The sequence below is a fragment of the Arthrobacter sp. NPDC057259 genome, from assembly GCF_042668995.1.
Classification (GTDB): domain Bacteria; phylum Actinomycetota; class Actinomycetes; order Actinomycetales; family Micrococcaceae; genus Arthrobacter.
Window position 1 is genome coordinate 1 of sequence record NZ_JBHUYA010000010.1, and the last position, 92,168, is coordinate 92,168.

91 protein-coding genes, 5 pseudogenes and 1 riboswitch are annotated in these 92,168 nt (G+C 63.2%); of the genes and pseudogenes, 50 read left to right on the plus strand and 46 right to left on the minus strand.

Going from position 1 to position 92,168, the window contains the following annotated elements:
* The 4 genes and pseudogenes from ACFUCU_RS15215 to ACFUCU_RS15230 form a co-directional block, all read left to right on the plus strand.
* Positions 1 to 204, plus strand: a pseudogene (locus ACFUCU_RS15215) (haloacid dehalogenase type II); the annotation flags it as partial.
* A 32-nt stretch (positions 205 to 236) separates the two neighbouring features.
* A complete protein-coding gene (locus tag ACFUCU_RS15220; RefSeq protein WP_377973318.1) occupies positions 237 to 983 on the plus strand; it encodes a DUF427 domain-containing protein in 747 nt (248 codons plus the stop codon).
* 291 nt (positions 984 to 1,274) lie between these two features.
* A complete protein-coding gene (locus tag ACFUCU_RS15225) occupies positions 1,275 to 2,663 on the plus strand; it encodes a permease (protein WP_377973319.1) in 1,389 nt (462 codons plus the stop codon).
* Positions 2,660 to 2,782, plus strand: coding sequence for a YHS domain-containing protein (locus ACFUCU_RS15230; protein ID WP_377973320.1), 123 nt, complete (start codon positions 2,660 to 2,662; stop codon positions 2,780 to 2,782). The genes ACFUCU_RS15225 and ACFUCU_RS15230 overlap by 4 nt, the downstream gene beginning before the upstream one ends.
* A gap of 43 nt (positions 2,783 to 2,825) precedes the next feature.
* Here ACFUCU_RS15230 and ACFUCU_RS15235 read toward each other — a convergent pair.
* The 6 genes and pseudogenes from ACFUCU_RS15235 to ACFUCU_RS15260 form a co-directional block, all read right to left on the minus strand.
* Positions 2,826 to 3,767 (minus strand): annotated as a pseudogene (locus tag ACFUCU_RS15235) (ABC transporter substrate-binding protein).
* Positions 3,768 to 3,904: 137 nt separating this feature from the next.
* Entirely contained in the window at positions 3,905 to 4,453 is a 549-nt protein-coding gene (locus ACFUCU_RS15240; RefSeq protein ID WP_377973321.1) for a carboxymuconolactone decarboxylase family protein, read from the minus strand.
* 114 nt (positions 4,454 to 4,567) lie between these two features.
* Positions 4,568 to 5,356 carry a Crp/Fnr family transcriptional regulator gene (locus ACFUCU_RS15245; RefSeq protein ID WP_377973322.1) on the minus strand — a complete coding sequence of 263 codons (789 nt, stop codon included), beginning with the start codon at positions 5,354 to 5,356 and terminating at the stop codon, positions 4,568 to 4,570.
* On the minus strand, positions 5,346 to 5,789 hold the full coding sequence (locus ACFUCU_RS15250) for a hypothetical protein (protein WP_377973323.1): 444 nt from the start codon (positions 5,787 to 5,789) through the stop codon (positions 5,346 to 5,348). The genes ACFUCU_RS15245 and ACFUCU_RS15250 overlap by 11 nt, the downstream gene beginning before the upstream one ends.
* 389 nt (positions 5,790 to 6,178) lie before the next feature.
* The gene (locus tag ACFUCU_RS15255) at positions 6,179 to 7,567 is read right to left on the minus strand and encodes a hypothetical protein (RefSeq protein ID WP_377973324.1); all 1,389 of its coding nucleotides are present in this window, start codon (positions 7,565 to 7,567) and stop codon (positions 6,179 to 6,181) included.
* 70 nt (positions 7,568 to 7,637) lie between these two features.
* The gene (locus tag ACFUCU_RS15260; protein ID WP_377973325.1) at positions 7,638 to 8,375 is read right to left on the minus strand and encodes a class I SAM-dependent methyltransferase; all 738 of its coding nucleotides are present in this window, start codon (positions 8,373 to 8,375) and stop codon (positions 7,638 to 7,640) included.
* Positions 8,376 to 8,434: 59 nt separating this feature from the next.
* Between ACFUCU_RS15260 and ACFUCU_RS15265 the strand changes: the two genes are divergently transcribed.
* On the plus strand, positions 8,435 to 9,886 hold the full coding sequence (locus tag ACFUCU_RS15265) for a dihydrolipoyl dehydrogenase family protein (protein ID WP_377973326.1): 1,452 nt from the start codon (positions 8,435 to 8,437) through the stop codon (positions 9,884 to 9,886).
* Here ACFUCU_RS15265 and ACFUCU_RS15270 read toward each other — a convergent pair.
* Both ACFUCU_RS15270 and ACFUCU_RS15275 read right to left on the minus strand, forming a co-directional pair.
* On the minus strand, positions 9,840 to 10,466 hold the full coding sequence (locus tag ACFUCU_RS15270) for a CDP-alcohol phosphatidyltransferase family protein (RefSeq protein WP_377973327.1): 627 nt from the start codon (positions 10,464 to 10,466) through the stop codon (positions 9,840 to 9,842). The two genes, ACFUCU_RS15265 and ACFUCU_RS15270, sit on opposite strands and share 47 nt — an antisense overlap.
* Positions 10,459 to 11,109: a TVP38/TMEM64 family protein gene (locus ACFUCU_RS15275; protein WP_377973328.1), complete on the minus strand. Its 651-nt coding sequence runs from the start codon at positions 11,107 to 11,109 to the stop codon at positions 10,459 to 10,461. The genes ACFUCU_RS15270 and ACFUCU_RS15275 overlap by 8 nt, the downstream gene beginning before the upstream one ends.
* Positions 11,110 to 11,457: 348 nt before the next feature.
* Here ACFUCU_RS15275 and ACFUCU_RS15280 point away from each other — a divergent pair, with 348 nt between their 5' ends.
* Together ACFUCU_RS15280 and ACFUCU_RS15285 are read left to right on the plus strand one after the other, a co-directional pair.
* Positions 11,458 to 11,832 carry a hypothetical protein gene (locus tag ACFUCU_RS15280; RefSeq protein ID WP_377973329.1) on the plus strand — a complete coding sequence of 125 codons (375 nt, stop codon included), beginning with the start codon at positions 11,458 to 11,460 and terminating at the stop codon, positions 11,830 to 11,832.
* A 531-nt stretch (positions 11,833 to 12,363) separates the two neighbouring features.
* Positions 12,364 to 13,305, plus strand: coding sequence for a ParA family protein (locus tag ACFUCU_RS15285; protein WP_377973330.1), 942 nt, complete (start codon positions 12,364 to 12,366; stop codon positions 13,303 to 13,305).
* A gap of 857 nt (positions 13,306 to 14,162) precedes the next feature.
* Here the strand turns inward: ACFUCU_RS15285 and ACFUCU_RS15290 are convergent.
* Entirely contained in the window at positions 14,163 to 15,932 is a 1,770-nt protein-coding gene (locus ACFUCU_RS15290) for a MarR family transcriptional regulator (RefSeq protein WP_377973331.1), read from the minus strand.
* 292 nt (positions 15,933 to 16,224) lie between these two features.
* A complete protein-coding gene (locus ACFUCU_RS15295) occupies positions 16,225 to 16,458 on the minus strand; it encodes a hypothetical protein (RefSeq protein ID WP_011689691.1) in 234 nt (77 codons plus the stop codon).
* A 358-nt stretch (positions 16,459 to 16,816) separates the two neighbouring features.
* On the opposite strand from ACFUCU_RS15295, the gene ACFUCU_RS15300 reads away from it, so the two are divergent.
* The 4 genes from ACFUCU_RS15300 to ACFUCU_RS15315 all read left to right on the plus strand — a co-directional run bounded on the left by ACFUCU_RS15300 (position 16,817) and on the right by ACFUCU_RS15315 (position 19,510).
* Positions 16,817 to 17,293, plus strand: coding sequence for a hypothetical protein (locus ACFUCU_RS15300; protein WP_377973332.1), 477 nt, complete (start codon positions 16,817 to 16,819; stop codon positions 17,291 to 17,293).
* The gene (locus tag ACFUCU_RS15305; protein ID WP_377973333.1) at positions 17,290 to 18,291 is read left to right on the plus strand and encodes a hypothetical protein; all 1,002 of its coding nucleotides are present in this window, start codon (positions 17,290 to 17,292) and stop codon (positions 18,289 to 18,291) included. The genes ACFUCU_RS15300 and ACFUCU_RS15305 overlap by 4 nt, the downstream gene beginning before the upstream one ends.
* On the plus strand, positions 18,288 to 18,911 hold the full coding sequence (locus ACFUCU_RS15310; RefSeq protein WP_377973334.1) for a phosphatase PAP2 family protein: 624 nt from the start codon (positions 18,288 to 18,290) through the stop codon (positions 18,909 to 18,911). Before ACFUCU_RS15305 ends, ACFUCU_RS15310 begins: the two co-directional genes overlap by 4 nt.
* A 149-nt stretch (positions 18,912 to 19,060) precedes the next feature.
* The gene (locus ACFUCU_RS15315; RefSeq protein WP_377973335.1) at positions 19,061 to 19,510 is read left to right on the plus strand and encodes a hypothetical protein; all 450 of its coding nucleotides are present in this window, start codon (positions 19,061 to 19,063) and stop codon (positions 19,508 to 19,510) included.
* A gap of 272 nt (positions 19,511 to 19,782) precedes the next feature.
* Here the strand turns inward: ACFUCU_RS15315 and ACFUCU_RS15320 are convergent, their stop codons facing one another.
* Complete coding sequence (locus tag ACFUCU_RS15320) at positions 19,783 to 20,109, minus strand: helix-turn-helix domain-containing protein (RefSeq protein WP_377973336.1); 327 nt, start codon at positions 20,107 to 20,109, stop codon at positions 19,783 to 19,785.
* A 163-nt stretch (positions 20,110 to 20,272) separates the two neighbouring features.
* Between ACFUCU_RS15320 and ACFUCU_RS15325 the strand changes: the two genes are divergently transcribed.
* From ACFUCU_RS15325 to ACFUCU_RS15375, 11 genes are read left to right on the plus strand one after another with little or no spacing between them, the layout of a single operon-like run.
* On the plus strand, positions 20,273 to 21,307 hold the full coding sequence (locus ACFUCU_RS15325) for a CHAP domain-containing protein (RefSeq protein WP_377973404.1): 1,035 nt from the start codon (positions 20,273 to 20,275) through the stop codon (positions 21,305 to 21,307).
* Positions 21,304 to 21,822 (plus strand): hypothetical protein, encoded by a 519-nt coding sequence (locus tag ACFUCU_RS15330; protein WP_377973337.1) that lies wholly within the window; start codon positions 21,304 to 21,306, stop codon positions 21,820 to 21,822. The genes ACFUCU_RS15325 and ACFUCU_RS15330 overlap by 4 nt, the downstream gene beginning before the upstream one ends.
* 42 nt (positions 21,823 to 21,864) lie before the next feature.
* Complete coding sequence (locus ACFUCU_RS15335) at positions 21,865 to 23,277, plus strand: chromosome partitioning protein ParA (RefSeq protein ID WP_377973338.1); 1,413 nt, start codon at positions 21,865 to 21,867, stop codon at positions 23,275 to 23,277.
* Between the two features lie 34 nt (positions 23,278 to 23,311).
* On the plus strand, positions 23,312 to 23,914 hold the full coding sequence (locus ACFUCU_RS15340) for a DUF6668 family protein (protein WP_377973339.1): 603 nt from the start codon (positions 23,312 to 23,314) through the stop codon (positions 23,912 to 23,914).
* A gap of 11 nt (positions 23,915 to 23,925) precedes the next feature.
* The gene (locus tag ACFUCU_RS15345; protein ID WP_377973340.1) at positions 23,926 to 24,195 is read left to right on the plus strand and encodes a hypothetical protein; all 270 of its coding nucleotides are present in this window, start codon (positions 23,926 to 23,928) and stop codon (positions 24,193 to 24,195) included.
* A 25-nt stretch (positions 24,196 to 24,220) separates the two neighbouring features.
* On the plus strand, positions 24,221 to 24,976 hold the full coding sequence (locus ACFUCU_RS15350; protein ID WP_377973341.1) for a hypothetical protein: 756 nt from the start codon (positions 24,221 to 24,223) through the stop codon (positions 24,974 to 24,976).
* Between the two features lie 58 nt (positions 24,977 to 25,034).
* Positions 25,035 to 26,252: a hypothetical protein gene (locus ACFUCU_RS15355; protein ID WP_377973342.1), complete on the plus strand. Its 1,218-nt coding sequence runs from the start codon at positions 25,035 to 25,037 to the stop codon at positions 26,250 to 26,252.
* A complete protein-coding gene (locus ACFUCU_RS15360; RefSeq protein ID WP_377973343.1) occupies positions 26,239 to 27,747 on the plus strand; it encodes an SCO6880 family protein in 1,509 nt (502 codons plus the stop codon). The genes ACFUCU_RS15355 and ACFUCU_RS15360 overlap by 14 nt, the downstream gene beginning before the upstream one ends.
* Entirely contained in the window at positions 27,747 to 29,333 is a 1,587-nt protein-coding gene (locus ACFUCU_RS15365; protein ID WP_377973344.1) for an ATP/GTP-binding protein, read from the plus strand. The genes ACFUCU_RS15360 and ACFUCU_RS15365 overlap by 1 nt, the downstream gene beginning before the upstream one ends.
* Positions 29,330 to 31,099 carry a type IV secretory system conjugative DNA transfer family protein gene (locus ACFUCU_RS15370; protein WP_377973345.1) on the plus strand — a complete coding sequence of 590 codons (1,770 nt, stop codon included), beginning with the start codon at positions 29,330 to 29,332 and terminating at the stop codon, positions 31,097 to 31,099. The genes ACFUCU_RS15365 and ACFUCU_RS15370 overlap by 4 nt, the downstream gene beginning before the upstream one ends.
* A gap of 11 nt (positions 31,100 to 31,110) precedes the next feature.
* Positions 31,111 to 31,533, plus strand: a complete 423-nt coding sequence (locus tag ACFUCU_RS15375) for a DUF4913 domain-containing protein (protein ID WP_377973346.1) — start codon at positions 31,111 to 31,113, stop codon at positions 31,531 to 31,533.
* 84 nt (positions 31,534 to 31,617) lie between these two features.
* Here ACFUCU_RS15375 and ACFUCU_RS15380 read toward each other — a convergent pair whose 3' ends face one another.
* Complete coding sequence (locus tag ACFUCU_RS15380; protein ID WP_377973347.1) at positions 31,618 to 32,274, minus strand: flavin reductase family protein; 657 nt, start codon at positions 32,272 to 32,274, stop codon at positions 31,618 to 31,620.
* Positions 32,271 to 33,713, minus strand: coding sequence for a purine-cytosine permease family protein (locus ACFUCU_RS15385; protein ID WP_377973348.1), 1,443 nt, complete (start codon positions 33,711 to 33,713; stop codon positions 32,271 to 32,273). Before ACFUCU_RS15385 ends, ACFUCU_RS15380 begins: the two co-directional genes overlap by 4 nt.
* A 106-nt stretch (positions 33,714 to 33,819) precedes the next feature.
* On the opposite strand from ACFUCU_RS15385, the gene ACFUCU_RS15390 reads away from it, so the two are divergent.
* The 4 genes from ACFUCU_RS15390 (at position 33,820) to ACFUCU_RS15405 (ending at position 37,804) form a co-directional block, all read left to right on the plus strand.
* Positions 33,820 to 34,473: a GntR family transcriptional regulator gene (locus tag ACFUCU_RS15390; protein ID WP_377973349.1), complete on the plus strand. Its 654-nt coding sequence runs from the start codon at positions 33,820 to 33,822 to the stop codon at positions 34,471 to 34,473.
* Positions 34,474 to 34,994: 521 nt separating this feature from the next.
* Positions 34,995 to 35,402, plus strand: a complete 408-nt coding sequence (gene mscL, locus ACFUCU_RS15395; RefSeq protein ID WP_377973350.1) for a large conductance mechanosensitive channel protein MscL — start codon at positions 34,995 to 34,997, stop codon at positions 35,400 to 35,402.
* Positions 35,403 to 35,563: 161 nt separating this feature from the next.
* Positions 35,564 to 35,785: a hypothetical protein gene (locus tag ACFUCU_RS15400; RefSeq protein ID WP_377973351.1), complete on the plus strand. Its 222-nt coding sequence runs from the start codon at positions 35,564 to 35,566 to the stop codon at positions 35,783 to 35,785.
* Positions 35,786 to 36,760: 975 nt separating this feature from the next.
* Entirely contained in the window at positions 36,761 to 37,804 is a 1,044-nt protein-coding gene (locus ACFUCU_RS15405; protein ID WP_377973352.1) for a YhcG family protein, read from the plus strand.
* Between the two features lie 232 nt (positions 37,805 to 38,036).
* Here the strand turns inward: ACFUCU_RS15405 and ACFUCU_RS15410 are convergent, their stop codons facing one another.
* The gene (locus tag ACFUCU_RS15410) at positions 38,037 to 38,297 is read right to left on the minus strand and encodes a VOC family protein (RefSeq protein WP_377973353.1); all 261 of its coding nucleotides are present in this window, start codon (positions 38,295 to 38,297) and stop codon (positions 38,037 to 38,039) included.
* Positions 38,298 to 38,579: 282 nt separating this feature from the next.
* Here ACFUCU_RS15410 and ACFUCU_RS15415 point away from each other — a divergent pair.
* Both ACFUCU_RS15415 and ACFUCU_RS15420 read left to right on the plus strand, forming a co-directional pair.
* Positions 38,580 to 38,831: pseudogene (locus ACFUCU_RS15415) on the plus strand (DUF6221 family protein); the annotation flags it as partial.
* 888 nt (positions 38,832 to 39,719) lie between these two features.
* Complete coding sequence (locus ACFUCU_RS15420) at positions 39,720 to 40,415, plus strand: response regulator transcription factor (RefSeq protein ID WP_377973354.1); 696 nt, start codon at positions 39,720 to 39,722, stop codon at positions 40,413 to 40,415.
* A 948-nt stretch (positions 40,416 to 41,363) separates the two neighbouring features.
* Here ACFUCU_RS15420 and ACFUCU_RS15425 read toward each other — a convergent pair.
* Genes ACFUCU_RS15425 through ACFUCU_RS15435 form a run of 3 tightly spaced genes read right to left on the minus strand, consistent with a single transcriptional unit; the run spans position 41,364 to position 43,088 of the window.
* Positions 41,364 to 41,702 (minus strand): YciI family protein, encoded by a 339-nt coding sequence (locus tag ACFUCU_RS15425; protein ID WP_377973355.1) that lies wholly within the window; start codon positions 41,700 to 41,702, stop codon positions 41,364 to 41,366.
* A gap of 51 nt (positions 41,703 to 41,753) precedes the next feature.
* A complete protein-coding gene (locus tag ACFUCU_RS15430) occupies positions 41,754 to 42,734 on the minus strand; it encodes a TIGR03086 family metal-binding protein (RefSeq protein ID WP_377973356.1) in 981 nt (326 codons plus the stop codon).
* A gap of 48 nt (positions 42,735 to 42,782) precedes the next feature.
* Positions 42,783 to 43,088: an ArsR/SmtB family transcription factor gene (locus tag ACFUCU_RS15435; protein ID WP_377973357.1), complete on the minus strand. Its 306-nt coding sequence runs from the start codon at positions 43,086 to 43,088 to the stop codon at positions 42,783 to 42,785.
* A 335-nt stretch (positions 43,089 to 43,423) separates the two neighbouring features.
* Here ACFUCU_RS15435 and ACFUCU_RS15440 point away from each other — a divergent pair, with 335 nt between their 5' ends.
* The 5 genes from ACFUCU_RS15440 to ACFUCU_RS15460 all read left to right on the plus strand — a co-directional run bounded on the left by ACFUCU_RS15440 (position 43,424) and on the right by ACFUCU_RS15460 (position 47,501).
* A complete protein-coding gene (locus ACFUCU_RS15440) occupies positions 43,424 to 43,858 on the plus strand; it encodes an SRPBCC family protein (RefSeq protein WP_377973358.1) in 435 nt (144 codons plus the stop codon).
* A 41-nt stretch (positions 43,859 to 43,899) separates the two neighbouring features.
* A complete protein-coding gene (locus ACFUCU_RS15445; RefSeq protein WP_377973359.1) occupies positions 43,900 to 44,364 on the plus strand; it encodes an SRPBCC family protein in 465 nt (154 codons plus the stop codon).
* Positions 44,365 to 44,735: 371 nt separating this feature from the next.
* Positions 44,736 to 45,476, plus strand: coding sequence for an ABC transporter ATP-binding protein (locus ACFUCU_RS15450; protein WP_377973405.1), 741 nt, complete (start codon positions 44,736 to 44,738; stop codon positions 45,474 to 45,476).
* Positions 45,477 to 45,490: 14 nt separating this feature from the next.
* Entirely contained in the window at positions 45,491 to 46,234 is a 744-nt protein-coding gene (locus ACFUCU_RS15455; protein ID WP_377973360.1) for an ABC transporter permease, read from the plus strand.
* A gap of 229 nt (positions 46,235 to 46,463) precedes the next feature.
* Positions 46,464 to 47,501, plus strand: coding sequence for an alkaline phosphatase family protein (locus ACFUCU_RS15460; protein ID WP_377973361.1), 1,038 nt, complete (start codon positions 46,464 to 46,466; stop codon positions 47,499 to 47,501).
* Positions 47,502 to 47,590: 89 nt separating this feature from the next.
* Here ACFUCU_RS15460 and ACFUCU_RS15465 read toward each other — a convergent pair whose 3' ends face one another.
* The 4 genes from ACFUCU_RS15465 to mobC form a co-directional block, all read right to left on the minus strand.
* Positions 47,591 to 47,806: a hypothetical protein gene (locus ACFUCU_RS15465; protein ID WP_377973362.1), complete on the minus strand. Its 216-nt coding sequence runs from the start codon at positions 47,804 to 47,806 to the stop codon at positions 47,591 to 47,593.
* Between the two features lie 235 nt (positions 47,807 to 48,041).
* The gene (locus tag ACFUCU_RS15470) at positions 48,042 to 49,274 is read right to left on the minus strand and encodes a hypothetical protein (RefSeq protein WP_377973363.1); all 1,233 of its coding nucleotides are present in this window, start codon (positions 49,272 to 49,274) and stop codon (positions 48,042 to 48,044) included.
* A gap of 32 nt (positions 49,275 to 49,306) precedes the next feature.
* Positions 49,307 to 50,947 carry a relaxase/mobilization nuclease domain-containing protein gene (locus tag ACFUCU_RS15475; RefSeq protein ID WP_377973364.1) on the minus strand — a complete coding sequence of 547 codons (1,641 nt, stop codon included), beginning with the start codon at positions 50,945 to 50,947 and terminating at the stop codon, positions 49,307 to 49,309.
* On the minus strand, positions 50,944 to 51,342 hold the full coding sequence (mobC, locus tag ACFUCU_RS15480; RefSeq protein WP_377973365.1) for a plasmid mobilization relaxosome protein MobC: 399 nt from the start codon (positions 51,340 to 51,342) through the stop codon (positions 50,944 to 50,946). The genes ACFUCU_RS15475 and mobC overlap by 4 nt, the downstream gene beginning before the upstream one ends.
* Before the next feature lie 244 nt (positions 51,343 to 51,586).
* Between mobC and ACFUCU_RS15485 the strand changes: the two genes are divergently transcribed.
* Positions 51,587 to 51,895, plus strand: coding sequence for a hypothetical protein (locus ACFUCU_RS15485; RefSeq protein WP_377973366.1), 309 nt, complete (start codon positions 51,587 to 51,589; stop codon positions 51,893 to 51,895).
* 413 nt (positions 51,896 to 52,308) lie between these two features.
* Here ACFUCU_RS15485 and ACFUCU_RS15490 read toward each other — a convergent pair whose 3' ends face one another.
* Genes ACFUCU_RS15490 through ACFUCU_RS15505 form a run of 4 tightly spaced genes read right to left on the minus strand, consistent with a single transcriptional unit; the run spans position 52,309 to position 53,680 of the window.
* Positions 52,309 to 52,599 carry a helix-turn-helix domain-containing protein gene (locus ACFUCU_RS15490; RefSeq protein ID WP_377973367.1) on the minus strand — a complete coding sequence of 97 codons (291 nt, stop codon included), beginning with the start codon at positions 52,597 to 52,599 and terminating at the stop codon, positions 52,309 to 52,311.
* A gap of 2 nt (positions 52,600 to 52,601) precedes the next feature.
* The gene (locus ACFUCU_RS15495) at positions 52,602 to 52,865 is read right to left on the minus strand and encodes a hypothetical protein (RefSeq protein ID WP_377973368.1); all 264 of its coding nucleotides are present in this window, start codon (positions 52,863 to 52,865) and stop codon (positions 52,602 to 52,604) included.
* Positions 52,855 to 53,388 (minus strand): single-stranded DNA-binding protein, encoded by a 534-nt coding sequence (gene ssb / locus ACFUCU_RS15500; protein ID WP_377973369.1) that lies wholly within the window; start codon positions 53,386 to 53,388, stop codon positions 52,855 to 52,857. The genes ACFUCU_RS15495 and ssb overlap by 11 nt, the downstream gene beginning before the upstream one ends.
* A 25-nt stretch (positions 53,389 to 53,413) precedes the next feature.
* Entirely contained in the window at positions 53,414 to 53,680 is a 267-nt protein-coding gene (locus tag ACFUCU_RS15505) for a glutaredoxin family protein (RefSeq protein WP_011689577.1), read from the minus strand.
* A 437-nt stretch (positions 53,681 to 54,117) separates the two neighbouring features.
* Between ACFUCU_RS15505 and ACFUCU_RS15510 the strand changes: the two genes are divergently transcribed.
* Positions 54,118 to 54,345, plus strand: coding sequence for a DUF2188 domain-containing protein (locus tag ACFUCU_RS15510; RefSeq protein ID WP_377973370.1), 228 nt, complete (start codon positions 54,118 to 54,120; stop codon positions 54,343 to 54,345).
* Between the two features lie 82 nt (positions 54,346 to 54,427).
* On the opposite strand, the gene ACFUCU_RS15515 is transcribed toward ACFUCU_RS15510, so the two are convergent.
* The 4 genes from ACFUCU_RS15515 to ACFUCU_RS15530 all read right to left on the minus strand — a co-directional run bounded on the left by ACFUCU_RS15515 (position 54,428) and on the right by ACFUCU_RS15530 (position 57,737).
* Positions 54,428 to 54,715, minus strand: a complete 288-nt coding sequence (locus ACFUCU_RS15515; protein WP_377973371.1) for a hypothetical protein — start codon at positions 54,713 to 54,715, stop codon at positions 54,428 to 54,430.
* Between the two features lie 75 nt (positions 54,716 to 54,790).
* The gene (locus ACFUCU_RS15520; RefSeq protein ID WP_377973372.1) at positions 54,791 to 55,420 is read right to left on the minus strand and encodes a lactate utilization protein C; all 630 of its coding nucleotides are present in this window, start codon (positions 55,418 to 55,420) and stop codon (positions 54,791 to 54,793) included.
* Complete coding sequence (locus ACFUCU_RS15525; RefSeq protein ID WP_377973373.1) at positions 55,417 to 56,937, minus strand: LutB/LldF family L-lactate oxidation iron-sulfur protein; 1,521 nt, start codon at positions 56,935 to 56,937, stop codon at positions 55,417 to 55,419. Before ACFUCU_RS15525 ends, ACFUCU_RS15520 begins: the two co-directional genes overlap by 4 nt.
* Positions 56,934 to 57,737, minus strand: a complete 804-nt coding sequence (locus ACFUCU_RS15530; RefSeq protein ID WP_377973374.1) for a (Fe-S)-binding protein — start codon at positions 57,735 to 57,737, stop codon at positions 56,934 to 56,936. Before ACFUCU_RS15530 ends, ACFUCU_RS15525 begins: the two co-directional genes overlap by 4 nt.
* Positions 57,738 to 57,926: 189 nt before the next feature.
* Here ACFUCU_RS15530 and ACFUCU_RS15535 point away from each other — a divergent pair, with 189 nt between their 5' ends.
* The 5 genes and pseudogenes from ACFUCU_RS15535 (at position 57,927) to ACFUCU_RS15555 (ending at position 62,602) form a co-directional block, all read left to right on the plus strand.
* Positions 57,927 to 59,696: an L-lactate permease gene (locus ACFUCU_RS15535; protein ID WP_377973375.1), complete on the plus strand. Its 1,770-nt coding sequence runs from the start codon at positions 57,927 to 57,929 to the stop codon at positions 59,694 to 59,696.
* 70 nt (positions 59,697 to 59,766) lie between these two features.
* Positions 59,767 to 60,525, plus strand: a complete 759-nt coding sequence (locus ACFUCU_RS15540; protein WP_377973376.1) for a FadR/GntR family transcriptional regulator — start codon at positions 59,767 to 59,769, stop codon at positions 60,523 to 60,525.
* Between the two features lie 588 nt (positions 60,526 to 61,113).
* A pseudogene (locus tag ACFUCU_RS15545) lies at positions 61,114 to 61,299 on the plus strand (helix-turn-helix domain-containing protein); the annotation flags it as partial.
* A gap of 506 nt (positions 61,300 to 61,805) precedes the next feature.
* Positions 61,806 to 62,294 carry a hypothetical protein gene (locus tag ACFUCU_RS15550; RefSeq protein ID WP_377973377.1) on the plus strand — a complete coding sequence of 163 codons (489 nt, stop codon included), beginning with the start codon at positions 61,806 to 61,808 and terminating at the stop codon, positions 62,292 to 62,294.
* A 98-nt stretch (positions 62,295 to 62,392) separates the two neighbouring features.
* The gene (locus ACFUCU_RS15555; protein ID WP_377973406.1) at positions 62,393 to 62,602 is read left to right on the plus strand and encodes a DUF5956 family protein; all 210 of its coding nucleotides are present in this window, start codon (positions 62,393 to 62,395) and stop codon (positions 62,600 to 62,602) included.
* A 164-nt stretch (positions 62,603 to 62,766) separates the two neighbouring features.
* On the opposite strand, the gene ACFUCU_RS15560 is transcribed toward ACFUCU_RS15555, so the two are convergent.
* From ACFUCU_RS15560 to ACFUCU_RS15570, 3 genes are all read right to left on the minus strand, one after another.
* The gene (locus ACFUCU_RS15560; protein ID WP_377973378.1) at positions 62,767 to 63,093 is read right to left on the minus strand and encodes an Lsr2 family protein; all 327 of its coding nucleotides are present in this window, start codon (positions 63,091 to 63,093) and stop codon (positions 62,767 to 62,769) included.
* Between the two features lie 941 nt (positions 63,094 to 64,034).
* Positions 64,035 to 65,201, minus strand: coding sequence for a DUF262 domain-containing protein (locus ACFUCU_RS15565; protein WP_377973379.1), 1,167 nt, complete (start codon positions 65,199 to 65,201; stop codon positions 64,035 to 64,037).
* Positions 65,201 to 66,385 carry an adenine-specific methyltransferase EcoRI family protein gene (locus ACFUCU_RS15570; RefSeq protein WP_377973380.1) on the minus strand — a complete coding sequence of 395 codons (1,185 nt, stop codon included), beginning with the start codon at positions 66,383 to 66,385 and terminating at the stop codon, positions 65,201 to 65,203. Before ACFUCU_RS15570 ends, ACFUCU_RS15565 begins: the two co-directional genes overlap by 1 nt.
* Positions 66,386 to 66,708: 323 nt before the next feature.
* Between ACFUCU_RS15570 and ACFUCU_RS15575 the strand changes: the two genes are divergently transcribed.
* Positions 66,709 to 67,959, plus strand: a complete 1,251-nt coding sequence (locus ACFUCU_RS15575) for an RNA-binding domain-containing protein (RefSeq protein WP_377973381.1) — start codon at positions 66,709 to 66,711, stop codon at positions 67,957 to 67,959.
* 190 nt (positions 67,960 to 68,149) lie between these two features.
* Here the strand turns inward: ACFUCU_RS15575 and ACFUCU_RS15580 are convergent, their stop codons facing one another.
* Positions 68,150 to 69,493: a ParB/RepB/Spo0J family partition protein gene (locus tag ACFUCU_RS15580; protein ID WP_377973382.1), complete on the minus strand. Its 1,344-nt coding sequence runs from the start codon at positions 69,491 to 69,493 to the stop codon at positions 68,150 to 68,152.
* A 445-nt stretch (positions 69,494 to 69,938) separates the two neighbouring features.
* On the opposite strand from ACFUCU_RS15580, the gene ACFUCU_RS15585 reads away from it, so the two are divergent.
* Positions 69,939 to 70,187, plus strand: coding sequence for a hypothetical protein (locus tag ACFUCU_RS15585; RefSeq protein WP_377973383.1), 249 nt, complete (start codon positions 69,939 to 69,941; stop codon positions 70,185 to 70,187).
* A gap of 118 nt (positions 70,188 to 70,305) precedes the next feature.
* On the opposite strand, the gene ACFUCU_RS15590 is transcribed toward ACFUCU_RS15585, so the two are convergent.
* Both ACFUCU_RS15590 and ftsW read right to left on the minus strand, forming a co-directional pair.
* Positions 70,306 to 70,980, minus strand: coding sequence for a DUF1345 domain-containing protein (locus ACFUCU_RS15590; RefSeq protein WP_377973384.1), 675 nt, complete (start codon positions 70,978 to 70,980; stop codon positions 70,306 to 70,308).
* Between the two features lie 23 nt (positions 70,981 to 71,003).
* Positions 71,004 to 72,263 (minus strand): putative lipid II flippase FtsW, encoded by a 1,260-nt coding sequence (ftsW, locus tag ACFUCU_RS15595; RefSeq protein WP_377973385.1) that lies wholly within the window; start codon positions 72,261 to 72,263, stop codon positions 71,004 to 71,006.
* Positions 72,264 to 72,481: 218 nt separating this feature from the next.
* Between ftsW and ACFUCU_RS15600 the strand changes: the two genes are divergently transcribed.
* A complete protein-coding gene (locus ACFUCU_RS15600; protein WP_377973386.1) occupies positions 72,482 to 73,849 on the plus strand; it encodes an FtsW/RodA/SpoVE family cell cycle protein in 1,368 nt (455 codons plus the stop codon).
* 168 nt (positions 73,850 to 74,017) lie between these two features.
* On the opposite strand, the gene ACFUCU_RS15605 is transcribed toward ACFUCU_RS15600, so the two are convergent.
* From ACFUCU_RS15605 to ACFUCU_RS15650, 10 genes and pseudogenes are all read right to left on the minus strand, one after another.
* The gene (locus ACFUCU_RS15605; protein ID WP_377973387.1) at positions 74,018 to 75,466 is read right to left on the minus strand and encodes an LCP family protein; all 1,449 of its coding nucleotides are present in this window, start codon (positions 75,464 to 75,466) and stop codon (positions 74,018 to 74,020) included.
* A gap of 74 nt (positions 75,467 to 75,540) precedes the next feature.
* A complete protein-coding gene (locus ACFUCU_RS15610) occupies positions 75,541 to 75,912 on the minus strand; it encodes a hypothetical protein (protein ID WP_377973388.1) in 372 nt (123 codons plus the stop codon).
* Entirely contained in the window at positions 75,909 to 77,282 is a 1,374-nt protein-coding gene (locus ACFUCU_RS15615) for a nitrate/sulfonate/bicarbonate ABC transporter ATP-binding protein (RefSeq protein WP_377973389.1), read from the minus strand. Before ACFUCU_RS15615 ends, ACFUCU_RS15610 begins: the two co-directional genes overlap by 4 nt.
* 51 nt (positions 77,283 to 77,333) lie before the next feature.
* Entirely contained in the window at positions 77,334 to 79,070 is a 1,737-nt protein-coding gene (locus ACFUCU_RS15620; protein ID WP_377973390.1) for an ABC transporter permease, read from the minus strand.
* Positions 79,071 to 79,307: 237 nt separating this feature from the next.
* A riboswitch (M-box (ykoK) riboswitch) is annotated at positions 79,308 to 79,491 on the minus strand.
* 407 nt (positions 79,492 to 79,898) lie between these two features.
* Positions 79,899 to 80,426, minus strand: coding sequence for a DUF2127 domain-containing protein (locus tag ACFUCU_RS15625; RefSeq protein ID WP_377973391.1), 528 nt, complete (start codon positions 80,424 to 80,426; stop codon positions 79,899 to 79,901).
* A gap of 284 nt (positions 80,427 to 80,710) precedes the next feature.
* Positions 80,711 to 81,070 (minus strand): sec-independent translocase, encoded by a 360-nt coding sequence (locus ACFUCU_RS15630; RefSeq protein WP_377973392.1) that lies wholly within the window; start codon positions 81,068 to 81,070, stop codon positions 80,711 to 80,713.
* A gap of 341 nt (positions 81,071 to 81,411) precedes the next feature.
* Positions 81,412 to 81,561 carry a hypothetical protein gene (locus tag ACFUCU_RS15635; protein WP_377973393.1) on the minus strand — a complete coding sequence of 50 codons (150 nt, stop codon included), beginning with the start codon at positions 81,559 to 81,561 and terminating at the stop codon, positions 81,412 to 81,414.
* Between the two features lie 193 nt (positions 81,562 to 81,754).
* Positions 81,755 to 82,732, minus strand: coding sequence for a DUF4192 family protein (locus ACFUCU_RS15640; RefSeq protein WP_377973394.1), 978 nt, complete (start codon positions 82,730 to 82,732; stop codon positions 81,755 to 81,757).
* A gap of 627 nt (positions 82,733 to 83,359) precedes the next feature.
* Positions 83,360 to 83,635, minus strand: a complete 276-nt coding sequence (locus tag ACFUCU_RS15645) for a hypothetical protein (RefSeq protein ID WP_377973395.1) — start codon at positions 83,633 to 83,635, stop codon at positions 83,360 to 83,362.
* Between the two features lie 70 nt (positions 83,636 to 83,705).
* Positions 83,706 to 83,891, minus strand: a pseudogene (locus tag ACFUCU_RS15650) (hypothetical protein); the annotation flags it as partial.
* Between the two features lie 314 nt (positions 83,892 to 84,205).
* On the opposite strand from ACFUCU_RS15650, the gene ACFUCU_RS15655 reads away from it, so the two are divergent.
* The 3 genes from ACFUCU_RS15655 (at position 84,206) to ACFUCU_RS15665 (ending at position 87,464) form a co-directional block, all read left to right on the plus strand.
* Positions 84,206 to 86,374 (plus strand): tyrosine-type recombinase/integrase, encoded by a 2,169-nt coding sequence (locus ACFUCU_RS15655; RefSeq protein WP_377973396.1) that lies wholly within the window; start codon positions 84,206 to 84,208, stop codon positions 86,372 to 86,374.
* A 29-nt stretch (positions 86,375 to 86,403) separates the two neighbouring features.
* Positions 86,404 to 86,934 carry a hypothetical protein gene (locus tag ACFUCU_RS15660; RefSeq protein ID WP_377973397.1) on the plus strand — a complete coding sequence of 177 codons (531 nt, stop codon included), beginning with the start codon at positions 86,404 to 86,406 and terminating at the stop codon, positions 86,932 to 86,934.
* Between the two features lie 245 nt (positions 86,935 to 87,179).
* Positions 87,180 to 87,464 carry a DUF427 domain-containing protein gene (locus ACFUCU_RS15665; RefSeq protein ID WP_377973398.1) on the plus strand — a complete coding sequence of 95 codons (285 nt, stop codon included), beginning with the start codon at positions 87,180 to 87,182 and terminating at the stop codon, positions 87,462 to 87,464.
* An 11-nt stretch (positions 87,465 to 87,475) separates the two neighbouring features.
* On the opposite strand, the gene ACFUCU_RS15670 is transcribed toward ACFUCU_RS15665, so the two are convergent.
* Entirely contained in the window at positions 87,476 to 87,865 is a 390-nt protein-coding gene (locus tag ACFUCU_RS15670) for a heavy metal-responsive transcriptional regulator (protein WP_377973399.1), read from the minus strand.
* 237 nt (positions 87,866 to 88,102) lie between these two features.
* Here ACFUCU_RS15670 and merA point away from each other — a divergent pair, with 237 nt between their 5' ends.
* The 4 genes from merA to ACFUCU_RS15690 form a co-directional block, all read left to right on the plus strand.
* On the plus strand, positions 88,103 to 89,548 hold the full coding sequence (gene merA / locus ACFUCU_RS15675; protein WP_377973400.1) for a mercury(II) reductase: 1,446 nt from the start codon (positions 88,103 to 88,105) through the stop codon (positions 89,546 to 89,548).
* A gap of 46 nt (positions 89,549 to 89,594) precedes the next feature.
* The gene (locus tag ACFUCU_RS15680) at positions 89,595 to 90,959 is read left to right on the plus strand and encodes a dihydrolipoyl dehydrogenase family protein (protein WP_377973401.1); all 1,365 of its coding nucleotides are present in this window, start codon (positions 89,595 to 89,597) and stop codon (positions 90,957 to 90,959) included.
* Complete coding sequence (gene trxA, locus ACFUCU_RS15685) at positions 90,956 to 91,291, plus strand: thioredoxin (RefSeq protein WP_377973402.1); 336 nt, start codon at positions 90,956 to 90,958, stop codon at positions 91,289 to 91,291. The genes ACFUCU_RS15680 and trxA overlap by 4 nt, the downstream gene beginning before the upstream one ends.
* 311 nt (positions 91,292 to 91,602) lie before the next feature.
* Positions 91,603 to 92,168, plus strand: a 566-nt coding sequence (locus ACFUCU_RS15690; protein ID WP_377973403.1) for a haloacid dehalogenase type II, incomplete at its 3' end; no start/stop codon positions are given.

Below are 92,168 nucleotides of genomic sequence, written 5' to 3' on the forward strand. Positions count from 1 at the left end.
GCGGCCTCCGCGTGCGGTACCCGGCCGGAGGAGATGCTCTTGGTCGCGGTCCATCCCTGGGACATTCACGGCGCGGCCCGCGCGGGCCTGGCCACCGCCTGGATCAACAGGACAGGGGGGACGTACCCGGCCTATTTCCAGACACCGGATCACACCGTGTCCTCCCTTGCTGATCTGGTCCCGGCCCTGGCCGAAGGAAACTGAGTCCCGACATGGCTGTTCGGTTGAGTTCGGAAATGCGGGCCCTTGCTCACCAACTGCGGTACGAGCCAACACCGCGCAGGATCAGGGCGGACGCCGGCGGCCGGGCCATCGTGGATTCCCGGGATGCTTTTCTCGTCTTTGAGCCGCGGAAGCTGACCCCCGTCTTCGCGGTCCCGGAACAGGACATCGCCGCAGACCTCCAGCCCTCTCCCAATGACAAGGCACGGGCCGGGCAGCGTTCGCATTTCGCCGCCCACACAGCCCAGGGCCAGGCACTGACCCTGAGGAGCGGGGGCCTGGAACTGCCGGACGCCGGGTTCCGGCTCACTGACGCAGGCCTGGCCGGTCATATCCTGCTGGATTTCGACGCCTTTGACCGCTGGCGGGAGGAAGACCAGGTGATCGAAGGCCATCCGCGGGACCCCTTCCATCGGGTCGACGCACGTGCCTCCTCGCGCCGGGTCAGGGTGGCCTACGGGACAACGGTCCTGGCCGAGAGCGCCCGGCCGGTGATTCTCTACGAGACGATGCTACCGGTGCGGACCTACCTGCGGCGGGCGGACGTCAACTTCAGGGTCCTCGAACGCTCCTCACACAGCACCATCTGTCCCTATAAGGGCACGGCATCGTACTGGTCACTCACCGGCGCTGGATCTAAGGGCGAAAATATCGTCTGGAGCTACGAAAATCCCCTCCCGGACGCAACCCAACTCACGGGCCTGATCGGCTTCTATGACGAACAGACCACCATTGACGTCGAAGGAAAAACCCATGCGTGAAGAACAACTATTGTCCAAGGCAGTAGATGTCAGGGACCGCGTTGTCCAGGCAACGGGCAGGACGGGTCGAGGCCACGAGGGAAGAAGGTGTGATCAGGAGCAGGCACGAGATGTTGCCGCAGTGTGAGGGAGGGAAGGACATCCCGGCTTTGCCCGGCTGTGATGCCGGGGCTGCGGGCAGAATCGGGTTCGTACTTCGGGAACTTGGGCACCTCCTGGCGCGCTGGCAGGACCGCAAACCGGCCAGCTACCCGGGCGTGAGGGACCGAGAGGGAACGCGCTGAGATGCTTTTGCAGACGGCGGGGCAGAGCGTCCTGGAGGCATTTTTCATGTTCTGGGCCACTTTGTGGGCCCTGATTTTCGGATTCACGTTGTCCGGGGCCGTGCAGGCGTTCGTGTCCCGGCACGAGATGCAGAAAGCCATGGGTGACCACCGAGCCGCGACGGTGGTGCGCACCGGGTTCCTCGGTGCGGCGTCTTCGAGCTGTTCCTACGCGGCCACCGCCTTGGCAAAATCTCTGTTCCAGCGTGGCGCGGACTTTACTACCGCGATGGTCTTCATGGTCGCCTCCACGAACCTGGTAGTTGAACTCGGCATCGTTTTGTGGCTGTTGATCGGCTGGCAGTTCGCGTTGGCCGAATTTGTGGGCGGGGCGATCATGATTGCCCTGTTCGTCCTGATCGCGCCACGCGTTTTCCCCGCCGCCGAACTCGCCCAGGCCAGGGAACGACTGAACGCCCGCGCTTCCGTCAAGGGACGTGCCGCGGGATCTGACGAGGGCGAGTGGCACGGGGTGAGCCTGTGGCAGCGGTTGCGGTCGAAGGCAGGGTGGGCGGATGCGGCCGGTTACGCTGTCTCGGACGTGAGCATGCTCCGCCGCGAGCTGCTCATCGGCTACCTGGTCGCCGGGATTCTGGCTGTCGCCGTGCCCGCTTCGGCCTACAGCGTCGTGTTCTTCTCCGGCCATGGGTTCTGGACGGATTTGGAAAACGTCATCGTGGGCCCGTTCGTGGCGTTCATTAGCTTCGTCTGCTCGATCGGGAACGTTCCCTTGGCCGCGGCCCTGTTCAAGGGCGGCCTGAGTTTCGGCGGTACCGTCGCGTTTGTGTTCGCGGACCTCATCGCCCTGCCGCTGGTCATCATTTACGGCAAGTTCTACGGGCGCCGGATCGCCGCCCGGATCTTTTTCGCGTTCTGGGCGGTCATGAGCGTTTCCGGGCTGATCGTGGACCTGCTGTTCCGTGCCCTGGGCATCCCCGCCCCGGACCGCCCGACAGAGATCGCCCGCACCTCCTTCGAGTGGAACTACACCACGTGGTTGAACATCATCGCCATCGCCGTCGGCGCCGTCGTGTACTGGCTGTACCGGAACAGGGAACGCTTCGGCGGGATGGAGAAATACGCCAAGGACCCGGTGTGCGGGATGCAGGTGGAACGCGCACACGCCCCGGCCATCCATACCCACGCGGGAGCACCTATTACTTCTGCTCGGACCGGTGTCACGAAAAATTCGTCAACGATCCCGGAAAATACATCAACCAGTCGGCTGCCGAGCCCATGCCACCGGGCACCAGTGCTTCGGAGCCGAAGGCAAACCGTGGCGAAGAGTCCCCTGGCATACCGCAAGAAGATACCGGTTTGGCGGCCGGCACCGGGACGGACCCGGTGTGCGGTATGAGCGTCGATACAGCCAGCCCGGGCGCAGCCCATGTTCACCACGGCAGAACCTACTACTTCTGCTCAGAAGGCTGCCGGGATACCTTCGCCGCTGACCCAGCCCGATACTCACATGTCTGATGCGCCTTAAGCGCCCGCCTGCAGTGGGTTGGTTCGCCGAACCTCAGCTGCTGCCGAGGTTCTTTTCCTTGAGCCAGGCCGCTGCCGCGTCCCGCGGGCTTTGTTTGGCATCCCCGGAGACTTTTTTGTTCAGTTGCACCAGGTCGTCCGTGGCGAGGACCCGCGATACTTTGTTGAGGATGTCCTTGGCTTTGCTGCCCACCCTGTCGCTGCGGATCAGAGGCAAAACCTCCTGGGCCGCGAAGTTGTTCTTGGGATCTTCAAGGGCAATAAGGTTGTTGTCGACAATCAGCGGCGACGTGCTGAAGATGTCCGCCGCCTGGATTTTGTCATCCAGCAGCGCCCGGAGGGTCACGGGGCCGCCGCCGTCGTTGAAGGGGACAAACTCCTTCGGGACGCACCCGTAGTTCGCCTTAAGTCCGGGCAAGCCCTGGGGCCTTTCCTGCGCCTCGGGCGGCATCCCCAGCGCAATCCGGTCGCAAACCTTCCCCAGGTCCTCGAGGGTTTTCAGCCCGTACTTGGCGGCGGTTTGTGCTGTGATGACGATGGAGTCTTTGTCCTCAGCAGCGGCCGGTTCGAGCACAGCCAGCCCGGACGGAAGCCTGCCCGGCAGTTCTTTCATCACGTCCGCCGCGCTGGTTGCCGTGGCGCTCTTGTCCACCTACCGCAGCAGGTTGCCGCTGTAGTCGGGGACCAGGTCGATTGAACCGTCCTGCACGGCCCTGACGTAGACCTCCCGGGATCCGATTTGCGGTTTGGTCTGGGCGGGGACGCCTCCTGCATTGAGGGCACCGGCATAAATTTCAGCCAGTGTCTCACTTTCGGGAAAGTTTGCTGACCCCACGAGCAGCGGCCCTGCGGCTGTCGCCGCGCCTGTCCCGGATTTGTCTTGCAGAGGGTTTGATGGTGAGCTGCAGGCGGACACGCCCAGAACGAGCAGGAAACCGGTCATTATGCTGGCCGGCCGGATAAAAGAGTTCCACATAAGTCTTCCTCGAGGGTAGGTCCTGGATGACCGGGCTGTAGCTGCAAAGGATGCCGGCAAGAGGTCAGACGGGAGCAGCCGCCGGTTCCCCCGAGGCCCCGGCAGCATGCGGGGACACCCGTGGGAACGGCGTGGCGCTAGGAGTTCAGCGGCGGTGCAGCGGGAACGTCCAGCTCTGTCCCGGCGTAATGGTTGAAGTAGTTCGTGAAGAGGTTCGCGGCGATATGTGCGAATGCCTCGGCGAGCTCTTCATCGGTCCATCCGGCGTCCAGTGCTGCCTGCCACACCGGCTCGGAGACGTTCCCGGTCCGGGCCGCCGCTTCGCGTGCCACCTCGGTGATGGCGGCGAGTTTGGGGTCGAAGTCCACTTCACCGGCGCGGATCGCGATGATTTGTTCTTCGCTGAGCCCGGCTTTGCGGCCCGACAGCGTGTGCGCGCCCTGGCAGTAGTCGCAGTCATTCTGGTTGCCGACGGCCAGGGCGATCGCTTCCTTGGTCCGTGCATCGAAGGTTCCGTGGGCTGCTATGGCCTGGGAGATGCCGTTGTAGGCCGCGATGACAACCGGGGAATGGGCCATTCCGGCGTGGATGTTCAGCAGCTTTCCCATCCGCTTTTCCATGGTGGCCGCCAGGTCTTTGGACCCGCGGGGAGCGGTATCGAGGGTGTGTGCGGGAATGCGGGGCATGTGTGGCTCCTTTTGATGTCTTCTGTCGTGCGTCGGGTCGATAAGGGCTGTCCTCTTCCGGGGTTGGAGGTCCCCGGATACCGGAACGTGCGCGACCGGTGGCGTGGCTGCAGGTCACGGGCCGCTGCTTACTGCCGCCGAGCGCAGGGCTGCCGGCTTCTGGATGGTGATGCGGCCGCGGCCCTGGCGGATGATTCCTTTGCCTGCAAAGTCTGCCAACGCCTTGCTGGTAGCTTCCCGGGTTGCGCCCAGAAGACCGGCGATCTGTTCGTGCGTGAGGCGGATGGCTTTGCCCTGGCCAAAGCGGCCGCTCGGCGCGGCAGCATCGAGGCTGATCAACAGAGAAGCGGTGCGGGCCAACAGTGGCCGCAATGCGAGGTCTGTGAGGCGTTCCTCCAGCCGGGCTACCTGTTCCCCGAGCAGCCGGGAAATGCGGATGGCGATGCGCGGGTCAGAGATCAGGTACCGCTCCACGTCCTCGACGCCGAGCTGGCAAATGGCGGAGTCCTCGATGGCCTCGGCGTAGTTGTCATACATGCGCTGGCCCACGAGCAGCATTTCCCCGAACACTGCCCCGGGTTCGAGGATCGCCATGGTGAGGGCCTTACCGTCCTCGGTGACACGGAAAATCCGGACCCGGCCCGATTTGAGGATAAACAGGGCGGTGACGGGCTGCGACTGGCTAAAGACAAGTTCCCCCCGGCGGAACATCCGCGCGGGCGCCATCATGTCCATCGCGCGCATCTCCTCAGCGCTCAGGTCCGCGAAGAGATCCACCTCGTTGAGACAGGTGAACGGATCATCGGGCCCCGAGGTGAGAGGGTATGGTTCACGTTGGCCCGGAGACCAGGGCCGGGGGCCACCGACGGCGGCCTCCAGCCCCTCTTCCCATCTATCGCTCATCGGCGCTCTTCAGGACCCGGACAGCGACCACGGCAAGGATGATGCCGTAGATCAGGTGGCCGATGAGAGACCATCCGGCCGTCGCGTTCACCATGAAGAGCGGCATGCCGAGCATCATGGGCATGATCAGCAGGGGGCCAAGAACCCACCAAAGCGCCCCGTACGCCATTCCGACCAGCGCTCCCCTCTTATAGGTCTTCAGAAGCCAGGCGAACGGCACTGTCAGGCCCAACCCGATCAGGATGGAGATCACCATGTGGATTCCGAAGCCCACCACGGGCGAGTTCGAACCGACCATGGAGGCGATCATCGGAAGCATACCCATCATGGCCATCAGCACGCCGAAGACCAGGCCACCGGCGATACCGCCGATGACACCTGCGCTGATGCGCCTGGCAAGATGATGCGTGAGGGCGTGTGGCTGGTGTGCCACGGGAGATGTAGCGGACATCGTCGTGCTGCCTTTCGTTGAAGCGGAACTGCTTACCTTCGAAAGATAGGCCTGGAGCAATGGGCTGCTCTGTAAACGTGAACACATAACGGGGCGGGTTAAGACGAGGTGCCTGGAAGGGCAGCCCGGCCCTGATCGGGAGGCCGGGCATCAGGTGTCAGCCCGCCTTTTCCATGACGTGCCCACAGCAGCATCTGGGATTGCTGTCGCCCCCGTGCCCAGGGGCCGCACCCTTGGTAACGGTAATTTCGCAGCCACAGTCCCGATCCGGGCAACGGTAAACCTCACCTTCCTGCAATGCCATGACCAGCTCCTTTCCTCAAGTAATGATCGCCGGTAAATTCACGCTAAAACCTTCCAGTCAGGGGAAGTCAAGGGTGTACGGGGGGCTCTCCGTGTCCGCGAGGGGTCAGTGGAAGGAGTTTGCGCAGGCCGGCGTTCTCGGCAGGGTCAAGCACTGAGTGCTGCACGCACGCGGGAACGAGCTGGCCGGTGTCGGGATGGCTCATCGTGTACATGCAGGCGCCCAGCCGTTCCTGGACCTCCCGGGTTTTCGGGTCCTCACTAACCACGCCCTTCTCCATCAGCTGCCAGGCCGGTGCGACGTCGGCCGCGTCCATGAAGTTGTGCACGACGAAGGTCCGGAAGGAAAGTTGGCCGGCGCGGGCGGCGGCGAAGATATGGCGCAGGCCGCCGGCGCGTCGGGCCAGGCGCTGCCCGAAGCGCAGGACCACGGGGACCTCACCCGGGTGGGCGATCAGGGCCCTGATGATCTTGGCGGCAACAATCCAGTGGGGTGTTCCGCCGAAGTACATGCCGCCAAAATGGGCCAGCAGCCGGTCCCGGGCATCAATATCGTCCGGGTCGTCCGGGTCAATCAGGGGCGCGAGAGTCCCGCCGGCCCGCAGGACCACGGCGGTCCGGTTGCAACGTATGTCCCCGAACTGGGTGCCCTGCCACGGAATCCGCTGCCCGGCACCTTGCTCGATCCGGTCCCAGACTGCATCAATGGTGACGTTGGCGAAGTCCTTGCCCCATCTCCTGTCATCGCCCATATAGGCGGCGGGCTGGAAGGAGAGCATGTCGAACGGCATCCCCAGAACAGAGCCGGTGACACCGGGGACCTGGTCGATGTTCGCTGGGGTGACGGTCATATTGTGGGCGATGTAGGAGCCGACGCCGTGGTCCTTCCGGAGAGCCGTGAACATGGCGGCGAATCCCTCCCGGTACGGATCCAGCTCCGACTCGCTCCGCGGCCGGGGCACTCCCCTGCGCCCGCGCATGAGCGAGTCAAAATGGGCGGCGAACGATACTTTCCGGAACCGCGGCTGTCCGTTCCCGTCCAGGGCGACGTCGAGGAGGTACTGGTAGTCGAAGTCCCCGTGGGTCATGGACATCGGTTCGCGCCCGGCTGCGCGCACGGCAAGAAGCGCTGCCGCGTGGTCCTGGGCCGGGAGCAGGCTCACTTCCCCGCCGATCAGCTGGGCGTGCGCGCGGGGTCCGCGCAGGCGGCGGAGGAGTGCCATCTGCTCGGTCACCGCGTTGACGGTGTGGCCGCCGTCGATCCTTACCTTGTTCGCATCTGCTGAGTGGTAGCACGGCGTACAGGTCAGGTTGCATTTGGGGAAGACGCCGTGGGTTCCTTCGCAGCCCACCGCGGTCCTGCCCAGCAGCTGGGCAGGGGTTTTGACGTGCCCGGGCAGCTCGGCCCACCGCCGGTCCAGCGCGGCGCGGCTCTCCGGATGAACCGGCCTGGTCACCCGTTCAAGGTGGCTTAAAAAGGCCGCAAATGAGCGCATACCGGCAACCCTACGGTGCGCGTCTGCCGTGTTAAGTAATCTCGCGCACAGAGCCGGGCGCTGGAAGCGGCCAGAATGGGTCTTTGTGAAGAGCTCCTGCACGGATCTGCAAATGTCCTGCCCGCGCGGAAGACCGGATGACCTGGGGGCAGTCATCTTCAACAGCCTGCCAGGGGTGCGCAGTGATGTCTGCACCACCCAGGGCACACGCCGCCCGCGCCAAGGGCGTGAGCAGCCGGGCCCACCCCTCCGGATCCTTCATGTCGACTACCGCCACCCGCGCCTCAGCCCGTACCAGTGCCTTGAGGTTCGCCCAGGCCCGCCGCCACTCGGGCATCAGCGACAGCGAATAGGTAGCCAACGCGGCATCGGACTCCGGGGATCCGCCCTGTTCCTCGATGGCCGTCCGGATCGCGGCCGGGTCCAGGAGGACGGCGTCGGCCTCAACGAGGATCACGTTCCTCCAGCCAGCCCTGGCGGCGCGCCGGCGGCACTGTTCAAGCATCCGGGCGCTGCGGTCGATCCCGACGATCGTTCCTGCAGGACCTATCAGCTCCTGAAGCAGGGGAAAGTTGAGACCGGTTCCGCAGCCCAAATCCAGGACCTGCTCCCCCGGCCGTGGCCCCAGCGCTTCAATTCCCCGGTCCCGTCCGGCCCGATACACCGGGTACTCGCCGGAGAGCGCGTCGTAAAACGGTGCGAATGCTGTGTACTTGTCAGGAATATCTCTCTCCCTTGAACCAGGTCCCACCCCGGACCAGCAAAACATCCCGGACTCCCGGAATCCTGCGTGGCAGCAGGCAGGTATCAACCGTAAGGAACTTCATCATGGCACCCACCGACGGAATCATTGACCTCCTCGTCCTTGGCGGAGGGACGGCGGGAATCATCGGTGCGAAGACGGCAGCAGGTTTCGGCGCCCGCGTTGTCCTGGTGGAACAGGAACGTACCGGCGGGGACTGTCTCTGGACCGGTTGCGTCCCTTCCAAGACGCTCCTCTCCGCGGCCGCGCAGGCAAGAAGCCGGCGCCCGGCTGGCGGTGGGAACCCCGACTTCTCTGCAATCCGGGAACGCATCGCCGCGGCCATCCGGGCCATCGAGCCCGCGGACAGTCCCGAAGCCCTGGAAGAGGCCGGGGTTGAAGTCCTCTCCGGACACGTGTCCTTCACCGGCCCGGGAACGGCCGTCCTGAACGGGGAAGTACTCCGGTTCCGGCAGGCCCTGATAGCCACCGGCGCTGAACCCTCCAAACCCCGATTCACCGGGCTGGACCCCGCCCGGACGGTCACGTCCGAAACGGTGTGGGACCTCACCGCCCTGCCCGGCAGGCTTGCCATCCTGGGCGGCGGCCCGATCGCCTGCGAATTGGGCCAGGCCTTCGCCCGGCTCGGCGCCGACGTCACCATGATCGTCCGCTCCCGCATCCTGGCCAAGGAGACGCCGGAAGGGGTGGACATCATCCGCGAGAGCCTCAAGGCAGACGGCGTGACTATTTTGGAAAATTCCAGCATCAGCCATGCCACCAGCCCCGCTCAGGGGCACAGGCTGCATCTGGAAGACGGGACCACAGTGGACGCTGACACCGTGCTCCTGGCAGCCGGACGAACCCCCCGCACCACCGGCATCGGCCTTGAACACGTGGGCGTCCACCTCGACGACCGCGGGCATGTCCTCACCAATGAACGCATGCAGACCACCAATCCCCTGATCTGGGCGGCAGGAGATGTCACCACCCACCCGCAGTTCACCCACCTTGCCGGCGTCCACGCCAGCGTGGCAGCATCCAACGCCGTCTTGGGGCTCCGACGCCGGATCAGCCCCGCTGTCCCGCGCGTCACCTACACCTCACCGGAGATCGCCGCCGTGACAAGCGGCGGGTCCGGGCAACCGGTAACCTCCCGGACCGTGTGGGATTCCCACCTTGACCGGGCCGTCACCGAGGACAGGACCGAGGGCTTCACCGAGCTTCTGGTGGGCCGCGGCGGCCGCGTTATGGGCGGCACCATCGTGGGTCCCCGGGCGGGGGAATCCCTGGCCGAACTGTCCCTGGCCGTGCACAAGAAACTCACCACGTCCGATATTGCCGGCGCCACCCACGCCTACCCAACATACTCTGACGGGGTCTGGAACGCCGCAGTCCTCGATGTCCGCGAACGCCTCCGGTCCCCGCTGCGCCGCACCGCCATCAAGGCGCTGGCGACACTCCGGCGCCTGGCCCTTGACGCCCGCCGGATCAACTCAAAGCCCGGTAACCGGCCACAATCCGATGTCCGGCACTGACCCCCACCGCCAGGGCCCAGACGGCGGCAATAAACCAGGCGAAGTCCGGGAGGACCAGCCACAGGCTGTGCACCACCACGGTCTCCGCTCCCTCTGCCAGTCCACCAAGAAACGACAGAGACCGTCCGTCATCAATGCGGCGCCCGGTCTTCTCCGCAATGGAAGAGAAGGCCAGAAACACCGCACCATTGATGTAGTAGGTGAAAAGGACCAGCAGGAAGGGCAGCCACGGGGCGCCGAAAGCCGCCGTGGCACCCATCCCCACGCCGACCACCGTGGCGCCATACACAACGAAGTCCGCGCTGATGTCCCAAAAGCCGCCCCGGCCCGGATCTTCCTCCCCTGACCGGCGCCGCCGGAGGCGAGCCAGGGGGCCGTCCAGGCCGTCAGCGGCCCGGCACAGCAGCCAGGCAGCCAGCGAGGGCATCCACCACTGGGCCGCGGCAAGCCCGGCACTGCCCAGGCCCAACAACAGGTTCAGCCCGGTCAGCCGATCCGGTGTAATCCAGCGCCGGTCAAGGACCGCGGCCATCCGGCCCAGCACCGGTCCCGTCCGTGCCCTCAGTGCAGCGTCAAACACGTTCCGCCCCTTTGCGGCGCTTCCGCACAGCCACGACCAGCCCGGCAAGGGTCAACAGGCCAAGCACGGCCAAAGCCGCCTGTACCTGCCAGCCAAACCGCAGCCCGAAAGCCCCCAGCGTCACATAACTGACCGTGCCGGGCAGGATGCCCAACGCCGTACCCAGCAAATAATGCCACCAGCCAACAGACGTGGCCCCGGCCAGGTAATTGATCGCCGTGAACGGCAGCACCGGAACCAGCCTCACACCAACCACTGCAACAAACCCCCGCCGCCCCAACACCTCATCCAGCTTCCCCGCCCTGGCGCCCGTGTAATTCTCCACAGCCTCCCGACCCAACCAGCGACCCAACCAGAACGCGGCCGATGCACCCAGCAGCGCTGCCGCCACCACCAGACCTACTCCCCCGACAAAGCCAAAGACCACGCCCGCGCCGATCGTCAGCACGCTCTTGGGCACCGGTGTAAGAGTCAGCGCCGCATAACCAAGGATGAAAACCGCCGGACCCCAGCTGGTCCCCGTGAAGTACCACCGCACCTCCTCCACAGTCGGGACAGGGAACAGCAGCGCGGCCACAGCAGCAGCTGCGACAAACAAAACCAACACCATCAGACGTACCCAAGCACGGCGGTGGCCCGTCATGCCGCCACTATTCTGATTCCCGCATCGTCGCTCCTCATGAGGTGGAAAGCGTCAGCCAACGCCTACCGAATCAAGCTAAGCCCGGCTAACGTGCTGGTCTGTAATCTTTCGCACAGAACCCCCTGACCCTCTCGCCCGGAGTTGATATACACGACGCAGCACCTTCCTATTCTGTACGTGCCAAACGTAACTAACCCGCCGCCGCTGCTCTGACCTGCAGAAATGGAGGTAAAGGGTAGATAATTCGCCTGGGAACCAATTCCACGCTGCGGACTTTCACGCTTCGGCGCGATCCCCTGGCAACCCAATGGCTCCTTGAGAGCATCAGCGACTAGATAAGAGCCCGTCGTGCCAGCTCACCCCATTCCTGCACAAGCTTGGGACAACATCCGGGCTGAGTTCACCCTGCCCGCGCTCGATCAGGTCCGTCGCCGGCTCTCCGAGCTGACGGAAGACCCCGAACCCGTCATGCGTCAGCTCGTGCGGGTCTTCATCGGCGAAGGGACGTACTGCCCGGGCTGTCAATTCCTCCCGGGAGGGCAGCTCCAGCCCGTCGTAACAGCGTTGTTCCAGCGGGCCATGGAGCTGAAGATTCCACACAACTACTTCACGCTCTGGATGGCCACGCCCTCCCGGGCACTAGGCGGGACCCGTCACGTCGACCAGCTGGAGAAGGACCCCGCTCCCCTGCTCCGGGCGCTGGAATCCCACCGCTGGTACTAGATGACCGCCCTTGACGGGGCCGGCGGCGGGCGTAGCGTTGTCTAGACGGTCTCTGTTAGGACGGCACCCATCCTGCTCTTTACTGCTGGTGACGAATCACTTGTTGTGAGCCCGGCCGAAGGCTCATGGCTGAGTCCCGTTGGTCGAGGGCGGAGATTGAATCAACCCGGCGGTGCGTTGTCTTTCATGCCATAAGGCCTGCCATACGTCAGGCGTGAAATCTAATTGGAACACAAGTAGTCCTAAAGATTTACTTCCTGGCGTGCGTTCAAACTCCCAAACACGCCATTAGGCCAGCCAAACCTTTTGCGAAGATTTACACGTTATGAATCGCATGAACCCTTGCTTATCTAGTCATGGTGTTTACAACCATCCCCCAAACCGACAAACACGTAGATTTCAAAGCCTTGCAGGCCACAGGATCTACGGTTGGGCACCCAACCCGTGTCAATACCGGAGATCGAACGAGCACTCGCGTAGCTTTGACGGTAGGAACATCCGCCTTCCAGCACGTAGGAGAACAGCCGGCCGATGGCACGATCACTGCAAGCCTCAGTACCAGCGAAGTATCGGGAAACGCGGGCAATCGACCGCGTGATATCTCTGGCGAACGGTAAAGGGGGAGTGGGTAAGACAACCACCGCGGCCAACGTAGGCGGATATGTAGCCTTGGCCGGTTCCCGGGTTCTAATGGTCGACCTCGACCCCCAGGGCGACCTCGCTCGGGATCTCGGCTATGAACGGCAGAGCGGACGCGAGCTATTCCATGCACTCGTGGCCGGGACAGCACCAATGATTCTCCGCGACGTGAGGGAGAACCTGGACGTCATTCCCGGTGGGCAGGACCTCGAGGACATTCAGGGCCTTATGGTTTCGAGGAGCAACCGATCCGATGCTGGCGACTTCGGGGACATGCTTTACACCGTGCTCGCACCTCTGGCAGACGACTACGACCTCATCTTGATCGACACGCCGCCAGGGGAACGCATTCTTGTTGAGGGTGCCTTCGCTATTTCGAGCGCCGTTGTGATTCCTACGCGTTCAGATGATGCCAGCATCGACGGTGTTGAACGCATCGCGCGTCGCTTCATGGCCGTCAGGGACCGGAATCCGAACCTGCAATTGGCCGGCATAGTTCTATTCGGCGTTGGGCCCCGTTCTCTGCGGCTGGAGCGCAGCGTGAGAGAGACGCTCGAGGAAATGCTTGGCACCGTTGCTCCGGTCTTCGAGACACGAATCCGGAACTTGGAGAGCGCCAGTGCAGACGCGCGTCGGAAGGGCTTACTGTTCCACGAGCTTGAGGGTGCAGTTACGGACGCCCAGAAAATTCGGTTGAAAGCCCTCAGAGCCGGAGAAAAGCCGGCCGACGGGTTCTTCTCCCGCAACGCCGGAGGACTGGCCGAAGAGTACGAGCAGCTGACCGGGGAGATCCTGGCTCGTCTCAACGACATCGAAAGCGGTAACCAGTCATGAGCGGTCGGCCAAACCTTTCCGGTGCATTCGCTCCAGCGGCGGTTCCAGTCCGGGGCGCAGCTTTGCAGGGCTTACTGGCCCCGAAGCGGCGCAGTCAAACTACTGAACAGGTCAATCAAGCCGTGAAGCCTGAACGACGGGAGGAAGCGCCGTCGCCGAAATCCGGCCGGGTTCTTTCAACACCCGCGGCGGACCCAGACTCCGATGGTATTGACACACTCGAACTGACATCTAGGCAAGATGAGAGTGTTAAGCCTGAGGCCGAACAAGTGTCTGCCGGTCCTCAAACAAGTCCATCAGCCGGCAGACAAAGGACGGAGTCCACAAAGACTGCATCCCAAGGTAAAAAGGCATCCGAAACGGTTCCAGGAGTGCTTCGTAACGTCGGAGTTTACCTACCGCCAGCCTTGCTAGCTGTTGTTAAGGATGCCGTACACCAGGCACGGACGACGTACGCGGACCTGCTCATCGATGCATTCGAGGCATTGGATGAAGAAGCGCTTTCGAACGAGTTCGCTGTCGAAACAGTGATGTCGAGCTCTGGCATGCCGCGACGCGCGCCTCGAAAGAGGGGAGAGGCCGGTATTCAGATTCAGCTTCGGCTCGACGGGCTCCAAGTGGCCTGGCTTGATGAGAAGGTCGTAGAAATGGGGGCCCCGTCGCGCAGCGCCCTTGTATCGGCAGCTCTCAAGCTCCACGTGCATGGGAATCTCGCCAAAGAATAAAAAGCACGTCTCACGGATCCCCTCTATTCACCTCCTATAGGTCCTATGGCATGGGTTATGGCACGAGATCGCGGACTGCGATGCTCCTTGAGCGGACAAGGGGCTTGAGCCACGGCTCTTCCGTCTACGCGCCTAACTAGCTCTGCCAAAGGCGATATCCGGCAGTGACCACTCGTCCGGCGGCCCTTCAAATTCGTGCCAGGGGTAATCCTCACCCGGGGAGAGGAGCTCGGCGACGGTATTCACGTGCTTGGCCAACCATTCGCGCCAGATAACTCGGTCCTGGCGGTACCGCTGGAGCTGCGCGGCGACGGCTTCGAGCACCCCGAACTGTTCTGCGAGCTGCCTCAGCGAAGTCGCTGTCACGATCGACCAGAACCTGCCGGCGTCTCTTGACAGCAGGTTCCAGGCGGCAAGGATCTCGAGTGCTTCGTTCACTGCAGACCTGGAAAGCCGTGTGACCCGCACGATCTCGGTAGTGGACATGGCGGGGGAGTGCTCGAGGGCCTCGTAGACGAACGCGGCCGGTAGACCCAATTCCCTGAAGACCGGGCGGAGGGCGTGGATCTTTCCCTTCTGCCAGGAGGCGTCCTCCGCGGCGGCTCTCAGCCCTTCGGGAACGGTCAGCATGTACAGGTCGCCCTTTGTACCTCGTGCTTCCTCAACGAGAGTGATTAGGGGCTCCCTTTCGCTGCGCAGCGCCTTCAGGTGGAGCGCGACCGTGGTGTGATCGAGGCCGGTCGCCACGGCAATGGACCGGACTCCGAACTCGATAAACCGCGAAGACGTCTTGTGGGCAGCCTCACCCAAGGATCTGAGCACCATCCTGCGAGCCAGTCCTGTCCTTGATTCCTGGTAGGTCACCTCCCTTATGCGAAGCGCATTCCGCCAGGTCCGGATGAACCGATGCTCAGCATCGGGGTTTGAAGTTAGGGCGCTTCCCTTTAGTGGTGGGGGCTGTGTAGTTGGCTGGCTTGTGGGGGATCTACGGACATTGTTGTTGGCTTCGTTACCGGCGTTCTTTTGGAGGTGAGCAACGGCGTTGGTCCAGTCGCGGCGGAGCGCAGGCATGCGGTGTTTGGAGGCGTACCGGGCGTAGAAGGATGCGAGTCCGGGCCAGGTCCCTTGCATCATGCGGCGTTCGACGTCGACTAGCTGGAGGCCAGCGGCCGCGGCGCCGGTGAGGATCGCCTGGCGGGCGTCCGAGTCGGAAGCGTACCGGTTGGTGTCGTAGAGGCCGGTCTGTGCCATGAGCTGCATGGGGCGCGACATCCGACCAACGGAGGCGCCCACGGCGGGCGCGTCTGCACTCTTGTCGGCCATTGAGTCGAAGACCCCTTCGAGGCGAAGGGCCCGCACGGCGTTGATCTCCCCCTTCAGGTCGGCGTTCATGGTGGCCCAGACGGCCGGTGAATTGGGCCGGCGGGCGACGTCGTATGCCATGGACAGGCTCATCGCGAGTTCCTGGTGGCCGCCTCGCTTGTGCGGGGAGCCGGGAGTTCTCATGCAGCCGTGGAGGAGGTTCTGATGTGGGGTCTTGTCCAGGGTCCGGTACCGGGCGCCCAGTGCCTCGACAAGATCACGCGCTTCAGAGAAAGTGACCCGCTGAGCGAGCGGTATGTAGACGTGACGGCCACCGTTGGGGGAGTAGTCCTCGATCCAGCGTGCGCCAACTGAGTGCAGCCAAGTTTGGACAGCCTGAACGTCCTTCAGGACCCCTTCAACGCCGGCCACAGAGGTGTCGAAATCGAGGAAAATGGCCGCGCAAGTGCCGTCTTTGCCGAAAATTCGAACCGCAGCTGGAAGCGTCGGGAGATCTACAGTGAGGTTGCGCTCGTGCTTCTGCGGGTACGTCTTTCCGCCGTCCCTCGACAGACGGACTCGAGGCTGCCCCGCAAGCATCGGCGCGAGGGCAGCCCAAACCTCGGCGGGCGAATGTGACCCGGCACCGTTGCGCGACACGCCAATTGCGGATATGGCTGGCGGCGCACATGGGACTCCATGTACGATGAGAACAATCCTTTCGGGAGAGTTGTTGCGAGACAACGAAAGAGGCCGATCCTGGCAGATCGGTTTGCAGCACAAGTGAAGTCCTGTGAAGGTCTTCTATTCGATCTACGATCTGTTCGCCGGCAAGCTTCCCGGATCGTGGATCTTCAGCTTCGAAGGCCCGCCTAGTGCGGGCCTTCTTCTGTTATGACGCTATGCGGATGGGCAGTTCCTCCTGGTGTGCGAAGTGATCCAGCAAGGCCAGATCTTCTCGCAGGGAACGGTCTACGGCGGAGGAAACGTAGTCAGTGACAGTCATGCCCTTGGCGGCAGCGATCATCTGAACGTCCTCCGCAGTCTTAGCCTGCGTGCGGAAGCCAATGTATTTGCGGAGTCCCTTGCTGGGCCGGCCGCCTCCACGATTGATTACTGCGCTCATGGTCATGTCCTTTGAATCTCGCACGACTTGCGGTCGTGGCTGCTTCATCGCTGGTGCTACTGCTGTCGATCGCCCTATGTTTCTGTTTACAGCTATCAACTGAGTCGAAACTAGCACTGCCCTTCCAAGCATCGGGGGATTTGTTTACAGAAAACGATCCCCGCGTGTCGCCTGCCCCGGTAACCAGCAGCCACCTCGACCGGAACCCTTGCCCGCCCCGTTCTCGTCGACCTTCCGTGACAACTCCAACACCTTGAACCTTGGTAGGGTGGCCCCTTGCCATGGCGCTTTCGACGCTAGACTTTCATAGTACACATTACTGAAATTATTTCAGTTGGATCCCCGGAGCCATAGGAACATGGAACAGGCCACTCTGAACACCGACGTAATCGCCACCTTGAACCTTCCCGCATACCCGGAGCTGAGTGACCTGGTGAGGACTGTTGAAGGGAAGTACGGTAAACGCCTGGTCTTCGAGGAAAGCACTGCCGACAGCCTCGGGGAGGGTGTCACCGGGCAGTGGATCGATACTCCCAACCAGGGCATTGTCCGCTACCTGAGCGGCCCCAGGGCATGGAGCGTCCACGTCGTGTTGCATGAACTTAGCCACATCCTGTTGGGCCACCAAGGGAAGCCCCTGGACGGGTTGATTGCAGGGTCGTTCTTCTCCGGCATCGGGAAGCGGAACGGTGTCAGCTGGATGTGCCGTGCAGTGGACGTTCCTCTAGATGAGGCTGAAGCCGCTGCCGAAAATTTGGCCTTTGGCTTGGCGCGCGTGCTGCACGCCACTCCCGTGAAGGAAGCCACGAAGGCTGAACGAGTGTTTGGCCTATGATTGCTGCCGCATTTTGGATTCTGGTGGCAGTACTTGTCTTTCGCCTGTACTTCATCGCTCGTTGGGGCGCCTCAAGCTCCTTTCTCGGCGCGATCGGAATCGGTGTTCTCGGTCTTTTTTCGACAGGTGTAGTCATACCCGAGGCAATTCTTGATGCCGCCCTTGGGAGCGTGAACGTCCTTCACCTTGTTCGCAATTTGTGCGTCACGGCTGCGGTCTGGCTAATACGGGAAGGGATCTTCGCCGCCTACTCTCGGGACGAGAGCTACCGCTCCCGTTTCAGCCACAGACCCCTTGCTGCGGTCCTCGGAGCGACCGCGATCACCGTACCGTTCCTGTGCCAGCAGTTCGTCCCGACTTCGCTAAGTTTCGTACCGGAAAATGTCCACCAGTTGCCCGTCATCGTCTACGCCGGCACTTACATGGGCATTTTGGCCTCTCTGGCTGTCTCGGTCCTTCGGATCTGCGTCAGGCCTCAGGAAAGCCTGCCCGTCCGCGTTAGCTCCCGGGTCGTTGCGGCCGGGATGGCTCTGGTTGCAATCGCGTCTGTCGAAGAGATCGCATACATGAGCGCCATGCACATTGATGTGGGCAGTTCTTCTTTACGCCAGGTCTTGTACGCGCTCTTCAGTCCGCTGTTCTACGGCGGGGTACTGCTGACTTCTCTTGGGCTGGGAATTCCACCGATCGTCAAGGCATGGCGTCGTTTACAGCTCTGGGACCGGGCCGCATTGGTGTTTCTTACGGCTACGCTGGGCAAAGACTACTGGGGCCTCTCTCATTCGGCGTGGATCGCGGGCGTGATAAGCAGCGTCTGGATGAAACACCCTTCCGCGGGCCTGTACGAGTACGTTATTCGCTCCAGCGATCATAAGGTTGCCCTCTCGGGGCGATCCGCCCCCCAATTTTCCGGCCGTGTCCTGGACGCGGTACAAGCTCGATTTGATGGTGGCGTTGGTTCTTTGGAATCGATGCTGCCGGTAAAGGCACCTCAGTGACAACAGCAACCGCGCCCCAGACCCCAGAGCGGTCCTCAACGGCAGTCGGGCGTGTGGCCCGGTCCGCGACCGAGATCGCGCAGCCACCTCTGGTGCTATCCTTCCTGCTGGTTTTGGCTTCTCTGCTCAGCGATCAGTGGATGGTCTCAGTCTGGTCGGGGATTATTGCTGCACTTTCAATCTGCTTGGTGCCTTTTGCGGTTGTCTTGATCCTGGCGAAAAGAGGCCGACTCACGGACCACCACGTAGGCGATAAGAAACAACGCCGGCCGGTCATGCTCTGGACTTTGGGTTCGGCGCTGCTAGGCTGCGCCATCCTCTCGTTGATGGACGCACCCAAGCCTGTCTGGGGGCTAATTGGCGGCATTATTTGCGGGATTGTGGCCCTCATTCTGATCAGCCCCATCTGGAAAATATCGGGTCATGCGATGACGCTGGGTGGTGCGACCGTGTCTTCTGTACTGATGTTCGGCTGGCTAGGGCTTCCCTTCGTCGTGGCTGCCCCCCTGGTCTGCTGGTCCAGGGTCTATCTCCGGGATCACTCAGCGCCTCAGGTCATTGCCGGATTTATAACCGGCATCGTCGCCTTCGGAGCCTCATATACTCTCATTGTCGGCTGATGTTCACGTGCTATCCCACACGGCCGCTGAGGCCGGACACAAGGCCTTGACGATGACGGACTTAGAAGGAGGGCTTTGACCTCGCTACTGCTGGCAGGGCCCCGCACTCGCAATCTGGCCGCCCGCGCTGGACTGGAGCAGGATCACGCGTGAAATCAAACGACACACCCATGGATCCTCGCACCGATAAAGAGGTTCTTGCATCGAAAATCCAGCTCCTTTTGGACATCGTTCATGCTAAAGATGCGGACAGCTTCACGTACGAAGATGTGCGTCAGGGTCTGGCGGAGCAAGGGCTAACGCTCACGAGAACACGCTGGCACAGGCTGCTGGCCGGCTCTCCTGATAACCGGTGGGACCCGGCACTACTGAAGGGTCTGGCGTACTTTTTTGACGTTGACGAGAATTACCTGCTTCAACGCAGCGGTCCTATCCCGGAACGGGTGGAAGCCGAACTTCGCCTCATAGAGGCCTACCGGATCGCCGAGGTTGAGCACTTCGCTGCGCGCGTTCTTGGAGAAGTGAACATCGACGCGCTTCGTGCAGTCACTGAAGCCCTTCGAAGCCTTCCCCCCAGGCCAGAGAAAAAGTCCAAATAACTGAAAAATTTTCACTACTGAATATTTTTCAGTAGACTTTTGAGCATGACATGCTCCAGGTGCCCGCTACGGCCTGATCATGCCCATTGAGTGGCATAACAGGTGCGGCCCCTACGACAGTTTGGGGGGGTAGTAGGGGCTGCACCCCCGCAGTCCGTATGTTGCGGCGGCTTCGTTCCACCGTTCTAAGGCGCCCGCCTTTGGCCTCCGATGACTTCTCACCAAAGCCAGCCGGCGCGAACAGTCCGCTTCGGTTCCATGGCATTCGGAAGTCATTCTCCCTCCAAGTACCTCATGTAGTTGATGCCCTGCTCCCGCAACCTTTCCAGGTCGATGGAGTACTGGACGCGATGTCCGCTTCGGACCGCAGCCTCGCCCGCAGCCGACACCAGGCCCTCTGTCTCAAGTGTCTTTATGTGCGCATAGACCTGCCGGTAGTCCACGCCGATGCGTTTTGCGATGCCTCCTGTGGTGTCGCCGCCCGGATGCTGTGCCAGGTCCCGGATCACGGCCGCACGCAAGGCGTTGGCATTGAACACGATCAATGCTTGTCCGGCTTCTGCGGGCTGTCCTGGGATGGGTTTATAGGTGCGGGGCATTCGTCAATTCTCACCCACCTCTGCGCCCGCATGAAGCACGTACATATTTTTAGTGATGCTAGCATCATGTTAAACATGATGCTTATTTGCCCGATGGACGGAGAGGGGCCCAATCGTGAAACTGCCCAAGCCGCTGAGCATTGGAAGCGCAGTCGTGGTGCCAATGGCGGTGTTTTGTGTGGTGTTCTCCCTGCTCCTGCTGCTAGGACCCACGAAGCCCGCGGCCGCCGACTGCGGGCCGGCAATGTCGGTCTCCATGGATGCCGACACCAAAGTCGCCGGCTACACCCAAGAGCAGCTGAAGAACGCCGCCTCGATCATGGGGGCTGGTAAGTCTTTGAACCTTTCCGTGAATGGTCAGATGATCGCGGTGATGGTTGCCCTGGGCGAATCCGGCCTTCGCGTTTTGGACAACGGCGACACCGCCGGTCCCGACTCCCGCGGCCTGTTCCAGCAGCGCGGCAACGGCGCGTGGGGATCCTATGAGGACCGCATGAACCCGACCACGAGCGCAACGAACTTCATGAAGGCGCTGCAGGCGGTGCCTGGGTGGGATTTGCTTGAGCCGACCATCGCTGCCAACAGAGTCCAGCGCAACGCCGACCCGTACCACTACCAGAAGTACTGGCCCGAGGCCGTGAAGCTCATCCAAGCCCTCTCCACCTCAAAGTTCTCCCTTCAGGGAAGCGAGTGCGGGATTCCCGGCCAGTCAGGTGCCGGGAACGACTACCCGTGGAAGAACTCACCGACCTGGATGCAGGCCGGGGCCACCGCCGTCAGCACTTCACCGTTGGGCATGTATTACCGGGAGTGCGTGGACTTTGCCCTGTGGCGGGTCAACCAGCAGATGGGATCCACGAGTGCACCGTTCAGGTTCCTCAACAGCAACTTCCGCACCGATGGTCAGGGCCTGGGTTCGGCCCTGACGTGGAAGGACGGATGGGACTCCAAGGGCTGGCCCACCGGCCGCGCACCCAAAGTCGGTGCCGTGGTCTGGTACGCGCCCGGGGCCGGGGGAGCGGACCCCAACTTCGGCCACGTCGGCGTCGTGAAGGAAGTCAAGGACAACGGCACCTACGTCGAAGAGGGCTACAACGGCAACCCGGCCCCGGATGACCACAACTACTACACCCGGACCGTGTCCAACACGGTCCCCTCAGCCTTCCTGTACCTGCCCATCCAAGGGGAGACGAAGTGAAGAAGCCCCTGACCCTGATCGCGGCGGCGCTGCTGTGCGCGGCCTGCGCCCCTGCCGCCTCCACCGGGACCACACCCGCGTCCTCTTCCAGTGCCAGCCCCACCCCCTCCACCCCAGTCTCATTGAGCGCCAACAGCGGCCCCCAGGCACCCGGCGGCACGGTACCGGCCACCACCGGCATCACGTGGGACCAGACCAGCAAGGACGCCGCCGTCGACGCGGCCGAGAACGCGATGACCGACTTCGCCCGGCCCACCCTGGACGAGAAGCAGTGGGCCAACGACCTGGCCCGCTGGCTGACGCCTCAGGCCACGGCCGACTACTCCTCCGTGGACCCCTCCAATATCCCAGCCTCCCGCGTCACCGGAGCGGCCACCTTGTCCGTCGATGAGGCCAACGGCTACGGCGCGACCGCCGCCGTCCCCACGAACGCCGGGACCTACACGCTGCAGCTGCTCCGCACGGGCAAGGACGCTCCGTGGAAGGTCAACCGTCTCACCCCGCCAGCCTCCTAAAAGCCACTACCTTTCCCCTTCTCACACCTAAGGAACAAGCCGATGGGTACAACACCGACGCAAGTTATGGCCTTCCCCAGCATCAAGGCCATCGTCCGCGACAACGGCACCGCCGAGGTCATCGTCGCGGGCAACTCCCGCATCGTTCCCGCCGGGGAATCCCTGCAGGACCTTCGCAACAACGCCCTCGCCCTGGTCGTCGGCGAAGCTCAAACGCTCCAGCGACCGGTCCGGGTCCAGATCGAGGACCCAGAGGGCCACGGCGAACTCATTGTCCACCCGGACAACAAGCTCGAATCCGTCTCCTATGAACCCCGCACGGCCCGTCGCCGGGCCGAGACCCCCGCCACCACCCCGGAGACCGCCGCTCCCGCCGTCATCGAAACCACGCCTCTTACGGCACCGAAGCCCGCCAAGCCTGCCGAGACCGCGCCGCGCCAGCCGTGGCCGCCCGCCGCCTCGAACGTAACGGAAGCTGCAGTGGAGGAGCCGGCTCCGACGCTGCGCAGCCTGAAGGACACCTCCTTCCTGGTCAGCGCCCCGGTCCTCGAGCCGGCCACCCAAGGCTGGCGCGGCGCGCTCACACGCCTGGGTATCCGCATGAACCCCTCCGACGAAGAACTCTCCGAACGCGAGGACATCCGCACGGTCAGCCAGCACTGGCCCGGCCCGCGCACCATCGCCGTGGTCAACCGCAAGGGAGGGGCCAACAAGACCCCCACCGTCGTCATGCTCTCGGCCATCCTCGCCCGCTACAGCGGCGCGGCCACGGTCGCGTGGGACAACAACGAATCCCAGGGGACGCTGGGCTGGCGGACAGAAAAGGGCTCCCACGACCGCAGCGTCCTGGACCTGATCGATTCCTCGACCGAGCTGCTGTCCCCGTCCACGAACGCGGCCGAAATCGCCAAGTTCGTTCACCACCAGACGGCCGACAAGTTCGATGTCCTCCGCTCCGATGAGAACGAAGAAGGCGACCACGAAGTCACCGCGGAGGAAGTCGATATCGCCCACCAGGTCCTGACCCGGTACTACCGGCTCGTTGTCATGGACTCGGGCAACACCGCCCGCGCCGCGAACTGGCGCCGCATGATCGACCACACCAACCAGCTCGTCGTCCCTGTCACCGCTATCGAGGACCGCGCCGAAGCCGCCCGGCTGACGCTGCAGACCCTCGAATCCCGCGGCGGCCACGACGCGGAGCTTGCCCGCAACGCGGTCGTGATCGTCTCCGAGTCCACCGACGCGAAACGGTCCATGAGCGGGGATGCCCTGAAGCGGGCCAAGGACGAGGCAGAGCGGATCGCCAAGGGCTTCGAACCCTTCGTCCGCGCCGTCGTCCGCATCCCTTACGACCCGGCCCTGGTCAACGGACCCATCCGGTACGAAGCCCTCCAGCCGGCCACCCAGCGGGCCTGGCTCGCCGCGGCCGCCGCCGTCGCCGACGGCTTCTAACCACCCACTCAACGGACATTCGAAAGGAGGACCCATGCAGCAGACCCTTAACCCCTGGATCAGCCGCCCCGCCGCCGAGACGGAAACTCCAGAGACGGAGGTACACACGCCGCCGGCGGCAGCTATTACCGCTCCGTTGCGGGGCATGGTCGAACCCGACGCCGCCGACCGGCTGGGCCGCAGGACCGTCGCCGGAACCGCAGGCCTCTGGATCACCGGCGCGCACGGCGGCTCCGGGGAAAGCCGGCTCGCTGACCTCCTGGACGGGGCACGCGCCACCGGACACTGCTGGCCCGTTCCGCAGGACGGAAGCGCCCCGAAGCTGCTCCTGGTCTGCCGCGCCGATATGCGCGGACTGACCGCGGCCCGCAGCGCCCTCACTCAGTGGGCGTCAGGGGCAGCTCCGGCCGTTGACCTCCTCGGCCTTGCCGTCCTGGCCGACGCCCCCGGCAAGACGCCCAAAGCCCTTCGCGACTTCACCGCCATTGTCGGCGGGGGAGCGCCCCGCCTCTGGACCCTGCCCTGGGTCGAGGCCTGGCGGCACGAAGACACCCCCAGTGTCCCCTCGGCCCGCGAATACCAACGCTTCACCACCGACATAGCTGCACTCGTAGCTGACACCCGCACCACCAAATGAAAGGTCTCACCATGAACTCCCTGGCCCGCTTGGACTCAAGCGTCATCCCCAACCCGACCCCCGTTGTACCGGCCCAGGCCGGCGGCCTGCTCACCATCCTGAACTGGGCCTCAGGCATCGGCCTGGTCCTCGGCGTCCTCGGCGTGATCATCGTCGGTATCGGCATGGTCATTCAGCTTCAGCGCGGCGAGGGAGCCCAGGCCATCGGCAAGCTCGGTTGGGTACTGCTGGGCTGCATCATCATCACCGGCGCCTCCGGCATCGTCCAGGCATTCGCCTAAACCACCACCACACGGGAGGTTCACCATGAGCCAGTCCACCGAAAGCACCCCCGGAGCCAGCCCCTTCACCAAACCCGGGTTCATCATCGCTGCGGCGCTGGTCCTGGCGCTCCTCGCGGCCACCGTCGTCATCTTCCTGCTCCCCAAGGGCGACACCACAGCCCAGCCCGCCCCAGCCTCACCCTCGTCCAGCACCTCTTCACCCTTGTCAGCTCCGGCGGACGCGGCAGGCAAAAGCGTTTGCGGGCTGCCCTCCAGCACAGACACGGCGCTGGGCGCTGCGCCGAAGTCGAAGTGGGAGCTTGTCGGAAAGATGGCTACGCCCACTGACCCTAAGACCTTCGGTCCCGGGCTCACGGACTCGACCGGCTTTAGGTCCTGCTTTGCTCACTCACCTACCGGCGCCCTCTATGCGGCTGTGAATCTTGTCGCCCTAGGGTCCTCTAAGTCACAGCAGATGAATATGGAGCTGGCGGACAAGCTCGTTGTCCCCGGCGTCGGGCGGGATGCGGCTAAGCAAGAGGCATCAACACTGGACCCCACTTCCGGCGCGACGGACACCGTTCAAGTTCGCGGTTTCATGCTGAAGTCGTACTCGGCCGCTGACGCCAACGTTGACCTGGCTTTCCAGACCGCCGGCGGAAAGCTCTTCCACGCCGTTCTTCCGCTTCAGTGGCTTGATGGGGACTGGAAAGTCAAGGTTTCCGACGACGGGCAGCTCATCAATGATGTGGCCGCGCTCAGCGACATGAGCGGCTTTATCGCATGGGCGGGTGCCTGACGTGGCCGACTGCGCACCCCTGGATCTGATCTGTAAGGGCGGCAACGCGGTATCCGGGATGCTCAACGACGCCATGACCAACATGGCGAAAGCCATCTTGGAAGGTATGAGCCAGATGGTGACTACGCTCTCCACTTTCTGGGTCAGTATGCCAACAGCCAACCTCGCATCTCAGGACGGAATCACGGCCAGCCCCGTGGTTGGGTTCGTCAATTCCGAACTGGGCTACTGGACTCTGTCCCTGGCAGTTCTCTCGGTCATCTTGGGGGGCACCCGGATGATCTGGGAGCAGCGTGGGGCGCCGCTGAAAGACCTGCTCAGGTCCTTGCTCACCCTGACGCTGGTCTCCGGGCTTGGCCTAGCGGTGATCTCCATTCTGGTGATTGCTGCCGATGCCTTCTCAGCCTCGATTATTGACCGAGCCACGGATGGCAAGGGATTCGCGCAAGCGATGGCCATCCTGGTCATGACAAACCAAACCGGCGTGGGCGTCTTCATTCTCATCATTCTGGGTCTGGTCGGTCTGCTGGCATCACTGGTGCAGATTGTCCTCATGATCGTCCGTGGCGGCATGCTGGTCATTCTGGCCGGCATCCTTCCCACCACCGCAGCCTTCACCAACACTGAGATGGGACGCCAGTGGTTCCAGAAAGCCATCGGCTGGACCATCGCTTTCATTCTCTACAAGCCCGCCGCGGCCATCGTCTATGCGGTGGCTTTCAAGCTCATGGGGTCCTCCGGGGGCAATGTCCTGCTGGGGTCCATTACGGGCTTCGCCTTGATGATTGTCGCGCTGCTGGCACTACCGGCACTGATGCGATTCGTCACCCCAATGGTCGGAGCTGTCGCTTCAGGTTCCGGCGGAGGAGCCGGAGCAGCTGTAGGTGCCATCGCCACCGGCGCTGTGTCGATGGGACGTTCCGGCAGTGGCCGCGGTAATGCGTCCCCCACGCCGGCCAGTCAGCCCGGCCTGGGCGGGGGCGCACGGGGCAGCAAGGGTACCGGCGCTAGCAACGGTGGCAACGGTAAAAGTACGCCCGGGTCGATGGGTCCCGGCGGGGCACCTGGGAAGGGCACCCCCGGAAGCGCTTCAACCGCGGGAACTGGCGCCACCAGCGGAGCCGCAGGAGCAGGTGCCGCATCGAAGGCGGCAACCGTTGCCGGCCCTGCCGGCATCGCCGTCGCCGCCGGCGCGCAGGCAGCATCAAGGGCCTCTCAGGCCGCACAGCAAACCGCACAGGACTCAACCGGGGAGGCCCCCAGTGGCAGCAATTAACACCGAATACAAAGAACCGTCCTACGGCAACTGGCGGGTTCCACGCTCAGCCGGCCTCGGTAGCCTGGGAGCCATCGGCACCGGCATTGTCATGGCCGGTCTGCTGGTCGGAATTATCACCTTCGCCATCTGGGGCCTGCTCCCGGGTCTGAGCGTCCTCGCCGTCGCCGGCGTGCTTGTGCTGCTGCTGACGGTTAAGGACAAGCACGGGCAGTCCATCGTGGACCGCTTCGCTACGCGCATGAACTTCCGCCTCGCCCGGTCCTCCGGAACGAATCTCTACCGTTCCGGCCCGCTTGGGGTCACCGAATGGGGCATGTACCAGCTGCCAGGACTGGCCGCGAAGTCCACACTGTACGAATTCTCCGACTCCTACAAGCGTCCGTTCGCCCTCCTGCACGTCCCGGCCACGAACCACTTCACCGTCATCTTCTCCACCGAGCCCGATGGCGCGTCCCTGGTTGACCCTGAACAGGTCGATGCCTGGGTGGCGAACTGGGGCGGCTGGCTCGCCGGCCTCGCCGACGAAGCCGGGCTGGATGCCGCAGCCGTCACTGTCGAAACCGCGCCAGACTCCGGCTACCGTCTCCGCAACGAGGTCGAGATGAACATCGACCCGAACGCCCCGGCCTTCGCCCAGGCAATCCTGCGCGAAGTCGTGGACACCTACCCGGAAGGCTCCGCAACCGTGCGGGCATGGGTTTCCCTGACGTTCAACGCCTCCCTCCGGTCTGGATCAAAGAAGCGCACCCCCGAGGACGTCGCCCGCGACCTGGCCTCCCGCATTCCGGGTCTCTCGGCCCGGCTGCAGTCCACCGGTGCCGGTATCGCCCGGCCCATGTCCGCGCAGGAACTCTGCGAGGTCGTCCGGATCGCCTATGACCCGCCGGCGGCCCTGATCATTGACGAAGCCCACGCCGCCGGTTCCCCTGTCTCCCTGAGCTGGGGCGAAGTCGGTCCCACTGCGACCCAATCGAGCTGGGACGACTACCGCCACGACAGCGCATTCTCCGCATCTTGGACGATGACCGGCGCGCCCCGCGGCTCCGTGAACTCCTCGGTACTCTCCCGTCTCCTGGCCCCGCACGGGGACATCGACCGCAAGCGCATCTCCCTGCTATACCGTCCGATGGACTCGGCCCGCGCCGCGGCCGTGGTCGAACGGGACCAGAACAACGCCAACGTCCGCATCACCTCCGGGACCCGCCCCTCGGCCCGCGCCTTGGTCGATGCCCGGTCCGCCGTGCAGACCGCCCAGGAGGAAGCCCAGGGCGCGGGCCTGGTCAACTTCGGCATGGTCGTCACCGCCACCGTCACCGATAAGGAACGCCTCGCGGACGCCGTTGCCGCCATCGAGCAGACTTCCGGCACCGCCCGGGTGCTGCTGCGCCGGGCCTACGGATCCCAGGACACAGCCTTCGCCGCGTCCCTGCCCCTGGGACTGGTCCTGCCCAAACACAGCATGGTGCCCTCCGAGATTAAGGACGCGCTCTAATGGCCCGCATGCGCCTTTTGACTGCAAAGAAGTCAAAGACAGTAAAGGAACCAGCGGCGCGTCCGGAGAAGCGCCCCGCCCGGGACGCCGGCCCGGGCGCGCGCGGCTGGACCGGACGCGGCGGCGGCATGGCCGCGCTCGTTCCTTCCGTCACCGAATACCGCGGCACCACTGTTCAGGTCTGCGGCCTGTGGCCGTTCTCCTCGGGCGCGTCCTCACCCATGATCGGTGTGCCGCTGGGCCGGCACGAGGAAACCCAGGCCACCGTCTGCTGCGACCCGATCAGCTGGTTCCAGCGGGCCCGCCTGATTTCCAACCCGTCCGCCTTCATCCTCGGCAAGCCGGGCCTGGGCAAGTCCACACTGGTCCGCCGCATGTTCTTAGGGCTAGCCGCTCAGGGCGTCAACGCCCTCGTCCTGGGCGACCTGAAAGGTGAGCACGTCAAAGCCGTGCAGGCCTTGGGCGGACAGGTCATCAAGCTCGGCCGCGGCGTCGGGTACCTGAACATCCTCGATCCCGGCCAGGCTGTCGAAGTCGCACAGCGACTCGAAGATGCCGGCCACCACGAGGCCGCCACCCGCGTCCGCGCCGACGCCCACGGCCGCCGCCTGAACATGGTCGTCTCCCTGATCACCATCAGCCGGAACAACCCGCCCTCGGACCAGGAACAGACCATTCTCGACCGCGCCCTCCGCGTCCTCGATGACCGGTTCGACGGCGTCCCTGTCCTCAAAGACCTGCTCGACGTCATTGTCTCCGCCCCCGACGAGCTGCGCCAGGTCGCCCTGGACCGCGGCGATATCAACGTCTATCTGAAGGAAACCCGGGCGCTGGAGGCCACCTTGCTCGGCCTGGCCGGCGGCGGGAAGCTCGGCGAAATCTTCTCCCGCCAAACCACCAACCCCATGAGCCGGGACCGCGCCGTCGTCTTCGACGTCTCCACCATTGACGAGACCGAAACAGACCTGCAGGCCGCCGTGCTGCTGGCCTGCTGGTCCTACGGCTTCGGTACGGTCAACGTCGCCAACGCCCTCGCTGACGCCGGCCTCGAACCGCGGCGGAACTACTTCGTCGTCCTGGACGAGCTGTGGCGGGCGCTGCGCTCGGGCAAGGGCATGGTCGACCGGGTCGACGCCCTGACCCGGTTGAACCGTTCCGTAGGCGTCGGGCAGATCATGATCTCCCACACCATGTCCGACCTGCTCGCACTGCCGGCAGAAGAGGACCGGATGAAAGCCCGCGGCTTCGTTGAACGCTCCGGCATGGTCATCTGCGGCGGCCTCCCCGCCTCAGAAATGCCGCTACTGACCCAGGCAATCCCGCTCTCGCGGCAGGAACAGCAGAAACTCATCTCCTGGCAGGACCCGCCCGCCTGGGACTCCCGCGGCGCCGACGTCGAACCCCCGGGCCGCGGAAAGTTCCTCATCAAGGTCGGCGGCCGCCCGGGCATCCCGGTCCAGATCGGCCTGACCTCCATCGAACGGGCCGAGGGCCTGAACGACACCAACACCCGCTGGCACGAACCCGCAGCCCCCTTGATGGACCCCGCGGCCGCGGAGCTGCCCGCGACAGGAGACGCACTGTGAGCGCACCGAACCGTAAAGGCATGGGCCTGGGGGACGCGATCCTGGTCTGGCTGGCTATCGGCTTCATCGTCATCCTCGGCGGCGGAGCGTACGCCGCCGTGCACATCGGCTCATGGATGGCCGGCCTGCCAACGCCTCCGGGACACCCCATCGACCTGATCGCCGGCCTCGTGAAGGGCAAAGTCATCTGGCCGGTGCAGGCGACCGTCGTTGTGGCGGTCATGGCCGGCCTGGTCCTCGCCCTGGCCGCAGTCGTGTTCTGGGCTTGGCGGAAGGGTGCTTCCAAGCGTGCCCGGGTCGACAAAGCCGCCCGGTATCTCGGGCGCGGTAAGAACCTCACTGCGTTTTCCGAGAAGGGTGCCCAAGCCACCGCAGACCGGCTGGGCGTCGCCGGCAAGCCGGGCATCGTTGTGGGCAAGGTCGTCTCGACCGGGCAGACGTTCATTCAGTCCTGGGAAGACCTGAGCCTCGATATTTGGGGCCCCCGTACCGGTAAGTCCACTTCCCGGGTTATGCCGGCAATCCTGGACGCGCCGGGCGCTGTCGTTTCTACTTCGAACAAGCGGGACGTCGTTGACGGCACCCGCGGCGTCCGTGCCGCCACCGCACCTGTCTGGGTCTTTGACCCGCAGAAAATCGCCCAGGAAGAGCCGGACTGGTGGTGGAACCCGCTCTCCTACGTCACCGACGAAGAGAAGGCCTACAAGCTCACCCAGCATTTCTCCGTCGGCTCACGCGTCCCGGGGTCCAAGCCGGATGCTTACTTCGATCCCAAGGCCGAAGACATTCTCTCCTCCTACTTCCTCGCCGCTGCCCTTGGCGACCTGCCAATCACGCAGGTCTATTTCTGGGTCACCGGGCAGGTCAGCCAGGAACCAATCGAAATCCTGAAAGAGTACGACTACGAGCTGCAGTACCGGGGCTTGGAATCCACGCTCAAGCTCGCGGACAAGCAGCGCGACGGTATCTTCGGCACCGCCGAGAAGATGATCCAGTGCCTCAAGAGCCGCAACACCCTCCGCTGGGTCGCCCCCACCGGAGGCGCGACGGTTGCCATGGACGCCCGCCGGCAGTTCAACCCTCACGCCTTCGCCGCGTCCCAGGAAACGATCTACATCCTCTCCAAAGAAGGTGCAGGGTCCGCCGCTCCGCTCACCACAGCCCTGACCGTCGCCATCGCAGAAGCCATGGAAGAACGGGCGGAGCGCAGCGGCGGACGGCTCCCCAAGCCAGCGCTGTTTGCTCTGGACGAACTGGCCAATGTCGTCCGCTGGGCCGGTCTGCCGGACCAGTTCAGCCACTACGGCTCCAAGGGCCTGATCGTTATGGGCATCCTGCAGTCCTGGTCCCAGGGCGTCGAGCTGTGGGGGGAGGCGAACATGCGGAAAATTTGGTCCGCCGCGAACGTCAAGGTCTACGGCGGCGGCGTCGCCGAAGAAGGATTCCTCCGCGCCCTCTCAGACCTCATCGGCGACTACAGCTACACCAACGTCTCCATCAGCTCCGGCAAATCCGGGTCCAGCCGTTCCCGCCAGGAAGGGAAGGAACGAATCTTCGACGTCTCCAACCTCGCTGAGCTGGACCGCGGACGCGCCGTCGTCCTCGCCTCCGGCGCCCCCGCCACCCTGGTCCGCACCATGCCCTGGTACACCGGGGCACACAAGGACGCCGTTGAGGCGTCCATCAAGCAGTACAGTCCCCGCCCCGAGGATGAGCATGTCCCGGCCGCGGCCGCTACGGGCACCAACCCTTGGGTGACGGGCTAAGAGGGTCTGAGATGACTACCGAAATCGGCCTCTTCGGCTCACTCGACCCCGAAACGCCGGGAGATACCGCAGCGGAGGATCAGAAGGCACCGCAGCTGGTTTACGGCTCGGCCGAGGACTTTCTTCACGAGCAGCTGCTGCCTACCTACGTCCGCGACGTCGACGGCCGCGCCGCCAAATGGTGCATCGAGTGGTACTTCCATCCAGAAGCCGTCAGCCGGATAGAAGCCCTGTGGCGGGCATGGGAACACCTCAGGCTCGACGGGGCGACGGGAATCAGCGTCTGGTACAGAGACCACGCCGACCACCACATGAGCGTGCTCCTGGACCCCCGCGGGCCGTTCTACAAATGCGACATGCAAAAACACCGCGACCCTGAACACCTCGAACCAAAACGGGCACCTGAGGGCTGGTTCCCGGATGCGAGGGCTTAGCACAGCAGGGGGTATGGGGCGGGGGGCGCACGGCCGAAGCCCCTGCTCGAGTGTCATTGAGCGGGGGCTTCGGGCTAGGGATACCTATGCGGGCTGGCCGGAGAGTCCGTAGGCTTCGTCGTCGGACGCGTGGGGGATTTTCATCTCGAAGGTCTCCGTGATGGAGGCGTAGTCGTGGTAGCCCATCCTGGCCAGGGGCCGGATTTTCGGGATATCGAGCCGCCCATCGACGGTGAGGACCTCGTCGTTGATATGAATCCGTTCAACCTGTGCGAAGACGATGTCGATGGTTCCAACGTTCGAGTTACCTGTCATTCGGTGGGTCGAGAGGTACCTGCACTCAAAATGGACAGGGCTTTCGGCCACCATGGGTGTGGGGGAGAGCTCGGCATAGCGCTTCGTGACGCCGGCGTGGTCAAATTCGTTCTCCTCGAATGGCAGGGCCATGGCGCTGATATTGACCGCTTCGCGAAGGTCGTAGGTGGCCATGTTCCATACGAACCAGCCGGTTTGCTCTGCGTTTAGGACGGTGTCTTTCCTGCGGCCGTCCGGGTACTGGTTGGCGGAGAACATCACCATGGGGGGATCGAAAGTCAGGTTCTGCCACTGACTGTAGGGGGCCAGGTTCTCCACGCCGTCCGGGCTGATGCTGGAGAGCCAGCCGATGGGTCTGGGGACGGTGCAGCTTTTGAAGGGTGAATATGGCAGCGGGCTGCGTTCAAGTGCGGGATCGTATTTCACGGGGTTTCCTTGGAGGTGGTTGCGGCTGCGGGGAGAGTGACTTCACGGCGCTGTTCCGCGATGGAGTCGGGGGCGGGGAGGGGTCGTCTGCGAACGTTCCGGGATGTGGCGTAGTAAAGGCCGCCGGCGACGACGAGGCCGATGAGCCAGGCAATCTCTGCGCCTCCAAGCAGGTTGGCGATGGGGCCCACGTAGAGCGAGCTGTTCATGAATGGGATCTGGATGAGCACGCCGATTGCGTACGCGAGGAAGGCGCCTTGGTTGAAGCGGCCGTATTCGCCGTCACGGAGGAAGAGCTGGGCGATGTTGTACCGCTCCTTGCGGACCCAGTAGTAGTCCACGAGGTTAATGGCCGACCAGGGTGTCATGAAGTAGAGCAGGAACAGCAGGAAGTTTGTGAAGTTGGTCAGGAAGTTGGCGGTGGCGGCTAGTGCAATTGCCAGGGAGACAGCGGAAATCACCACGACGTAGAGCGAGCGTTGCCGCGGCCCGACCCGGTTCTGTCCGGTGAGGCTTGTGATGATGGTGGCGAGCGACATGTACCCGCCGTAGGAACTGAGGGTGTTGCCGGTGAGCTTGCCCAGGATCACGGCGAGCAGGACCAGCGGCCAGATCGCCCCGCCTAGGCCGGCGAGGTATCCGACCTGGTCATGCCCGAAGGCTTTGCCGCCAAGGGCTGCCGCCAGCGCGCCGAGGATCATGGCCAAGGAGCCGCCAAGGACGCTGCCCAGAAAGGTCCAGCCGATTGTGGCCCTCTTGGGGGTGTCTTCGGGTAGATACCGCGAGTAGTCCGCGATGTAGGGGCCGAAAGTCAACTGCCACGATGCGGAGAGGGAAATGCCGAGGACGAACGCCGCGCCGTCAAAGGCGTTCGTCTCGACCGCCGCGCCGATGTTCCCATCGGTGATGATGCGGACGAGCAGGATCACGAACACAACGGCGCTCAGGACCGCCGCAATGTGCGAGAACTTGTGGATGTAGCGGTATCCGATGATCGCCAAGGTGGTCGACATAAGTGCGAAGATCGTGGCGCCCATCTGCGGGGAGACCCCGAACAGGGTACCGATAGCCTGACCGCCGAGGACCAAGCCTGTGGCGTAAAAGCCAACATAGATCATCAGCGCCAGGACGAGCGGCAGGATGGCGCCGAAGTAGCCGAACTGCGCGCGGCTCTGAATCATCTGGGGGACCCCGAGCTTGGGGCCCTGTGCTGAGTGCAGTGCCGTAAAGAAGCCGCCCACAGCGTTACCGAGGATGATGGCGGGAATGGACCATAAGGCGCTGTTGCCCAGGATCACGAACAAAGCGCCCGTCACGACCGCGGTTATGGATGTGTTGGCGGCGAACCATATGAACAGCAGGCTACGGGGCTTTCCGTGCCGTTCTTCGGGTGGGATGAAGTCAATGGAACGCCGCTCAACGGTGACGGTCTTCGCCATTGCTGACCTCGAATCTGTAGAAAGTTGGGAGGCTCGGAGTAGCCTGCGTCACACTAGTATGCGACCAATATATCGGTTGTGCAATGGGGTCGGTTAGAGTTGTTTCATGATGCAGCAGGGAAAGGCCGCACAGGCCTACGAGGAGATTGAGCGGCTCATCGTGTTTCAGGAACTGACACCTGGCTCACTCGTCTCCGAGGCCGTCCTAATGGAAAAGACGGGCCTCGGCCGGACCCCGGTCAGAGAGGCTCTCCAGCAACTGGCCCGTAACCGGCTCGTTGAGATCCATCCGAACAAGGGTGTCCTCGTCCCGCCTGCATCCGTCGAAGCTCAGTTGCGCATGCTCGAGCTCCGCCGCGTGCTGGAAGCCCTGGCCGTGAGACTGGCATGCCAAACAGCAACGAACAACGACCGCGAGGCCATGCACGAAATGGTTCAGCTGCTCGAAGCTGACCGGTTCACACTCCGGCAGTACCTCGAGACGGTCAAGGAAACCCACCTGATGATCGTCAACGCAAGCCACAACGAGTACCTGGCGGATGCCATGGCGCCCCTTCAGGGCCTTTCACGCAGGTTTTGGATCACCCACGTTCGTGATGAACAACCTGAAATCAGTCAGGGCTCACGCCTCCACGCCCGCATCCTCCACGCAATTCTGGACCGCGACTCGGAGGGCGCGGAGAAGGCAAGCCACGCCCTTAACGACTACCTGGTGGAGTTTGCCTACCGGACAATTCACACCCGGGCCGGCTCTTCATGACAGGGTTTACCCACAGCCCTGCCAGGCTGGTTCCCGGACGTGCGGACCATTCCCATCTAGAATCCGGCAGCTAAGGATCTGTGGCCAAACCAACGGAGTACTTCGCAACTACTCTTCTGGCGGTGAATCTTCGAAACCGATCTCTCGTCAAGCTTGAGCGCGCAGCCGTGTACGTATGAGAGACGCCCTCGTCATCGGAGCTGGATCGAGGCAGACAGCCTCGGGCGGGTCACGTCGCCCGTGGCCGTCGCTTTGTACACCTTCGACGATCTCCGCGCGGCGGAACATCAGGCACTGCCCGATGAAGACGCCTCCTCGGCGCCCTGGAGCGGGCCGAACCCGACATCGCCGAGGCGTAAACCGATAGCCCGCCCAAATGCTTTTACTGGGCAATTTTCGGCGGCGATAACAAAGACTATCTCGATTCAAAAAATGGATATCGTGGCTCCGTCAGAAGAGACTACGGCAGAATATCGCGTCGGTGGTGGCCATGGACGGGGCGGTGGATGTACTTTTGCTCCATGCTGACAGGATTCAAGAACTTCATCATGAAGGGCAACGTCGTAGACCTTGCCGTCGCCGTCGTGATCGGGGCCGCCTTCGGCGCCGTTGTCACGGCCCTAGTTCAAAGCGTTCTCATGCCGTTCATCGCGGCATTGGTCGGTTCACCGAACTTCGATAGCTTCGCCGTCGTGACCCTCAACGGAAACGACATTAAATTCGGTGTTCTGCTCACCGCGATCGTTAACTTCTTGCTCGTGGCGGCAGCTATCTATTTCGTTATCATCGTGCCCATGAACCACATGATCGAGCGCCGCAACCGGCGCCTGGGCATCCAACAGGATGTCAAGGAAGAAGCGGCCGAAGACCCGCAAATTGCACTCCTCACGGAGATCCGAGATGCCTTACGGCAAGACCGTCGGTCCTAATCAAGCCTCCGCCCCAAAACCTCGCCAATATCCGCAATCAAGCGATGTTGTACTGGGCAAGGTTGCGGTAGCGTGCTCTTAGGGTTCAGGAATGCATCCTGGCACTCCTACGGCCGCACGTTTGGCTTTGTTGTTTTCGTCATCAATGAAAGGACATGAAAGTGGCTGTTTCGATTGAACTTGGCAAGGCATTGGACAAGGCCTACGAGAACTCGACTCTGGACGAAGTCTTGTCGGCTCCGCCATCGGCACTCGCCGGCCTGACCGAAAAGCACGACGAACTGCTTGCCGGCATGGGCATCAAAACCCTCAGAGATCTGGGAAGCAACAAGTATTTTGCTACGGCCGGCGTACTGGTCGCGCTCTCCGGCAAGGTCGGTTGACCCTGCAGCAGGAAGAACTTCCCAGCACGATCGGAACCTAGCAACTACCCGTTGACCTGTTAGCCTGCCAAACGTATTTTGATAGGGATCGCCCGGCTCAACCACTGGGCATCACCTCCTGAGCCGCCCCGCGCATGACGTTAGCCCCCTAGCTAGCGCGGGGCGGCTCCTCCACCGTCGGATGACTTCTTGGCGCCCGGTCCAACGCCGTTCGCCAACTTCAAGGATCGTCCGGACCGAGGACGGCCGTCCAAGAAGCGCGGACAGCCCGGATTCCTCGCAGGCGGGTGGTCGCCAGCCCTGCGGTAGCGATGGCCTCGGCCCCTCCCTGGCCGGTTCCTGCTAAAACGGCTTCTCAGTCGATCGGTGAGAGGCTCTTACCGAGCAGGACCGCTCTTGGTTCTTTTCGCACCGATGACCTCACCTGCGCCGGTCGTCCTCGCTGTGGCTACACCCGTCCCTAAAATGGCTGAGCTCGGGTCTGCGCCTTCGCCGCTGGCTTCGACGAGCCGCCCACGGATCTGGGCTTCTCCCGTCCCAGTGCTTTCCAGTGAATCGGTGACTTCCCTAGGCGCTCCGCCGAGCCGAACCCAACGACGTTCTGCTTGAGTACGACTACGGGTATTTACATGGACGGATGCCGTTCTCAACCGCCGTCCGCCAGCAGACCTACTGAAGTACGACAGGCAGAAAAGATGGTCTCTTTGCCTCAAAGGATCCAATGTCGGCGTTCGATCTTTCCGTAAGGTCGACTTCGTCAAGTCCTTCGAGGAAGCGCCACTTGACGTAGTCGGCGCTGCCCACCCAAGGACACCAGATCGCCGCCCTGGGATGGGCCGAACCCGACGCCGCCGAAGGGCTCAACAGAAAAAGACATGTTTGCGCGGTTACAGCGCACCCCCTTCACGAGTGCCGCTAATTTCCGGCAAATGCGCCGCAGGCTGTGGCACATTTGCCGGAAGATAGGGTTGGGGCATGGTGTCTCCGGAAATCGACCTGCCAGCGAACTACGTGGAGTTGCTGGAGGCTCTAAAGGCCCGCATTGCGGGGGCAAGAGTTCAGGCGCAGCGGACCGTGAACGCTCTGGTCATCGAGCTCTATTGGTCGCTGGGCAGGGACATCATCGGTCGGCAGGAGGCCCAGGGGTGGGGGAGCGGCGTCGTTAGGCGGCTTGCCGATGATCTCGCTGTGGCGTTCCCTGATATGAAGGGCCTCTCGTACCGGAACCTGCAGTACATGACCGCCATGGTCCGGGCTTGGGGGAGCACCGAGAATGTGCCACAGCTTGTGGCACATTTACCCTGGGGCCACATCCGCACGATCTTGGACAAGGCAGCCACCAGCGAGGAACGTGACTGGTACGCAGCCGCGGCCGTCCAGTACGGCTGGTCCCGGAACGTGCTGCTCAACATGCTGATGAACCGTTCGATGGAACGCACAGGTACGGCGCCATCGAACTTCGACCGGCAGCTCGGCGCTCCTGACTCGGAGCTGGCCCAGCAGATGGCGAAAGATCCCTACAACTTCGAGTTCCTCGGCCTCTCCGGCGAGATCGCCGAACGCGATCTTGAGAACGCGCTGACAAGTCGAATCACCGAAACGCTCCGCGAGCTGGGCCCTGGCTTCTCATTCGTAGGCCGGCAGGTGCCCTTCGACGTCGACGGTGACGAGTTTTACGTTGATCTGCTCTTCTTCCACATCGAGCAGCTCCGCTACGTCGTGGTTGAATTGAAGACGGGCAAGTTCAAGCCCGAGTACGCCGGAAAGCTCAACTTCTACGTTGCCCTGGTGGACGACACTCTCCGCCGAGACCAGCACAACGAAACGGTCGGCATCCTGATCTGCGGAACGAAGAACGACCGCAGCGTCCGCTACAGCCTCGGCCGGGCAACCTCGCCCATGGCTGTTGCCGCCTACACCTACGACAAGCTCCCTGCAGCGGAACAACAGGCGCTGCCCAACGAAGGACACCTCGTCGCAGCCCTGGAATGGGCCGAACCCGACGCCGGCGAAGCGTAGCTCTGACGGCCCATCCGGGCCTTCTCCCCCGGCCAATTTTTCGCGCCGATAATGAAGATTATGTCAATCTAACAGGGTTGATTGCGATTGCGCAATGGGGCTGAATGGCGTCATCCTGTCGGAAGTCTGGAATGCCCAATGCTGACCCTGTAGGCCAGCTGGTCCGCCGCCAGCCCAAGCCTCATGGTGCTGAATATGGGCGGATAATTGAGCCGCACGAAAACTCCACTGTCTAGGGCTGCCGGTGGGCTTGCTCGATGGTGGCGTCCGGGTCGGCGACGGCGAACCAGGTGAGCCAGTAGTTGGGCATTCCCTCCGCCAAGGAGGTGTCGTGGCTGATTCCCCCGACGGTCTGAGAGTCTGCAGCGCGTTCGATGGTGGCGTAGGTGAATTCGTCCCCGCCCTCGAAGTCGGTGTAGGCGTAGCCGAAGACCTGCGCGTAGAAGTCCCGGGATCGCTGGTAGTCGCGAGTGTGCAACTCGTCCCAAGTCACGGATCCGGGTTCGCCGTGGCGGGCGATGCCGTGGTGTGCCTTGGCCTCCCAGAGCCCGAAAGTGGCGCCGGGGTGGCTCCCCTACCCATAGAAATGCGTGCCTTCGAGATGTCCTGGCGGCTCCTGCACATACTCGTAAGTGGTCCCGGTGAGCGTGAACGAAGTCATGCTTCAATGTTGGCAAGATTCTCGGCTGAACAATGTCGACTTCCATGAGGCACGCATCGCCGAGGGGGAGAGTGCCTCGCCCACGCCGATAGCGAGGGGACCGGACGGTTAGCGTCGCTCGCGACGCAGAAGCCGGCCGACTGCGCTCAGAAGCGGGCCATCATCGACAATTGGAAGCGGCGCGCCGAGTTTGCAGATGTTTCGCTCCCGGGCGACGATCGGCGAAGAGCCTGTCCTGATGCCGTGGCCATGCTCGCGATCCTGTCGGCCGCTTTCCTGAGGCACCCGGATTATCCCGCGGGGTGGCGATATAGCTCTGGCGCGTCGACACCTGGGAAGATGTTGGTCTCCCCGCCCGCTTCTTAAGCGAAGAGATCAACGGATAGATGATAGCGCAGGAAGTTGAAGGGTCAAGCATAGGAACGCCCCCACGGGAGCCATTTGGGGGCGGCTGGGCGTGGGGGCGTTTCGATGGCTCCCCGTACATGGGGGATCTGGGAGCCTCAGCAAACGTACGTTTTTGGTAACCTCCCGGTCAACCTATGGCTATTGCGACCGAAGCCTAGTAGCGTCCCTCTCAAGTCGGTGGTTCCAGCCAACTTGTCTTTGGGGGTGGCGCTACCTTCTCCTCAAAGAATCGCCCCCGCGCTGGCCTTGGGGAAGGCAATGTGCGCGGGGGCGTTTCAGGGGTGGACCCTCCGATATTGGAGGAATCCGGAGAGCCACGGCCAACGCAAGTTCACGCGGTCCCAATCGGTGTCCTGTGGTCAGCGCAGCTTTCCGCATTGCGGATGCCCCTATTGACCCACTCAAGTCGCGGGCATATTTTGAAACGGATCGCCCGGCTAAACCACTGGGTATCACCTCCGGAACCGCCCCGCGCATGACGCCAGGCCCCTGGCTAGCGCGGGGCAGTTCTTGCGTTACCGGGTCCGCGCCGAGGACCGTGGCGTCGACATCGTCCGTGTTTGGTGGTCATTGTGTTGCCGGGCCGGGCGCGGTCTTCGAAGCCGCCGATGGCGCCGTGATTTTCGAGGAAGCCAGATTTGATTCCGCCTCTGACCACCCGGACACCGCGGGGTGCTTCAAGCGAACCCCGAGCAAGACCTCATGTCCCTGCGACATTCTTCTCAACACGCGTCATCACTTAAGCGGCTGAGTCCCTTCTGCCGGCAGCGCCGAGGCCCGCTCCACGATGGCGCCGCCCACGTCCTGGATAATTGCTTCATGTCTTGCCCTACCACTCCAGGCGCAGTGAATCACCCGGATGAAGTCGAGCATCGCGCGGCTCTTGGACCGGTCCTGATCAGCCACCCGAACCAGCGTGCGGGAGTTATCATGGCCCGGGAGCTGAAAAACGCAGGGTGGCTGGCGTCCGTCGTGGCCGAGAGTCCCGGCGTCAAGAAGCCTGCCGTCCTGATTGTTGATGCTGGTGACGCCGAGCGCGCTGTTGCCGATGTTGCGCGGACCCGACGTTCAGACCCCCACACCCCCGTCCTATTCCTGGCCACCACCGAGTCCTTCGAAGATCTGCTCCGCATAGGCACCCGGCCCGGAGACGACTATCTGACAGCGCCCTTTACGGCCGCGGACGTGGCGTCGAGGCTGCGGTGGCTCACCCGAACTGCGGTAAGTGCCTCGGATCCGGAACTCACCGTAGGAGACCTGAAACTCCGTCCCCGGTGCCTGCTTGCGCGCCGAGGAGACCATGAGATCCCGCTTACAAAAACTCAGTGCTCGCTCCTGGGACTCCTTATGCAAAACCCCGGAAGGGTGATCAGCAAGGGCGAACTGGCCAATCGAATTTGGCCGGACAACAACGTACGGGGCGCCAACAACGTCGAGCTCCACATCTCTTATCTTCGTCAGAGAATAAACGCGGCCGGACCGCCGATGATCCACACTCGACGTGGCGCCGGTTACCTGATCCGTCCGGCTCAGGTGAGCTGAACCAGCCAGGAGCAACCCCTGGCTGGTCTCTGGAACGTCCCGGGTGAAAATCCGGGTCATCCATACTGGGCACGTCCACCCGGAGTCCGGTGCGGCCTTGCATTTCACGGCTAAGGCCCGGTCGATGCTCTCGATGTCCGCGCCAGTTGCTGAGGCTTTGTGAGAGCCTCCGCGTGACGCCCAGCGATCTGGGCAATTGCAGGCGACGCGGTGGGGACTGCATGCGGGAAAGTTGAGAGGCCATGAGCAATCAGAATGATCACATCGGCTGTGCGTGAGATGTCGATGGTGTTCGGTAGCGGTGGTTCGGTGACCGGAGACTGCCTATCTCCGAACGGAGATCGTTCCCTAAACAGTCCATGGGGCGTATGAAGGAACCCACCTCGGCGCAAGCCAAAAGCACCCTATTGGCGAAACGCCCCCGTGCTGGTTGGGGGCAACCGTGTGCGCGAGGGCGTTTCAGGGCGTCCACCAGGGTTGGTTCTAGTGGCCAGTTTCCAGTGTGGAGCTGATCTCGGACGTCGTCAACGGTTGGCCGAGCGTTTGAGCCTGTTGCAACCCACCGGTCGATCGGATGGCTAGGCTGCGCTCTGCGGCTAACCGCAAATAGGCATCTTGCTGGAAACAAGGACCATGCCGGGTTTTGAGTTCCAAGGCCGGCCTGGTCAGTTCTTGTTTCCCGTCAGGAGCGGCCAGGGAACCATCTTCCGGGGTGACTTCAGATCACCTGCCTCCAGGGGTTGGCCGTTGGGACGACCTGGCAAACAGCCTTGACCCGTTGTGGCACCGAGGCTGCGAACAGCGGCCAGCCGTGAAGCGTTTTCGATAACCTGGGCGACAACAAAGATGCCGATGTACCCCGCGAACACAACCACGGCTCCGCCCAGCGACGCACTCCGCTCTTGACAGGAACGCAGCTGCCGTCAACGTGTTCCCGATACGGGGCTGTTACATTCCGGGGATCTGCTGGGCTTCGTGGACTTCGATTGCGCAGCCGCCGGGCATGTTCAGGTGCGGGTGGACCTTGGCCAGCTCCACGGCCTCCTCAAGGCTGTCGGCCTCGATGATGCTGTAGCCGGCGACTTCTCGGGTGCTCGGTGCCGTCGCACCCCCGGCGGAAACGCGGACGCCGTTGGCCAGGGGCGTGCCGAAGTCGAGCAGGCCGTTGCCGACTTTGCCGGCCCAGATGTTCCACTGTTCCATGACGGCGGCCATGTCCTCGGGGGAAGGCGGTGCGGCTTCTGCCGGGGTCATGGGGGCGTGGTAGATGAAGACGAACTTGGACATGGTGTTCCTGCTTTCTTTGGTTTTTCTTGCGGATTTCTGGGGTTGAGGATTTTAGGCGGCTACGGTTCGGCCGGTGAACCCGATAAGGCGCTCCAGGCTTCCGGCGCTTTCGGCGACGGGCTGGGCGGCGGCGAAGCTGCCGCTGGCGCGGACCTGCTCGGAGATGGTCAGCTGGGCAAGGCCCTCGACGTAGTCGGTGAGGACGTCGGAGACGATGAGGTCCTGTCCGGTGGCTTTCGCGAAGTCCCAGGCGTGAACGAGGAGTTCAAGGTTCAGGATGCCGGCCACGACGGTGGCCGGGAGTTCGGCGAAGCCCATGTCGATGGTGCCCTCCGTGCCTCGGCGGGTGAAGGCCTCCAGGGTGGTCTGTGCCAGGGCGGCGATGCGGGTCTCGGGAGAGGCGTCCGGGTGGTCTGTCACGGCGGCGCCGAGGGCTCCGCCGATCTGCCTGAGCGATCCGGCCAGGTGCTCGAGCAGTTCGTGGGCGGTGAAGTCCGCGCAGGGGGTTGCTTTGTCCCGGTCAGCGGGGGTGAGCTTGCGCAGCACGCCCAGGAGCACGGCGAGTGATGCGTCGGCCGAGCTGAGGGGATCGATCCCTTCGGGGGCTGCGGCCCATTCGTCCGGTCCGGCGCCGGCAGCGGTGGAGGTTTCGGCGATGAGGCGGTCCAGGTAGTGGTTCCAGCCCTCGGCATGCGCAGCGGCTTGTTCGGGGGTGAGTCCGTCGTGCACCAGGCGCAGCGAGGTGCCCTCCGCGTCGGGCTCGAGCGTGATGGTCACGGTGGATGCCCCGGGCGCCAGGTCCATTCCGGATTCCCAGCCCCAGGTGAAGACGACGCGTTTTCCCGGTTCGATCTCCTGGAAGGTGCCGGCCGCGTGGTGGCCCGGGGTGACTGTCCAGCGGTATTCGCCCCCGATCCGAAGGTCGACCCGTGCGGCGACCGTCTGCCAGCGGCGCAGACGCTCAGGGTCGGTGATGAGGGCAAATGCCTCGTCGGCGCCGACGGGCAGGTGGATGGTTTTATCGAAGCTCATGGCAGGGGTCCTTAGGGTTTGGGAATTATCCGAATGTGGCTGGGGGTGTTACGGCGGGCCTCGGCGTTGGGCTGCCAGTTCTGCTGCATCGGAGACCAGAAGATCCAGTTCATCGGTCCAGAACTGCTCGACGAGTTCACGCAGCCGGCCCATGCCCCCTGGGTCGAGCTTGTAGAACCTGTTCCGCCCTTCTTTGCGGGCAGCCACCAGTCCGGCCTGCTCCAGTAGCAGCAGGTGCTGGGATACAGCAGAACGGCTCACCGTAAAGTGCGCGGCCAACTCCCCTACAGTCTGTTCTCGGCGCGCCAGGAGGTGCAGCAGCCGGCGCCGATTCGGCTCTGCGGCTATCTCCAAAGCATCCAACACAAGAAATACGTTAGTGGACGCTAACGCATAGCGCAAGGCGTCGGGAACGGGCTGTACCGTGCCCGCTCCCCCACTGCGTGCTTGCCACTAGAGCCAGCTGTCACCGTTCGTCACCTGATTGATGGTGGCCGTGTCGACGACATCATGTGTCCTGGGCGTCCACGCCCGGAGGCTGACAGTCGCTGGGCCAACATTTTGAGAAAGGACCTGACCATCTGGATTCGCCGTTTCGGACTGTACGCCCGGCTTCCCGAGCCCCGACAGACCGAAGTGCGGGTAGTCTCACATCATCTACCACCGCTCCCACCCCAGAGAGGATCCCCATGGCACACGCCGAAAGCGAGATCACCATCGATCGTCCCGCGACGGAGGTGTACGCGTTCCTGGCTAACGGACTGAACAACCCTGCATGGCGTCGGAGCGTGCGCAGCATTGCTCTCCAGAGCGGTGCCCCCGGCGAAACCGGGGCCGTCTACAGCCAAACCATGACCGGGCCTGGCGGCCGGTCGATTCAGGGCGACTACCGGATCACCGCCTCAGACCCCGGCCGGTCGCTGGCCTTTCAGGTCATCGCCGGCCCCGCACGCCCGGAAGGCCAGTACCTGCTGACAGAGTCCGGAGACCGAACGACCGTCCGGTTCATTTTGGACCTCAAGGCGTCCGGCCTCATGAGGGTTCTCGACAGATTTATCACCAAAACTATGAAGGCCGAGGTCGGTCAGCTTCAGGAACTGAAACGGGTCCTCGAAGAAGCCTGAATGTTCTACTGACTGGACCGGCCACACCCTAGGATTGCCACATGTCCACCTATGAAGTCACCCGCACCTCAATCATGCCGGCTCCGGCAGAGGAAATCTTTCCGTTGGTCAACAACTTCCACGAGTGGACCAAGTGGTCACCCTGGGAATCAGTTGACCCGGCCATGCAGCGCAGCTATACCGGCCCCGACTCAGGGGTCGGCGCTGGGTACGCCTGGAGCGGCAACCGCAAAGCCGGTTCCGGCACGATGGAAATCGTTGAATCTTCCCAGCCGAACACCATCAGGATCCGTCTGGAGTTCACCAAGCCCTTCAAGACGGTCAACCCGACCACTTTCACGTTCGCCCCGACGGCTAACGGCACCCAGGTGACCTGGTCCATGACCGGCGAAAACAAGGGCATCGGGAAAGTCTTTGCCCTTTTTATGAACATGGACAAAATGGTCGGTGGGGACTTCGAGAAGGGACTGGCATCTCTGGCTGCCGCTGCACAGCGGCGCGCCTAAGCGAAAAACCGGCCGGCGGGAATTTGGCTTGAGCGCGCTGCCACATTAAGGATTAGGCCCACGGCTACGCAGGGATGTCCACCGGCGGGAACCTCCTGGAAGCACGTCCCGCGTGCTTGCGCCCAAGCGGTTCCGGGCCAGGAACCGTCTCATGGTATCCATCGATCGGTTGCTCTTCCGCGCGGCCGTCGCAGTGACCCAAACTTCGTTTCCCGGCCTCAGTGACCAGCCTTTGACGGTAGCAGTTTGCGGGCCTAGGTTTCAATCAACCAAACGATATGAGGATGGATCCGCGGGAGGCCACGGTGTCATACGCCCCAGCTGACGAAACCGGGAGCGGTGCCGGGAAATACCCAGTCACTGCCCCCGCGGTGCAGGGTTTTGGGTTGCACATTTCACGGGGGCGCACGAAGATTCTGCGGGGTCTTGACTTCACGGTGGAAACCGGCCGGATAACGGGTCTCCTTGGACCATCCGGCAGTGGAAAGACCACCTTGATGCGCGCCATTGTCGGCGCTCAGAAGGTCAGCGAGGGATCTCTCCGTGTGCTCGGCCGGCCAGCCGGTGAGCGCACGCTGAGGCACGCCATCGGATATATGGCACAAGCGCCGGGTGTTTACACCGACATCAGCGTGGAGGCCAACGTCAGGTATTTCGCCGCCGTGTATGGTCTCGGGCGGGCCGACGCCGCAGCAGCTATCGCCGCCGTCGGCCTGGAACCTTTCGCCCGCCGAAGGACCGCGGATCTCTCCGGGGGCCAGCTCAGCCGGGTTTCACTCGCCTGTGCGCTGGTCTCGCATCCGAAACTCCTGGTACTCGATGAACCGACGGTGGGCCTCGACCCGGTCCTTCGCGCCGATTTATGGGAGCGCTTTGCCGCGATGGCTCAGGCCGGAACGACGCTGTTGGTATCCAGCCACGTCATGGAAGAAGCCTCGCACTGTTCGTCACTGCTGCTGCTGCGCAACGGCCAGCTGCTGGCGCGACTCACACCAGCCGAGCTCGCCGAGCGCGGAGGGAGCACTGACCTCGAACAGGCGTTTCTGAGCATCATCAGGACAGCGGAGAGCGGCCCGGAGCCGGACCCCGCGGCAAAGGCGAAGGAGACGTAGCGATGAACCATAGGATGATGCTGGCCACGGCGGGCCGAGTCCTGGATCAGCTTCGCCACGACCACCGCAGCGTGGCCCTGATCCTGGTGGTCCCGGCACTGCTGCTCGCTGCCGTCTACTTCCTGTTCGAAAACGAAAACCTGCCCCCGGGGCTCCCTCGGACCTTTGATCGCGCGGGCCTCGTGATGCTTGCCATTTTCCCGTTCGTGGTCATGTTCCTGGTCACCTCCATAACAATGCTGCGGGAGCGGACCTCAGGGACTCTGGAGCGGCTGCTGACCACTCCTATCCACAAAGCAGACCTCCTCTTCGGCTATGCCCTGGCCTTCTCGATCATGGCTGCCCTCCAGTCGGTGGTGGCGACCGCGGTGGCGTACTGGGTTTTCGGCCTCAACATCAAAGGCGGCCCGGGCCTGGTGGTCATGATTGCGGTCATCAATGCCGTGCTCGGTGTGGCCTTGGGACTGTTGTGTTCGGCTTTTGCACGCACGGAGTTTCAAGCCGTGCAGTTCATGCCCGTAGTGGTCATCCCACAGATCCTGCTCTGCGGACTCTTCGTCGCCCGGTCCCGGATGAACGGGGTCCTTGAATCGATCTCCAACGTGCTGCCGCTGACGTTCTCGGTCGACGCGCTTCAGGAGGTCGCAGGGCATGCCGAAGCCACACCCGCAATGTGGCACGATATCGTGGCGGTCTCGACGATGGTTGTCGCGGTCCTGGTGCTCGCCTCCCTGACGTTGCGACGGCAGATCCGATAATCGAAGAACCATGATCCATCTGACAGGGTAGTAAATTGGCAGGCAACTCGAAGCAAACGTACTGCTGGATGCGGGCTTACGTGTGACATGGTTCCGGAATCGGATAGGGTACTGCGCTAAGCCACCGGGAGAGTCCATGACTGATGTAGTCCGCTTTGGCAGAATCGGACCCGAGAGCTCTCGGAGCAGGCGGCGTTTCCTGGGCCTGCTGGTTTTTCTGACGTCGGTGATGGCGGCCGTTTCGGGTTGCGGGTCGATATCGGCGTCCGATCCCTCTCAGCCGGGGACTCCCGCGGCCCGGGCCGGCACCCCGGGGCACGTCTTCGTTATCAACCTGGAGAACAAAGGCTACGACCGTGTCTGGGGCAGCGGTTCACCGGCGCCGTACCTTTCCGGAACTCTCCGCTCCCAGGGCGTCCTGCTGAGGAACTACTACGGCATCTCGCACAACTCATTGCCTAACTACCTCGCCCAGATCTCCGGGCAGCTTCCCAACGACAGCACCAAGCAGGACTGCCATACCTACACGCCGTTTACTTCAACCGGGGTCGATGCCCAGGGCCGGCTGCAGGGCGACGGCTGCGTGTTTCCGGTCGACGTGCCGACCCTCGCAGGGCAACTGAGCGGCGCCGGTAAAACCTGGCGCGGCTACATGGAGGACATGTCCTCTCCTTGCCAGCACCCTGACCTGGGCGCTCCGGACGCACACGTTGCCGCCGTTGCCGGCGACCAGTACGGCACCCGCCACAACCCTTTCATGTACTTCCGTTCGGTCACCTCCAGCCCTGACTGCGCGAAGAATGTGGTGAACTACTCCGCGCTCCAGCAAGACCTGCGATCGGTCGGCACCACCCGTAACCTGTCCTACATCACCCCGAACCTTTGTCACGACGCCCACGACAGCCCTTGCGTCGACGGCACCGCCGGGGGCTTGGGAACCGCTGACGCCTGGCTTAAAAGCCAGGTTCCAGCCATCCTTTCCTCCCCGGCCTTCCGCCAGGACGGGATGCTCGTCATCACTTTCGACGAAGCCGACGGCGGCGCCGTCGGACCTTCCACCGGAGTTACCGGAGGCACTGAGGGAGGCAAGGTCGGCGCCTTGGTCATCTCCCCGTTCTCACCCTCCGGGGCGACGTCGGACCGCCCCTACAATCACTTCAGTCTCCTGGCCAGCCTGGAGGACTTCTTCGCCCTCCCCCACCTGGGCGGCGCCGCGGAATCCGGCGTCAACACCTTCGGTGCAGACGTGTACCGGTCAGGGGCTTAGGACCATCTGCCCGCCGTGAGCGACCCCGCCGCGGCCGACGATGCAGAGGTCTTTAGCGCCGGATCGGTTGTCCCTCACCTGGGGCTTGGTCATTCACCCTCGGGCCGGCGCGTTGTCCCGTTGATCAGGCCGTAGGAAGCCGCCACCAAGGGAATGGACGCGACGCATCCGATCCCGGCCGGAAGCAAATGAAGCGCCCCGGAATCCGGAACCAAAGCCCAGATCAACGCACCGATCAGGGCACCACTCAGGATCTGCACGACGGCCCTGACCAGAAAATACTGCCGTCGTTCCTCCTCATTCATGAATCGCCTTCCGTAGGACGTGCCGAATCATAAAAAGTCACCCCTCCATACTGCCCCGGAGACGCCCCGCACGTAACCGTAATCGGCCGCCTCCTCGCCCCGCTGCGGCGGACACCCGCCCTCGCCGCGGGCCGTACCGGTCGTGTGATCACGGCCTGAAGCAGCTGGGCGCCGCATTCGAGAAAGCGGGTGTCATGTCACTGGACGGTGAATCCCGCTGACTTTGAGCCGCCGATTAGCGGGAGAGCCCGCCTTTCCCCCGCTGCGCGCCGACGGTTGCACCGGTGCGGGACTTTCGCGCCTTAGTTGCGTCCTTCCCCATGGTCGCGGCTGCGCTGGGGTGAGTACCTTCGCTTCGGGCCGCAACGAGCCGTCCACGGATCTGGGCTTCGTTTGCCCCGGTGTTCTCCAACGAGTCCGCGAACTTCCCCAGATGATCAACTGATCCGTACCCGGCGCCTGACGCGGTTTCTGCCTTTAGGCCTTGGTCTTTGAGCCGGCTGCTGTCGTTACCTGTAACCCGATCCTCGATTTCGCGCCCGACGCTTTCCAAACGGGTGAAGAGTTCTTTCTCGGCCAGTTCGTACCGCTGTTCCATCGGGGTCCGTTCCGAGCCCGTGAAGCCGGCCTCAGCCAGGAGTTTGGTTTCGTGCATCTCTTTTGCGGCCTGAACGAAGCCAGGGTCTTCGAAGTGTTCGATGCCAGCACCATTCACGTTTTCAGCTGTCTCCTTTCGGAGCTGGTGGATGTCGGGGCCGTTGATGCCGTCCTTGCCGATGAGGAAGAGACGTTCCTTCACGGTGGCGTCCGCGGCTTCTACCGCTGCGGGGGTTTTCGCCGCGTGGGCGGTCTGCAGGGCGGCCGCGAGTTCGGGGTTGGCCAGGTATTCGACGGGGACCTGGTGGCGTTCCATTTCGGGTGCGAGCACAGCTGCTTGGGCGCGGAGGTCTTCGATGCTGGCTGCGGCCAGGAGGCTCATGGCCTTCTCGTGCTCGGCGGCGGCGTCCCGGGTTTCTTGCTGGCTGCGCGCAAGCGCGTCCTGCCGTGTGCTGTCGGTTGCGGCGTTCTGGATGCCAGCTTCGAGGGAGGCGGCGTTCGTTGCGACGTCGCGGGTGTCGATGCCGTACCGGTTGAGGACTTCCTGCCGGATCTTCTCCGAAGCGGCCAGGGCCGCGGGGTCGTGATTCTTCCACGATTCAGCCGCGGTGTACGCCGTGGCGATGTCCCGCGGCTGGGCCTTGTCCCACCATTGGCCTTTGTTGACCGGGGCGAGGGCCGCGCGTGCTGCGCTGCGCTCGGCTGTGAGGCGGGCGTTCGCCTCGTAGGCTGCCTGGGTGGCTGCGTGTTCTTCCTGGCGCTGGGATTCCTGCCGGCGACGGGCCAGCGTTTCGGCAATGCGTGAGCCGATCATCAGCGACTGCCGGAGGCCGCCGTCGACAACGTCATCCATTCCATCAGCGTCACTCATCGTGTTCCCCTTTGCACTAGGTGGTATCCGTCTTATCGGTCCAGGCCCGGCCCGGTGTCGCGTCGGCTGGGTTGGAAGCTCTTCGCTGGAGTCGCCGGAGTCGGTGTGTGTGGCACTGCCGAACCTGGACGGATCGGCACCACTCCGCGCCGGGCAATATCGACGGCTCTGGCCGGCGCGGCAGCTCCGGTCGCGGCTTGCTGTTCGGCGCCTACCAGGACCGGTTTCGGCATGGTCGCGGTGAACGGTGCCAGCTGCTGCTCGACGACTGCCCGGATGCGCTGGGCCTCACGCGTTCGTCCGGACTGCTGGTGCATTTCGTAGACCACAAACGCGGTGTTGATCAGCTGGACCATGAGGGCTGTCTGCGCCGCAGACTTGTTCTTGCTTGAGGCTGCCATGAACAACATGGCAGCGCCCGCAATGGAGGGCAGGGCGACCGGCTTGCCGTGCTGGCGCGGCGACCGGAGCTGGGCCGTGCGGGACAGTTCCGCGGCGGTGGCGGCGAGCGGTCCGGGTGTTGTTTCGAGCCGGTGCGACCATGCTGCGAAGGCGCCGGAGACGTCTCGTGCTGCTTTCGCCCAGGTCGCGTGGTCGTCGCGGGGAATGGACCGCAACTGGTCTGCCAGTGCGGTCGCATTACGGGTGTATTCGACCCACATCTTTTCCGGCGGTGTTCCGTTCTCGGGACCCGTCTTCGACACGGTGCGGCGGTTGCGGGCTGCCGCGTTCCACTCTGCTGCAGCGGCCGTGGCCAGCTGAGGTGAGTCCATCCAGTTCTCACGCAGGGCGCCTAGCTTCAGGTCCGAGGCGAGGGTCCCGCCGCCGAACCAGATGGGCCGCTGTCCGGGCGTGGGTCGTTCGGCCACGGAGTAGCCGACGATGACGTCCGTGGTGTTCTTTGCGTAGCGCGGGCGCACGAGCAACCCGGTGTCGCGGGCCCGGCGGACGAACTCATCTTCGGTCGCTGAAGCGCTGGCACTGGCGCGTACCTTTCGTGCCAGAGAGGCCCGGTGCATCTCGCGTTCGTCGCGGACAGCGGTGGCCTTCTCGGCGCGGTCGTAGCCGCGGGTGGCGTGCACGCTGGAGAGCTGTTCGAGGCCGTACTTGACCTCCAGCTCACGGCAGGTCTGCTGTGCCTTTTTGTAGTCGCCGTGCGTCGATGCTTTGGTGCCGTCTTCGCGGATCAGGGACACAGCCAGGTGGATGTGGTGGTTGCCGTTCTCGCTTGTGCCGTGGTTGATCGCTGCCCACCGGCACTGTGCCTTGCCGCTGGCTTCGGTGAACCCCATAGCGTCCACGAAGTCGTTGGCGATATCCCCCCACTGCTGGTCCGTCAGCGAGCCTTCCTCGGCGCGCAAGCTCAACGAACAGTGCCACACGCTGGCGTCCTTGTAGCCGACGTGAATGCGTTCCTTCTTGGACGCATCCCACTGCATGTCTTTGATCTGCACGGACACCCCGTACGCCTTGCGCGGCTGGTCCAGGTGTTTCGCAATAGCCAGGGCGTCGTCACGGTCCAGGACACCGTCGTCGTACCACGCCATGATCGCGGCGTCGCCGGCGACCAGGTGCGGATCGGTGTGTGCGTTCTTCGTCTTGTTCTCATCGGTCGACGCGAGGTAGACCATGAGGCCGCTCATCCGGGAGCCGCGCGTGATGTTCGGGATCATCCCTGCATCAGCCCTTCGATGGTCAGGTCAATACGCATCGCTACGGACCGGATGTGCTTCAGCGCTTCCCGCGCTTCGGCAGGGAACTCGCTGGTCGCGTTGGCCTGTCGCGCGAGCTGGTTGATGTTGTTGGATGAACGAGCCAGGAGATTGTGCAGAGACATCAGCTCGGCGATAGCGGCGCGCCGCTCCACCGTTGTTTCCTGCGCGTCGGAAAGTGCGGAACTGATCAGCAGATTCGGGACGGTCACTTTGTCCCGGGCGGCGCGGGCAACCAGAGCCGCTTCCTCTTCGGCAGTGACCCACAGGTCACGGCGCTTCTTCGTCCCTGCGGGCGAATTCTCGCGGCGGCGGCGCGTCAGATTGAAACGGCGGGGAGCTTGCTCATCCGACATCCAATCCATCCCTTCCATGCCCAGCGCAGCGACCCCGAGACCGGGGACCACACTGACAAGTGTGCCGCACTCGACCGTCAGCGTCGAGCGCGGCAACCATTTACACCCGTGTAAGTGTATAGCTTGCTCCGTCAGACCGACTTTTCGCTTCTGAGTCACCCGGGCGGAGGTGACCGTCCAGCCATCCCCGCTCGCGGAGTGGTTGCTCCGGTCTATCTTCGGACCCAAGCGCTAGGCTGGAGGCATGGCAACCATCGACATTGAACGGACACGCAATCAGGCCAAAGCGCTGCTTGACTCCCGTATCGAGTCCGTCACGGACCTGGTCAAGACGCGGCAGCGGATTGCTGACCTCCGCGAACAACTTGCCGAGGCAGAGCGCGAGGACAAGCGCGCCTACGTACGTGCCACCAAGGACGGCTGGAGCCCGGAGGAACTGAAGAAGCTGGGCCTGGAATCGGCCGCTGCCGGCCGCCGACGCAAGAACGCCGCACGTACCACCGCGGCTGCCTCAGATGCCGCCTCCGGCAGCGAAGTCAGCGACGAACAGTAACGTTCCCCTCGCCCACCTGGGCACGGCAAAAGCCCAACCGCTCCGCTGCTTTTCCCGCACACAGGGGGACGACGGGACCCACCTGACCGGCTGCACACAACCGCCAGGGAACCACGTCCCGTCGGCCCGCCACAGTGACCGGCGGCCGTGCACAGTCTGGATGGCCAGTGGTCACCACCGGCAGAGTTCCCCATGGTCCAAGACAAACGCTTCCGGCCGAAGGCCCTACGCGCGGCTGGGACATAGGTCAGCAGCTTTCACACTCAGGAGGCCCCGCCCAAACAGGGGCGGGGCCTCCTGAGAGGAGCCCACCGCATCCCTTTTATCATGGACTCCTCACGGAAATTGCGAGTCCAACTTTCGGGGACCACTTCTTGCAGGGTGCCGGCCTTCGTCTGTTTTGAGTGCCGTGGTCAATCGTTTTCGATGACGTGCTCCTGGGGAATCTGCCCAGCAGCGATCCGCTCCGCAGTCTTGGCGAAGGCGCCGTCGATATAGGCGGCAAGGTCACTCTCCCGGACCCTCCAAATACCTCTTCCACCGAACTTAGCTGCGGGAAGTTCCCCGCTTCGGACCAGGGCGTAGACGAGGCTGCTCTTGACGTTCAGGATCTCCTGGACCTGCGCCAGCGTCAGCATTCTCGACAGGCCAGACTCGGTCTGGGGCGCTGGCATGTTCTTCACGTCATCAGTCCACTGACCCATAGTTACTCGCTCTCGTTCCGGTGTCGCAGCTCGTCCCTGGTGCGTTGTCCTCTGCGCAGCGATCCCGGCGGAACGGGGTCCCATTTCATGCCCTGGTTGTGTTTGCGCTGAAGGCGTTTCACTTCCCGCATCGTCGCCCGCACGATGAAGTCAGACACGCTCGCATCGCCCTCGGCCACTCCGGCGGCAAGGAAAGCGGCACGAACCTGGCCCGCCTCATCTTCAGTGAAATAAGGGGTAAACGCTGCGGTCTTTCTAGCCGGCATAGGTCTCATCTCCTGTGGGATGAATGTTCCCTTCCGGGTTGGCGGTCAGCCCGAACCAGAGCTCGTCGTCGGCGTAGGCCCGGCCGCTCAGGACGAAGCGGTCGGCCGGGTGAGTGTCCTCGTGCTGGCGGTCGTCTTCAGCGGCGTCAGTGTCGGCCTTCGGGGACCGCTGCACGGTCGCTGTCGCGCAGCGCAGCGAAGCGCCGATTTCCTCGACGTCGAACTCGATCACGGTCCGCTTCTCCCCCGTCTTGGTCGTGTAGGTGCGCGGCTTCAGTGCCCCCGTGGCGATGACTCGTGTCCCTTTGGCCAGGGACGCTGCGGCGTTCTCGGCCGCGCCCCTCCAGAGGCTTGCCCGAAGGTACAGGGTCTCCCCGTCCACCCAGGCGCCGCGGGCCTGATTGAACACCCTGGGCGTGGAAGCGATGGTGAAGTTAGCGACGGCCGTGCCGGCGTCCGTGAACCGCAGCTCGGGATCCGCGGTGAGATTGCCCGCAACGGTGGTGCTGGTTTCTCCTGACATAAGAGCCCTCCCCTGCCTTCCCGGTTCAGGCTTCGGTGCCGTGGGATTCGATGGCGATGATCTGTTCGATACCGCCCGGGTTCAGCCCTGACCAGTGGTTCTCCGTGCCGTCCTTGTCGTAGACGACGACGGGAACCTGGGAGTAGCCCAGCTCTTCGGTGATGTACTCGAATGCGGCCTGGTTGGTCGTGACGTCGACCTCCCGGAAGGGTACGCCGGCCTCGGTGAATTTCTGCTTGGTTTTGGTGCAGCCAAAGCATCCGGCGGGCTTGGTGTAGATGGTCAGAGTCATTGTCCAGTCCTCGGTTTCGTATCACGTCAGTTAGGTTCGTCTGCTTTTCCAGCTACCCCCATTTTACCGAGCATTCATGTGAATGAAAACGGTTTCCCCCTTTGTTTTAGAGGTTTTCTTGACCGCCAATCAAGGTGAAGACGGCAACGTTGGAATGCTGGAGCTGGTTGCATTCACCGTCCCTGCCGAAGACAACTCCTCTCAGGAATGGGTCGGACCGGCCCCTTAAGTCTTGGACCATGGGAAAGGTATCCGGCGCGCCGGTCGGCGCACGGGCTTGAAAACTAAGCATGCTTGCTATTAGGTTGGTGTCAGCTTCTCCGCCCATCCCCCAATGAGACGGGGAAGCCTTGGAAACGCCCCGCGGTCCCCCAGTGCTGCGGGGCTTTTCGCTATCCAAAGTCAGGTAGCAGTACCGAACGGCGAAGGAGTGTGCAGTGGCTCAGCGAGACATTGAGACGTACTACGAAAATGGCCAGTGGAAGAACAAGCGCGAGGGCACTGATCGGGCCTTCGGCGCCGGCTACAGCACCAAAGAGGATGCGGTAGCGGCTGGACGCGAGGCGGCCCGGGCCGACAAGGTCGAGCACATCATCAAGAACCAGGACGGCGTGATCTCCGGGAAGAACAGCTACGGCAACGATCCGAGGAACGTCCCCGGCTAAGCCAAGGAGTTGCCCCTGGGGCAGAGACGGGCAGGAGGGAGGGGCCGATGGATTGTGGCCCCTCCCTTTAGCGTTCGACGGTTCAAGCGACCCCGTGGGCTCCCTCGGCGGCCGGTCTGCCGCGAAGCGCTCCCAGTGTCATTCGGTAGGCGTGTTTGCCTTCGAGCTGCTTGGGTTCGACCCATATCTGGTAACCCTCGGCCGATTCGATGATCTCCCGTCCCGTCAGCCCGTCGGCGGCAATCCACACCGCCGATGAGTCCGGCATGGCATCATCAACAACGCCTTGGCGGATGACGACCCCGTTTTTTCGGACTTCCACCACGGCGCCTAATAGCCCGCACCATTTGTCATGGCGGTAGTAGGTCATGAGACGCCTTTCTGAATAGCGGTGGTGAATCTTCGGAGAGGACCGTGTGGGGCGTCCGGGCTGCTTCCGGATGCCCTAGCGGGCAATGATGACGTCAAGTCTGCGGGGACCGTGGACGCCTTCGACTCGCTCGAGCTCAATGTCGCTGGTGGCGCTGGGGCCGCTGATCATTGTTATAGGGCGGGTCCCGTCGAGCCTCCGGAGAGCTTCGGGCAGGATCCCGACAATGTCGCCGGCCCTGACAACACAGATGTGATGGTCGGGAACAAGGCTGATGACGCGGCGACCCTGGTTGGGGCTGCCGTCCAAGATGATGGTCCCGGTTTCGGCAACTGATACAGCGCTGCCGGTGATGACGGTGTCGATGTCGTCCAGCTCGGAGATCCCAAGCGGAGCATCGATGGAGTCCATTCGACGCCGGCGGTCGTCACCCTCGGCCGTGGTGAGCCAGTCGGGGTCCAGCCCCGATGGCACAACATAGCTGCTTGTGCCTGCAAGCAGCTCGTTGATCCGCGTGGAGACGTCTTGGTGGTCAGCGACGGAGACCTGCGCCTTGTAGTCGACGAGCCGGTCTATTAGCAGCCGGATCAATTCTGCTTCGTCGAGCTCCGATTCCGCCCTGTATCCGCGGGGGACCGTCGGCACTTCGGGGCGGTCACTGAGCGCGCCGTGAATCCGGTCCAGGATCTCTGTGCGTGCGCTCATGGCTGTTCTTCCTTCTTGAGGGGCGTTCCGACGCCGGCATCCGGGGTGTGGTGTTCTTTGTTCCACCAGGCGCGGAACGACTGCGTGGGTGGTGCGGGAATATCGCGGCTCTGTGTCCAGCCGGCGGCGATGCCGGGCAGCTTGGTGATTTTCTTGTCCGGCCCTGCGGCGAGACGGCTGAGCGGTAGGCCTTTTTCGATGAGTCCGAGCCGTTTGCCGGAGGACAGCGCCCAGGAGGCGGCTTTCATACCGACGTCCATCTGGTTGGGTACTTTTTTTGTGCCGCGTTTGCTGTCCACGTCCACGCTGCGCAGATGGACCAGAATGTCGGGGATGTTGATCTTCACCGGGCAGGCGTCGTAGCAGGCACCGCACAGGGATGAAGCGTAGGGAAGTGAATCGTTTTCCTCGGCCTGGATACCGGTCATGAGAGGAGAGAGGATCGCTCCGATCGGGCCCGGGTAGGTGGAACCGTAGGCGTGGCCGCCGGTTCGTTCGTAGACGGGGCAGACGTTCATGCAGGCGCTGCAGCGGATGCAGTGCAACGCGGAACGGCCCATCTCGTCGGCCAGGGCGGCGCTGCGGCCGTTGTCCAGAAGGACCAGGTGGACGTTCTGCGGTCCGTCCCCTTCGGTGACGCCGGTCCATAGCGAGGTGTAGGGGTTCATCCGCTCACCGGTGGAGGACCGGGGCAGCAGCTGCATGAAGACTTCAAGGTCCTGCCAGGTGGGCAGGAGCTTCTCGATCCCCATGACGGTGATGAGGGTTTCGGGCAGCGTCAAGCACATGCGCCCATTCCCCTCTGATTCGACGACGGCCAGGGTGCCGGAGTCCGCGAGGGCAAAGTTCGCCCCCGATACAGCTACCTTGGCGGTGAGGAATTTGCGGCGCAGATGGGTCCGGGCGGCGGCGGCGAGCTTTGACGGTTCGTTGGTCAGGTCCGGGTCAACGTTCTCCATTTCGCGCAGGAAGATATCCCTGACCTGGGTGCGGTTCTTGTGAATCGCGGGGACCAGGATGTGGCTGGGTTTGTCATGGTCCAGCTGGACGATCAGCTCCGCCAAGTCCGTTTCAAAGGCCGCAATGCCCTGCTCGTCCAGGTACTCGTTGAGCCCGATTTCCTGTGTAGCCATTGACTTGACCTTGACGACCTCCGTCTCGCCGGTGTCCCGGATCAGGCCGGCGACGATCCGGTTGGCTTCCCCTGCGTCGCGTGCCCAATGGATCACTCCCCCACGGGCCGTGAAGTTCTGCTCGAACGCCTCCAGCAGCTCCGGCAGCCGGGCCATGACCGATTCCTTGATGGCGGACCCTGCGTCGCGCAGCTGCTCCCAGTCCGGCAGCTCGGAGACCACCTGGGTCCTTTTGTCCCGGATGGTGCGGGTGGCATGGCCGAGGTTGGACCTGAGCTGGGCATTACCCAGCTCCCGGTGCGCGGATTTCGGGAAGGACTCGGACGCGTGCAGATTTCCGGAGCCGTAAACCGGAAGGGCCGGCATCCCAAGGAAGGTGCTCATCGTGCGGCCTTTCCGGTGGAAACGAGAACCTCGCCGGTGACCGACGCGGGTTCGTCCATGGTGCTTGCAAGGATTTCGGCCAGGTGCAGAGTGGTGATGCTGCTGCCCTGGCGGGAAAGGCCGCCGCCGATGTGCATGAGACAGGAGGCATCCCCGCCCGTGCACAGGCTCGCGCCCGTGGTTTTGATAGTGGCGGCCTTGTCCTCGAGCATGGCCGAGGAGACGTCGGCGTTCTTCATCGAGAAGGTACCGCCGAAGCCGCAGCACTGGTCCGCTTCGGGCAGGTCCACCATGTCGATTCCCTGGACCGTGGCCAGCAGCCGGGCTTGCCGGTCGCCCAGACGGAGCAGACGCATCCCGTGACAACTGGGGTGGTAGGTCACCCGGTGCGGGAAGAAGGAACCGAGCTGGGCTCCTGCGTCAGTGACTCCGAGAACGTCCACCAGCAGTTCGGAGAGTTCATAAATCCTTGCCCCGACCGCGGCAGCGCGGGCTTCCAGGTCCGCGTCCCCACAGGAGCGGGCCACCATCGGGTGCTGATGTTTAACCGAGGCCACGCAGGAACCTGACGGCGCGACCGCGACGTCGTAATCCTCCGTGTCGAAAGCGTGCACATGGTTGGCGACCACGGGCAGGGCCTCCTTGAGGTATCCGCTGTTGACGTGCATCTGCCCGCAACAGGCCTGACTGGAAGGGAACACGACCTCGTGGCCTAACCGCTCCAGGATCTTCACAGTGGCCCGCGCCGTGGCGGGGTACATCGCGTCCACGATGCACGTAGCGAACAAAGCGATTCGCATAGCAGCCTTTCGAGGTCAAAAACTTTGTGGTCTGACCACAGTTGATCATATGACACCGGTCACTGGCAACTATCGCTTCTGAGTGAAGGGGATCACATCGCCGGGAAAAATGTGCGTTACACTCTGATGGTCCGACCACAGAGGTCTGACCACAACTTTTCCCTGTCACCCTCACCGTGGAGGAACTCCGTGGAACACTTCACCCCCAGCACCGACCCGGTGCTCAACAGTGTCGCCTGGTCAGCTGCCGTTGCCCTGCTGCCGCTGATCACTTTTTTCGTCCTGCTCGCGGTGGTCAAAACCCGAGCCCACGTAGCCGGTGCATTCGCTCTTATGGCGGCGCTTTTGGTCGGCATCATCGCTTTCCAAATGCCAACCGGCCTCGCATTGCTCGCTGCGACCCAAGGCGGGGTCTTTGGCGCATTCCCGGTCCTCTGGATCGTCGTGATGGCGGTCTGGCTTTATCAGGTCACAGTTCTCAGCGGACGTTTTGAGGACCTCCGCCGGGTCTTTGATGTGATCGGAAAAGGCGATGTTCGCCTCCAGGCGGTCCTGATCGCGTTCTGCTTCGGTGGCCTGCTTGAAGCCCTGGCCGGTTTCGGCGCCCCCGTCGCAATCACAGCGACCATGTTGCTGGCGCTCGGGCTGCCGCCGCTGCGTGCCGCCGCGGCCGTGCTCGTCGCCAATACCGCCCCGGTCGCGTTCGGCGCCATGGCCATCCCCATCACAACCGCGGCGGGACTTACGGGTCTGCACGCCACCGACATCGCCTCCGTCGTCGGTCGTCAGGCTCCCCTCCTGGCTACCATCGTGCCCCTGATCCTCCTGTTCATCCTGGATGGGCGGAAGGGCCTCAAGGACTGCTGGCCGGCAGCACTGGTCATCGGTTTCTCTTTCGCCATCGCACAGCACCTCTGCTCGAACTACTTCTCCTACGAACTCACCGATATCGTCGCCTCCCTGGCCGGTCTTGGCGCAGCGGTGCTCTTCTTCCGCGTCTGGACGCCCAAGGGCAGCTCCGCCGCCCGGGAACGCCTGGGCGTCGCCGCTGAAGAGGCCACAAAGGAAGTCATTACTTCCGGACGCAGCTCACACCGGGCAACCACCACCCGCCCCGCCCGCACGTCAGCACCGGCGGCAGTATCCATTTCAGACGCCGCTTCTGACCGGCTGACTCCCACCCGGACATGGCTGGCCCTGTTCCCTTATTTCCTGGTCATCGTTGTCTTCGGTATCGCAAAGCTTTGGAAAGTCGGCGTGGACATACCCGCCTTCCTTGCCTCTACTGACATCAAAATTCCCTGGCCGATCCTGCACGATGCCCTGGTTGACGCTTCAGGAAAACCCGTTTCCTCCACCGTCTACTCCTTCCAGTGGCTCTCGACCCCGGGCACGCTGCTGCTGATTACTGGACTGATCGTCGCGGTCGTCTACTCGAAGTACGACGACGGCGGCCGCTACCGGCTAACTGTCACGGACGCGGTCAAAGAGATCGGGCGCACCATCGTCCGCATGCGCTGGGCGGGCCTGACGATCATCACCGTCCTGGCCCTGGCCTACGTAATGAACTTTTCCGGTCAGACAGTATCCATCGGCACCTGGCTGGCTGGCACCGGCATATTCTTTGCCTTCCTCTCACCAGTCCTGGGCTGGATTGGCACAGCCGTGACCGGCTCCGATACGTCCGCTAATGCATTGTTCGCCAAACTGCAGCAGACCGCCGGCATGAAAGCCGGCATCGACCCGAACCTGCTCGTAGCCGGAAACACTTCCGGCGGTGTCGTAGGAAAGCTGATCAGCCCTCAAAACCTGGCCATCGCCGCGTCCGCGGTCAACCTCGAAGGTAAGGAATCAGTGATCCTGCGTAAAGTGGTTGGCTGGAGCGTTGCGTTGCTGTTGGTGCTTTGCACCCTCTCCTACCTCCAGTCCACTCCCGTCCTGAGCTGGATGTTGCCCTAGCACCCGGCCCGCTAAGCAGGGCGTGTGCGGGCTGCCTGCCCGCACACGCCCAAGCCACAAGGAACCGCCCGTGACAACCGCCTCCGCAGAGCATGCTCCACCCCGCCGCCGCACCCACGAGACGCTCCTGCAGGACATAGAAGCGGACCTCCGCTCGGGCAAAATCAAGATCGGTGACCGGCTCCCGGGCGAACGCACACTCGCCGAAACCTACGGAATCTCCCGAGCCTCGGTCCGCGAGGCCATCCGGGTTCTCGACGCCATGGGAATACTGCGCAGCTCCGTCGGGTCCGGCCCCACATCAGGAGCCATCGTTGTCTCCGACCCCGCCGCAGGACTGTCCTCAGCACTACGACTTCACGTAGCCAGCAACCGGCTCCCAGTAGCCGATATCGTCCAAACCCGCATCCTGCTCGAAACCTGGACCGCCCGGGCCGGTGCCCTCCGCCCTGAAAACGACGAGCTCATCAAACAGGCCGGCCAGCTATTGCACGCCATGGACGACCCAGCCATCAACCGGGCAACCTTCCACCAGCTCGATGCCCGGTTCCACGTAGCCCTGAGCTCCCTCGCAGGCAACACGGTGGTCGGAACCATGATGGAATCCCTCAGCGGCGCGATCGTCAATTACGTCAAAGATGCCATGGACGCCATGGAAACCTGGCCCGATGTCATCTCCATCCTGCGTAACCAACACCACGATATATTCGACGCCGTTCAATCGCGCAACGGAGAACTCGCAGCACGCCTCCTGACAGAACACATCGAGTGGTTCCACCAAAAGGCAAACGAAGCAACCTTTACCGAAAACACGCAGCGCACCAACTAAGCCGAACCGGCAACGTCTCGAAACTCTAGGGTTTCGAGGCACGGAGGTTATGAGACACATAGATCCACCGATGGTGACCGGTTCCGGTGTCCGTAAGGGGATCCCCTACCGGGCTTTCGCACCTTCGGAGGTTGCGGATCCAAGTCCCGGTTCAACGGAACCGGTCTAGTTAGGATGAGGGGTGAGCAACCTAGCCACCTTGTGGCCCCCCTTCGGATTAGTCCTCTCCGCTCCACGTTTGGTTCTGCGACCGCTTCAAGACGGGGACTTGCCGGCAGCAGTGGAAGCCGCGGAGGCTGGCGTACATCCCCGAGGGAAGATGCCCTTTCCCATCCATGGACTGAGGCGCGCCCCGAAGATCTTCTCGCAAATACTGCACGACGAATTTGGCGTGCACGGGCCGAATCGACACCCGAGAAGTGGTCACTCCATTTCGGAGTTTGGAAAGGCGGCGATTTTGTCGGCTGTCAGGACTTGAGCGCCCAAGGGTTTAGAACTCTCAAGACAGTGTCAACGGGCTCCTGGCTCCGCCAGGATGCTCAGGGCAATGGCCTCGGCAAGGAGATGCGAACAGCAGTCATCCTTTACGACTCCATCAGCAAGCGACGGCAAGCCGGGCTGGACCTGGGTGGCCGGCTTCGACGGATTACCGACAGTCAGATCCGCAGCGCCGTGCACTTGGTCGAAGGGGGCGCTCCTGCCGCACAGGTAGCCCGAGACCTCGGGATGTCTCGCGCGACCTTCTATCGGCGCAGCCAAGCCCTTTCGACGTAGAGGACCAGCGCCACCGACCCCCACCCAGCAGACAGTGGGCACGTTCGTTAGGTCACTGACTTTACTTTCCCATGACTGGGTCATCGGTTGACTTGCAACCTGCTGAGGGCTGAGTTAGCTTCGGCTAGGCCCTCCAGCGGGGGCTATATTCAAATATTGGGGAAATGAACAACATGAAGAGATTGCCACTTATTGCTTTCCTCGCTCTATCGCTAGCCGCAGCGGCGGTTCCCGCGCCGGCATACGCCGATACACCCGAGAGACCCCGCATCCAAGTCGATGAAGCCCTCGTTCCATGCGTCAACCTGGCCGTATAGCACCGCATTCAACAATGGACCTGTACAGGCGAGGGTCTCTACGTAGAGAAAGACAGCAACGGCGACGTCAGCCGCGACACTGCGGGCAGACCTACTCTTTACAACCGCGGTCTCGAGATCGGGAACGGAAAAGCACCCGTTCAAAAACTCTCCCCGGCGCAAGCACAAAGCCTCTTGGCGCCTACATCAATGACGACGATCGCAGACGAGTACGACACTTGGTGTGAAAACGGCTCTATCTGTCAGCGTCTAATAACTGACTACATCGCTGAAACCAAGGGAAATGCGGCTTACGGGGACCAGAACGGTGCCATCGGCGCCTACGACATCATCATCCGCACCAACCTGAATGGTCGCCAGGCGAACAACACTGTCACCCTGTACCACGACGCCGGACCGGCCCTAGGGTTTACGGAGGCCGCAATCGAATGTTTCGAGATGCGCCCATGGACAACGTCCAACCCCTGTGGGAGCGTTCCCCTACCACCCTTCTCCATCTCAGCCTCCAATTGGCGCTACAGTTCGGGCCTGAAGTACGGCAACTACTTGGCGAATGAGAATCCATATCTCGTAGAGGTTAGCTATTCCTTCCTCCCAGCTGGCTACAACCTCTACATTCCCCCGCCACTGACGAATATTGAGTTCAGCTGCCCGTCATCAGGAAACTGCAGTTTCTAAGTAGTCGAAGCGAGGAGCGCGGCGTGGACTGGGACCTCTTTGTAATTTCAAAAAAAGATAGCGGCTGGTCACTTCTCGAAGAAACAGGATGGCACTCGATGCTAATCGCTGCGGTAGGTCCAGCTAGAGTCATCCGCTCACTGAAAGTGCGGGCATCGCCATATCAAACCCTGATCGATGACACCATCGATGAATACCTGGCCGCTGCCGACATCCCACCCCGCCCTCGGGGCTTCGACTGGTACATTCGTACCCCCCCCAGGCATGACACTGAACGACGTGGACGTCGTCCTAAACCGTGGAGTTGAGCTGGGTCCCTCGATAGCACCCACTGCTGAAGAAGTTTTGGCCATCTTTGCGAGGGAAGTGGACCGCATCTTCTCGGACTAGCCAGCACACGACCTCGGACCAACTTTGAGCGTTGGCGACTTGCTCGCTCACAATCGCACACCTTGCCGGGACTGGACTGCCCTCAGTGTGCTTCTTCGTACGCTTTCATGATGTCCTGGCTGATGCGGCCGCGGGCGCTGGGATTGTATCCGTTTGCCCCGGCCCATTCCCGGATCCGCTGCGTCTGTTCCCGGCTGGAGGTGGCGGCCCTGCTCCTCTGACCGGCTGTGGAGCTGCGGATTCGCCGGCCGCCGGCAATATAGGGTTCCAGAGCCTTGCGCAGCCCGGCCGTATTTTCTCGCGTCAGGTCGATTTCGTACTCGACACCATCGAGGGCGAAACGAACGGATTCCTGGGCCTCTTCACCTGAGATGTCGTCGATTAGCTGAACATGAACTTTGCGGGCCAATGGGATTCCTTTGCTCGGATTAGCGGTGCTGCTCCCCCATGCCAACGCCAGTCTTGAAGACTCAACACTATTTCAAACTCGAGGTTCAGCTCGGTTCCTCCCGTCGATCGCGTCAAAACCCGTCCCTCATCGGGTTCTGATCAGAAACCTCCCAGTACATTTCGCAGTCGGGATCTGCCGCTTCACCTAGGTGTCTGAGGACCCTCCTGGGCGCGCCTTCAGGCGCTTGCCAGACCAATCACAAAGGGTCGTTTTTGATTTGCCTAGCGCCAAAGGAAAACAAGCAAGTGCGATGTAATGGAGCATGGCGTTTACCAGTTGGCTTGAACCGGTTCAGTTCTTGGAGGAAGGCAATGGACCGGCCACTCCCGAACAACACAACTTGGCTGCCCTCTTCGGCCTACCTTTGCACCCAGAGCTAAGTCGAAAGGTTGCATCGGCGCTGTTGGAGGATCACGTCGAACCGGCGATCCATGGTCGAACGGTGCTTGAAGCAACTGACGCTCAACTGAAGTTCCTCGGAGAAATCGCCCCTAAAGGAGCAGACATTCCGCCGCCGAAGTCAAAGAGGGTTGCATCAGCGTGGATCGATTACTACCTTGCCCAGAGAACTATAGCCGCGCTCCGCACGCTCAGGCCTCAAACCGGAAGTCGAGTCGTCAAGACTGAGCATTTCACCCTTGAGGGAGGCCAGCCCCAAACCTTTGTTAGCTGCCACGTCGTTTCAAGTATCGGGGCAAATGGACGTGTGTACTTCAAAGGAGGGGGCGGCGCGGGAGCGTGGCCCTCACAACTTCGAACCGAGTTACCTGTTACCGGAGGGGTAGATCGACCCTGAGGCGAGTAATCTACGACGGCTCGCCCCGGGCACCAAACAGCGAAATTTCAGCTGCTCGATTCTCTCGTGGCTAACTTGCGCAGGCTGAAGGCAAGACGAAACCTTACCTGTTCCCCTTTGCCCGGTTGTGCGTAACACACAGCATCTCGCAGTTGACGAGGTTTGAGGCCCCGCCTTTCGACCACGCCGTCACGTGGTCGGCATCCATCTCGTTCTGTTTGTAAATGCGCGTCTTGTTGGTATTGTCGCCGACCGCGCACAACGGGCAGTTCGACTCACCTTTGGCGTTCGCCTGCTGGGTCTGCTGCTGATACGTGAGGGCCTTTGTCTTGTCGTCGAACAGCCTGATCGACAACAGTTGTGCGTCCCTCTTACCGCCCAGCACGTACTCATAGATCCCCTTGGTGTTGCGTACTGCGGGGTCTCCGATCAGCTCGTTGACTTCATCGTCGATCGTTTGCGGGTTGTAGGGCTTCGAGTGGTACTTCTCGTAGAGCCGTCCCCATTCGAGCCCACGCATCTCTTTATCCGGCGGACGGGTGAAGACGCTGCCAACCCAGTCGATCACCGAAGTGAAGTAGGTCTTTAGGCCGGCGATGCTGTCGTCGTTGCGGTGCTGCGCCAAGTAGCGATCAACGCTCACACCCTGCGACTCAGAAACCCACTCCAAGGCGACAGCGAGCACTTCCTGCCGCTTCGGGTCTCCTTTTACGTAGGAGGACCACTTCTGCATGTTTGCGTTGTTCGAGTTGCTGTACTCAGCTTTTGCTTGGGTGATGAAAGGGCCGGAGTAGATGGCGTTGAGCAGCTCCTGCTTGTTCAACGGCACCCCGGAGATGTTAATCGTCTCGAACCACTGCTTGATCTCGTTCTCGGTGCCGTCGCACTCGTAGATGTCGAGCTTGGCATCCACGATCTTGCGGCGCTGGTCGGCGGACAACGATGAGAAGGTCTGCTCTTTGCCATCGACCTTGATGGCGAACTTACCCGTGATGAACCGGCCGATGGTGGTGATGCGCTGCTGCCCATCGAGCACTTCGAACGCGTCGCCCTCCACGTTGAAATAGATCAGACCGAGCGGATAACCCTTCAGCAGCGAATCGATGACGGCTACGTCTTTTTTGCCGTCGTTGTAGATGTAGTTGCGCTGGTACTCGGGTTGGATGACAAGTCTTCCGGCCAGACCGAACAGCCCCTTGCCTTCCAGCTCGTTGTAGACGAATCCTTCGAGGATCTGGTCGACGGTGTAATGCTTGAGCTCGGTCTCCACTATGCGTCCTTTCGACGGATGAGGATGCGCTTGAATACCTTCACATCGTTGACAACCCCAGACATATTCAGTGGGATGGTGCCAGGCTTGTTGAACCGCCGGAAGTACGCATCTTTCTGGTCTTGAGATGTGTACCAGCGGGTGCGGCCAGGGTTCTTGGGGTCACTGGATTCAAGGGTTCCGACAATCTCGAACTGATCGGGGTTGTACTTGTCCAGGAAGGTGATGGGAACGCCCATGAGGCCATCGTGGTCAGCCGGGATCGAGTCTACGAATGGCACTTCGATCGCGTCGTAGTTGTCGTAGCGCTGGTAGCCGACGCCGCGCACTTCCTTGTGCTTGCTGAACTTGATGTTGTCGGCCTCTGTCATCAACTGGAGGGGTTCGTGGCGGCGCCCGTGATCGATGTTCGTGAACCAGCATGAGTTGCCTAGACGCGTGTAGGTAGACGTCTCGTCCGACGGGTAGCCCATACGAGCCGCTTTTTCGCGATCAGAGTCTTTGACTTCGGCACCTGCGGGTACTCGGAACACCATGTCGGTGTTGTTTGCAGTTGCTCCCTTCCAGAGCTTGTTACTCCGAACTAGGGGAAAGATCTCGTTGTAGGTGGCTGCATTACTGCTACCGATCACGGAAAATTTCACCCCGCCATCGGCTAGCCAACCGATGAACGACTTGAACTGGCTGAACGGCGGATTGGTGATCACGATGTCAGCCTCGTTGCGCAAGGCGGTCACTTCAGGGCTGCGGAAGTCACCATTGCCTTCGAGGTATTCCCATTGCAGGTCGTCGATGTTGACCACGCCATCACCGTTAATATCCTTGCGTTCCAGGACAAACTTTTTGCCGTTCAGGCGCGTCTTGGTGGGGTCGAACTGAGGGTTCTCTGTTTCGAAGAGGGTTGGCGCGTAGAACTGACCTGCAGGGTTGCTGTCGGGAGCATAGGAGGTCGAAATGAGCTTCTTCAGACCAAAGTCTGTGAAGTGCAGGGCAAAGAACTTCGCAAAGTTCGACCATTCGGGGTCATCGCATGGAAGTAGGACGACCTTGTCGCGGAATACATCCGGGTTGTACTCGAGGTATGCATTGACTTCACGCTCGATGTCGGCCCACTGGGTATAGAACTCGTCGTTCTTTGCTGTTCGCGCAGCGATTAGGTTGCTGTTGGCTGTCTGCGTGGTCATGCTCGTTCTGCCCCCTGGTCCGGCTTGCACCGCCGGGAGCGGGGCGTCGTCTTGCCTGACCATCATATGAGGTCGAAGGGTACTTCCGGGGCGAAGGACATGGCCTCATCGAACCTATGACGGCTAGTCTGCTGCGGCGGTGGTACACATACGCGCTCAAAAGGGTGACCGCGCAGTCCTAGCTACTCCTGGCCCAGTAGGATTCAGGGCGATAGTGAATAGAAAAAACATGGGGGTCACTCGTGCGTTTGGGGGAAAATCCGTTCTCTGCAGCTGTCAGGTCGAGTTTGATCAAGGTGCGGAAAACAGAGAGAGTGCTGCACGTGAATACCCGAGAGAGCTCCACCAAGGAGTTCAAGGAGAACTTCACCTGGGGGTCTATAGGTCTTTACGCCCGGACGATGGCCGCGTTTGCAAATGCCAGGGGCGGGTACATCTTCTTCGGCATTACAGACAACCCTCGTATCGCTGTTGGGCTTACCGACAGAGCCAAGTCTGACTTCGACAATCTCGACCAGGCGAAGCTCACCGAAGGACTCAACGAACTCTACTCACCTGAAATCCACTGGGAAATCGGTCTCGTCGAACTGCCCTTGGGCCGTGTCGCCGGCGCAATCTATACCTTCGAGTCCGACGACAAGCCGGTGGTTGTCAGGAAAAGCTATCAACAACAAAATGCCAAACTGGTAGAGGGCGACATCCTTTACCGCTACAACTCCCGATCCGAACGAATCAAGTTTCCTGAACTGAAGCGGCTTCTCGACGACGCAAAGCTCCGCGAACAACGCGCGATGATGAGCCATATCGAAGCGCTTGTGCGCGCTGGCGCTGCTAACGCAGCAATTCTAGATTTCTCAGCCAACACGTTGCAGGGACCGGCAGGTCAAAAAGTGATGATCGACGACGGGCTGATCAACCAAATTTCATTCATTAAAGAGGGCGAGTTCGACGAGGTCGCGGGTGCTCCGACTCTTAAGTTGGTGGGTGAGTTGCAACCTGCAACGACGATCACACTTGGCGCCGATCGTATCGTTCGCTCAGCTCTCTCCAGCGACGACGTCCTCAGCGACTTCTTAGAAAGAGGGAATGTCAGCAACCCGGAGCAGTACATCCGTCAGGCCGCTACTGGGACGACGGGCTTCCTACCCATACAGTTCTATAGGGCTCTGGCCCAGATGTCCCATGAAAATCTTCTTCAATTTGTAACGGAGATTGCCACCAGATCACCGGCGAAGAAGAAGTTGCTTGAGAGATTGACCTCCGGCGATGACATGCGCATGTCAGCCCCGCCAGCATCGTCCCAGTACCCTTCGACTGTTCAGCGAAGGGCTTACTATGACCAACTCAGCAATGGACAATTGGACGGAGTCTCTTTCGCGACCGTCTCAGATGCCCAGTACTTTTTGGATGCAATAAAGAGCTTGGAAGACGAGCTAATACAGGCAAACGTAGACAAACTCTTGGTTCTGATGAAGACCATTTTTGACGAACACTACAGCTCCAGCGCCAAGGTAGCTGATGCTCTGAGACGCGCTTCCTGCAGAGTAGACAGCGCGATGTTCGCGGAAATGTAAAGCTCGTGACTGAGCTCGCGCTCGGGTGCCGGCCGGGAGCGGCGTCGCGGTGATGGCGGTCCGTCGCTGGTGAGTGGCTGCTGTGGTTCGCACTGGGCGGCGGACCGCCCGGCGTACGGCAGGCTCCGTACCTTGGGAATGTTGGGGCCGGGCGGCTGTTTTGGGGGTCAGCCGCCCGGCCCAGTTCTCGTTATTCGGTCGCGTCAGCGTGCTTGTCGAGGATGATCTGCTCCACGGCACTGGCCGTGTACCCCCACTGGGTGAGCTGGTTCAGGTAGTCGAAGTGGCGCTTCTCGGCTGAGCGCCATGAGTCTTTCTGGATGGTCTTCTCGTACCCGGCGCAGATCAGGGCGATCAGGGAGAACTCGGGCCGGGCGGTGGTTTTGGCGGTGTGGTCCCGGAGCGGGTTCCAGCCCCACCGGTCGGTGTCCTCCCCTGTCTTGGTCCCGAGCATTTCGGTGGCGACCTTGCCGTCGTAGCCGCTGGCGGTCTCGGAGTGGTGGGTGATGGCGTGGACGGTGAAGTACTGCCAGCCCTTCGGCGCGGTCTTGCGGGAGAGCAGGGTCTTGATGAACTCGCGTCGGACGACCCCAGCAGATTCCATTGCCTTGTTGTTCGCGATCAGGGTCTTACGCTCGGTTTTCTCTTCGTCGCTCATCGGCCCTTTCTGGGCCTGGGTGCCGCCGTCGTACCGCTTGTACCGCGACACGAAGCCCAGCTCTTTCCAGCCGGTGATGACGGGTTCGGCGTTGTGCTGGCCCCGGTAGTCGGGGGTGATCTTGTAGGCGTTGGCGTCCTCGTCGGTGGCCGCTTCACCGTCGGCACGCTTGGCGGCGCTGACGTACAGGTTCTCGTCCTCGGCGTAGTACCCGGCGTCCTCCACGATGGTCTTCCCTGCCGCCTCGAGCTCGGTCACGAGCGCGGCGCGTGCGGCTTCGCTGGCCCGGCGGTCGCGCAGGAGCTGCGCGACGTGCAGGAGCTGGTCGGCTTCGTCTGCCAGCACGGACTCCAGTTCCTCGGTGGCGTCTTCGTCGCCTTCAAACTCGGCCATGATGAGCGCTTCGTCAATGGTGTAGCCCTTGCCCAGGGCGGCGGAACCAGCGTCGGAGGCCTTGGCCTTCAGTGCGCCCTCGACGGCGGTTTTGGTCCGTCCGGTCTTCTTGGCGATCGCGGCGGCCGAGACACCGATCAGGGACAGCTGGTGGTAGGCGTCTGCTTCGTCCGCTTCGGTCAGTTCGGCCCGCTGGATGTTCTCCACAACCTGGGTCACGATGCGTTCGGCTTCCTCGGGGGATTCGATGATCATCACCGGAATCAGAGGCCGGGCGGCCTCCACGGCGGCGCGGGTGCGACGCTGGCCCATCAGGACGTGCACGGTGCCGTCCTCCTTGCGGTGGGCGATGACCGGTTCCATCACGCCGTGCTCTTTGATACTGGCGATGAAGTCGCCCGTCAGGGCCGCGTCTTTGCGGACGTTGATGTCGACGGTCAGGGTGGCCGGGTCGAGCATTTCGAGGGTCGGGTCGGTGTTCATGGTGGTGCTCCTTTTTGCCCAAGGATTCGGTGGGTGGGGCGGCTCAGGTGACCGGCCAGCGTCCCCTCTCCCCCCTTTGTTTTTTGGCTGCTGGCGGAGCTTGCGGAGCTGTGCCCGACGGAGGCCCGTCTACCCGTCAGGGCAAGGGGCAGGAAATTCCCTCAAGGAAATAAGCGACGAAGGAGCGCCGCAGGGAAATTCCTGCACCGCAGGCCCCTGGAGGAACGACAGGGGCTAGACGGGGTGGAGCGGGCACGTACGATCCGAAGGACAGCAGCCAAAAAACGTCGAAGACGTAAACAATAGGGCCAGGGCAGCCGGAGCTCTGCGACGGAGGCACTGGACCCAACAGCCGGCCGCGCCAGCGGACGACCAATAACTGGTTGAAGCGCAGCGGAAACCAGCGCGAGCCCTGCGAGCATGCCTTCCTGAGTATGGTGGGGGCATGGATGACCTGGCCCCGACCGATGGTGGCGCCCGGGGCCGTGCGGGGCACGGTATCGGGCGGGACTCTGCGCGGGTCTACCGGGTCCTGGCTGTGGTGTTCACAGTCGTTGCCGGCGGAACGCTGGCTGTGGTGGTCGTCGATTTCGTTATTGCCCGGCCGGTGGCCGGCGATCTCTTTATTTCCGCCCTTAACAGCCTGGCCGCGATTGTCCTCTGGCGGCTCGCGTCGCCCAGGACGCGGGCATGAAGAAGGCCAGCACCTTGCGGTGCCGGCCTTCTCGTTTTCCCTTCGGCAAAGTAAATCTGCAGGGCGGAGGAAGGGCCGCGGGACGACTCCTTCGAGAAATGCGAACCCCTCAGCCGCTCTAGTGGATGAGCCCGGACACCAGGTTGATGGTGGTCGCGAGGACAATTGCCCCCAGAAGATAAGACAGCAACGCCTGGCGCAGAACCGTGGTGCGGATTGCATCGCTTTTCAGATCGGTGTCGGAGACCTGGAAGGTCATGCCGACAGTGAAGGCGAGGTAGGCGAAATCCGCGTACCGGGGTTGTTTACTTTCGTTGAAGTCAACCCCCGCCTTGTCACGGTAATAAATAGAGGCATATCGGAGCGTGAAAAGAGTGTGGACGAGGAACCAGGAGAGCGCCACACTCGCGAGGGCCATGGCAATGACGGCAGCCTTGGTGCCGCCCTGGGCATCGGCGGCGTCCATCAGGATCAGAGCTACCCCGGCGAAGCTGGCGATGGTGGCCGTGAGGACCAAGGCATCCGAGCCCGCACGTCCCGGATCTTCGCGCCGCGCGTGAGCGGCTGTGGCAGCTGACTGAAGCCGCCCGATAACGGCCCACACCCAGACCAAGTAGGTCAGGGAGGCCGCGGCCCAGCCCACGGCAGGGGCGTAGGTCCAGGACTTCAGCAGTCCGACCGCGAGGGCGGTCACCAATCCGACGACGATCATCACTGTCACCCGGAGCCTGGAGTGGTGTGCCGTGGTGTCGAAGTTCAGTTCGGGTTCGGTGGAGGCACGCATATCAGTCATTTCCGTATTTTCCCTTTTAGATGTCATTTTTTGGCGTTCGTCCCAGGTTGGGCGGGCGCGAGAGAGCCGGGTTCAGGCGAAACGGTGTGAGAGTTTCTGGTGACGGCAAGGATCATGCCGATGCCGGCGAGGGATGACACCATCGCGGAGCCGCCGTAGGAGATGAACGGCAGCGGCACGCCGATCACGGGAAGCAGGCCGCTGACCATGGCGATGTTGATAACGGCCTGACCGATGATCCAGGTGACGACGCTGCAGGAGAGGACCCGGGCGAAGGTCCCCTCGGTCCGGGCGATGGTCTTGAAGATCGCGACGGCGAGCACGGCGAAGAGTGCCAGTACCAGCAGTGTGCCGGCGAACCCGAGTTCCTCACCCAGGATGGTGAAGATGAAGTCGTTGTGCGCCTCGGGGATCCAGTTCCACTTCTGCCGGCTCTGGCCCAGCCCGGTGCCGAACCAGCCCCCGGAGGCCAGGGCGTACTGGCCGTTCAGCGCCTGATACCCGAGGCCCTGGGAGTCATCCGCGGAGCCGCCGCCCAGCCAGGAGGAAATCCGGCCCATGCGGTTGCCGCTGGTGGCGGCGAGGATCAAAGCCGCGAAGGCGGAGACGCCCCCGGCTATGTAGATCACTTTCATGGGCACCAGGCCGTAGTAGAGGGTGGCGACGAGGATGAGCATGACGATCATGGTGGTGCCGAGGTCATGGCCCAAGGCGACGAGGGCCATGATGATTCCTCCCACGGGCAGCAGGGGAACGACGGCGTGTTTCCACTGGCTGAGGAGCTTCTGCTTGCGGGTCAGGATGTCGGCGGCCCAGACGATCAGGGCGAGCTTGGCGAACTCGGACGGTTGCGCGGTGAACCCACCCACGTTCAGCCAGTTGCGGTTGCCGTTGACCGTCATACCCAGCGGCGTGAACACCAGACCGAGCGAGATGACGGCCACTATCAGCATGGGCCAGGCCAGCTTCCGGATGTGCCGCTCCGATAGCCGGGCCAGCGCGAGCATAACGACGACCCCGGCGATGGTCCACATGCCCTGTTTCAGCGGCAGGTCGTAGGGGTTGGCGCCGGCGGCAACGGATTCCACGGAGGAAGCGGAGGCCACCTCCACCAGCCCGATCGCGGCCAGCGTCAGCACCACGGCCAGGACAATGGGCCGCTGCCGGTCCGAGGGGTCATCCCCGATCCACGTGCGGATCCGGCCGGGCTCCCACCCCGCGCGGTCCAGCCACGGCCTGGGTGTCCTGGCGAGGATGCCCCTCACCATACTCAGGGTGCCCATCGCTGTCCTCCTTGACTCGTGTATTCCCGTCGGGATGTCCTGCCTCGCCCCCTGATACAGAACACGCAGATTATCCGGACGACCCCGCAGGGCAACTCGACCGCGCCGCGTAGCAGCAAACTCCCGGCCTTTTAACAGCGGATCATCATAGTGTGCTCCTACGGTCACCATGCCCAACCGCGGCAGGATACTGACCGCGCCCCCGAGGAAGACGAGCAATGAGCACACCCACCCTGGCCGCGAAGCCCCGCCGCAACGTCGAGGCCCTGCTGCTCCTCGTCGCCCTGACGATCGGCGTGGGCGCCGGAGCGCTGGTCAGCCTGGACCGCGGCCAGGCGCTGCCGCCCGGATTCTGGGTGCAGGCCGGGACGTTGACGGCGCTCGCCGTGGTGTTCCATGTGGTCCTGCGGATCCGCGCAAGCTACGCGGATCCGGTGATCCTGCCAGCCGTCGTTGCGCTGAACGGCATCGGCATTGCGGTCATCCAGAGCCTGGACACCCCCACGGGGTCCGACGCCGGCGGGAACCAGCTGAAGTGGACCGTCGTCTCGGTCCTCGTCGCGGCCGCGGTCCTGTGGTTCCTGAAGGATCACCGGTTGCTGCGTCGCTACACCTACACCGCTTTGGCCGTCAGCGCGGTGCTGCTGGTCCTGCCCCTGGTCCCCGGCATCTCCGCCGGCGACATCAACGGAGCCAACGTCTGGATCCGGCTGGGGCCGCTGCAGTTCCAGCCCGGGGAAATCGTCAAGATCACCCTCGGTATCTTCTTCGCCGGGTACCTGTCCACGAACCGCGACCTGATCCTCCTGGCCGGACGGAAAATCGGCCCCCTGCGGTTCCCGCGCTTCAAGGACCTGGGCCCCATGGTCGCCGCATGGGTCGTCGCCGTCGGCGTCCTGGTCTTCCAGCACGACCTGGGCATGTCCATCCTGTTCTTCGGCCTGTTCATGGTCATGATCTACGTCGCCACCTCCAGGGCGTCCTGGCTGCTCCTGGGGCTCGTCCTCATGGCCGTCGGCGGCTATGCGACGGCTACCATCTTTCCCCACGTCCGCCTACGAATCGACGCATGGGCCAACGCCTTTGACCCGAACGTCTACGGACGATTTCCCGGCGGCAGCTCCCAGATCGTGCAGGGCCTCTTCGGAATGGCCGACGGCGGTCTGGTCGGGACAGGGCTGGGGCTCGGACGCCCGGACCTGGTCCCCTTCGCCAACAGCGACATGATCATCGCCTCCCTGGGCGAGGAACTCGGCCTGGTTGGGCTCTTCGCCCTCGTGGCCCTCTACCTCGTGCTGTTCACCCGGGGCTTCCGCGCCGCCCTCGGCACCCGCGACCCGTTCGGGAAACTCCTCGCCGCCGGGCTCTCCTTCGCGATGGCGCTCCAGTGCTTCATCATCATGGGTGGGGTGACCCGGCTGATTCCCCTGACAGGGCTGACCACGCCCTTCCTCTCGGCGGGCGGGTCCTCCCTGCTGGCCAACTGGATCATCGTCGCGTTGCTGCTGCGGGTCAGCGACGCGGCCCGCAGACCCGACGCACCGGACCTCCAGGCGCAACCCACCCTCACGCACCAAAGCAACTAAGCCCTAACGAATCCTTTCGCACCGTAAGTTGCCGGAGCGGACCACCGGGTCGGGACCGTTGCCAAGGGGACCGTCCGAGGATCCATAGGCTGTCTTTGGGACCCCGGGCAGGCCGCGGCGGGTCCATTTCAATGAGGCCAGAGTGCCTCCACTCCGTGCGTAGGCGGCTCAGCCGCCGGCGTTCGTGGCCTGGCAGGTCTGATCGCTGGCCGTTTGGGCAACAACACCGCCGGCGTCAGACGGTGGCGCCGCGGGCTTGGAACCGGTGGCGAAGTCTTCGCCGGCGTAGAGCTGGACGCCCTGCACCCCGGGGACCTGCTGCACGCTGGAGGCCGGCAGGCCGAACACCGCCGCGACGTCGGCGGCGACGTCTTCGAACCCGGCGCCGAAGTAGACCATGGTCTGCTGGCGCGGCTGGGCCGGGATGCGGGAGAGCTTCGTGAACCCGGCGTCGGAGAGAATTGTCCCGATCTCGGCGCCGCGGCTGGCGACGTTGGTGCCGTTGGCCACGGTGACCGGCTGCAGTGCCTTGTTGTAGGCGGGGGCGGCCGGGGCGCTGGAGGTCTCCGGGGCCGCCGAGGCCGGCGCGGGCTGGGACAGGTCCGGGCTGCGGCGCAGTGCGGCGAAGAGGTTGTCCGCCGCCGGCTCGTCCAGGGTCAGCCGGTTGGGATCCGACGGCGCCGGGACGGTGGGGGTGGTGATGAAGTTGACCTTGGCCGGGTCGATGTTCTTCAACCGGTTGGCGAGGGTCAACATGGTCGGGACCGAGGCGAGCCCGTCGTCGACCGTGAGGTTCTTGGTCATGGTGTCCGCGATGCTGAGCACCTTCTGCGGGTCGCTGAGCGTGCCGTCGGCCTTCAGCTTCCGGGTCAATGAGGCCAGGAACGACTGCTGCGCCTTGATCCGGCCAAGATCCCCACCGTCAGCAAAACCATGGCGGGTCCGTAGGAAAGCCAGTGCCTGTTCGCCCTGGACCTGGGACGTGCCCTTGGGCAGCTTCAAACCGGAATCGGGGTCCGAGACCGCAGCATTGACACAGACGTCGACGCCGCCGACAGTGTTGGAGAGCTCCTTCACGGCGTTGAAGTCGGCCATAATGAAGTGGTCGATTTCCATGCCGGTGAGCTTGTTGACGGTGTCCACCGCGCAGCCGATGCCGGCCTCGGCCATAGCCGAGTTGATCATGACGCCGGAGCGGGCCGCGTGCTGTTCGTTGGTGGCGCTGTCCTTGCAGGCGGGCACGTCCACCAGCAGGTCGCGCGGGAAACTGACGACGTTGACGTGGTTGTTGTCCGCCGAGATGTCCAGCATCATCATCACATCCGACTGGCCATACCCCGAGGAGTCCGCCGTCGAGCCGTACTGGCCGTTCTTGCCGCTGCGGGTGTCGCTGCCCAGGACCAGGATCTGCACCCGGTCAGTGCTGTCATTGACCGGGCCCTCGGTGCGGACCCCGCCGGCGCCGAGTGCCGAGGTGCTGATGTTGGACTGGAGCCGCCAGAGCCAGTAGCCGCCGAAAGCGATGACCCCCACCAGAAGCACGGCCGCGGTAAGGCCAGCGATCTTCAGCCAGGGACGTCGACGCCGCGCCGCCAGAGCGCGGCTACTCTCGACCAAGGTTCCATAACCGGGGTACGGGACAGAACGTGTCTTTCCGGACACCGGGTCCGGCACATTCTGACTTGCTTTGATCACGCTTCTCCTCCGCTTCCATCGGTCCGTGGCGACTGGCCACGGACCAGTTCGGACAGCGTCCGGGACGCTGTGAGAATGCGGCGGGCGAGGATGATGCATTGGTCATCACCGAGGGCCCCGGCGCTGGCTGCTGCGGATCCGCGTTCTGAGTCCTGTGCCGTGTTCATGGCGGCCAGAAGGTCCTGCTGCAGGGCGTATACATCCGGCGGGAGCGCGGGGTTCAGGCTCGCTTTCTCGTCCAGGCGGCTGCGAGTGGCCGCCTCGGCGAGGCGTTGTTGAATGTGGCCGACGCCGGTCGCGAGGGTCTCGACTGCCTTGTCGAACTGTTCCGATGCCTTGGCCAGGGCATCGATGCTGTTCTGGTTCATGCGGAGGCTCCTGTGGTTTGGCCGGCCCTGGCCGCGTCGGGGTGGGTGGGGAGAAGGATGCGGTCGGAGTCCGCGTCGTATTCGTAGAGTTCACCGTATCGGCCCCAGTCGATAGCGGTGTCCAGTTGGGTTTGAGCGTCAGCATCGCTGAAGTGTCGGCGGAGGTCGTTCAAGATTGTCTCGGATCGGATGAACCCGTTCTCGCTGCGGCGCAGGATCCTGACGATGTTGCGCACCAAGGGTGCCTGTTCGACGGCGAGGGTCGCGAATTGTTCCTTGGCGCGCAGGAGGTCAGCGGCGGCGTATCTGCGTCCTTGTTCACTCAGGTGCAACCGGCCGTTGCGGGCATAGGCGAGTTTGAGCATGTGGGCGGCGTCGACCAGTGGCAGGAGGTCATCGAGTTCGTAGCGGAGTTCGTCGGCGATTTCGGCCAGGCCTTCCTGGCCGCCGCGTGCGGCGAGGAGTTCAAGGAGGCCGCCCAGTTCACCGGTGCTGGCCGGGGGCAGTGCGATGTCGAATTCCGTACCTTCGGCTCCGAACGGTGACGTTGACGATGTGGGCGGGGCTGGTTGGCGGGCGGCGCTGGGCTGGCCGGTGAGGATGCTGTAGACCTCATCGACGAGGGCCTCGAATTCCGGGCTGCGCCGGTCGCGGGGCTGGGGCAGGGTGATGGGCAGTTCGGCTTTGATCCGTCCAGGGTTAGAGTCCAGGACGATGACGCGGTCCGCGAGCTGGATTGCTTCTTCGATGTTGTGGGTAACGATCAGGGCGGTCCGGGTCGGGATGTCCCCTTCGGCCCACAGGCGCAGCAGCTCGCCGCGGAGGTTTTCGCTGGTCAGGACGTCCAGGGCGGAGAATGGTTCGTCCATCAGCAGGGCATCGGGTTCGACGACGAGGGCGCGGGCGAATCCAACGCGCTGGCGCATGCCGCCGGAGAGTTCTTTGGGGTAGGCGGATTCGAAGCCGTCCAGGCCGATCAGGTCGATTGCGCGCAGGGCCCGTTCGCGGCGCTCGACTGCCGGGACGGCCCGGGCTTCGAGGCCGAGTTCGACGTTTTCCTGCACGGTGAGCCAAGGCAGCAGGGCGAAGGACTGGAAGACCATGGCAACGCCGGGGTTCGCCCCGTTCAGGGCCGTTCCCTTGTATTTCACGGCACCGGTGGTGGGGGCGGTGAGCCCGGCGATGCAGCGCAGCAGGGTGGATTTGCCGGATCCGCTGCGGCCAAGGAGCGCCACAATTTCCCCTTCGTGCAGGGTCAGGCTGACGTTCTCGAGGACGGTGAGGGATCCACCGTCTGTTGCGAAGGTCATTCCGACGTTCTCGACGGTCACCAGCTCGGTGCCGGGAGTGATCTTGGGTGTGATGGTCATCGAAGCCTCCTAGGGCTGCGGGAAGTGAAGTTTGGAAGCGGGGCCGGGGTGTCAGAGGGAGAAGCGGGTTTCGGCCAGCCGGTACAGGCGCCGCCAAAACAGGCGGTTCAGTCCCACGACGTAGACGGACATTACGATGACCCCGACCAGGACCTTGGCCATGTCTCCGGTTCCGGTGGCGTCCGCGATGTAGGAGCCGAGTCCTGTCGCGGTGAGGGTCTGGTGGTTGTAGGTGACGATTTCAGCGACGATCGAGGCGTTCCAGGCGCCTCCGGCGGCGGTGATCCCACCGGTGACATAGGACGGGAAGATGGCTGGCAGTATCAGCCGGCGCCACCGCAGCCCGCGGGGCACGCCGAAGCTGTTCATTGCCTGGCGCAGGTCGGTCGGGATCGCGCTGGCCCCTGCGATGACGTTGAAAAGGATGTACCACTGGGCTCCCAGGGACATCAGCACGATCCCGCCAAGATCGAGGGTGATATGGCCGGCGATGAAGAACGCGATGATGAAGGGGAAGAGGAAGTTCGCAGGGAAGCTGGCCAGCAGCTGCACGAGGGGCTGTGCCAGGCGGCTGATGCGGGGGTTCATCCCGATCCAGACCCCGACCGGTACCCAAATCAGGGTCGCGGCGACCAGAATCACGACGACCCGGGCGAAGGTCACGCCGCCGAGGGCGAACGCATCACCGAACGCTCCCAGGCCGGTGCTGTCCTGAATGAATACGAAGGCGTGCCAGGCCCCGAAGAGCACCACCACGCCGATGGCAGCCGTGACGAGCACATCGGTTCCACGGCGGACCAGCACCGGGGTGTGCAAGGGGTGTTCGGCCAGCCCGAACGGACGTGTCAGGGCGTCCAGGGCCCGCCCTATGGGTCCTGCAGCGCGGGCGAAGGCGTGCGGGAGGACGGAACGGCGCAGGGTCTCCAGAACGAGGCTTCGCGGTTTCTCAGCGGCGGAGGTCTCTTCCTGCCGGAACTTCTCCGACCACGCCACCAGGGGGCGCCAAAACAGGAAATTTGTTCCCAGTACCATCACGGCCATGGACACGATGGCCCACCAGACCCGGTCCAGCTGGCCCTGTTCAACCGCGGCGGCAACGTATGCGCCGACGCCGGGCAGGGCGTAGGCCTGGTTGTTGACCGAGATGGCCTCCGATGCTGCGAGGAAGAACCAGCCGCCGCCGAAGCTCATCATCCCGTTCCACACCAGCGGGATCATGCCGGCCGGCACGTCCAGCTTCCAGAACCGTTGCCACTTCGTCAACCGCATCAACCGGGCAGCTTCGTCCAGTTCCCGGGGCTGGCTGACCAGGGCGTAGTAGAACGCGAAAGCCATGTTCCAGGCCTGGGATGTGAAGATCGCGAAGATCGAGGCGCATTCGAGGCCGAGCATGGAGTGCGGGAAAAGGGCGATGAACCCTGTGACGGTCACCGAAAGGAAGCCCAGAATTGGAACGGACTGCAGGATGTCCAGAACCGGCAGCAGGACCTTCTCCGCCCGTGGGATCCGCGCCGCGGCGGTCGCATAAACGAAGGTGAACAAAACACTCGCCCCCAGCGCGATGAACATCCGCAGCAGGGACCGGGCCGCGTAATAGGGCAGCTCGGCCGGGTCGGTCGAAACCTCCGTGGGGGCCGATCCGAGCTCGAACGGGGCGTTCAGCGATGGGCTCAGCCTTACCAGAACGAACAACAGCGCCAGCACCGCAGCGCCGACGAGCAGGTCAACCCAGCGAAGGGCCGGCCGGCGCAGGACACCGGCGCCGGGAAAAGAACGAAATGAGGACATGACGAACTCCGCGCATACACAGGCCGGCGGAAGCGCAGGTCACCTGTTCAGGCAGGGCAACGTCATCCGACGGCGGGAACAGAAGAAAAAGGGTAGGAGAGAAACGCATCTATGGGGCCCGGGTTTCACACCCTCACCTCCTCCCGCTCGATCTGCGGCACCGGCCGCAGACAACCATCAGTCACCGTTCACGGCGCAACGGGAGCAAAGTCTCCCGGCAGACTGGGCCGGAGACTTCAAACACCTCCTCGTCAGAGCTTTGGCACTGCACGGCGTAATCCCGTCCCCGGCACAGCGCCGGCGGGAAGCCACTTGGGGTCACCCCTTAATCCGGGGAGACCTGTCCTGACCGGGGGTGTCTTTCGACAGGAAGGGTCAGTAGCCTGTGTCCATGCAGAAGCCTCACCGAACAAGGTGTTGCGACGCCCTGACCTTATCCCCCACCAACAGGCCGGACCAACTCCGCCGGGGGTCCTTAACGGAACCTTAACGCCACCCACCACGACGGCCGAACACGGACGTCAGTGTCCCAACAAGGCTCGTTTTCGAGGCGCTCGATGATCCAATCGATAGTTTCCGCCCGCCGTTAAGCGGCGATTCGCGTGGACCAATCTTCGGGAACAAAAGGGGCCGGCACCTTGCAGTACCAACCCCGGGCAGAACTGCGCCGATTCGTCCCGGTACGGAGTGGGATGTGCTGAGCCGGCCGGCAGGCATGACGGGGACGACAGAGCAGGATCAGGCACATGTTCCCGGACACGAACTTGCCGGTGCTGTGCTTCAGAGAGTGTTTTACGTCCTTAGCGTTGGGTCCTTCACCTGTACCCGTCAGGGATGGCTCGCAGCCGGATTCTTCTCGTCGTTTTGGCGGTGCATGTGCCGCAGCCGCTGTCGGCGGTATTCCCGTGCGGTGATCCACACGATGAAGACGTCAAAGACAGTGAGTAGGACCATGCCCCAGGAGAAGGCAACGACGATCCGGTAGAGCTGATAGAAGATGAAAACGAGCAGGAAGCCGATCATCCACGGATAAGCCCAGAGTCTGTCTTTCAGTACCGCCCAGACCAGAACTATTTTCACCAGTCCATGGAGCAGCAGATAGATCGCGCCGAAGACGGACGCAGACAGCGAAGCTGCAGAAGCGGCGTGCAGGACAGCATTGGCGAGTGGGTCGCCAGGGTCCTGAGCCAGTTCGTGCTGGGTGACAAAGCGCGCCACGTCCCCTATTTGTGAGGGGGAAACGAGCAACAGTAGAACGCCGCCGATGAGCTCGAGGACACCGTCGAGCCCCTTCAGCGTCAGGCTGATCCGGAACGTCCGGTCCAGGAGCGCGTCTCCGGAGGTGCGGCCTGCCACTACGCTCCGCCTAGTCCGGAAAAGTCACCGAGGCGAAAAGTAAACCTAAGCATGCTTAGCATCGTAGTCCTATGGCGGTACGCACTGTCCAGACGCTCGGGCTTAAAAGTGTGCGCAAAAGCATTGCAGCCATGGCGTTCGGGCACCACTCTGAGGTCGTTCCCGGTCCCGAATTGGCCACCGGGTCACGTCAGCGAGGGCTTTTGCTGACTCTTGCGGCCGAGCCGCCCATATCGTTGCCCACGCACCCTCCCGGCTGTTGGGCGACAGTAGTTGTCGAGGGGTCAAGTCGATTCAGAATCGAAAGGAGCCGCATGTCCCGCGGCAACCCGTTCCGCGGCCCGGCGGGGCATCGCTGTTCCTGCCGAGGCTGACGGAGCCTCAGGTGCAGGGTTCTCGGCGAGGGCTTCGCGGATGATGCGGCGAGGGTCGTACTGCCGGGGGTCCAGCGCTCCCCACTTCATGTCATCAAAGTCGTCCCCGAGTTCCTGGCGGAGCTGCTCCTGGGCCCCCGAGGCCATTCGGCGTACTTCCCGGACGAGCCGGCCAAGCTGCGCAGCGTACTGTGGAATCCGTTCAGGCCCCAGCACGAAGATCCCGATGATGAGCAGAACGAAGAACTTCTCTGCACCGATACCGAACATGTCTTAATCGTAAAGTGCCGACGCGGCGCGTGCAGCCCGGGATACGAAGCAGCACCCGCCCGAGCGCCAGCTCGGCAGCGGTGGCTATTGCGCCGGCAGTGGGTGTTCAGCCTGGCTTTTCCAGAATCGCTGAGCCTCGTTGCAGTTGATCCTGGTACGGGTCGGTCCGTGGCCGGCGACCTGTTCGTGGCCGACCTGAATGGCGCGGTGGCCGCGGCGCGGTGGGCGTTGCGGGCGCGAGGATTTTAAAAGCGAAGGCGCCGGCACGATTGCTCGTGCCGGCGCCTTCTGTTTTCCCTCTGCAAAGGAAATCTGTGGGGCAGCGTCTCGCTGCCTGGTCGTTAGAAGTTGTGGTGTTCCTGGGCCCATTCGGTATCGACCGGGCCGATCTTTTGGCCGGCGGTGAGCAGGCTGAGCTCAATGATGTCCTCAGCCAGGCTGGGGCGGGCGGACCGGGCGTCGTCCTCGGTCATGGTGAATTCATGGCTCATGGTGGCGCTCCCCTGCGTTGGTGCCGTGTTCGTTCCTCCACTCTAGCCGGGATCTCTGTCTGATTCCTGGATCCGCTGGCTGCGCCCGCGCGAGCGTCTGGGCGGCCGGAGGAGCGCCAGCGGGGGAGGCCGCCCCGCCACCGCAAAAGGACGGCCCGGGTCATTCGATCCCCGGGCCGTCCTTGTTTCGCGCCTAGATCATGCGGCGCTTGTAGGCGGTTTCGACGTTCCGGGCGACTTCGGCGATGGTGCCGCGGTTGATCAGTTCCTGCATGAGGACCGCGAGCCGGAAGCCGGGGACGTCGTTGGCGGCGTGCTTGAGGTAGCGGGTGGCGCCGGTGGCGTTGCCTTTGAGCCATTCGAGCCAGCCCATCAGGGTCAGCATGGGTGCGCGTTGGCCGGTGGGGACGGCTTTCATCAGTTCGAAGGCCATCGCTTCGGCGCGGTCGATGCGGTCCCAGTCCGGGCGGCCGGTTAATTTACCGAGCATCACGTCGGCGAAGCTGCCGTTGTGGGTGGTGATGGTCTCCCGGAACATGAAGTCTCGGATGAACTTGTTCTGGAACGCGGCCGCGAGGTCCCGGGCGCTTTGCCCGTCCGGGGTCGCGGTGCCATCCAGCAGCACTGCCCACGCCTCGCACGCTGCCTCGGTCTGAGCCTCGGTGCCTTCGGGTGCTTCGACGCGCAGCGCCCAGGTTCCCAGCAGGGCGGGGTTGTAGACGTCGACGTCGGTGGCGCTGCCCAAGTAGGTGAGGGCGGCGTTGGCTTGGCTGTCGGTGATCTCGTCCAGCGGGTGGTTCTCGTCGGTGCCGAATTCGGCCCAGTGGGTGGAGGTGACCAGCCAGACGTTCCGCACGGGCATCCGGGCCGCTGCGAGTTCGTTGACCAGGGCCGCGACGTGCGCGGCGTAGGGGTAGCCCTCCGGGTCTTCGTCGGTGTAGACGATGACGTAGGACGCGGTGGCTTCCTCGTCGTTGGCCGCGTGGCTGGTCAGGGTCTGCGCGTAGGGTGCGGGTTCGGCGTGCTCCGGGGCGTCTACCCGCAGGGTCGCGCCCAGTGCGCCCGCCCTTGCTGTGAGGACGACGAAGGACTCTGTGGGCGTGGTGCCCAGCAGGTGCGGGACGGCGGCGATCAGGTCGGCGGGGCTTTTGAGGTTCAGCTTCTCGTTCATGGTGTTGCTCCTTTTGCAGAGGATTCCGGTGGGTGGGGCGGCTCAGGTGACCGGCCAGCTCCCCTCTCCCCCCGTTGTTTTTTGGCTGCTGGCGGAGCTTGCGGAGCTGTGCCCGACGGAGGCCTGTCTACCGAAGGCAAGGGGCAGGAAATTCCCGGAGGGAATAAGCGACGAAGGAGCGCCGCAGGGAAATTCCTGCACCGCAGGCCCCTGGAGGAACGACAGGGGCTAGACGGGCTGGAGCGGGCACGTACGATCCGAAGGACAGCAGCCAAAAAACGTCGAAGACGTCAGAAAAGGGCCAGGGCAGCCGGAGCTCTGCGACGGAGGCACTGGACCCAACAGCCGGCCGCGCCAGCGGACGACCGATTGGGTGCGAGCCCTGCGAGCATGCTCTTCGTGCAACGGCCTGTTGCACCACTCCCCTGCGTTGCCGGCCACCTGCCCTGGCGGGCCGGGGGCGATGCGGGATCAGGGCCGGGAAGTGGCCGTGAATGGCGGTCCGCCGCCGGTGACCAGCGACGTTCCCCGGCCACGTGCGGCGGACCGCCCGACCCCTGGGGCGGACCGCCCGACCCCTGGGGCGGGCCGGGACCTAGTGGTGGGTCCCGGCCCGTCGTGCTGTGGTTAGTGGAGTCCGGGCCGGTGTTCGGCGGCGAAGAGGACAGCCACGATTTCGTTGTGCCAGTCCAGCGCGGCGTACTGACGGGTCGTGTCCAGGGTTCCCGGGTCTACGCGGGCTTCGGTGGTCACGGTTTCGGCCATGCCTCGGATGTGGGCGGCGAGGTCGGCGGCCGCGTCGGCGCTGTAGGCCACGGGGGACTTCTGCACGATGGCGGCCAGAGTTTCGAGGAACACCACGGTCTGGGCCGGGTTTTCGGCGATGCTGTTGCCGGTGGTCATGGTTCTTGGCTCCTTGGAGGGTTTAGGGGCCTGCCGGGCGGTGTCCGCCCGGCAGGGGCGTGGGTGGTGGTTAGGCGGCGTTGGGCCGGAAGGGCATCCGGTAGCGGGACGGGAGTTCCGCGGCGGCTTCGGGCAGGTCGTCGGGACCGTGGGCCTGACCGTTCTTCCAGTGGTAGAACGCCTGCTCGGTGATCGCGTCCCACTGGCGGGCTTTGGTCCGGTAGTAGGTGCAGGTCACGTCGCCCTCGCAGTAGGTCGTTCACCCGCCGCAGCGGGCTCTGCAACATCTGCACGGGCCGCTACATCCGGCACACCAAACGCATGGGCGCCATGAGAGCCGAAGACTGGATCAACCGGGCAGCCGAGCTACAGAGGACGAACTGGGTATCCCACATCATCCCGATCCTGTGCTCAGTGGCAAACTGCACAAACCGCAGTAAAGGCCTGGGCGTGCCCCTGATGGCCGCCACCGACGGAAACCCACGACGATGGCACCAGAAAAAGGACCGACTGCCTCCCCTATGCCTGGGCCACCATCCCATCAGGACAGTTCCAGACATTGCAACGTGGGTGGCCGCCCAGGAAGCCAAGCCGGTCAAACCGCCGGAATACTGCGCCGTCCCATGGTGCGGCTACAAACGGCACCCCGCCAACTGGATCGGACTCTGCCGGCGCCATTCAAAGCTGATCGCCACCCAGGGCGAGCTGGCTTTGCACCTCGAGCGGGAAGCTGTCGTCTCACTGGAACCCGACGGTTACCGGGAAATCCACGCCCCTGCCGCAGCAACAGGCGGATACGAACTGAACCTCGCTGCATTGCGCCGCCGGCACCCGGGCTTGGCCACCGAACTGCTGTGGGCCCTTCAGCACCAGGACCGCATTGGCTTCCCTATCAATATCGTCACGACCCGGGCCCTCATCCGTTCGGCCATGGACTTCCCGCAGGCCACGAAATCCTTCCTCAACGCCGAGACCCGGGCACTGTCCGAGAGCAAGGTCATGCGCTCGGTAAATGCCTGGTCGATGTTCCGTGTGGTGCGGGCGCGATTACTCGAACGCTACGTCCCGTGGTCCACCAACGGTGATCTTCTCCGGTCAGACCTCATCCCGTTCGGTCTGCTGACGACGTCATCCAACCGATCCGGGTCGGCCCGCTCCCTAGCAGCCCTGGACTTCCGGCCGATACCTCTGGAGTGGGCCCGGCAAATGGCCAAGCTGTGGATCTTGGAGCGATCCACCACGGAGACTTCCGCGACTACCCTCATCACTCACGTCGCACGGCTTTGCACGGACTTTGTCGTCCAGTGCGCGGCCCGGAACCTCCCCTCGCCCACGAACGCGTCCAAACTCACCCGGCAACACGGCAAGGTCCTGGCACAGGCTCTGGCAGGCCTGCCCCGGCTCGACGGGCAACCCCTGTCCAACAGCTACAAACGGCTCCTTGGATCGACGCTGGCCGGCATGATCGACTACGCCCGAAAAAACTCGGACCTGTTCGAAAACACCACTCTCTCGTTCGCTCTGGACTACGACCTGCAGATCCCCCTCGAAGACAACCCGCGGGCAGACGAAGACGATGAGACCGGACGGGCAGTTCCCGAACTTGTCATCGAGTACCTCTTCGAGCAGTTGCCCACTGCACGGGTCTCCAACCCCGCATCAGCCGCTGCCCCCAATGACGTCTACAAAGCAGCGTTCACCTGCTACATGACCCTCCTGCGCGACGCCGGACGCCGACCCAGCGAAACCGCCAGCCTCCGCCGTGACTGCCTCAGCTACGACAACACCGGCCAAGCCACCCTGCTCTGGCACAACGGCAAAGGAAGACGCAGAGGCAGGCGCCTGCCCATCTGGGCAGAAACCGCACAAGCCCTGGAGACATGGTTTAGCGTCCGGGACCAACACATCACGGCGATGCCCGCCGGGCAGCAGGATTGGCTTTTTCCCACTTTCCGTCCCAGGGCCCGGGACAAACACCTCAAGACAACGTGGTTCAACAAACGGCTCCGGAACTGGATCGACCTCGACCTTCCCGACCTGCCCGGCCCTGCGGAGGGGCCCGGAGCAGGAGCACCGTTCTGCAAGACGAGCGTTTTCGCGTACGCGTTCCGCCACTCCTACTGCCAACGACTGGCCGACGCGGGAGTCCCCCAGGAAACCCTCCGCCGCCTCATGGACCACCGGTCCGCCGACACCACAGCGCAGTACTACACGGTGAGCAACGCACGAAAACGCAAAGCCATCGACTCCGTCAAAAGGCTCTCCTTCGACGCCCAGGGCGCCCACTCCCCCGTCGCCGAAGACCTTTACTCCATGGCGGCGGTCGCCGTTCCATTCGGCAACTGCACCGAACCGACCAACATCAAAGCAGCGGGCAAAGCATGCCCCGCACGTTTCCAATGCGGCGGCTGCACATTCTTCAGATCCGACCCTTCCCACCTCCCAGACCTCAAGGCGCATCTGGAACGGATGAAAGAAGACCTCGCCTGGCAGATCGCGCAGAACCTTCGGCCCTCACTCATCACCGACACCCGAAACGAAATCGAGGCGTTCACCGCTCTCATCGCCGCGCAGGAAACACGGCTCGCTGATCTGCCCCACAGCGAAAGGGAGTCCCTCGCGGAAGCCTCCGCCGTACTGCGCCGGCTCCGTGCCAGCGTCCCGGCCGCTGTCGAGAAACCCTTCATCCCGGTCGGAAGCCTCAAAATCAAGACCCGCACAGTCGAGGATGAAGGATGAGAACCCACTCAGGCTCGAAAACGGCTGCAATGGTGCAGCAACGAAAGAAAGACAGCAAAATCAAAAGACAGGCAGTCCTGGCCACCATCGATGCGATGACAGGGACAAACACTCCTATCACCGTCGCAGATGTTGCGCGCCGTGCCGGCGTCAGCCCCTGGCTCGTCCGCCAACCACCCCTCCTCGCGCACCTAAAAAAGCACAGGCCACCGACAACTGCACGGACACCAAACCCAGCCACCGGCTCGCTCCTTGTCGAACGCGACCTTCTGCGCAAGGAGAACCAACGGCTCCGCCATGAACTACAGCGGCATCAGCTCCGCATCTCCGAACTGCTTGGGGACCAGATCGACGGCACGGACGCCCACTCCCAATCCGTCAAAGTCCAGGAACTGATAGACCAAAACGCCATTCTTACCCGGCACGCCAGCGACGCGAGCCAAGAGCTCCGGCAACTGAAACAGAAAGCAGAAGGGCTTGCCTCCGACCTGGACGCAGCCCACAGCGTCAACCGATCCCTACTGGCCGAAATAAACCGCCCAGCACGGGGCCGCTCCTAATTCCCGGTGAGTTCCGGCGAAGAACTTCGGGGCTGTAACACTTGTTGTCAGCCGGACCAGACGCATTCCAGGCTTTCGGTGCCCCGGACAGTCACCACCGATCCCGATGGGTGTGTGTTCCAGATCGCAGAAAAGGTGGCAGGGTCCGCCTATCGTTGCCGCTACCGGAGCAACATCATTGGCCCGTGTTGGTAGGGGGCATTGTCCGGTACATCCGCTTTAAAGGAACGGTGAGAGGTAAGGACATGGTCAGGGCAATCTGGAATGGGAAAGTCATTGCCGAGTCGGAGGACACTGTCGTGGTTGAAGGCAATCACTACTTCCCGCGTGAGGCAGTGAATCCGCTCTACCTGAAGGACAGCGACATGTATTCGGTCTGCCCGTGGAAGGGGCGGGCCAGTTATCACACGCTGGAGGTAGACGGCCAGGTCAACGTTGATGCGGCATGGTTTTACAGTGACCCGAAAAAGCGGGCTGCGCCGATCAAGGACCGTGTTGCTTTCTGGCGGGGCGTGCGGATCGAGGAATGACGCGGCGGGGATTAGAGGTAGCTGCAGATCCTGGACTGGTCACACGCAGCCGGATCCCCGGCCGCTACGACCTGGTAGGAGGCGGCGACCCCTGCCCGCAGTGCGGTCAGTTCCGCAATCCTCGAATCCAGCTCGGCCAGCTGGCCGGCCAGAATATCCCGGACATGGGCACAGGGGGCGCTGCCGGGTTCCCGGACTGCCAGGATGCTGCGGATCTGGTTCACGGACAGCCCCGCCGCCCTGCCCCGGACAATGAAATCAAGCCGGTCCAGGCTGTCTGCGTCGTAGTGACGGTAGCCGTTGGTCCCCCGTGGCGCAGGCGGGAGCAGCCCCTGCTCTTCATAGAACCGCAGGGTCTTGGGCGTCATCCCCACAGTTTTGGCAACTTCACCGATACGCATATGTGGTCCTCATTTCCATGATGGGCCACGACACTTTTAAGGGCCCGGGCGATCTATACATTCCAGTTTAGGTGAAGGTTTCCCCCTCTCTTGGAATCTTCTGCGCCCAGAAGCGTGGTCTTCTTGACCTTCCCCCACAGGGGAAGGTGGAGAGTGGGAGGAGGAAATGCAAGCACCTGTCCGAAACGGAGCCAGGCCCGTCGCGGGCTCGTCGTCAATGCCATCAATGGAGGTTCCATGTCTGCCGTACAGCGCTTTGACTTTGATCTTGCGATCATCGGTTCAGGTGGCGGTGCCTTCGCCGCGGCCATCCGTGCCACGAACCTGGGCAAGCGTGTTCTGATGGTCGAGCGGTCAACCATCGGCGGGACCTGCGTGAACACCGGGTGCGTTCCTTCCAAGGCGCTGCTCGCCGCCGCCGAGGCCCGCCACGTAGCGATCGATGCCGGGGGCAGGTTTCCGGGGATCGCTGCCGGTGCCGGGCCGGTGGACATGCCGGGCCTGATCGGTGGGAAGGGCGCCCTGGTCGAAGCGATGCGCTCGGAGAAGTATGCCGACCTGATTGAGGACTACGGCTGGGAGCTCCGCCAGGGAACCGCCGCCTTTGCCGGCACGCCTGAAGACCCGGTACTGGACATTGTCTCCGCCGGCGGCGGCCAAGAGTCGGTCGCCGCGGCACACTACCTGGTGGCGACGGGCTCTGAGCCGTGGGCTCCCCCGGTGCCGGGACTGCAGGACACCGGCTACCTGACATCGACGACGGCGATGGAACTGGAGGAGGTCCCGGAGTCCCTGCTGGTGGTCGGCGGAGGTTTCGTGGCCCTGGAGCAGGCCCAGCTGTTCGCCCGGCTGGGCTCCAAGGTGACCATGCTGGTCCGCTCCCGGCTCGCCTCATCGGAGGAACCCGAAGTCTCACTGGCACTAATGAGCGTCTTCACCGACGAGGGCATCCGCGTCCTCCGCCGCGCCACTCTGGCCTCGGTCGCGACCGATGAGAGCACGGGCGGTGTGACGGCGGTGGCTGACGTCGCAGGCAGCCGCCAGGAATTCCATGCAGCACACCTGCTGATGGCCACCGGACGGCGCCCCGTCACCGAAGGACTGAACCTGGACACGGTCGGTGTGAAGACCGGGGACCGCGGCGAAATCCTGATCCAAAACACCCTGGCCAGCACTAACCCGCGGATCTGGGCCGCAGGCGATGTCACCGGGCACCGGGAGTTCGTCTACGTCGCGTCCGCCCACGGCGCCTTGGCTGTGGACAACGCCTTCAACGACGCCGGCCGCGAAGTCGACTACCGGCACCTTCCCCGGGTGGCCTTTACCAGCCCGGCCATGGCCGCCGTCGGGCTGACCGACAAGGAAGCCAACGGCGCGGGCGTCAGCTGTGAATGCCGTGTCCTGCCGCTGGAGTACGTTCCGCGCGCCCTGGTGAACCGGGACACCCGCGGCTTCATCAAGCTCGTGGCGGAGAACGGGACCGGGAAGATCCTGGGACTCACCGCCGTCGGCAAGGAAGCAGGGGACCTGGCCGCCGCAGGGGTCTACATCCTGGAAGCAGGCATGACCGTTGAACAGGTCGCAAACCTGTGGAGCCCCTACCTGACCATGGCCGAGGGCATCAAAATCGCGGCCCAGTCCTACACCACCGACATCTCCCGGCTCTCCTGCTGCGCAACATGACCACGGACCCGGGGTACGCCAACACCAACGAGAAAGGCAGGAACTGATGGAGAAACACTTCGATGTTGCTGTCCTGGGCATGGGCCCGGCGGGCGAAGTGGCAGCCAGCCGGCTTCTGAAGGCTGGGACAAAGGTTGCCGTGATCGAACGCGAACTGATTGGCGGTGAATGCGCCTACTGGGCCTGCGTCCCGTCCAAGACCCTGCTCCGGCCGCCGGAAGCGAAGACTGCGGCGGCCCGGGCGGCCGGGGTCAGGGGAGCTGAGCTGGATTGGGCTACTGCCAGTGATTACCGGGACTACATGATCCGCCACCTCGACGACAAAGCGCAGGTTGACGGCTACACGGGTCAGGGCGCCACGGTCATCAAAGCCGAAGCGAGGATCACCGGCCCCGGCACTCTACAGACCGGCGACGGGACCATCACCGCCGACCACATCATCATCGCCACCGGCTCCGAAGCAGTCATCCCCGACCTGGAAGGCGCAGAAGACGTGACCACCTGGACCAACCGGGAAACCTTCACCGTCACCGAATTACCAGAGCGGGCGGTGGTGATTGGCGGCAGCGCGGTGGGCATCGAAACAGCCACATTCCTGGCCCGCTTCGGCGTGGACGTGACGCTGGTGCACCGCGGCACGGGCTTGCTGGAACGCGAAGAACCCCGGGTTGGTGAACTGACCGGGCTCTACCTGCAAGAAGCCGCGGTGAAGGTGCGCCTTGGCGTTCGGGCTGTCCGTGCCAGGCGGGACGGAACAGACAGCTTTTTGGAGCTCGACGACGGCACATCGGTGAGTACCGACGTCGTCATCTTCGCCACCGGCCGCCGGCCACGGAGCAAGGACCTCGGCTTCGAAACGGCAGGGGTAGCCCTCGATGCCCGGGGCGCGGTACAGGTCGATGACCATTGCCGGGCCGGGAACAATGTATGGGCGATCGGTGATGTCACCGGCATCATGCCCTTCACGCACGTTGCCAAGTACCAGGGCCGCATCGTGGCAGACGCCATCCTCGGCCAGCCACGCCCGGCCAGCTACGAGGGCATCCCCAGGGTGGTTTTCGGGGACCCGGAAATCGCGGCCGCCGGGATCACCCAGGCCCAGGCCGACGAGCAGGGACGAGCAACAGCGTTCGCCGAACTGGACCTGGCCAAATCACTTACCCGCCCCTGGACCTACGAGCAGGAACCACGCGGGAATCTCGGACTCCTCACCGACACCGACGAGGGGATCCTTATCGGGGCCTGGGCGGTGTCGCCCTTGGCCGGGGAATGGATCCACCAGGCTTCCCTCGCGATCCGCGCCAAAGTACCCATTGCCGTCCTTCACGACCAGGTCGCCCAGTTCCCCAGCTACAGTGAGGCCTTCCAGATGGCCCTCGACAACCTCAAATACCGAAAGGAAACGCTATGAGCAGCGCAAAAGCTGTCACCGACAACACCTTCGAACACGAGGTCCTGCAAGCAGACAAGCCAGTCATCGTGGACTTCTGGGCCGACTGGTGCGGGCCCTGCAGGATGGTCTCCCCCGTCCTGGACCAGATCGCGGCCGAGCACGCAGGAACAGTCGACGTCGTGAAGGTCAACATCGACGAAAATCCCCAAGTCGCGGCGGAATACGGCATCACCTCCATCCCTGCCATCTACCTGTTCAACGACGGCGAACTGAAATCCTCAGTGATCGGTGCCCGACCCAAGCAATACCTCGAAAAAGAATTCGCGGAGTACCTGCAAACCTCACACTGAACCTCGGTGGAGATCATTGAAGGAGAACGAAGCGTCGAAGACGCAATTCAGCTTTACGCACCGACGGCCGCCGCCTATGTGATGGGCCGGACGCCCCGTACGCCGGGCGGCTCCCCTTCACCCCGGCTTCCGGTGGTGCCGCTGATCCTGACGCGTCAGTCGCCGCCCCCGCCCTGGTTGAGCAGATGATTGAAAAGGTCAGAGATGCTTTTGGGGCCGGCGAATCCCCACGGTGATACCAGACTGTACCGTCCGGAAGCTCGTGGCCGGTACCGACCGCACCCTGCACGTACTACTGAAGGAGCCCCTGCATGAAACCCTCACTCATTGTTTTTGACGTCAACGAAACCCTGTCGGACATGTCCCCCATGGGCCAGCGGTTCCTCGACGCTGGCGCGCCGGCGCACCTGGCGAAGCTGTGGTTCGCCACCTTGTTGCGGGACGGCTTTGCCCTCACCGCCGCCGGAAACACCGGCAGCTTCGCCGGGATCGGCGCTGAAGCCCTACGGGGCCTGTTCAGCGGCATGGACCTGAATCAGGAGATTGAGCCCGCGGTGCAGCATGTCATGGCCGGGTTCTCCAGCCTCGCGCTGCACCCTGATGTCGTCGCCGGCGTCACGGCCCTGCACGGGGCCGGATACCGCCTCGTCACGCTGACCAACGGCTCCACTCAGGTGGCAGAGAAACTCTTCACCGACGCCGGAATCCGGGACAGCTTCGACGTGCTGCTCTCGGTGGAGGAAGCCTCCGCCTGGAAACCCGGCCGGCCCTCCTACGAGTACGCGGCCTCCGCGTGCGGTACCCGGCCGGAGGAGATGCTCTTGGTCGCGGTCCATCCCTGGGACATTCACGGCGCGGCCCGCGCGGGCCTGGCCAC

Excerpts from the sequence above, each read along its gene's own strand:
- ACFUCU_RS15320 (WP_377973336.1), bottom strand. The coding sequence starts at position 20,109 with ATGCCCCGCACCTATAAACCCATCCCAGGACAGCCCGCAGAAGCCGGA.
- ACFUCU_RS15680 (WP_377973401.1), top strand. The coding sequence starts at position 89,595 with ATGGAGAAACACTTCGATGTTGCTGTCCTGGGCATGGGCCCGGCGGGC.
- ACFUCU_RS15550 (WP_377973377.1), top strand. The coding sequence starts at position 61,806 with ATGACGACGATCGCAGACGAGTACGACACTTGGTGTGAAAACGGCTCT.
- ACFUCU_RS15470 (WP_377973363.1), bottom strand. The coding sequence starts at position 49,274 with ATGAGTGACGCTGATGGAATGGATGACGTTGTCGACGGCGGCCTCCGG.
- ACFUCU_RS15220 (WP_377973318.1), top strand. The coding sequence starts at position 237 with ATGCGGGCCCTTGCTCACCAACTGCGGTACGAGCCAACACCGCGCAGG.
- ACFUCU_RS15620 (WP_377973390.1), bottom strand. The coding sequence starts at position 79,070 with ATGTCCTCATTTCGTTCTTTTCCCGGCGCCGGTGTCCTGCGCCGGCCG.
- ACFUCU_RS15610 (WP_377973388.1), bottom strand. The coding sequence starts at position 75,912 with ATGAACCAGAACAGCATCGATGCCCTGGCCAAGGCATCGGAACAGTTC.
- ACFUCU_RS15335 (WP_377973338.1), top strand. The coding sequence starts at position 21,865 with ATGGGTACAACACCGACGCAAGTTATGGCCTTCCCCAGCATCAAGGCC.
- ACFUCU_RS15260 (WP_377973325.1), bottom strand. The coding sequence starts at position 8,375 with ATGTTTTGCTGGTCCGGGGTGGGACCTGGTTCAAGGGAGAGAGATATT.
- ACFUCU_RS15590 (WP_377973384.1), bottom strand. The coding sequence starts at position 70,980 with ATGACTGATATGCGTGCCTCCACCGAACCCGAACTGAACTTCGACACC.
- ACFUCU_RS15375 (WP_377973346.1), top strand. The coding sequence starts at position 31,111 with ATGACTACCGAAATCGGCCTCTTCGGCTCACTCGACCCCGAAACGCCG.
- ACFUCU_RS15350 (WP_377973341.1), top strand. The coding sequence starts at position 24,221 with ATGAGCCAGTCCACCGAAAGCACCCCCGGAGCCAGCCCCTTCACCAAA.
- ACFUCU_RS15325 (WP_377973404.1), top strand. The coding sequence starts at position 20,273 with ATGGCGGTGTTTTGTGTGGTGTTCTCCCTGCTCCTGCTGCTAGGACCC.
- ftsW (WP_377973385.1), bottom strand. The coding sequence starts at position 72,263 with ATGGGCACCCTGAGTATGGTGAGGGGCATCCTCGCCAGGACACCCAGG.
- ACFUCU_RS15515 (WP_377973371.1), bottom strand. The coding sequence starts at position 54,715 with ATGACCTACTACCGCCATGACAAATGGTGCGGGCTATTAGGCGCCGTG.
- ACFUCU_RS15265 (WP_377973326.1), top strand. The coding sequence starts at position 8,435 with ATGGCACCCACCGACGGAATCATTGACCTCCTCGTCCTTGGCGGAGGG.
- ACFUCU_RS15425 (WP_377973355.1), bottom strand. The coding sequence starts at position 41,702 with ATGTCCAAGTTCGTCTTCATCTACCACGCCCCCATGACCCCGGCAGAA.
- ACFUCU_RS15440 (WP_377973358.1), top strand. The coding sequence starts at position 43,424 with ATGGCACACGCCGAAAGCGAGATCACCATCGATCGTCCCGCGACGGAG.
- ACFUCU_RS15405 (WP_377973352.1), top strand. The coding sequence starts at position 36,761 with ATGGTGTCTCCGGAAATCGACCTGCCAGCGAACTACGTGGAGTTGCTG.
- ACFUCU_RS15345 (WP_377973340.1), top strand. The coding sequence starts at position 23,926 with ATGAACTCCCTGGCCCGCTTGGACTCAAGCGTCATCCCCAACCCGACC.
- ACFUCU_RS15230 (WP_377973320.1), top strand. The coding sequence starts at position 2,660 with ATGAGCGTCGATACAGCCAGCCCGGGCGCAGCCCATGTTCACCACGGC.
- ACFUCU_RS15290 (WP_377973331.1), bottom strand. The coding sequence starts at position 15,932 with ATGCTTGCGGGGCAGCCTCGAGTCCGTCTGTCGAGGGACGGCGGAAAG.
- ACFUCU_RS15530 (WP_377973374.1), bottom strand. The coding sequence starts at position 57,737 with ATGCGAATCGCTTTGTTCGCTACGTGCATCGTGGACGCGATGTACCCC.
- ACFUCU_RS15665 (WP_377973398.1), top strand. The coding sequence starts at position 87,180 with ATGGTCAGGGCAATCTGGAATGGGAAAGTCATTGCCGAGTCGGAGGAC.
- ACFUCU_RS15615 (WP_377973389.1), bottom strand. The coding sequence starts at position 77,282 with ATGACCATCACACCCAAGATCACTCCCGGCACCGAGCTGGTGACCGTC.
- ACFUCU_RS15245 (WP_377973322.1), bottom strand. The coding sequence starts at position 5,356 with ATGAGCGATAGATGGGAAGAGGGGCTGGAGGCCGCCGTCGGTGGCCCC.
- ACFUCU_RS15520 (WP_377973372.1), bottom strand. The coding sequence starts at position 55,420 with ATGAGCGCACGCACAGAGATCCTGGACCGGATTCACGGCGCGCTCAGT.
- ACFUCU_RS15365 (WP_377973344.1), top strand. The coding sequence starts at position 27,747 with ATGGCCCGCATGCGCCTTTTGACTGCAAAGAAGTCAAAGACAGTAAAG.
- ACFUCU_RS15505 (WP_011689577.1), bottom strand. The coding sequence starts at position 53,680 with ATGACTCTGACCATCTACACCAAGCCCGCCGGATGCTTTGGCTGCACC.
- ACFUCU_RS15430 (WP_377973356.1), bottom strand. The coding sequence starts at position 42,734 with ATGAGCTTCGATAAAACCATCCACCTGCCCGTCGGCGCCGACGAGGCA.
- ACFUCU_RS15585 (WP_377973383.1), top strand. The coding sequence starts at position 69,939 with ATGGATGACCTGGCCCCGACCGATGGTGGCGCCCGGGGCCGTGCGGGG.
- ACFUCU_RS15555 (WP_377973406.1), top strand. The coding sequence starts at position 62,393 with ATGCTAATCGCTGCGGTAGGTCCAGCTAGAGTCATCCGCTCACTGAAA.
- mobC (WP_377973365.1), bottom strand. The coding sequence starts at position 51,342 with ATGTCGGATGAGCAAGCTCCCCGCCGTTTCAATCTGACGCGCCGCCGC.
- ACFUCU_RS15645 (WP_377973395.1), bottom strand. The coding sequence starts at position 83,635 with ATGACCACCGGCAACAGCATCGCCGAAAACCCGGCCCAGACCGTGGTG.
- merA (WP_377973400.1), top strand. The coding sequence starts at position 88,103 with ATGTCTGCCGTACAGCGCTTTGACTTTGATCTTGCGATCATCGGTTCA.
- ACFUCU_RS15465 (WP_377973362.1), bottom strand. The coding sequence starts at position 47,806 with ATGAATGAGGAGGAACGACGGCAGTATTTTCTGGTCAGGGCCGTCGTG.
- ACFUCU_RS15455 (WP_377973360.1), top strand. The coding sequence starts at position 45,491 with ATGATGCTGGCCACGGCGGGCCGAGTCCTGGATCAGCTTCGCCACGAC.
- ACFUCU_RS15275 (WP_377973328.1), bottom strand. The coding sequence starts at position 11,109 with ATGACGGGCCACCGCCGTGCTTGGGTACGTCTGATGGTGTTGGTTTTG.
- ACFUCU_RS15525 (WP_377973373.1), bottom strand. The coding sequence starts at position 56,937 with ATGAGCACCTTCCTTGGGATGCCGGCCCTTCCGGTTTACGGCTCCGGA.
- ACFUCU_RS15490 (WP_377973367.1), bottom strand. The coding sequence starts at position 52,599 with ATGGGTCAGTGGACTGATGACGTGAAGAACATGCCAGCGCCCCAGACC.
- ACFUCU_RS15460 (WP_377973361.1), top strand. The coding sequence starts at position 46,464 with ATGGCGGCCGTTTCGGGTTGCGGGTCGATATCGGCGTCCGATCCCTCT.
- ACFUCU_RS15305 (WP_377973333.1), top strand. The coding sequence starts at position 17,290 with ATGATTGCTGCCGCATTTTGGATTCTGGTGGCAGTACTTGTCTTTCGC.
- ACFUCU_RS15670 (WP_377973399.1), bottom strand. The coding sequence starts at position 87,865 with ATGCGTATCGGTGAAGTTGCCAAAACTGTGGGGATGACGCCCAAGACC.
- ACFUCU_RS15355 (WP_377973342.1), top strand. The coding sequence starts at position 25,035 with ATGCTCAACGACGCCATGACCAACATGGCGAAAGCCATCTTGGAAGGT.
- ACFUCU_RS15640 (WP_377973394.1), bottom strand. The coding sequence starts at position 82,732 with ATGAACGAGAAGCTGAACCTCAAAAGCCCCGCCGACCTGATCGCCGCC.
- ACFUCU_RS15300 (WP_377973332.1), top strand. The coding sequence starts at position 16,817 with ATGGAACAGGCCACTCTGAACACCGACGTAATCGCCACCTTGAACCTT.
- ACFUCU_RS15285 (WP_377973330.1), top strand. The coding sequence starts at position 12,364 with ATGGCACGATCACTGCAAGCCTCAGTACCAGCGAAGTATCGGGAAACG.
- ACFUCU_RS15445 (WP_377973359.1), top strand. The coding sequence starts at position 43,900 with ATGTCCACCTATGAAGTCACCCGCACCTCAATCATGCCGGCTCCGGCA.
- trxA (WP_377973402.1), top strand. The coding sequence starts at position 90,956 with ATGAGCAGCGCAAAAGCTGTCACCGACAACACCTTCGAACACGAGGTC.
- ACFUCU_RS15385 (WP_377973348.1), bottom strand. The coding sequence starts at position 33,713 with ATGGCGAAGACCGTCACCGTTGAGCGGCGTTCCATTGACTTCATCCCA.
- ssb (WP_377973369.1), bottom strand. The coding sequence starts at position 53,388 with ATGTCAGGAGAAACCAGCACCACCGTTGCGGGCAATCTCACCGCGGAT.
- ACFUCU_RS15475 (WP_377973364.1), bottom strand. The coding sequence starts at position 50,947 with ATGATCCCGAACATCACGCGCGGCTCCCGGATGAGCGGCCTCATGGTC.
- ACFUCU_RS15635 (WP_377973393.1), bottom strand. The coding sequence starts at position 81,561 with ATGAGCCATGAATTCACCATGACCGAGGACGACGCCCGGTCCGCCCGC.
- ACFUCU_RS15485 (WP_377973366.1), top strand. The coding sequence starts at position 51,587 with ATGGCAACCATCGACATTGAACGGACACGCAATCAGGCCAAAGCGCTG.
- ACFUCU_RS15660 (WP_377973397.1), top strand. The coding sequence starts at position 86,404 with ATGGTGCAGCAACGAAAGAAAGACAGCAAAATCAAAAGACAGGCAGTC.
- ACFUCU_RS15240 (WP_377973321.1), bottom strand. The coding sequence starts at position 4,453 with ATGCCCCGCATTCCCGCACACACCCTCGATACCGCTCCCCGCGGGTCC.
- ACFUCU_RS15340 (WP_377973339.1), top strand. The coding sequence starts at position 23,312 with ATGCAGCAGACCCTTAACCCCTGGATCAGCCGCCCCGCCGCCGAGACG.
- ACFUCU_RS15580 (WP_377973382.1), bottom strand. The coding sequence starts at position 69,493 with ATGAACACCGACCCGACCCTCGAAATGCTCGACCCGGCCACCCTGACC.
- ACFUCU_RS15390 (WP_377973349.1), top strand. The coding sequence starts at position 33,820 with ATGATGCAGCAGGGAAAGGCCGCACAGGCCTACGAGGAGATTGAGCGG.
- ACFUCU_RS15600 (WP_377973386.1), top strand. The coding sequence starts at position 72,482 with ATGAGCACACCCACCCTGGCCGCGAAGCCCCGCCGCAACGTCGAGGCC.
- ACFUCU_RS15630 (WP_377973392.1), bottom strand. The coding sequence starts at position 81,070 with ATGTTCGGTATCGGTGCAGAGAAGTTCTTCGTTCTGCTCATCATCGGG.
- ACFUCU_RS15495 (WP_377973368.1), bottom strand. The coding sequence starts at position 52,865 with ATGCCGGCTAGAAAGACCGCAGCGTTTACCCCTTATTTCACTGAAGAT.
- ACFUCU_RS15295 (WP_011689691.1), bottom strand. The coding sequence starts at position 16,458 with ATGAGCGCAGTAATCAATCGTGGAGGCGGCCGGCCCAGCAAGGGACTC.
- ACFUCU_RS15570 (WP_377973380.1), bottom strand. The coding sequence starts at position 66,385 with ATGACCACGCAGACAGCCAACAGCAACCTAATCGCTGCGCGAACAGCA.
- mscL (WP_377973350.1), top strand. The coding sequence starts at position 34,995 with ATGCTGACAGGATTCAAGAACTTCATCATGAAGGGCAACGTCGTAGAC.